Below are 115,343 nucleotides of genomic sequence, written 5' to 3' on the forward strand. Positions count from 1 at the left end.
GGCCCGACCACGTTCGGGCTGTTCAGTTGCTCCAAGACCACCAACGAGATGAACTATCTGGCGCAGAAGTTCGCGCGGACGGTGGTGGGCAGCAACAACATCGATAGCTGCAACCGCACCTGACACGCTCCCAGCGTCGTCGGTCTGGCGACGGTCTTTGGAATGGGCGGCGGCACCACCTCCTACCGGGAGATGGAGGAGACGGATCTCGTCATCCTCTGGGGGAGCAATGCCCGCGACGCGCATCCGATTTTCTTCCACCACGTGCTGAAGGGGATCCGCAACGGCGCGAAGCTCTACGTCGTGGATCCGCGGACGAGCTCGTCCGCCCAGTGGGCGGTCCCCGGGAACGGGCACCTGCAGCTCCACGTCGGCACGGACATCCCGCTGGCCAACGCCATGGCCCGGGAGATCCTGGCGGCGGGCCTCGAGAACCGCAGCTTCATCGAGCACGCGACCAGCGGCTTCGCGGAGCTCCGCCGCCACCTCGAGCCCTGGACGCTGGAGCGCGCCGAGGCCGTCACCGGCGTGCCCGCGGCACAGATCCGCGAGCTGGCTCATGCCTACGCCCGCGCCGATCGCGCCGTGATCTGCTGGACGCTCGGCATCACCGAGCACCACAACGCGGTGGACAACGTCCGCGCGCTGATCAATCTCAGCCTGCTCACCGGCCACGTCGGGCGCTACGGCTCCGGCGTCGCCCCCCTGCGCGGACAGAACAACGTCCAGGGCGGTGGCGACATGGGCGCCCTGCCCGACCGGCTGCCCGGCTTCCAGCATGTCGAGAACGACGAGCTGCGGGCGAATTTCGAGCGCGTCTGGGGCGTGCCCGTGCCGCCCCGGCGCGGCTGGCACCTCTCCGACATGTTCGAGGCCATGGAGCGCGGCGAGCTGACGGCCCTCTACGTGATCGGCGAGAACCCGGCCAACTCCGAGGCGGACCAGCACCGCACCATCGAGCGGCTGCGCGGCCTCGAGACCCTGGTGGTGCAGGACATGATCTTCACCGCCACCGCCGAGCTGGCGGACGTGGTGCTGCCGGCGGCCGCCGGCTGGTGCGAATCCGAGGGGACGGTGACCAACAGCGAGCGCCGCGTCCAGCGGGTGCGCCGGGCGGTGCCGCCGCCGCCAGGCGTTCTCGACGATCTCGAGATCCTCTGCGAGCTCGCCCGCCGTATGGGCCGCGACCTCGGCAACCCGACGGCCGAAGAGCTGTGGGACGAGCTGCGCACGCTTTCGCCGGTGCACACCGGCATGTCCTACGCGCGGCTGGAGGCGGAGCAGGGGTTGCAGTGGCCCTGCTACGACGAGTCTCACCCCGGCGAGATGTACCTGCACGGCCGGCTCTGGCAGCGGCCGGTCGTGGGGCCGCGGGCGCCCTTCGCCTGTGCGGATCACTCGCCGCCAGTCGATGAGCTGACCGACGAGTTCCCTCTCCGCCTGACCACCGGCCGGCATCTGGATTCCTACAACACCGGCGTGCAGACCGGCTTCTATGCCTCGCCGAACCGCCGGCCCGCCGGGATCGATCTCCATCCTGAGGACGGCCGGCGGCTGGGCATCGCCGCCGGGGATCTGGTGCGCGTGATCTCGCGCCGCGGCGCGGTGGTCGCCCCGGCGCGCTTCGATGCCGGACTGCGGCCCGGGCTCGCCTTCATGACCCTCCACTTCCCCGAGCAGGTGGCGACCAATGAGTTGACGATCGACGCCGTCGATCCGCTCTCCGGAACCTCGGAGTTCAAGGCGACGGCGGTGCGGATCGAGCCGGTGGGCCAGCCGGCTCTGGTCTAGACGGACGACACGAATGGACCTGCACTTCACCGCTGACGTAGCCGACCCGGAGGAGATGGAGGCCGTCGATCTCTGTCTTGCGGGTCTTTCCGTGGATCTCCCTTCGAACGCCGGCGGCCGCCGGCAGTATCTGATCCCGGTCCTGCACGCTATCCAGGACCGCAAGGGGTGGATCAGCCCGGGGGCGCTCAACTACGCCTGCTTCCGGCTGCAGGTGCCCCCCGCCGAGGCGTTCGGCGTCGCCGATTTCTACGCCCTGTTCCAGACCCGGCCGCACCCGCCGGTGACCGTGCACGTCTGCGACGACATCGCCTGCCGGACGCGCGGGGCCGAGGAGCTCTGCGCCGAGGTCGAGGCGATGCTCGGCCCCCAGGGGGAGAGCCGGGACGGCCACGCCACCTGGCACCGCAGCCCCTGCCTCGGCCTCTGCGAGCGGGCGCCGGCGGCGCTCGTGGTGGCGGCCGGCAGCCCGCCGCGCGACCGCCATGATCGGGACATTGCGCCGGCCACCAGCGGCGACATCCTGACCGCCGTGGTGGGCGCGCCCGTGCCGCAGCCGGACCTCGCGGTCTCCGTGCCGCAGATGGGACAACCGGGCCTGAAGCTGCTCGCCCGCGTCGGCCGGGTGGATCCCACCAGTCTCGACGACTACCGCGCCGCCGGCGGCTTCCACGCCCTGCGCCGCGCCTTCGAGATGGGCCCCGCGGCGGTGGTCAAGGAGGTCGTCGAGGCCAAGCTCGTGGGGCGCGGCGGCGCCGCCTTCCCCACGGGAGTGAAGTGGCAGGGGGCGCGCTCGACGGCGCTGCCGCGCTACCTGATCTGCAACGCCGACGAGTCCGAGCCCGGCACTTTTAAGGATCGCTACATTCTGCATCAAGACCCGCATCAGCTTCTCGAAGGGATGCTCATCTCGTGCTGGGCACTGAATGTTCACCTCGCCTACCTCTACATTCGCGGGGAATTTCCCGAGGCGGCCAAGATTGCGGAAAAGGCCATCGAAGAGGCACGCGCCAAGGGTTTCCTCGGCAAAAACATCCTCGGCACTGGCTTCGACGTGGAGATTTACGTGCATCGCGGCGCGGGTGCTTACATTTGTGGCGAAGAAACCGGCCTCATCGAATCGCTCGAAGGAAAGCGCGCTTACCCGCGCATCAAGCCGCCGTATTTTCCGGCGGTGTTAGGTCTTTATCAGTGCCCGACGATTGTTAACAACGTCGAAACGCTCTGCCACGTGAAGCACATCGTGCGCATGGGCGGCGCGGAATACGCCAAAATCGGTCGCCCCAATAACACTGGAACTCGCATCGTCTGCGTTAGCGGCGACGTGGTGAAGCCGGGTTACTTTGAAATCGAAGTCGGCTCGATCACGTTCGGCGAACTCATCAACGACTTCTGCGGCGGCATGAAACCCGGTCGCAAACTGAAGGGCGTCATCCCCGGTGGCAGCTCAGCGAAGGTTCTTCGCGCAGGCGAAAAATACAAAATCAAAGAAAAAGCCGCCGACGGTTCGATGGTGGACAAAGAGATCGGGCTCGAAGACATCCGGCTCGACTTCGACTCGCTCGCCGCCGTTGGCTCGATGGCCGGCTCGGGCGGCGTGATCGTGATGGACGACACCCGCGACATGGTTTGGGTGCTGAACAACATCAATAATTTCTACGCCCACGAGAGCTGCGGCCAATGCACGCCGTGCCGCGAAGGCAGTCTCTGGATGAAAAAAATCACCGACCGCATCGTCGCTGGTGGTGGCGTGGACACCGATCCCGCGGTGCTGAAAAACGTCGCCGACAACATCGCGGGCAAGACGATTTGCGCGTTTGGCGAGGCGTGCAGTTGGCCGACGCAGAGCTTCCTCGCGAAGTTTCCCGAGGAGTTTTCGACGAAATCGCTCAAGCCGCTTCCACCGCCCATGCCGCCGGAATACACGTCAGAGGAAATCATCGAACACGACCAGATTCCGACCAAGCTCGGCGCTCGTGGAGCGGGTTTGATGGCGGTGGACGCCAGCAAATAACGCCTAACTGGAGGCAGTTTTTCGTCCGAAGTCCAGGGCTTCTCGGACGGTTTCGATCAGCGCTTGCGGACGATACGGTTTCGGCAGAAAAGTAATGCCGTCACTCAGTTCCAGTCCGGATTTCAGTAATTCCTGACTGTAACCGCTCGAATAAATCACTGGCAACTGCGGGTGCGTGAGCCGAATTTTTTCTGCCACATCGCGACCGGATAATTTCCCGGGCATGACCATGTCGGTGAGCAGGAGTCCGATTTGACTCTGGTGTTGTTCCCAGACTTCGAGCGCCTCGGCGCCGGTCGTGGCCTCCAGGACGATGTAACCCAAGTCTTCCAACACGCGCTTGGCGAGAGTGCGGACAAATTCCTCGTCCTCCGCCAGGAGAATCGTCTCTTTTCCACCGCGTAAATCGTCGGCGTTCGAGGCACCCTGGCCTGTCGCCGCCTCGGTCGTCGCCGGGATGAGCACAGTGAAAGTCGTGCCTTTTCCGACTTCGCTTTCGACCTCCATCCAGCCGTTGTGCTGCTGGACGATGCCGTAAACCGTGGCCAGGCCGAGTCCGGTTCCGGAGCCGACTTCCTTCGTCGTGTAAAACGGCTCGAAAATATGGGCGAGATGCTCGGGATCGATCCCGGTGCCTGTGTCGGTGACGCTGAGCCAGACGCTGCGACCGGGTTTGGCCCCAATCTTGAGTTGGGAATGGGCACCGTCGATCACGCAGGTGCCGGTTTTGATGACGATCTGACCGCCACTCGGCATCGCGTCGCGGGCGTTGACCACAAGATTCATGAGCACTTGCTCAATCATCCCGCCATCGGCCTGGACGTTGGGCAGGGCAGGGGCGAGTTCCATTTCAATGGTGACATTTTCGCCGACCATGCGGCGGAGCATTTTTACGATTTCCTCGATGATCGCATTGATGCGAACCGGCTGCGGCTGGAAAAGCTGGCGCCGCGAAAACGTGAGCAACTGGCGAGTCAACTGCGCCGCGCGTTCGCCCGCCATGGCGATCTGGAGGAGCGAATCGCGCTGCGGACCCGAGATGGGGAATTGCATGAGACTCAGCTCGGCGTGGCCGGTGATGACCGTGAGCAGATTATTGAAATCGTGGGCCACACCGCCGGCGAGCTGGCCGATGGCCTCCATTTTTTGAGAGTGCCGAAGCTGGTGTTCGAGCGATTCGTGGTCGCGCTTCAGGAGCGTCTCGCGCTCTTTTTGCCGGTAGCTGTCGCAGAGGACGCCCGCCTGTTGCACGAGCATCTCCATTTGCGATTGCTCTCCTGTGGAATAACCCTCGGGGCGATTGGCCAGCGCAATCATGCCGACGACCTCGGCGCCGCGCAGAATCGGGACGCCGAGATAGGTGTTGAGCGGCGGATGACCCTCTGGCAGGAGATTCGGTTGGCCGGATGCCATCGGCTCGTTGGTGATGAGGACTTTTCCAGAATGAATCACCTCCCCGAAGAGGTTGTCGCACTTGGTGAACGCCAGATAACCTTTTTCGTTGAAGCTGGCCTCCATCATTTGTGTGAACGCCGGCGAGGCTTCGGGGTGGTTCATCATTCCCTCGTGGGCGAGGACGCGGAGTTCCTTGCGATCGTCGGTGAGCACGGCGATAAACCCGTAACTGCTTCGGGTTTGATCCAAGGCACAGCGCAGCAGCCGTCCGAGCGCCTTGCTCCAATCGCCGAGGGCCAGGAACACTTCGAGCGATTCACTGACGGCAGTGAGCAGCTCGGACTTCGTTTGCAGCGCGATCTGCGCCCGGCGGCGTTCGGTGATGTCGCGGTTGACCCCGGTCATGCGCACGGCCCGCCGGTTTTCGCCTTCGCCGGCAAATACCACCCGGCCATGGCAGGCGATCCAGTGGATCGAGCCATCCGGCCAGATCACGCGAAACTCAGTTTTATAGATACCGTCCGCACTTTCGCGGGCTGCCTGGGATTCCATCTGGACGCGTTTCCGGTCGTCGGGATGAATGCATTCGAGGGTGTACTCCGGGTCCGACATCTCCGCCTGCAAGCCAAATTGTTGACGCGCCCGCTGGTCCCAAGTCGTGGTGCGGGTGTCCATCGCCGTGTCCCAAGTGCCGAGTTGGGCGGCATCGAGGGCGATGCGCAGGCGGTCCTCGCTAAGATGCAACTGCGCTGCCCCACTCTTGGAGAGCTCGTAATTTTTCCGGCGCAAGTCCAGTTTCACCATCACCATGCGACTCAGCACCTGCAGCGTCTGCTGTTGCATGGGTGTGAGCGTGCGCGGCTCGTAATCCATCACGCAAATCGTCCCGAGACTGACTCCCTCCGGTGCGACGAGGGGGACTCCGGCGTAGAAACGCATCGGGCGCTGCGCCTTGGTCAGCGGATGATCGCGGAACCGCTCGTCCTCCTGCAGATCGGGAACGATGAACAACTCATCTTGGAGAATCGCATGGGCGCAGAGCGACTCGGCTCGCGGCGTTTTCAGAGGCGAATAATTGACGCGCGACTTAAACCACTGCAGATCTTCGCCCACGAGGCTGATCAAAGCGATCGGAGTGTCGCAAATTTGCGCAGCCATCTGGGTGAGTTCGTCATAGGCCTCCTCCGGCTCGGAATCCATCACAGCATAACTTTGCAACACCTCGAGACGGCGTTTTTCATTGGGGGAAAGCTCGGCTTGCATGAGTTAGAAACCAGAAACTGGGGCAAGATTTGGCAGATCCGGCATCAGGCTTCCAGCAATAGTTTGGAAAAGCAGCAGGTAAAGTGCCGCATATGATGTTCCCGCCCATCTTAATGCAGCGCGACTGGTTAGCGACCCAATCATTTCCAAGGAACCGCGCAAATTCACTTCCCAAATTTCCCCGCATCCGCCATGTTCCACCCGAACTTTTTACAATGAGCACCGCCACCGAAACTGCACCGCCACCCGTGACCCTCCTCAACGTCCAGATCGACGGCGTCTGGCATAAGATCGCCAAGGGCACCCGCGTCATCGAAGCCTGCTCGCAGGCGGGAAAATTCATCCCGCGCTACTGCTACCACCCGAAACTCAGCTCTCCTGGCAACTGCCGCATGTGTCTCGTCGAAATGGGCATGCCGAAGATGACACCCGAGCGCAAAATCGAACTCGGCGAGGACGGTTTCCCGGTCATTAACTGGATTCCGCGTCCGCAAATCTCCTGCGCCCAGGACGTTGCGGAAGGCATGGGAGTTAGAACCGATTCACCGATGGTCCAGGAATGCCGCAAGGGCGTCATGGAATTTCTCCTCATCAACCACCCGCTCGATTGCCCGATCTGCGACCAGGCCGGTGAATGCCGCCTCCAGGAATTTAGCGTGGAATACGGCCAGAGCAGCTCCCGTTTCCTCGAGCACAAAGTCAAAAAACCGAAAAACGTCCAGCTCGGGCCGCGCGTTACCCTCGACGACGAACGCTGCATCCTCTGCTCCCGCTGCATTCGCTTCATGAAAGAAGTCGCGAATGACGACGTCCTCGGCTTCACCGACCGCGGCAGCCACACCACCCTGAGCTGCCATCCCGACAAGGTACTCGACTCGAATTATTCCCTGAACACCGTCGATCTTTGCCCCGTCGGTGCGCTCACCAACACCGATTTTCGCTTCAAAATGCGCGTCTGGTTCCTCAAGGAAACCAAAACTATTGACGTCAATTGCGCCACCGGCTCCAACATCATCATCGGCGCTCGTGAAAACCAGATTTACCGCATCACCCCTCGTGAAAACAACGACGTGAACCAAAACTGGCTGCCCGACAGCCACCGGCTCAACTTCAAATACATTCACCGCGACGACCGTCTGCTCCACCCGCAGACCGTCCAGAAAGGCGCGCTCGCCAACACCACCTGGGCCGACGCCATTTCCACCGCCGCAACGCAGTTGAAGTCGATTGAGTCCGGAAAAATCGCCCTCATCGCCAGTGGCCGCATGACCAACGAAGAACTCTTCCTCGCCAGGCGCCTCGCCGACGCCCTCGGCATCAAAGCCATCGACATCCTGCCGCGCACCGGCGAGCCCGACGGCATCCTCATCGCCGCCGACCGCAACCCGAACACCGCCGGGGCGAAACTCCTCGGCCTCACCGGCGAAAGACCCGGTGCCCGCCTCCAGGCCATCGCCGAGGGCGTGAGATCCAGCGCCATCGAGGGCCTCATCCTCCTCGGGGAAAACGCCGTCGCCATCGGATTGGCAGAATCCGATCTAACTCGACTGAAAACTTTGGTCGTCCTCGACATTTTGCCCAATGCCTCCACGAAACACGCCAGCATCGTGTTGCCAGGGGCCAGTTTCGCCGAGAAACGCGGCTCCATGATCAACGGAAAAAACCGCCTGCAACGCCTCAACCAGGCCATCCAGACCCCCGGCCTCGCCCACGACGATTGGCAAATCCTCCGCGACCTCATTCAGGCGATCACCGGGTATAATGGCATCTACACCATCGAGGAAGTCTTCTCGCAGATGGCATCGAAAGTCCCCGCCTTCACCGGTCGCAGCCTCAGCAAGATCGGCGACCTCGGCGTGCAGCTTTAAAGAAAACGTCTCGGGGCATCGCGCAAGAATGACCCCGAACCGAAATCGATTGAGAGCGCCCGAAAATTGATTCAGAGAGGTCTAAAATCGAGTCAGAGCAGCCTAAAATTGACTGAGAGGGGCCGAAAATTCAGTCAGAGGAGACAAAAATCGACTCAGAGCAGCCTAAAATCGAGTCAGAGGGCGCTAAAATCGAGCCAGAGACGGTGAAAATTGACTGAGAGATGCCAAGGTTTGACTGAGAGGATTTCAAAATTAAGTCAGAGAGACTTAAAATTGACTTAGAGACGCCTAGAATTGACTAAGAGACGCCTCAATTTCGTTCGGAGATCGCTAAATTCGACCAAGAGAGCGTAGTCGCACAGACCCATTAGGGTCGGCCTATCTATAGCGGATCTATTTCCGGTTCGAATCAGGTCCGTAGGACCGGCATGTCCCTGATAACCGGGAAATTCATGCCGCACCTACGGCGCTCATGCGTCTTCTCCAGCGTTGGTTCTATAGATATTAGGCTCCCATGGAGCCATGGGACTCGATGCGTGCGACTTTCGATAGGTTCTCTGATTCGCCTCTAATTCCCCACTTCCGCGAGGTAATGGACCGTCACCGGCAGGGCTACATTGGGACTGAGGCTGGTATGGACGGGGCAGGACATCGCCACCTTTTCCAACGTGCGCTCCGGGTCCGCGGAAAGCGGCAGCGGGAGCCACATCTCCGTCTCCAGCTTCGCGATGCGGCGTGGCGCGACGGCACTCATTTCCTTTTTCACCGTGATCCGCAGCCCGGTGAGATCAATCTTTTTGCGGCGGGCATAAATATCCATCGTCGTCGCCACGCAGGTGCCGAGCGCCGTGGCGATGAGGTCCGTCGGGGAGAAACTTTCGCCTTTTCCCTGGTTATCGACCGGAGCGTCGGTGGTGAGAACAGTGCCCGAGGGCCCGTGTGTCGCGGTGCAATGCAGCCCGCCTTCGTAGGAAATATCGATTTGAACCATGCCCGACAGTCTGACACCCAGCATCCCCAACGCACGCTCTAAAGCGCGAGAGCTGAAAGTAGGGGAGCACACGCGAGTCGCGTGCGCTCCCCGGAGCCTGCTCGCCTCTCGCCCGCCCATGGGAGTTGCGTTTTTCTCAGGCTGAATAAAGTGACCGTCCATTTTGAAGGCGCTGATATTTGATTACGACGGTTTGGTGGTGGATTCCGAATACCCGGAATACCTCTCGTGGAAGGAAGTTTACGCCGGCTACAACGTGGAATTGACCGAGCAGGTCTGGACCTCCGCCGTCGGCTCGGTGAACGCATTTGACCCCAAGTCCACTCTGGAACGCTCCACCGGACTCGCATTCGACTGGGTGGAAATCAACCTCGAGCGCCGCAGAAAACTCACGGAGCGTCAGTTGCGGCAGACAATTCTGCCCGGCGTTCGGGAGCTGATGGAACGGGGTCGCGCCGAGGGCTGGCGCATCGGAGTCGCGAGCAATTCGACTTTCATCTGGGTCGATGAGGGACTGAAGAGGCTCGGGTTGCGCGACTATGTCGAGGCGTTGCGAACGGTCGATCAAGTGACCTCGCCAAAGCCGCACCCGGAGGTGTATCTGCGCGTGCTGGCGGATCTCGGCGCGACGGCAGGCGAGTCGCTGGCGTTTGAGGATTCGCAACCCGGAATCACCGCCGCGAAAGCCGCCGGGCTGACCGTGATCGCCGTTCCATCGGCTCTGACGAGGCACCAGGATTTATCGCTGGCCGACAGGCAGGTGGGGAGTCTGGCGGAGTTTGAGCTGCCTCTGGCGAAACGGAATGGCACGGCGGCTGCTAAATAGAAATCAACCCATTTACACCTTATGCGCTGGTCAATTTTCCTCACTCTCGTTCTCTGTTTCAGTCCGCTGGCCGGCTACGCGGCGGGTGAAAATACGTCGGTCGCCCGGGGCGAGTTGGATCGCAATCTCCTGGCCCGCCTCGTGGTGGAGGAGACGAATCGTTTTCGCATGAGCCAGGGACGGGAGGCGCTGACGATGTGCCCGCCGTTAAACATGGCCGCGCAAGGTCACGCCCAGGCGATGGCCGAGGAGAAGTTTTTTGCCCATCGCAACCCGAATGACGCAGGTCAGAGGACGCTCACCGACCGGATTCGTGGCGTGGGTTTGGAGACGAAGGCGTATGCGGAAAACATCGCGCTGACGTATTCGGTGGATTTCCGCGACATGCAGGCCTGGTCGAAAAGCCGGCACCAAACGCCCGCTCCAGCCGCCCTCGAATACACCTATCGCGCCCTCGCCAAAAGCGTGGTCCAGCAATGGGTTAACTCCCGCGGCCATCGCCAAAACATGCTCGGCAGACCGTATTCCCAGATCGGGCTCGGGTTTGCCACGGCGCAGGATAGCCGCGGGTTTGAGCGGGTCTATTGCGTGCAGACTTTCTGCGCTCCGATCTAGGTCGGACCCATTTGGAATATTGCACGAGGGAGCTTGCCTTGACTGCGGGCGGGTGAAAAAATTACGGGCTCAACTCGTCTCATTTGGCTCCCAAGGTTTATCAATTCACGCTGCCGCGACTCGTCCAAAGCGTCTGCTTTTGGACCGGCTGGACGCTGATCCGGGCCATCCTGCTCTGCTGTGTGCGGGTGCGCCGGGTGGGGAAATTTCCCGCCGATCTGCCCGGTGGATTCATCCTCGCGACGAATCATAACAGCCATCTCGACGCGCATATTTTGGGCGGCCTGATTCCACGCAAAGTGGACTGGCTGTCGCGTGTGGAATTTTTCCAGCATCCGCTCTGGGCTTTTTTGCTGCACGCGGTGAGTGCGATCCCAATCCACCGTCAGGGCGTGCCGGTGCGGGCGATCCGGACGGCGATCCGGACGTTGAAGGCTGGCGGCAACATTGGGATTTGTCCCGAGGGCGAGGTGCGCGATGGCGCGGACAGCGTGATCCATGGCGGCCAACTGAAGAAGGGAGTCGGGTTGTTATCTCGCCGGACCGGTGCGCCCGTGGTGCCCTGCGTGATTTTGGGCGTGCAAGCCCTCTGCCGCGTCGAGCCCTGGCTGCCCGCGCGCCGGGGTGAAGTCTGGATGAATGTGGGGCAGCCGATTTATCCGCGACTCGACTTGCCAGCCAAGGAGGCCCGCGAGGTTCTTTGTCTAGAATTAGAAGCTCAATTTTGCGAATTATACCGCCAAATCTGCCAATGCCATCCGGCCGCCGGGAAATAAATCGTCTCCGCTTCAAATAATTTTTCAAAAAATCTGGCTGAGTCGTTTTCGGCAAACCAGCCGGTTTTCCCTCGTGAAAACGAGTTGGATTCGATTCAGGTAGCCGCCGCCGCAGCGAAGCACGAACATTTTTCGCCCTCATTGCCTTTCTCAAATCTGATGTGGCCTGCCTCCTGCTTTAGAAGACCGTATGGCACAACTTTCAGCCCCCAATACACAGCGCATCACCGTGCGCATCGTTCTTCAGCCCAAGTTTGCTGAGCAGGCCGCGAGCAAGCCGACCATCCTCGTCATTGAGGACGAGCCCGTCCTTCTCTCACTCGCCCGCATGGTGTTGGAAAACTCGGGTTATCACGTTTTGGAAGCGTCGTCCGGCGACGAGGCGCTCGCGCTCTGGAAGCAAAAGAAGGACACCGTCGATCTGGTTTTGACCGACATGATCATGCCTGGCAGCCTCTCCGGCACGCAAGTCGCCCAGATGATGCGCGCGGATAATCCCACTCTCCAGGTGATTTACAGCAGCGGCTACAGCATGGATTCGATGGTCGATTCCACGGGCGATTCCGACCCCAAGTCTTATCTGCCGAAGCCTTACGTGCCCTCGACCTTGATCAAGGCGATCAAGACCAAACTCGAGACGCCCAAATCCTGATTTTCTCCGCGGCGCGTGATAGACTGCGCGCGTGCCTGAAATTCCCTGCCCGACATTCGATCTCGCGAAGACGCTGGAGTCGGGGCAGGTCTTCCACTGGTTTCGCGACGGCGACACATTTTCCGGCCTGATCGGACGCGAACTCGTCACGCTGCGTCAGTCGGGCGACGTCCTCGATATCACTGAAGGTCGCCCGGAAACCGTCGCGCGGTATTTCGCGCTCGATCATCCGCTGCTGGAAATCGAGGGAACTTTTCCGACGGATACCCCGATGACGGCGGCGGTGGAATTTTGTCGCGGACTCCGCATTTTGCGTCAGGAACCGTGGGAATGCCTCGCGACTTTCATCACCTCGGCACTGAAACAAGTGCCGCACATCCGGCAAATCTCGCTCGACCTGCGCCGCCGTTACGGAGAAAAAATCACAGGCGAGTTCCATGCGTATCCAGAGCCCGCCGCCTTGGCGGACGCTGGGGAAGCCGCCCTGCGCGAGTCGCGCCTGGGCTTCCGGGCGAAGAATCTAGCCGGAGCCGCCCGCATGATTGCGGATGGAGAAATCGACTTGGAAAGCCTGCGCTCGCTGCCCACGGCGGAGTTGCGCCGGGAACTGTGCCGATTGCCCGGGGTGGGGGAGAAAGTGGCAAACTGCGTGCTGCTTTTCGCCTACGAACGATTGGAGGCATTTCCCATCGATGTGTGGATCGAGCGCGTTTTGCGGGAGTTGTATTTCGCGAAAAAGCGAAAAGTGACTTCGCAGCGACTGCGCCATTTCTCCGCGACTCACTTCGGGCCGTATGCCGGTTACGCGCAGCAATATCTGTTTCATCACGCCCGGCTGACCATGAAAAAACGTCCATCGAAATGAAAGTCGCCGCTGTCCTCACGCCCGCCGAAATCGACCAATTGCCCAAGTCGGATCTAACTCGAATCACCGCCGTCGTCTTCGATGTTTTGCGGGCGACCTCGACCATGACGACCGCCCTGGAGTCGGGTGCGAGTGCGATCTATCCGGCGAAGGACATCGCCGAGGCGCACGCTTTTCGGGCGAAATATCCGCACGCGCTGCTCGGCGGCGAACGGCATGGGGAGAAAATCGAAGGCTTCGACCTGGGCAATTCTCCCCTCGAATACCGTGACCTCGCGGGCCGGGAAATCATCAGCACCACGACCAACGGCACCATCGCCCTGCGCGCCGTGGCTCATGCGCAAACGGTGATCGCTGGTGCGCTCTTGAATATCCGCGCTGTCGCCAACTATCTGGCGACGCATCCGCCGGAAGAGTTGCTGCTCGTTTGCGCGGGCACGGGTCGCGATTTTGCCATCGAGGACGGACTCGCCGCCGGCGCGCTGCTGAGCGAGCTGACATTCGACTTCCATTCCGATGACGCCGCAAAAATGCTCCTCGCGCTTTGGCGTTCGCACGCCAGCGATCCGTTTGCCGCGCTGGCCGACTCGCGAAACGGGCGCCGCCTGATCGAACGCGGCCGCAGCGCCGAAGTCGAATGGTGCTCGCAAGTAAGCGTTTGCGCAACGGCCGGCATCCTGTCTGGCGAGGCGTTGCGCCCGTGACAAAGCAGTTCGTTTCTGTATCCTGTCGCTCGCATGGAGAAGTCGGCCCACTCGAAAAAAAAGGTGACGCTCGCTGTGCTGGCGTCGATTTTTTTTCATCTGCTGCTGCTCTTCTCTTTCGCATTTTGGATGGAGTTAAAGGCGAATCAGCCGCCGGTCCCGCTGCCGAAGGAAAAACCGGTCGAGCTGACGATTCTGCCCGACGTGGAGCCGACCATCGCCGTCGCTCCCACGCCGCCGCCGGAGCGGGAGACGATTCGCACCGATCAGTTTCAAGACGCCCCGACACCGCCGCCCGATGCCCAGTTTGATTCGGATCGCGACACGGCTGCCGGTGGCAACAAACCCGGTGCCGGTCCCGCGAACATGCCGAACGTCGATGGCCGTGTCGCGGGCGACATGACGTTGCAAGATCAGGACGTCATTTTGGGCAAACCGAGCACATCCAGTTCCTCTTCCCAAGCTGCAAAAGAACCTAACTCGACTCCGCAGCCGACGCCGCCCAAAGCTGAGGCCACGCCGCGTCCGACCGCCACGCCCACGCCCGAGCCGCTGCCGGAAGATGCCATTGCCCTCGGCCGCGCCACGCCGACTCCGGCGGAACTCCCCGCGCCGAAACCTGCCGACAGCGGCGGAGGGCAATATCAGCCCCAAACCCGTGCGACTCGCATCGAGGGCAGTCTTTCCAATCGTGGTCGTCCGTCCATGGCGACGCGTGGAACGCCGCTCGGCCGTTACCTGCGCCAGGTAGAAAACGCCATCGGCTCGCGCTGGTATTTTTACATCAAACGCGACGCCGCCTTCGTCTCTCCGGGCGCGGTGCGGATCATCTTCACGATTGATCGCTCCGGCAAGGCGGGCAACCTGCGCGTCCTCGCCAACACGGCGAACGAAAGTTTTGCATCCACCTGCACGCAATCTATTGTGGATGCCGAGTTTCCGCCGATCCCCGACGAGGTGGCCAGTACTCTTTACACGCAGCGCCTTGAGCTTCCTTTCACCTTCACGATTTACTAGATTTTCCACGGAATGACCACGCACCACTTTCTCGCATTTTCCCTCGAATCGGCCTTTCACCTGGTCAAACAGGGCGGGTTTTTCATGATCCTGCTCATCATTTGCTCGGTCGCGTCATTTGCGGTGATCGGGCTGCGGGCGTTTGCCTTGCGTCGGAGCGCGGTGCTGCCGTCGATCATCGAAAACGAAATCCAGCGCCTGCAACCCGGCGACAATCCGCAGCGCATCTCGCGCTTGGTGAAAGGCGATCCAGCGGCCTTGGCTCGAGTCGCGGTCGTGGCGCTCGATCATTTGAAATGGCCCAAGTCGGAGAACGTCGAGGCCGTGCAAACGCGGGCGCGCCATGAAATCGTCCGGCTCGAAGCGGGCCTCGTCGTGCTGGAAATCGTCGTCGGCATTTCACCCTTACTCGGATTGCTCGGAGCCGTCTCCGGGCTCGTGCATGTGTTTTCCAACATCGGAACCGGCGCCACTTCCACGGGAGATCTGAGTGGCATAGCGTCGGGCATTTCCGAGGCATTGAGCACCACGATTGTCGGTCTCGGGATTGCGGTTCCGAGTCTGGTGGCGTTCTCTTATTTCTCCCGCAAGATCGAAAACATGTCGGTCGAAATGGAGTCGATCATCGCCGAATTGCTCGGGAAATGTTACTCGCAAAAACCCCGGCTCGGTCTCACTGAACCTCGTAAATCTGTCGGACCCACACCCGGTTTGGACGATCCATCATGAGATTCTACGCCCGCAAAAAGCGGATGCCAGTCATCATCATCGTCTCGCTGATCGATATTTTCGCGATCTTGCTGATGTTTTTTATCGTGACGACCACGTTCAAGTCGAAGCAGTCGGAACTCACGATCAACCTGCCCGAATCCAAGCAAGCTCGAGAGGCGGCGAACCCGACCGATCCGCTTCTGCTGGCGATCACTGCCGAGGAAAAGATGCAACTCGACGAGCGGCCCATCGCTTCGCTGCAAGAGCTGACCGCCGCCATTCGTGAGCGGAATCCAAGTCGCCCGCTGGCGTTGCGCGCGGACAAAAAAGCGTCCTTCGGATTCATCCTTAAAGTCATGGACGCCCTCAAGGAAGCTGGGATAAAAAATCTCCCCGCCTTCACTCAAACCCAGGAAAAATAGAAATGGTCCTCCCGATTGTTAAATATGGACATCCCGTGCTCCGCGCCAAAGGCAAGGAAGTCCACGAAGTCACCCCGGCTATCCGCAAGCTGGCGCAGGACATGTTGGAAACGATGGTCGCTGCCGAGGGTGTCGGTCTGGCCGCGCAACAAATCGGGCAGGCAATTCAATTAACCGTTATTGACGTGCATGATTCCGAGGAACGGCCGAGTTCCATGCATATCGCCGGCAAACCGGTGAAACTGGCCGATCACATGCCGTTGGTTTTGCTGAATCCAAAACTGGAATTCACCAAAGAAACCGAGTCGGGCCAGGAAGGCTGCCTCAGTTTTCCAGAGATGAGCGCCAGCATCACGCGTCCCGCCGGAGTGAGCGTGACGGCCAAGGGCTTGGACGGGCAGGAAATCCGTTTTTCGGCGACTGGATTGTTGGCGCGCGCGGTGCAGCACGAGACGGATCATTTGCATGGCGTCCTCTTTATCGACCGGATGTCGTCTGCCAGCCGTGCAAGTCTGGCCGGCAAGCTCAAGCGACTGCAACGCGCCTGAACTGTCACTCTCGCGTCTATTTCTGCGACAACGTGTCGCGGAATCATTCATTTCCTAGGCGACAATGACCCAAAAGGAGAACGATTTCGCCTCTGTGAAAGATTTTTGAACGTCGTGGCATCGCCCTTGCTCTAAGTAACGTAACAGTTAACAACGAACCCGTTATGAAAAACACTCGATCCACCAAAAAAAGCTACTCGCTCGGCGACCTCATCGTAGCCGTCACATCCTGCTCGAAGAACAGCCGCGAAGCTGCCGCTGCCATTTCCGATCTGCTCGAAAGCGGTCGTGTTCGCCTCGCCACCAACGGACGTCGCACACGCTCGAAAGTCTGCTAAGACACAAAATCAGCAAAGACGGTCTTTTGCTGATTTTTTCCTTTCTATGGCTCTGCAGAACCGGGATTCTGCTTGGCTGTGATTGACCGTTATTCCACTTCCCGTATGCGCGACCTCTGGGCTGAGGAGCGCAAATTTTCCTTCTGGCTCGAAATCGAAACCCTTGCTTGTGAGGGTATGGCCGCCATAGGCCAGATTCCCGCTTCCGACGCCGCTGAGATCCGCGCCAAAGGCCGTTTTGATCTCGCGGAGATTCTCGAAATCGAAAAGCGTACTAACCACGACGTCATCGCGTTTCTGGAAAACGTCGCCTCCTATGTCGGGCCATCCGCCCGCTGGATTCATCAGGGGCTGACCTCGTCCGACATTCTCGACACCACGCTCGCGGCTCAGATGCTGCAATCGTGCGATTTTCTCCTCGAAGCGCTAAGCAAACTACGCGTCGTCATCGCCAAACGCGCCCTGGAGTTCAAGGACACTCCGATGATCGGCCGCAGCCACGGCATCCATGCGGAGCCGATTACGTTCGGACTCAAACTCGCGCTGATGCACGATGAATTTGGCCGCTCCATTGAGCGTCTCGAACAAACCCGCGAACGTGTCCGCGTCGGCAAACTCAGCGGTGCCGTCGGCACCCACGCGCACCTCGATCCGCGTGTGGAAACCTATGTTTGCGAAAAAATGGGGCTCAAAGCCGCCACGCTTTCCACCCAAGTCGTCCAACGCGACCGCCACGCCGAGTTCATGACCACGCTTGCGCTGATCGCGTCGAGCATTGACCGTTGGGCCACGGAATTTCGCCATTTGCAGCGCACCGAAGTTCTCGAAGCCGAGGAATATTTCAGCCCCGGTCAGAAGGGCAGTTCCGCCATGCCGCACAAGCGCAACCCGATCACCGGCGAACGTCTTTCCGGTCTCGCCCGCGTCATTCGAGGCAATGCCGTCGCCGCTCTCGAAAACGTAGCCCTCTGGCACGAGCGCGACATTTCCCACAGCAGCGTCGAGCGCATCATCCTGCCCGATTCCTGCAATTTGCTCGACTACATGCTGCTCAAACTCACCTCGCTCGTGGAAAAATTGCTCGTTTATCCCGACAACATGGATCGCAATCTGCGCATCACAAAAGGCCTCTATTTTTCCCAAAGCGTGTTGCTGGAACTGACCAAAAAAGGCCTCGACCGCAAGGCCGCCTACGAAGCCGTGCAACGCGCCGCGATGAAGACCTGGCAGGGAACCGTGAGCCTGCAGGACAACCTCGAAGCCGAGCCCGAGATCAGCCGGGTCATGACGCGTCAGGAAATCGACGACGTCTGCTCGCTCGACCGGCATTTCGCCCACAACGATGCGACTTTCAAAGCATTGGGACTCGAATGAAAGGTATGCGGCACCTCCTCATTCTCGCCTTCGTTTTTCTCGCTGTCCTCGGTGGTTGCAAACGCCAGCCAGCTCCGAAAAAAACTGAGCCAAGTCCGACTCCGATCGCAACTCCCGCTGCAACGCCGACGCCGTCGCCCACGGCCACGCCGACTCCGGTTTCCATCGCGAACAAAGATGCGCGACTCATCGTCCTTTGCTATCACCGCTTTGAGGATCGGCCAAAGGATTCCCTCGCCATCAAGCCCTCGGAATTCGAGGCGCAAATGGCCGAGCTGAAGGCGAATAACATCACCGTCATCGGCATGCAGGATTTTCTCGCCTGGCGTCGCAATGAAAAGGCGATGCCAGTCAAGGCAGCGGTCATCACCATCGACGACGGCTACCTCTCCGGCTACAAAGTCGCCTGGCCCATACTTAAGAAATTTGGCTTCCCATTTACGATGTTCGTTTACACGAACTACATCAAAGGCGGCCCGAACTCTGGCGGACAATCCATGTCGTGGGAGCAGCTCGCGGAAATGCGCGACGCGGGCGTGGACATCCAGAGTCACACCGTTTCTCACGCCGATTTACGGATGAAAAAAGCCCACCCGGCCGACTACGACAAATGGCTCGACTCCGAACTCGGCGACTCCAAGCGCATCATCGAAAACCAGCTCGGCATCCAAGTCAAAGCGCTCGCGTATCCTTACGGATTGCACAATGAAATCGTGCGCGCAGCCGGTCTGAAGGCCGGTTACGAGGCACTCTTCACCGTCTATGGACAAACCATCGGCTGGGGCGTTCCCGCCGAGACGATTGGCAGGTACGCCATTGAATCGACGCACCCGCAGATCTTCGCGACCGCGATCAAATTCCAAGGTGGCCCGGTGCAGGCGGCGACGGCAGATGCTCCCGTGCAGGCCCAGGTTCCATCCATGATCACCGAGCCGCAAAATGGCTCGACCATCAACGAGGCTTTGCCGCTCGTTCGCGCCAATCTCGCCACCATGGGCGAACTTGATCCGACTTCCATCGAAATGTGGATCAGCGGCTTCGGACTCGTCCCGTCGGTTTACGATCCGGCGACGAAAATGGTCAGCTACCAGATTACCCGCAAACTCCACCCGGATTTTTACAAGGTGATCGTTTCCGGCCGCGTGAAGGGCAAAAAAGTCGAAACCCAGTGGAGTTTCACCTACGCGAAGTAGGCTTTAGCCTTCGATGACGTTGATCTCGAGCGGCTCGACTTTGATTCCAGTCTGCTCGAGCCACTGAATCGCCTCGGCGATTTTGGTGCGTTCGCCTTCGACTTCCAATGACATCACGCCCGCATCGTGGCTGACCGAGGCCTGGCGGATATTCGTGATCAAGCCGAAGCGCGTGACCAATTCATAGACGATCGGCTGCGTGACCAGGTCACCCGGGAAATCGAGCCAGAAACGTTTTTTTTCGGTGGCCATAATCTAACCTCCTGCAATCGCGGGAACGATACTGATTTCGTCGCCCTCTTTGACGGCGGTCTCATTTTCCTGGAGAAAACGGATGTCCTCGTCGTTGAGATAGACGTTCACAAAGCGGCGGATTTTTCCAGCCTCGTCGCAGATGCGCTCCTTCAAGCCGGGGAAATTCGACTCCAAGTCGTCGAGCAAAGCCTGCACGGTGGCACCTTCGGCCTGGACGACTTCCTGTTCATTGGTCAGACGGCGAAGGGGTGTGGGAATACGGATGTTAGTGGGCATGTTGAGTGAATTTAGCGGGTGGCGAGTTCTTTGCCAATAAGTTCATCGAACTCGCGGAGTGACGGATTGATGAGGCGCGGTTCGCCGCATTTTCCAATGATGGCTTCCTGAGTTTTGAGGCCGTGGCCGGTGATGCAAAGCACGGCGCTCTCGCTGGCTGGAATCTTGCCGCTGGCGATGAGTTTCTTCGCACAAGCGACAGTCACGCCACCGGCGGTTTCGGCGAAAATACCCGTCATTTCGGCGAGCAGTTTGATGCCCTCGACGACTTCCGCGTCGGTGCAATCCTCGGCGCTGCCTCCAGTTTCCCTCATGGATTTGATCGCGTAATACCCGTCCGCCGGAGTGCCGATGGCGAGGGATTTCACGATGGTGTCGGGCTTCGCCACGGGTTTGACGATGTCGGAATTGATCTTCATTGCCGCCGAGATTGGACCGCAACCCGCCGCCTGCGCGCCGTGAATGGAATACGGCGTTTCGTCGATGATTCCAAGCTGGATGAATTCCTTGTAAGCCTTGTGGATCTTCGTGAGGAGCGAGCCGCTGGCCATTGGCGCGACGGTGTGACGCGGTAATTTCCAGCCGAGTTGCTCAGCGATCTCGAAGCCCATCGACTTCGATCCCTCGGCGTAATAAGGGCGCAAATTCACGTTCACAAAACCCCAGCCGTATTTGCCGGCGATCTCGGAGCATAGGCGGTTCACTTGGTCGTAGGCACCGTGAATGCCGATGACATTGGTGCCGTAAACGAGCGACCCGAGCACTTTTCCCTGCTCCAGATCGGCAGGAATGAGGACGTAACTTTCCAGCCCGGCGGACGCGGCGTTGGCGGCCACGGAGTTGGCCAGATTGCCCGTGGAAGCGCAGGCGACGATCTTGAATCCGAGTTCCTTGGCGCGGCTGAGTGCGACGGAAACCACGCGATCCTTGAAGGACAAGGTCGGATAATTAACGGTGTCGTTCTTGATGTATAACTCCTTGATGCCGAGCGCCTTGGCGAGACGCGGCGCGGAAACGAGCGGCGTAAACCCCACTTGTTCGCCGACAGTCGGGAGCCCGTCAATCGGGAGCAACTCCCGGTAGCGCCACATGGATTGCGGGCGAGATTCAATGACTTGCCGGTTGAGGACTTTGCCGATTGCCTCGTAGTCGTAAGCGGCTTCGAGCGGGCCGAAATCGTATTCGCAAATGTGGATTGCCTGCTTCGGATAAAGCCGTCCGCACTCGCGACATTTCAGGTTGGAGAAATAAGATGTGGTTTCCATGGAATTCGTATTTTCACCTCATCGAGAGCGACCCCGGCAGCGCGAGAATTCGAGAGACGATGAGACGAAAAAACCGGAAAGTTTCGCAACGGAAAGTCTTGGCAGACAGGCGGACTAGGATTTTTCCCTCATCTTCTCCCGGAAAACTTACGTTCACCGGAACTGGATTTGGCACCCGGTCCTTTTCTCCTGAAATAAATCAGAAAATCAGCGGTTGCCGTGACTTCATCGGGCCAGTCCCTCAGTCACTCTGGATAAGAGTTGCGTGGACCATAATGCAAAGCTCCGGCGCGTCAAAATTTATTTCCGCGAGCGGACCTTCAATTCAATGGCTGCCGTTCTTCGGGTTCGAAAACAATCCGTCGCTCATCAGGGCGAGAGATTTTTGCAGGCGCGAAATATCCACGGGTTTCGTCAGGTGATCGGCAAAACCAGCCTCGCGGCTGCGTTCGATGTCCTCGGGCATGCCGTAACCGCTGAGCGCGATCCCCGCAACGGGACGTCCGGAGGCAGATTCGAGAAACGGCGGCATGAGGTCGAGACCACGGCCGTCGGGGAGTCCGATGTCACTCACGAGCACATCGAACTCAGACTCTCGCATGGTTTTTAGAGCCTGAGCGACCGTCTCGGCGGCTTGGACTTGATGGCCGCGCTTGACCAGGAGTCGTTTCAAAATCATCGCCGTGTCACCGTGATCCTCGACGAGGAGAATCCGCAAGGGAGCCGCCGCTTGGGTCGGGGTGGGGGAGTCGGTTTTGAGCGGAGTTTGAGCCGAATGGGAGAGGGGAAGTTGCACCGTGAACAGGCTGCCCGTATTTTCGCCGCTGCTGCTCGCCTCAATGGTGCCGCCGTGCATTTCAGCGAGCGCACGGCAGATTGCCAGACCTAGGCCGAGACCTTGGGATTGATTGCCGTGAACTTGCTCGAAGGCGTCGAAAATTTTCCCCACGCGATCCTCCGAAATACCGATGCCGGAATCTTGGAACGAGACACGGATGGTGCCCTGACTCGCCTCTGTGGTGAGATGAATGGTGCCGCCGGCGGGGGTGAATTTGATGGCGTTGTTGATCAGGTTCCAAAAAATCTGCTGCAAGCGCGCCGGATCGGCCTGCAACCGGGTGTCGCTCGCATTGAAATCGATCTGGAGCGTGAGCTCGCGCAGCTTGATCTCGGGTTCGCAAATTTGCACCGCGCGGCGCAGGAGATCGTGAACCTCGACGTCCTCCATGTGGAGTTGGAGCTTGCCATTGCGAATGCGGGCGAGATCGAGCAAATCGTCGATCAACCGCGCCTCGAGCTGCACATTGCGCCGAATGGTTTCAATCATTTCGCGGATGTTTGGCGGGCAGCCTTCCTCCTCGATCAAGGCGACTGCGTGCAGAACAGGCGAGAGCGGCGTCCGCAGCTCATGGGAAAGCATCGCGAGAAAACGATCCTTCGCGCTGTTGGCGGCCTCGGCCTCGGCCCGGGCAGCCTCGGCGTCGATGCGCCGGGCGCGGTCGTCGGCATTTTTGAGAAGCTCCTCGTTCTTGATCGCAAGTTCCTCGTTGGCGGCGACGAGCGCGGTGGTTTTGCGAAAAAGATCCACGAAAACGCCGATCTTCGAGCGCACAATCGCAGGGTTCACCGGCTTGGTAATGTAATCCACCGCACCCGCGCCGTAGCCGAGAACGATGTGCTCGTCCTCGTAATAATGCGCCGTGAGAAACAGAATCGGGATGTGCTGCGTTTTCTTTCGCTGCTTGATGAGCTGGGCGAGTTCGATGCCGCTCATGTCGGGCATTTTTACGTCCATTACGATGGCTGCGCACTCCTCGTTCATCAGCGTCATCAGCGTCTCGTCGGCAGTCGTCGCCTTGATCAACCGATATTCTGGAGAATCCAGAATCGTCTCCAGAACCATCAGGTTCTTGAGGTCATCATCGACGAGAAGAATGTTTACAGGGCTGGCCATCGCGGAAATTAACGATGGAGCCAGACGCGCAGCAGCGAGAGGAGCTGGTCGGTATTCACCGGCTTGGCGATGTAATCGCTGGCCCCGGCTTCGAGGCATTTCTCGCGGTCGCCCTTCATCGCTTTGGCGGTGAGCGCAAGGATCGGCAGCGTGCGGAACGTAGCGTTGTTGCGGATTTCTTTCATCGTTTGATAGCCGTCCATTTCGGGCATCATAATGTCCATCAGCACGATGGAAAGATCGGGCGTGCTCTCGATGATTTCGATGGCCTGGCGGCCATTTGTGGCACTGAGAATTTCCATTTCCTGATTTTCCAATACGATGGACAACGCGAAAATATTGCGCGCGTCGTCGTCCACGATCAAGACCTTGCGGCTATGCAGGACTTCGTTGGATTGATGGAGCTGGTTGATCATTTTCTGCTTCGACTCGGGGAGATCCGAGATAATCCGATGCAGGAAGAGTGCCGTCTCATCCAACAATCTTTCAGGAGACTGCACATCTTTCAAAACCACGCTCTTGGCCATGGTCTTGAGATGCTTTTCCTCGTTCGGCGACAGGTCTTTGCCGGTGAAAACAACGATCGGCACCTCGCGCAGCGACGGCTCCTCCTGGATGCGGTCGAGGAGTTCAAACCCGCTCATGTCGGGCAGGCGCAAGTCGAGAACGGCGCAATCGATCGGCATGTCGAGCAGCGCCGCCATGGCCTCGCCGCCGGTGCTCACCGTCGTGATCTCGATGTCGTCGTGACCGAGTAATTCGACGATGCTTTGACGCTCCAGATCGTTGTCCTCGACGACGAGCAGACGCTTCGTGCGCGGCGCGGAAAACGTCTTGATGCGGTCGAAGGCCATGTCCAGATCGTCGGTCGTCGCGGGCTTCACCATGTAGGAAAACGCGCCGCGCGAGAGGCCGTGCTGGCGCTCCTCGTCGAGCGAAATGATTTGCACGGGAATGTGGCGCGTCATGGAGTCGAGTTTGAGGTTATTCAGCACCGTCCAGCCGAGCATGTCGGGCAGGAAAATATCCAAAGTGATCGCCGTCGGTTGATATTGACGTGCCAAAGTGAGCGCTTGCTGGCCGCGCGTGGCCACGATTCCCTTGAAGCCTTTTTCACGGGCGAGTCCGAGCAAAACGCGGGCATAATGCGGGTCGTCCTCGACGATGAGCAGCGTCGTGTCGCCGTCGATCACCATGTCGCGGTCGTCCACAATCTGATCCTCGCGAGGAACTGGCAGCGCGCTCAAAGTGATGGTCGAAGTGTTGCCATCGACCGATTGCTGGAGCGAAGGCGTGACCGCCTGCGTCGTGGGCCCGGTGAAGTGCAGCGGCAGATAAAGCGTAAACGTGCTGCCTTCGCCGGCGGTGCTGGTCAGGCGGATTTCTCCACCCAAAAGTGCGGCGAGTTCGCGGGAAATGGCCAGACCCAGACCGGTGCCGCCGTATTTGCGCGACGTGCCCGCGTCGGCTTGCTGGAAGGCCTCGAAAATCAGTCGCTGCTTCTCCGGCGCGATGCCGATGCCGGTGTCGGTGATCGCCAAGCTGATCACGTTTGGAGTGCGCTTGAGCACCGGATGATCCGTGCTCCAGCCCTCGGCAACAGGGGCAACTTTGATTCCGACGCGGCCATGCGAGGTGAACTTGAAGGCGTTCGAAAGCAGGTTCTTGATGATCTGCTGCAACCGCTTCCAGTCCGTCGTAAAATGCCGCGGCAGAGTCGGATCAAACTCGACTTGGAACGGCAGGTTTTTGTTGTCCGCAATGTGCCGGAAGTTGCGTTCGACTGAGTCTTTCAACGCGCTGAAAGTGATCTCCTCCGCCTCGACCGAGACCGTGCCCGACTCGATTTTCGACAAATCGAGAATGTCGTTGATCAGGTTGAGCAAATCGGAACCCGCCGAGTGAATGTTGCGGGCGAAATCGACCTGCTTGTCGTTGAGATTGCCCGAGTTGTTCTCGGAAAGTTGCTGGCCCAAAATCAGGATCGAATTCAGCGGCGTGCGCAATTCGTGGGACATGTTTGCAAGGAACTCCGACTTGTATTTCGACGTGAGCGCCAGCTCGGCGGCCTTGTCTTCGAGCGCGCGTCGGGCCTGCTCGATTTCCTTGTTTTTGCGCTCCACCTCGACGTTTTGCTCGGCGAGCTGCTGGGCTTTTTGCTCGAGTTCCTCGTTGGTCTGCTGGAGTTCCTTCTGACCCGACTGCAACTCGGCTGTGAGCTGCTGGCTCTGCTGGAGCAGACCCTCCGTGCGCATCGTGGCTTCGATTGTATTCAACACGACGCCGATGGATTGCGTGAGTTGTTCGAGGAAATTCAAGTGCGCGTCGGTGAAGATCTGGAGCGAGGCGAGTTCGATCACAGCCTTGGTTTCGCCCTCGAAAAGCACGGGCAAAACGACGATGTTCACCGGGATCGCCTGGCCGAGGCTCGATTGCACCGGCGTGTAATTGAGCGGGACATTGCTGATGAGAATCCGCTGACGTTCCAAGGCGCATTGGCCGACCAAACCCTCGCCCATCATGAGGTGTGTGACCTGGTTCTTGGGCGTGGCAAAACCGGCCAGCAAATGCAGTCCGCCCTCGCCCTCGGCGGAAGTCTGATACATCGCGCCCTGATGTGCCGAAACGAGCGGCGCAACCTCGGAGAGCAGCATCTGACCCACCGTGAAAAGGTCGCGCTGACCCTGCAACATGCGGGTAAATTTCGCGACGTTCGTCTTCAGCCAATCCTGCTCCTGGTTGCTCTCCGTGGTCTCGCGGAGGTTGTTGATCATCGTGTTGATGTTGTCCTTCAACTCGGCGACCTCGCCACGAGTTTCGACCTGGATGGAGCGGGTCAAATCGCCCTTTGTCACCGCGGTGGCAACCTCCGCAATGGCTCGGACCTGCGTGGTCAAGTTGGCCGCCAGCAGGTTGACGTTTCCGGTCAAATCCTTCCACGTTCCGGCGGCGCCGGGGACGTTCGCCTGGCCGCCGAGACGGCCTTCGACGCCGACCTCGCGGGCGACGTTCGTCACCTGATCGGCAAACGTCGCGAGCGTGTCGGTCATGTTATTGATCGTCTCTGCGAGCGCGGCGACTTCGCCCTTGGCCTGCACGGTGAGTTTCTGGCGCAGGTTTCCGTCGGCGACGGCTGTCACGACTTTCACAATACCGCGGACCTGATCCGTCAGGTTGGCCGCCATGACGTTCACGGAATCGGTGAGATCTTTCCACGTTCCGGCGACACCCGAAACTTGGGCCTGACCGCCCAATTTTCCCTCAGTGCCGACTTCGCGGGCAACGCGCGTGACCTCGGCGGCGAAGGCGTTGAGCTGATCGACCATCGTGTTGATGGTGTTTTTCAACTCCAAGATTTCTCCCTTCACGTCCACCGTGATCTTGCGGGACAAATCGCCTCGCGCCACGGCAGTCGTCACCTCGGCGATGTTGCGAACCTGGGCGGTCAAGTTGCCACCCATCGCGTTCACGGAGTCGGTCAAATCCTTCCACGTTCCGGCGACACCGGGCACGACCGCCTGCACGCCGAGACGACCTTCGGTGCCGACTTCGCGGGCGACGCGGGTGACTTCCGACGCAAACGAGCGCAATTGCTCGACCATGGTGTTGATCGTTTCCTTGAGCTGCAAAATCTCGCCGCGCACGTCCACCGTGATCTTGCGGGAAAGGTCTCCGTTCGCCACGGCGATGGTCACCTCGGCGATGTTTCGCACCTGCGCCGTGAGGTTCGATGCCATGGAATTGACGTTGTCGGTCAAATCTTTCCATGTGCCTGCAACTCCGCCCACTTCGGCTTGGCCGCCCAGTTTTCCCTCGGTGCCGACCTCGCGGGCGACGCGGGTGACTTCCGACGCAAACGAACTCAACTGATCGACCATGGTGTTCATGGTTTCTTTGAGCTGCAAAATTTCCCCTTGGACTTCCACGGTAATCTTGCGGGACAAATCGCCGCGCGCAATCGCCGTCGCCACGTCGGAAATGTTGCGCACCTGGCCCGTCAAGTTAAAGGCCATGGAGTTGACGTTGTCGGTGAGATCTTTCCACGTGCCTGCAACTCCGGGCACTTGCGCCTGGCCGCCCAGTTTACCCTCGGTGCCGACTTCGCGGGCGACGCGGCTGACTTCCGCCGCGAACGAACGGAGCTGATCGACCATGGTGTTGATCGTTTCCTTGAGTTCGAGAATTTCCCCGCGCACGTCCACGGTGATTTTTTTGGACAAATCGCCGCTCGCGACGGCAATCGTCACCTCGGCAATGTTGCGCACCTGGCCCGTGAGGTTCGACGCCATGGAGTTGACGTTGTCGGTTAAATCTTTCCATGTGCCTGCAACTCCGCCCACCTCGGCTTGGCCGCCCAATTTTCCCTCAGTGCCGACTTCGCGGGCGACGCGGGAAACCTCGGACGCGAAGGCGTTGAGCTGATCGACCATCGTATTAATGGTGTCCTTGAGTTCCAAGATTTCGCCCTTCGCATCGACCGTGATCTTGCGGGACAAATCGCCGCGCGCCACGGCGGTGGTGACGCCGGCGATGTTGCGAACCTGCGCGGTGAGGTTGTTCGCCATCGAGTTCACGTTGTCGGTGAGATCTTTCCAAGTCCCGGCGACGCCTTGCACCTCGGCCTGGCCGCCGAGCTTGCCCTCAGTGCCGACCTCGCGGGCGACGCGCGTGACCTCGGATGCGAAGCCGTTGAGCTGATCGACCATGGTGTTCATGGTTTCCTTGAGCTGCAAAATTTCGCCCTTCACATCGACCGTGATCTTGGACGACAAATCGCCTTTCGCGATGGCGGTTGCCACGTCGGCGATGTTGCGGACCTGCGCTGTCAAGTTGGATGCCATGGAGTTGACGTTGTCGGTCAAATCCTTCCACGTTCCACCGACGCCCCGAACCTGCGCCTGGCCACCGAGCTTCCCTTCGGTGCCGACTTCACGAGCCACACGCGTCACTTCGGAGGCGAAGCCGTTGAGCTGATCGACCATCGTGTTGATGGTGTTTTTCAGTTCCAAAATCTCGCCCTTCACGTCCACCGTGATCTTTTTGGACAAATCTCCATTCGCCACCGCCGTCGCCACGTCCGCAATGTTACGAACCTGAGCCGTGAGGTTCGACGCCATGGAATTCACGTTGTCCGTTAAATCCTTCCAGGTTCCCGCCACGCCGCCAACCTCGGCCTGACCGCCCAACTCGCCTTCCGTTCCGACTTCGCGAGCCACGCGGCTGACCTCAGAAGCAAAGGCGTTGAGTCGATCAACCATCGTATTGATGGTGTTTTTCAGCTCCAAAATCTCACCTTTAACGTCCACCGTGATCTTGCGGGACAAATCTCCCTTCGCGATAGCCGTCGCCACGTCGGCGATGTTTCGCACCTGCGCCGTGAGGTTGTTCGCCATGAAGTTCACGTTGTCGGTGAGATCTTTCCAAGTCCCGGCCACGCCACGGACTTGTGCCTGACCGCCCAATTTTCCCTCGGTGCCGACTTCGCGGGCGACGCGCGTGACCTCGGCCGCGAAGCCATTGAGCTGATCGACCATGGTGTTCATGGTGTTTTTCAGCTCCAAAATCTCACCTTTGACTTCCACCGTAATCTTCGATGACAAATCGCCTTTCGCGATGGCTGTCGCGACGTCGGCGATGTTGCGGACCTGTCCGGTTAAATTGGACGCCATCGAGTTCACGTTGTCCGTGAGATCCTTCCACGTTCCGCCGACTCCGGGCACGATCGCCTGGCCGCCGAGCTTGCCCTCTGTCCCGACTTCACGGGCGACGCGCGTGACTTCGGACGCGAACGCATTCAGCTGATCGACCATCGTATTGATGGTGTCCTTCAAATTCAAAATCTCGCCCTTCACGTCCACCGTGATCTTGCGGGACAAATCGCCGCGCGCCACGGCAGTCGTCACGTCGGCGATGTTGCGAACCTGACCAGTCAAGTTCGACGCCATGGAATTCACCGAATCCGTCAAATCTTTCCACGTTCCCGCGACGCCCGACACAGCGGCCTGACCGCCCAATTTTCCCTCAGTGCCGACCTCGCGGGCGACGCGCGTGACCTCGGACGAAAACGCGTTGAGCTGATCGACCATCGTGTTGATCGTTTCTTTCAACTCCAGGATTTCGCCCTTCACATCCACCGTGATTTTGCGGGACAAATCGCCGCGCGCCACAGCCGTCGTCACGGCGGCAATGTTGCGCACCTGCGCCGTCAGGTTCGACGCCATCGCGTTCACGGAATCGGTCAAATCCTTCCACGTTCCTGCGACGCCAGGCACGACGGCCTGACCGCCCAGTCGGCCTTCCGTTCCCACTTCGCGGGCGACGCGCGTGACTTCCGACGCGAACGAACGCAACTGCTCGACCATCGTGTTGATGGCTTCTTTCAACTGCAAAATTTCTCCGCGTACATCGACGGTGATCTTTTTGGAAAGATCCCCGTTCGCCACGGCCAGCGTCACATCGACGATGTTGCGGACCTGTGCCGTGAGGTTGCCGGCCATCTGGTTGACCGACTCCGTGAGGTCCTTCCAGACGCCGGACGCTCCCTTCACCTGCGCCTGACCGCCGAGCTTACCCTCGGTGCCGACTTCGCGGGCGACGCGGGTCACTTCCGAGGTGAAAACGGAGAGCTGGTCGATCATTCGGTTCACCAACCGGGCCGAATGCAAAAACTCGCCTTCCAGTGCGCGGCCATCTGCCTCCAGCGCCATCGCCTGGCCGAGATCTCCCTTCGCCACAGCGCCGATTGCGCGGGTTACATCCGTCGTCGGACGCACCAGATCTTCCATCAACCCATTCAGCGCATCGACTTCCACCGCCCACTCGCCGACGAGGCCCGATACACGCATGCGCTGGTTCAGTTTGCCCTCTTTGCCGACGACCCGGGCCACTCGGGCGGTCTCGCTCACGCGGCGCTCGTTAATGCTCAGAATGTCGTTGAAAGTATCCGCAATCTTGCCGTGCACACCCGTCCAGCCGGAGGGAAGTTTCTTGGAAAAATTTCCCGCGCGAAACGCCAGCATCGCCTCCAGAATCTCCAACGCCAGATCCGAGTCGCTCGGCTGCGCGATCCCAGTTTGAGTGTTATCCAACTCGGCTCCGTTCAGCAGTGCGGCGTCGCCATACAGCGTTTCGCCGAGTGGCGCGGGGTCCGCAGGAGTTTCGAGGATGATTTCAGGTCGCGCTTTGGGGGTTTTGGTGGCTTTCATGGAATCAGAGGCAATCGGCAAATTACATTCGACGGTAAGGAAAACGCACGGCCTGGTGTCATTCGCTTAATTTATCGGGATATTATCTGACGAAGTTATCGGGTCAAGGCACTCACCCGGTCTTAAAATTTTCTACATCCACAAGCCCGTATCCGAGCGATAACGGCCTGCAACGCAGCGGACTTTGCGTGCCCTGCAAATTACACCCTTTATTTCTTGCCAACCACGTGACCGACGAAGGATTACCCGCTCCAGTAAGGCAGTTGATCGAGCGGCATCTCACTTCCATCGAGCAGATGGAGATTTTGCTCTTGCTTGCGAAAAATCCAGAAGTCAGCTTCACCGTGCAAAGCGTCTATGATGTGATCTTGAGCACGAAACTTTCCGTCGCCGCGTGGCTGGAGTATTTTGTGCAGGAACAAATCGTCCAGCGCACCGATGAAACTCCCGCCCGTTATCAATTTGCACCGAATCGAATGGAACTCCGCCCAGCCATCGAGGCGCTCGTCGAATCCTATCAAGCCCGGCCCGTGCGCGTGATCGAGGCCATCTATCAACGTTGCTCCACGGAGGGCGATCCGGCGCGCATGTTTGCCGCAGCTTTTCGCCTGAGGAAATCGTAATATGGGACCCGCCGTTTACATTCTCAGCACCTTGAGTTGCATCCTGATCTCCGCGCTTCTCCTGCGAGGCTACCTGGCCTCGCGACGTCGTTTGCTCTTCTGGAGCATGCTCTGCTTTGGCATCCTCGCCATCGCCAACTGCCTGCTCGTGCTCGATTTTCTGATTTTTCCCAACGTGGATCTGGGCTCGTACCGGAGTGTGGTTACTCTGGTCGCGCTCGTCGTCCTGCTTTACGGGCTGGTCTTTGAATCCGAATAAAACCGATGACGCTCCACTCCTTTCTCGCGCTCCAGGTGACGACCGTTACGCCGGACTTTCTGTCGGGTGCCATCGCGATGGCCTGCCTGGTGGTGGCGGCGTTTTTTCTGCGCTTCTGGCAGAAGACGCGCGACCGGCTGTTTCTTTTTTTCAGCATGGCGTTTCTGCTGCTCATGCTGGAGCGGATTTTGCGGTCGTTTTGCCAGATGGGAAACGAACTCGCGCCCTTCGTTTACTCGGTGCGCCTGGTGGCGTTTCTCCTGCTCATCATCGCGATCATCGATAAGAACCGCCGCGCCTGAGAGGTCGTTTTTTCACATCCGCCCTTGTCTTTTTCGGGGCGGGCCGCGATGGGGAAACGATGCACGCCACCTTGTTGCAAGATCTGGCCGTGGTCATGGTCGTTGCGGCTTTTGTCACCGTCCTTTTCCGCCGCCTGAAGCAGCCCGTTGTCCTCGGTTACATTCTAGCCGGGCTCATCGTCGGACCGCACACGCCTCCGTTTCCACTCATTCAGGATCGGGCCACCATTGAGACGCTCTCCGAGCTGGGCGTGGTCTTTCTGATGTTCGCCCTCGGGCTGGAGTTCAGTCTGCGTAAACTCAAGAAAGTCGGCATGACCGCCCTCATTGCGGCCTCGCTGGAAATCCTCGTGATGGTTCTCGCCGGCTACGAACTCGGCCGGTTCTTCGGCTGGAGCCTGATGAACAGCGTCTTCCTGGGCGCGATTCTCTCCATTTCCTCGACCACGATCATCATCAAGGCCCTCGAGGAACTCGGCAAAACTCGTGAGCATTTTGCGCAGCTCATCCTCGGCATTCTCATCGTCGAGGACATCCTCGCCATCGTCATGATCGCGCTCCTTTCCGGCTTTGCGACGACCGGCTCGCTGGCTCCGGGCGACATCGCGATCACGATGCTGCGGCTGAGCGCGTTTCTGGGAACGCTCCTCGTCCTCGGGTTGATCATCGTCCCGCGATTGCTCGATTATGTCGCGCGTTTCAAGAGCAACGAAATGCTTCTCATCACCGTGCTCGGCCTCTGTTTTGGCGTCTCGCTGATTGCAGTCAAACTCGGCTACAGCGTCGCGCTCGGGGCGTTCTTGATCGGCGCGATCATCGCCGAGGCGCGGCAAATCGTCCGCATCGAGAACCTCATGCACCCGATCCGCGACATGTTTAGCGCGGTCTTTTTCGTTTCCATCGGACTCCTCATCGACCCTGCGCTGCTGGTGAAATACATCGTGCCGATCCTCGTCATTTCCGTCGTCGTGATTGTGGGAAAAGTGCTCGCCTGCTCCTTCGGCAGCTTCATCGCGGGCAACGACCGACGCTCCTCCCTCCAGGTCGGCATGGGACTCGCCCAGATCGGGGAGTTTTCCTTCATCATCGCCACGCTCGGGCTCACGCTCCGGGTCACGAGCGATTTTCTTTACCCGATCGCCGTCGCCGTCTCCGTGCTCACCACGCTGGCCACGCCGTATCTCGTAAAAAGCTCCGACGCCGTCGCGCAACTCATGGAGCGCATTCTGCCTCGGCCCTTGCTCGATTCCCTCGATACTTACACGCGCTGGGTCGGCCAGCGCAGCGGTGGAACGGACTCGCCCGCCGTTCGCCTTCTGCGCCGCTGGGCCTGGCAGATCGGGATCAATCTCCTGCTCGTCACCGCCATCTTTCTCGGAGCCGTTTACCTGCGGCCCAAGGTGTTTGTGCGCTGGCCTGACGTGCCCGGCGGCATCGAGGGATTGAAAGCCTTTCTCTGGCTCGGCGCCATGCTGCTCGCGCTCCCGCTTTTCATCGCCGTCATTCGTAAACTCCAGGCCGCGGCCATGCTCATCAGCGAGATCACCGTCCATCGCGATGCCGCCGGGGAACGCACCGAGGCGTTGCGCGCGATCATCGTGAGCGTTGTAATGATCGCCGGCAGCCTCGCTTTGATCCTGATCGTGCTCCTTCTCAGCTCGACGATTTTACCCTCTTGGAAAATGCTGATCGCGCTCGGCCTGCTGCTCGTCGCCGCCTTCATTCTCCTGCGCCGCCCGTTCATCCGCCTCTACGCCGGTGCGCAATTTGCCCTTCAGACCACCCTTTCCCAACCCGAAGTCGCGCGTCAGGCCGCCCCGCTGCCGCCACTCCTCAGCGAGGCCAGCCTGCGCACCGTTTCCATTCCCACGGGCTCGCCAGCCATCGGGAAACTGATTGCCGAACTCCAGATTCGCAGTCAGACCGGGGCGAGCATCGTCGGCATCGAACGCGAAAATGGCAGCGTGCTCAACCCCGGTCCCGACGAGGAATTGCACCCCGGCGACCGCCTCATTTTTCTCGGTCATCCGCACCAGCTCGCCGCCGCCGAGGGGCTCATCGCGCCAATTGCGATCTAACTCAATTTTTTTCATTCCCCGGCACGCCCGAAATGCGCGCCGCGTTCGATGAAAAAGTATGAGCGACGATCCCAAGGGCGACATCCCCACGCGCACCGAAAAAGAAAACATGGACGAGCCGCAGGAGGAATTTATCTCGTCCGAGCCGCCGTCCGCCACGCATCCCAATCCGGAGAAAGATCCCGACGATTGGACCACGGGCGACGAGCCGATGACCGGACCCCAAATGTCCTATCTGAAAACCCTTTCCCAGGAAGCGGGGGAGGAGTTTGACGAGACTCTCACCAAAGCCAACGCCTCCAAACGGATCGAGGAGCTTCAGCACAAAACCGGTCGCGGCCAGAAGGAATGATTTCTCTAATAACCACCTAACTCGACTCATTATGAACTCCCCCAAATCTAAAAAATCCAGTTCACCCTCCGAAATCGCTGGCTCCATCGGCAGCGCCGTCGGTGGAATCGTTGGCGCTGCAGCCGGAACCATCGCCAGCGGCGTCGCCCAGATCGCCAGCCAGGTGATGCCCAAAGGCGGTCTCGCCGAAAACGTGCCCAGCGAAGTCGCCGTCAGCGCCTCCGTCACGATGCCTCCGACAGACGAGGAAATCGGCCGCCGCGCCTACGAAATTTATCTTTCGGAAGGCTGCCCCGAAGGCCGTTCGCACGAGCATTGGCTGCAGGCCGAGCGCGAGTTGAGCCAGGCTTCCGGCTCATAAATTTCTCGATCCGGCCGATCCTTTGCGGCAGCTTGGGCGGACTTTGAATCCGCTCTCGTTCATTCTCGCCGTCCTCTTTTTCGGGTTCCTCACGAGCGAGGCACAAACGCTCAAGCTCCTCGGACGCGCCGTTTTGCCGCACAAAATGCCCGTCGGCAAAACCCTCCTCGGCGGCCTCTCCGGCATTTCCTACGATCCGACTTCCAAAGCACTCTGGGCCGTCTCCGACGATTCCTCCTACGCCGGCGGTGCTCCCCGGATTTACCAGATTTCACTCCAACTCGGCGACACCTTGCAGCCGCAAATCGTGCGCGCGCTCATCCTGCTCGATGAAACCGGCCAGCCGTTCTCCGTCGCCGATTGCGAGGGCATCGCCTGCACCGGGCGCGACTCCGTCTGGGTGAGCAGCGAAGGCCGGGCCGGGGCCAAAGGTGCGCCGCCTTGGATCAAGCTTTTCTCGCTGAAAACCGGACGCGTCATCCGCACGCTGCCGCTCCCTGCGGTCTATCTGCCCACCGATGAAACGGGAAAGTCCGTGCCCGTCGGCAGCTCCGCGCAAACCCGTGGCATTCTCTCCAATCGCGCCATGGAATCCTGCTCGCTCTCGCCGGATCATCTCACCCTTTACACGGCCAACGAAAGCTCGCTTCTCCAGGAAAAAGCTCCCGGCGAAAACAGCGAGGGCGGCGCCAGTGTTTTCAATCCGACTCAGGTTCGTATCAGCGCCCTCGACGCCAAGACCGGACGCTGTCTTGCGCAGAAACTTTACATCTCCGACATGGGCTGTTTCTTCGGCTCCATCTCCGATGTTAGTCCGCTCGACAAGCAGGGAAATTTGCTGGTGTTAGAACGCCGCATCATCCGCACCACCCTCGGCACCGGCTGCACTGGAATCCGTCTTTATCGCGTGAATCTCGCTGAGGAATCCGCAGCCGATCTGCGCGACATTCCCAATGTTAGAACCCAGCCCGCCACCAGCCTCACCAAGACGCTCGTCTATGATTCGCGTAAGGAAGGCATCGACGACTTGGACAACATCGAGGGCGTCGCTCTGATGCCACTCCCAGGCGGACGCACCGGAGTCGTGATGGTCAGCGACGACAACTTCGGAGACGATCAGCAAACCCAGATTCTTCTCTACGAACTAACATTCCACTAACATGACTTCCGCCGAATCCTTCGCTGCCGCCAAACGTATCATTCCCGGAGGCGTGAACTCACCCGTGCGTGCCTTTCGCGGAGTTGGCGGCGAACCTTTTTTCGTCGAGCGCGCCCTCGGTTCCCACATCTGGGACGTCGATGGAAATGAACTCATCGACTACGTGGGAACTTGGGGCCCGGCGATATTAGGACACGCGCCGAAGGTCGTGCTGGATGCGATTGTTAGCACGGCACAGCGCGGCGTTAGTTTTGGCATTCCCAACCCACTCGAAATCGAAATGGCGGAGACAATCATCCGCTTCGTTCCTAGCATTGAAAAAGTCCGCATGGTCAACAGCGGAACGGAAGCCACGATGTCCTGCATCCGGCTCGCACGCGGATTCACCGGACGCAACAAGCTGGTGAAATTCGAGGGTTGCTACCATGGCCACGTCGATTCGTTGTTAGTCAAGGCCGGCAGCGGCGCACTCACCCTCGGCCAGCCCGACAGCGCGGGCATTCCCGCGGAACTCGCCGCGCTCACCATCACGCTGCCCTTCAACGACCCTGACGCGCTCAAGGCCGTCTTCGCCCGTGAAGGCCGCGAGATCGCTGCCATTATTGTCGAACCCGTGCCCGCCAACGCCGGACTTTACCTGTCGAAACCCGGCTACCTCGAACTCCTTCGCCAGCTTTGCGACGAGTCGGGTTCCATTCTCATCTTCGACGAAGTGATGACCGGATTCCGCCTCGCGAAAGGCGGCGCGCAGGAAATTTACGGCATCACGCCCGACCTCACCGCGCTGGGGAAAGTCATCGGCGGCGGACTCCCCGTGGGCGCTTTTGGCGGTCGCGCCGACATCATGGATTTCCTCGCGCCCGACGGCCCGGTGTATCAGGCCGGCACGCTTTCCGGCAACCCGCTCGCCATGGCCGCCGGTCTCGCCCAACTCCGCGAACTCGAACGCCGCAATGGCTGGGCCGAGTTGGAAAAGATCGGAGTCGCATTCGAATCTGGCGTCCGCGAAGCCCTCTCCGTTGCTAATAAAAAGTTCACCTTCCAACGCCTCGGCTCGATGTTTTGCCTCTATTTTACAGACCAGCCCGTGGACAACCTCGCCATGGCCCAGCGCTCCGACCGCGCCGCCTTTGCTCGCTACTTCCACGCCTGCCTAAAGTCCGGCGTCTATTTCGCCCCGAGTCAATTCGAAGCCGGCTTCCTCTCCCTCGCCCACACCGCGGAGGATCTGGAAAAAACCGCCGAGGTCACGGCAGCGGCCTTGCGAGCGTGATTTGAGACTCCCCCTGGCGCGGGTGAAACGCTTAGGCTGGATTGGCGGTGAACTCGGGTTGGCGAACCGAAGTTGCTGAAAAGAGGGGAGTTAGAGCGAATTCAGCCAACGCGCCGGGTCATTGCTTCGCTGTAACGGTCAATTGCTTGGACGTAACGAGCGATTGCTTGCGTGTAACGGTCAATTGCTTCGATGTAACAGTCGATTGCTTGGACGTAACAGTCGATTGCTTGGACGTAAGGGGCGGTTGCTGCGCCGTAATGACCAATTGCTTCGAGGTAACGGGCGGTTGCTTGAACGCGAGATCGCGTTGCTTGGCTGTAAGACCGAGTGGCTGGAGGGCATTTGTCCCCAAATGCTGGGTGCGGCTGAAAGGCATTTGAGGACAAATGCCCTCCATGCGTCACCCTCGGGGAGTCGGATGAAACTCCGCTCACTTTTCGACAGGAAAAATTCCAGTCTAGTTACACCCTAATTCCGCGCCATTCTTGCGCAGAGCCAGGTGCCGAGGGTGATGAAGATGAAATTCGGCGACCAGATGAGCCATTGGGGGTAGAGCGCCGGGTTGTTGCGGGAGTTGTCGGCGATCATGATGAAGATGAAATACGTCACCGCCACGGCGAGGCTGAGGGCGAATCCGATGGAGGTCTCGCGCCGGTGGGTGGTGATGCCGAGCGGGATGCCGACGAGGGCGAGGGCGAAGCAGCCGAGGGAGAGCGAGTAGCGTTTGTTCAGCTCGGTGAGGGTGGCACTCTGGCGCTCGACAGTGTTGGGGCCGTCGAGGGCGGTCTTGAGTTCGTCGAGGGTGAGGGTGGTGAGGCCGCGGCGCTTTTGGTTTTGCTCGTAAAGTTGGGCGAGGGAAATGGGCAGCACGCCCTCTTCCATGGTGATGCCCTGGCGGATTTTGTGAATGTTATTGGGGTCGGTCTGGTCGCGTTCCTCGTAGATGGCGTTGTTCAGCCGCATGAGCACGCGCTGCTGGGCGAGGTCGAGTTCGAGGCTGCCCTCGCGGGCGGAAACGACGCGGACGGGCTTGTTGGTGTCGTCGATCTCATAGACCTGGATGTTGTGCAGTTTCGTGCCGTCCTTCTGGCCGACGTAGATTTTGCGTCCGGGAAACTGGTCGATAATCCGGTCGCTGCCGAAGAGGGACAGCGGGTCGCTGGTGGCCACGTCTTTCAGCGTTTCCTTCATCTGCTGCTGGGCGCGCGGGGCGACGGTGGTATTGATCCAGAAACAGAAAAACGAGAGCAGCAACGCCGTGCCGACGACCGGCGCGCAGATGCTGGCGAGGCTCACTCCGCAGGCGCGCATGGCGATGAGTTCGTTCTCCGCCGAGAGCCGTCCATAGACGAGCAGGACGGTCGTCAGGAACGCCCACGGGATGGTGTACATCAGCGAAAACGGCACGATGTAGGCGATGAAACGCGCGACGAAGATGAGCGGAAAGTCGTGATTGACCAATAAATCAAGCACCTTGGTCATGATCGAGCCGAGGATAAAGATGCCGCTGAGGACCGTCACCGCGATCAAAAAAGTCACGAGAACTTGGCGGACAACGTAGCGGTGGAGAAGTTTCATCAGGGCCGGGGCGCAAACGATGATTCGGGCGGGAATCGTTTGCAAGAAGATTGGTCCGCTGTTACATCACCAGCCACATGCGAGACGAGAATTTCCGGTCGAGTCTGAACCCCATCCTGCGGCCTTTCTGCCTGTCGGCGCTCCTCTTTCTCACCTCCTGCGCCGCGCTCCTGCCCAAGCCGGACCCGACGCCCACACCGGGGTTGAAATGGAAGTCGATCGGTGGCCAGGTGCGCTACTCCGACACCCGGCGCACCATCGTCGCCGACGTCACGATCCGGGCCAAAAACGCCCGCGAATACTCCATGGAAGTAAGCAAAGCCGGGGCCATGCTGCTCAAACTCGACCGCGCCGGCACCGAGGGCTGGGCCTCCGGACCGCTCGCCCACTGGCCGTTCCATGGACCGGTGGATAAAGCCCCGAGCCATCTCACCGGCTGGTATCGCGAAACCACCGCCGCGCTGGAAAACCCCGGCGCACCACAGCCAGCGGCCAGCGGTCCCGGCATTCAATTCCGGCTCCAGCCTTAATCGATGTCGTCCCCGAGTCGCGCCATCGCGCATTCCATCGTTCATCGCCGCCGCGCGTGGTTGATCAGTCTGGCCGTTGTCATTGTCTTGGCGCTGACCACGATGGCGCTCAAACTCCGCTTCGACACGGAGATCCTGAACCTGCTCCCGTCCGGCTTTGACACAGTTGAGTCGCTGAAAGTTTACAGCGGACAATTCAGCAAAAATCGTGAGCTGACTTTCGGTCTATTGGACGAAACGGGGAAGGTCGATTTGGAGGCTTTTGCCGAACATTTCTCGACCATGCTCGGGAAAGAACCATGGGTCACCCGTTTCCTCGACCGGTCGCCGATGGAAAAAGCCAACGGCATGGAGGAGGTCCAGGCGCTCGCGTTGCCGCTGCTCTTCAATCTGCCTGGGGACGAGTTTGATTCCGCTCTGGCCCAGCTTCAGCCCGCCGCGATGGCGACCCGGTTTCAGCAACAACGGCAGGCCATCGAGTCCGGTTCGCCTCGCGCCGAGATTCAACTCACACTCGACCCTCTCGGACTCGTGATCCCTGCGATGAAGCCGCTGGCGAGTTCCTTTTCCATGGAAAAAGCCCAGCCGCTGGTCTCGGCGGACGGCACGATGCATCTCGCGATGGTGCTCACGAATCAGCCCGGCGACGGCCCGTTTGAGTGCCGCGAGCTGATGAAAAAGGTGAACGACTTCCATCAGCGTGTCATCCGTTCCTGGGACGGTCCCGCGCCGCAAATCGTGGTGACAGGTCGCACGCCTTACGTGGCGCAGATGTCGAAGGGCATGGAGCGCGATATTATTTCCACCGTGCTGGGCTCCATTCTATTGGTGGCGGCGATTTTCTATTACGGGTTTCGCCGGGTGCGACCGCTGATCGCGATCATTCACGTGCTCTTTTTGTGCTGCATTCTGGCCATCGCCCTAGGCTCGCTTTGCTTTCCCGCCTTGAATGGAATCACGGTCGGCTTCTGCTCGATTTTGATCGGACTCGGGGTCGATTTTGGAATGTTGCTCTACGGTGCCTATCAAAATTCGCGCGAGTTAGGGACGACTCATGAGGAGGCGATCGGAACCGCCATCGAGCGAATCGGCCGCGGTATTTTGTTTGGAGCGGCGACGACCGGGGCCGGCTTCGGCGCGCTGCTGCTGAGCGGCTGCGAGGGTTTTGCGCAACTCGGCTTGCTGATCATGTTCGGCATTTTGCTGGCGGCCGGACTGATGATGACGGTCTTCTTTTTGTTCATCGGCTCGGCCCATCGTCCGGTCCGCAGCGACTTGCTCACAGTCGGGTTGGATCGCTATCTGGGGTCGCTTTTTCGCAGTCCGCAGCCTGTGGGTTGGTATTGCCTCGTCCTGCTCTTGGGACTGACAATTTTCGCTGTTCTGCCCATCGCCACGCTCAAGATTGAGCCGAATCCGCAGTCGCTCGAACCGAAAAACATTCCTGCTGGTTACGCGCTGCGGAAGATCCAGGAAAAGATGTCCCCGACCGGCGACGAACTCGTTTTGGGCATCATTGACGCGCCCGACGCGAAAGAATTTCACCGTCGCTGGACCGCGACCGAAGTCCATTGGCAGAAACTGCTCGCCGGGGGAAAAATCAAGAGCGTGACCACGCCGACGGCCTTTGTTTCGTCGCCCGACAATGTTCGCATCAACACCGCGAAACTGGTCGGACTCGACTTCCAATCGATTCGCAGTTCGCTCACCCAGGCGCTGGAAAAAGAGGGTTTTTCGCCCGAGGCATTCGCCAGAGGATTTCGCACGCTCGACCAGTTGCAGAACATCGCCAAGGTCGGCCCGGCGGCGCTCAGTTACCAGGAAATGCTCCCGCCGAATTCAAGCTGGTGGTTCGTTCTGGACAAGTTTTTCGGCTCCAAAAAGAATCTCGCCTGCGCTTATCTGACGCCGCTGCATAAGATTTCCACTCCAGCGGAAAAGGCGGCGTTTTTGGAGTTGGTCACGCCTCCCGGCGTGCCCGTGCACCTCACCGGCTGGACGTTTACCCTCGCCGATCTCATCACTTGGGCGCAGAGCAAACTCGTCATTCTCACCTCGACGATGCTGATCTTTAACATCCTGCTGCTGATCTTTCTCTTCCATCGGTTTCGCCCGATTTTTCTGCTTATGGTCACAATCACCCTCTCCATCGGCGCGATGGTGGCGACGGTCAAAATGGCCGGATTGCCGCTCAATTTGTTCAACATTCTCGCCTTTCCGCTCGTCCTCGGAGTCGGGGTGGACTATGGCATTTATGTCCTGCTGGCGGCGCGTCAGGCTGGCGATGCACAGACGCTGCTAAAGGGTATTTTGAAGCCGGTGTTGCTCAGTGCGCTTACCTCCATTGCGGGTTTCGGTTCGCTCGGTTTCGCGGAAAATCCCTCGCTGAGCGGACTTGGATTGCTCTGTGCCATCGGCGTCGGCTGGAGCCTGTTTGCCACCCTGTTTTTCCTCGTGCCCGCCTATGTCTGGAAGCGCAACTAGCCGGCCCAACCCGTGGTATAACTCCCTCACGTTTCGGGCGGCGCAACGTCTGGCGTCGTTCTTGCCGCGCTTCGTCACGCTGGGGATTGCGCGCTTCATCGGCCATCTCGCCCACGATCTTTGCGACACGCAACGGGAGATCATGCTGGAAAATTTGCGGCCCGTCACCGGTGCGACTGGACCGGAGTTGGATGCGATTGGGCGGCGGGTTTTTGTTCATTTTATCGAGATGATCGCCGACAACATCGTCTTCATGAACGGCAGCCTGGAGGAGGTCGCCGACATCATGGGCGACTGGTCGGGCCTGGAGCATTTGCAGGCGGCGCAGGCGTGCGGGAAGGGGACGGTGCTCATCACGGGTCATCTCGGCGCGTGGGAATTGGGCGGGATTTTTCTCGCCGCGCGCCACATTCCAGTGACCGTCGTCACGCTGGCCGAGCCGGTGGCCAATGTGGGCGAATGGCGCGAAAAATATCGCCAGAAATTTGGCATCAACACGATCACACTCGGGGATGACCGGTTTGCCTTTCTCTCCATCGTCCAGACGCTGCGCAAAAATGGCATCGTCGCCCTGCTGGTGGATCGTCCGTATGGCGGCCACGCAATGCCGGTGGAAATGTGTGGGAAAACGACCCAGTTTTCTCCCGCTGCATCGCTCCTGTGGCAACACACGGGAGCGACTATTTTGCCCGCGTTTGTCTTTGCCCAGCCGATGGGGAAATACGCCTCGCACGCGTATCCGCCCATCGAAATGAGCACTGCCGCCGATCCAACTCAAACTCATCATGTCAACACCCAACGCATCGCCGATTTCTTCGCCTCGCTTCTCCGGCTTCATCCGGATCAATGGTATAATTTTGTTCCTGTCTGGACTGCTTCTGAGTCTGGCGCAGGCCGAGCCTCTGGATAGCGCGGCCACGAAAACGCTCGTGGAAAAAATCGCCGCGATCCGTCAATCGAGGCCATTCATTCAAGCCAGTTATCGCGAGGAAAAAAGCGGCGGCATTCTCGCCCGGCCGTCCATCAGCACGGGCAAAATGTGGTATGCCGCGCCAGATAAATTTCGCAAGGAAAGCCGCGGCGCGGGCAAGGAAAGCGTGATCGTGAGCAACGGCGAATTGCTGTGGATGTATTACCCGGCGTTTCAGGAAGCGGAGCGGTATGATTTGAAGAAACAGAAATTCATCAGCCAGGGAATCTCGGCGTTTACGACCGGGCTGGATTTCGCCCAGGTGGATAAGGATTTCACGATTCAGGCCGAGGCACTTCCGAGCGGCTACTCTATTCAGCTCGTGCCAAAGCGGGGGGCGATCAGCCGGATGGTGACGCAACTCGAGGTGCGTTTTAACAAGGGATTGGAACTCGAATCGGTCCAGACCGTTTCTCCGCGTGGTGAGAAAATCAAGACCGAGCTGACCGACCTGAGCACCGAGCCCGTTCCCGCGGCGACCTTCGATTTTACCCCGCCCGCTGGAGCGAACGTGAGCACGCCGCTCGGCAAATAACACTGGAACTCGCCTCGGAATCTCGATAAACAACACGGCACGCTTTCGTTTGAAACATGCGTTTTAGCCTCTCCCAACATCGTTGCCTGCTCGCCGCCAGTGTCCTGCTCGGGACGTTGTCGTTTTCCCCGGCAGAGCCTGCCGAGGCGGTGAACAAGCTGGTCGTCCCCGAGGTCGCGGCACTGACCAAGGCCGACATGGATCAGGCGTCGAAAAGCGATGATCTGACGCTGCCGATGCCTGGGGAATTTTTCGCGGCCATCGGGAAGCGAAATCGCCCCAACTGGACGCTGTTTTATCGAACTCCGCTGACGATGACCTATGGGAATCGCGCCCAGATTGCCCTGAATCTCGGCGGTTTGATTGCCGACGGCTACATCGCGGTCGAGGCGCAGGATGGCCGCCAGGTGAAAAATATCGGAAAGGACATTATCGCCCTCGCGAAGCAACTCGGGGTGAGTCAGAACGTGCTTGGACGGGGCAACAGCATCACGGATTTCGCCGAAAACAACGAGTGGAACGCGCTCAAGGAGGAGTTGGAAGCGACTCAAAACGACGTTCGCTCCGCCATGGCCAGCATGGAGGATCAGGATCTCGTTATTCTCGTGAATCTCGGCGGCTGGGTGCGTGGTACGGAAGTCGTGAGCAGCGTCGTGGCGCAAAACTACGATCCGGACGACGCGAAATTGCTGCGCCAGCCTGCGATCATCGATTACCTGAACAAGCAGATGGATCAACTGCCCCAGTCTTTGCAGGAGCAGACGCTGATCCGTGAATTGAAAAAACGCCTCCTCGCCATACACGACATGGCCTCTTACCCCATCGATCACACCCCGACCCAGGTCGAGGTGGTGACGTTGCGCACCGCCGTCTCGGAGATCATGCCAATCATCACCACGCCCACGAAATGAGCCGCTTTTTTTTCCTGATCCTGACGCTGGCCCTGGCCGCATCGCCATTGCGGGCGGATGACGATCAGACGGTGGCCGCCCGAAGCGCCGCCTTCGATCTGGCGGGCGCGTTTTCCGCGAACGACGGTTACAAACTCCGAGATGGCTTTTTCTCGGCCAAGCTCAAGAAGGGCGAGTCGAAAGTCTTCACCGTCAATCTTTACGCTGGCAACAGCTATTGGTTTTGCACCGCCACCGCGCCCGCAGTGAAAAAGATGGAAGTCACGCTCTACGACGAGACCGGCAAAGTCCTCCCGATTCAGCCCTTTGTCGATGGAGCACGCGCCGCCGCCGGCATCACCGCGGCCTACAGCGGCACCTATTATGTGAAAATTTCCGTGGTCGATGGCGGCTCGGAAAGCTCGACGGCCTGCCTGCTTTACGCTTACAAATAGATATGGATAAATCCTACGATACCTTGGAAAAACTTTCCGCGCCGCGGGTGCAGCATTTCTCCGTATTTGCGGAAAACCGGGCGGGTGCCCTACTCGATCTGGTAAAATTACTCAGCCGCGAACACGTCGAAATAGTCGCCCTCAGCGTGCAGGATTCGGCGGATTCCTCGATCGTCCGCATGATCGTGAGCGACCCCGATCTGGTGAAGGAACTTTTTGCACAGCAAGGCATCGCCCACAGCCATACCGAGGTGCTGGTGGTGGAGATGACCGAATGCACCGAGCTGGGAAAATTGCTCGCGACGTTGCTCCAAGCCGAGGTGAATATTCATTACAGCTACCCGGTGATGACGCGGCCCAATGAGCGTTCGGCGCTTGTCATTCATCCGGACGATGACGACTGCGCCATCTCAGTTTTGCGCGGTGCGGGATTCAAAATCCTAACCCAGGGCGACATTTCCCGGTAAATTCCTCCCCCGGAACATGGCTGGTGAATCGAATGGAACTCAAATGCAGCCCGGGCACGGCGGGTGCTATGTAAAGGCGTGGACAGTTTCCAACCTCTAGAGTCCAAGATTTTACCAACCTCACCATAATGTCCAAAGTCATCCTGCCTCGAACCAACATCGTTCGCAGCTTCAACCAGACTCGACCGTCACATCTCCGCGAGCCAGAGGACACGGCTGCCAGGGCTCCGATCCCGATGCCGATGGAGCACTCCGAGCGCGTGCTGCTGCTGGAGGACGAGGCGCAAACCAACTTCATCCTGCGCGAATATCTCGAGTCGCTGGGTTACCAAGTCGTGGCCGTGGCCAACGGGGTCGATGGTCTCAAAGAGGTCATGCGAGCCAATTTCGAGCTCGTGATTTGCGACATGATGATGCCCAAGCTGCCCGGCGACATGTTCTATCTCGCCGTGCAAAAGACGCGGCCCGAGCTTTGCAACCGCTTCGTTTTCATCACCGGCCACCAGTTGAATCCGACCGTCGATGCCTTCATCGAGAAGACGCATTCGGCCATCTTGGTGAAACCCTTCCGCCTACAGCAGCTGGAGGCCACCCTCGAAGGTATCCTGTCGCGTTTCCCTAAAAAAGTCCGGCCCATCACCTTGTCGGCCACGCCCGTCATCGAGCGGCTTTCAGACACCATGGGCGCTCCTACAGCGGACGAAAAAACGCCGTCGATGGTTTCCAAGGCGCTCAAGATGGTCGGGTTCGGGCGCAATGGCGAAGCCGTTTCCTCGGTCGAGGAAAAACTCGCCGAACCTGCGAAACCTGCCGCCAGTTCCACCAAAGTCACCCGCCGCATTCCCCATCTCGCCAATGCCCCGGTGATGCCGTCCAAACCGCAGGCGCCGGCGGCGAGCACGGCCAAAGTTACCCGCCGCATCCCGGCTCCTCCGTCCGAGGGCGTGGAGCCCAAGATCACTCGCAGAGTCAGCCAGGCGGAAAACATCATTCGCGTCAAACACCTCACGCCCGCCGACGCTCCGAAGCCGGTCACTACCCGCAAGATCGCCGCGCCTGTGGCAGCCCCGCAGCCGACTCCGAAGCCCGTCACTACGCGCAAGATCGTCGCGTCCGAGCCGGCTCAGAAGCCGGTCACGACTCGCAAGATCGCTCCTCCAGCTCCTGTGATTGCACCCAAAGTCACTGCGAAGATTGCGCCAGCCAAAGTTGCGCCAGCCAAGGCACCCGCAGCGAAGACCACGATCAAAGTCGCCGCTAAAAAAACCGCGCCCGCTCCGAAGGTGACTTCCAAAGTTTCCCCCAAACCTGCCGCAAAGACGGCCCCGAAGACCACCGCGAAGATATCGCCAAAAGTTACGGCCAAGGTTTCCACCAAAGTCCCCGCCAAAGCCGCGGCCAAGATGACCTCGCTCATCCCCGCGCCCCTCAAACGCTCCGCCTCCGCGAAAAAGTCCCGCTAGTTAGAGGCGACTTCCATTCCAACCTTCGAGGAGTCGATTTTCCCGTCTGCAATTCGCCTGCGCAGCATCGACAAAAGAGACATCCCCATAAATAGTCTGCCCGCATCCATGTCCGACGCGAGCCCTCCACCATCCAGCCTTCGCTCCCGCGTGCGAACCTGGACGGTGCTCCTCATGCGCTTCATCTCCGGCGAGATCGTCGTGCAGGGGATCGGATTCCTCATCGGCATCTTCCTCTTTCACCATTTCTCGAAAGCAGACGCCGCCTTCTACAATCTGGCCAACAGCATGCTCGGCATGATGACCCTCCTCTCCGACAACGGCGTGGGCGCGGGCATCTACGCCATTGGCGGCAAAGTCTGGCGCGACCGCAACCGCTTCGGGGAATTAATCGCCACCGCGTTTCACATCCGGCGACGGCTGAACATCCTCACCATGGCCGCCGTCTCGCCGCTCACCTGGTATCTGCTGCGGCACAATGGCTGCCCGCCGTGGCAAACCTTCGAGATCACCTGCGTCGTCATCATCGGAACGTATTTCCAGATTCTCACCTCGATTCTGGGGGAAATCCCCAAGCTCCACTTGCAGGCGATTCGGCTGCAGAAACTCAACATCGGCATCGCACTCCTGCGCCTCGGCCTCATCGGAGCCGCGCTGCTCACCCGCCTCTCCACCCTCACCGCGCTCCTCGCCAACCTCGGCGGTTCCATCGTCCAGGCGCAATACTTGCGGCGTTGGATGCCGCCGCTGGCCGATCCCGATGCGCCGGTGAATGTGGAGGATAAAAAAGTCCTCATCAGCCTCATCAAACGCCAGCTTCCCAGCTCGATCTACTACTGCATTTACGGCCAGATCACCATCTTCCTCATCTCGCTCACCGGCAATGTTAGCAACCTCGCCGATGTCGCCGCGCTGTCCGCCCTGGCCCGCGTTTTTGCCGTCATCGGCTCCGTCATGAGCACCATCATTTACCCGCGCTTCGCCCACATCCAGGAGCCGTATTTGCTCTGGCGGCGCTACTTGCAAATCATCGGGCTATTCCTCCTCATGGGCGCTGTCATGTGCGGCTTAACCTGGCTTTTCCCGAGGGAACTCCTCTGGATATTAGGAAACAAATACCAGCATCTGCAAAACGAAGTTCTCCTGATGGTCGCCGGTTCCGTGTTAGGAGTCATCGGAGGAAACCTCTGGAGCCTGAACTCCGCCCGAGGCTGGATCGTGGCTCCGTGGCTCTACATTCCGGCCTCCATCCTCACCCAAGCCTTGCTCATCTGGCTGCTGCCCGTTTCCACCGTCGGAGGCGTGCTCTGGATGGGATTACTCGGAAACATCCCCGGCATTGCCATCAATTTCGCCCTGGCCCACCGCCGCGTCGGTGAAATGAAAAATGCCGCCGCGCATCCTCTTCCTAACATCGCGATCTAACTCGTTCCTAACTTCCTGCTAACCTTCCAATGAGAATCATCGTCTGGGGAATCAACTACGCACCTGAAGTCACCGGCATCGCGCCCTGCAACGTCGCGCTCTGCGAGTTTCTCCACGCGCGCGGACACGACGTCGAGATGGTCACCAGTTTCGCCTACTACCCGCAATGGGAAAAACGCCCCGAGGATCGCGGATGCCTCTATCGCGCCGATTGGCTTAATGGAGTGCGCGTCCACCGCTGCTGGCACTACGTCCCGCGCAAAGTCTCCGCCGCCAAACGCATCCTGCACGAGGGCACCTTCGTCGCCACCTCCTTCCTGCGCGCCCTGCTCCTGCGGAAATCCGATGTCGTTGTCGTCGTCTCGCCGCCACTCTTGTTAGGAGCCGCCGCGTGGTTGCTAACCTCGCTGCGCGGCAATCGCTACCACTTCCACGTGCAGGACTTGCAGCCCGACGCCGCCGTCGGCCTGAACATGCTCCGGCCCGGACTCTTCACCCAGTTGCTCTACAAGCTGGAAGCTCTCGCCTACCGGCACGCCAGCAAAGTCAGCGGCATCGGCCAGGGTATGATTGACGCGTTTGTTAGAAAAGGAGTGCCGCCGGAAAAGATCGCCCTGCTTCCCAACGGCTTCGACGTGAGTGGGGCCGCCCGCCTGTCGTCCGTCGATTTCCGCGCCCGATACGGATTCGACTCCGATGCATTTCTAGCCATCTACTCCGGCAACCTCGGCGTCAAGCAAGGCCTAGAAATCCTCCCCGCCGCCGCTGTGCTTCTAACCAATCCTAACATCCAGATCGTCATCTGCGGCGACGGCGCGCGCCGGGCGTTATTGGAAGAAGAAATCGCCCGCTTGCGGCTGACTAACATCCGACTCCTCCCCCTGCTCGACGACGACACCTACCGCGCCATGCTCCAGACCGCCGGTGCCTGCCTCATTACGCAACAAGCGGGCTCCGGCAACGCCTTTCTGCCCAGCAAACTCCTGCCCACGCTCGCCTACCGCCGGGCCGTCATCAGCGTCGCCGACAGCGACAGCGCCCTCGCCACCGCCGTCGCCGAGGGGCAGTTTGGAACGAACATCGCGCCCGGCAACGCCGCCGCCCTCGCGCAAGTCCTCGAAGACTTCGCCGCCAATCCATTGCAACTCGAAACCTACCAGCGCAACGGCCACACCTACGTCACCCGCTTCGATCACGCCAAAGTGTTAGCCGACTTCGAGCGCACCCTGATCGACTAACTCCGCAACGGGGAAGAGAATGAACCGCCAAGACACCAAGGAAGAAAAGAATGCCTTCTGAGGAAAGTGCACCTCGTTCCCAAACTCCAGTTTGGGAACGCACTTGCTCAGGAAACTATGTTTCCGTGAAGGCTCAAGATGCTGACACTAAACCTTCACCCGAACGAAACGGAGTTTCGCGGACACTGGCATTCCCAAACAGGAGTTTGGGAACGAGGGGAAACTAATTACACGAAAGCTACGCATCGGAGCGGGGCGCGGTTCGCTGCATCGCTGGTTAGATGCGGCGCACCGCAAGCACTCGCAACCAGAAACTGAAGGTGAACACTAGCGCGCCGCAAACTGCTGGAAGGGCAAGCCACAAAAGTACGCCTTCCCAAATCTCGGTTCGTTCGTATGGGCGCAACCAGAAGTCGAAACCGAGCAAGATGAAGACTGGAAAAGCGAACACCAGCAGTGATCGTCCCAAGCAGGCGAAATAGTGCAGCCAAGCGCGTGAGACCGGCAGCGCCGAGAGCAGTGACAATACACCGAACAGGATCACCGTGTATCCTAGCCACAACCAGAGCGCGTTGTCAGCGAACCAGCTCTCCGGCAGTCTCGTGATGAAGAACCCGAGAACGATTGCTCCAGCTGCAAAGAGGCTGCTGTGTAGGAAATCCGATTTGCCGAAGCTGGTCATGTTGAGCTGGTTGGAAGCTTAAGCACACGACGAACAAGCATAAAGAAGGCGATGCCAGACAGAATACGACTCACGACTGAGAGAAGGGGTTGCAGCACGATGATAGCGCGATAGAGCTCCCCGGGCTGTAACTTAGTCGCTAAGACGTGCGGAATGAATAGCAAGGCAAGCACCGTGCCAAGAACTGAAAGACCAGCGGCGACCGCGAACATGTAGAAGACGAGTCTGAACGAAGAACGACGGGCCGCAACGAGAGATACAATGCAGATAGCAATACGGAATCCAAGATCGGCGCAAGTCACGGCCCAGTAAAAAATTTGGTCTGAAAGGTTCATGCAGTGAATACGCTAGTCGCCTAACGAGAACAAGATGAGCGACGGCGGACGAGGGCGCGTCTCGCTCGGAGTGTTCGTGTGGAAGTCATCTCAAAAGTGGAGCGCGCAGCGGTCCGCCGTTCGCTCCATCGCATGGTTAGATGCTTTCGCGTTGCAACTCATCACGTAATCCCTTCGTGAAGTTAGGATGAGCTTCGCCCCAAGCCAATGCACAATCCCAAGCCTCGCGTAACCGGTCGTCGCCTTCCCAATGTGCAAAGAATCGGCGCAGCTTCGGCTGCTCAAGAACATGCTCCAAAAATCCTGTCTCGATAGCACGCTGCACAGACTCATCGCTGGCCAAGAAAAGTTGCGTCACCGCGGCAGCAAGCTCAGTAAGCATGTCGTCCGCGTCGCTTCGCTTCGCAATGTCGTCGAAACACACCTCAAGTTCTCCGGCAGCCTCGTAACGGGTCGGTGTGTCGCCATCTTGCGGGTCGTCGCGAATGCAACGCAGTAGGTATTCGAGGTGGTCGTGCATCTAACATCTTATAGACGAAAGCCTACGCCGTCCACACCTGCACGGGGCTGGGGGTGCTGCTGCCGGTGGCGTTTCTGGCTTGGAGCCAGAGTTGATAGGTCTGGCCGGGTTGGAAGGTGATTGTCGCGGGAATGGTCACACTCGTCTCTTCGCGGGTGCCGAGGGCGATCAATTCATTGGCTCCGCCTTCGCCGAGACGCCAGGCTTCGAGCCGGGTGGCACTCTCGGGCAGGGCACCGGTGGAGAGGGTGCGGGCAGTGGGGTTCCAGACGGTCGTGGCCGGGGCGGCAGGAACGGGTTGCACGGGGGAACGCAGCACGTTGATGTCGAATAAAGTATCCACTTGAGCGGGGTCGCCCTGGAAGACGGACATGCCGAGGCCGACCATGCCGTAGAGGGCGGCAGCGGCGGCGACGCGGAGGGGTTCCATGGCGTTTTGCGCGTTGTCGGCGGCGGTCATTTTCGTGGTCTGCGAGGTGCGCAGGGCGCGGGCGGAGTCGGACCACGAGGTAACGGTGACGCCGAGGGCGACGAGCGCGGGCTTGGCGGTTTGCTGGGAAAGGCGGACGCCGAAATCGCGCAGGGCGTCGAGGCGATCCTCGGTGGTGCCAATCGTGAGCGTGTCGCGACCGTGCGGCAGGAGTTCTTTGTAAGTAGGGCCATTGTAGGCGACTGCGCCGCGAATGGTGGTGTCCCAAGTTTCCAGCGGGCTATTCGTGTCGGCATCGGGCTTGCGGGTGAGGCTGTCGAGGCGATCGGTAAAGGCGAAGGTCGCGCCGACTTGGGCGGCAAACGTATTCACTGCCAGGGTCTCGCCTGCGCTCCAACTGGTGGCCACGGCAGCGATGGCGGCCTGGGCCGGGGCGAGTGCGGGGTGGAGCAGGGCAGCGGCGGTGATGCGAGGCAGGGTGGAATCGATCAGTTCGCTCATGAGCGACAGGCTATTGACGGTGGCGGAGTCGAATTGGTTTTCGGCGTATTTCGATGGTGATGTGGACATGGTATTTAACGTGTGTGGTTGGACTTGCGTGGACTGAGCAGAATGAAACTCAACTGCGGGAGGCAGGGCGCGGTGGTCGACAGGGAGGAAGTGGCCCGCCGGACATCCGGCATGGCAGTCGGCAGAGAGGAAGAGGGTTGCCGGACGTCCCGCATCGCAGTGGGAAGAGAGGAACAGTGCTGCCGGACATCCGGCATCGCCATCACTAGAGAGGAATCGGCCCGCCGGACATCCGGGAGTGCTATCGGCAGAGAGGAATTGGGCTGCGGGACATCCGGCAGCGTTATCGGCAGGGAGTCAAGGCGATACTGGATCTTCCTGCTCACCTCCGGCAGCTCCAGTGAGCGATAATCGCCACATTTTCCCCGCAAAACCCGTTGCCGACCCTGCCACAGACCCATTGCCAGTGCAATTGAGTGCCGCTTTCCCTCTGCCGTTGCCGTGCTGGGTGCCATTGAACCGTAATACAAGCGGGAACAAAGAACCCCGTCCAGTTATTCTGGCGATTTATTTTCGTCCATCACTTTACGCGCGATGAGCGGTCGTAGAGGGTTGGCCTCATTTAGTCTTGGCGGCTTTCCAAGCTTTCTCAAATCGTTTGGCTCCATATAGCCGCTTTCGAATCTCGATCGCTTGCGCGACGACCTCGCCGGAAGCGCCGCCGCCTTCATATTGATCGTTGTATTCTACGTTCTGTTTCATCCAACGGATGGTTTTGTCCCACTCGTCCATGTATCCAAAAACGGTGATGATCAGGCTATCTCGACCAATGCCTCTCTTCTTGTCCTCGGCCAAAAGCCAGTCGAGCTGGGACTTGTCGCCAAAAACATATTTGTAGTGGGCGACGGCCAAAAGCGGAACGTATCCCAAGGTTTTTTCGTAGAGATCGAGCGACTGCTTCAACTTCGGATCGTGACGCACCGCCGCTTCATTGATGATGTCGAACATCTGCAACTCGATTTCATGGCGCTTACTGTAGAGCTGATTGAGTCGCAACGGATCGTAGTCAGGGAACGGTGTCGCACCCGTTACAGGCTGAGCAGTGCCAAATAAATCACGAGGGTAATCGCGTTGTTGCGCAGAGACACTCGCGGCAAAGGCCAGCAGGAAAAATGCGATGAATGATGTGCGCATAAGGTTAGAACGGAGTCGGGGGAGGGGTGTGGATGAGGGGGTGGTCTTTCTGCACTCGGGGGTAGAAGGGGGTGGTGCTGGGGCCGGGAGGGGTGGGTCGCGTGGTGTTTAAAGAGGGCAACGGGGGCGGGGCGGTGAGCGGAGTGGGGGACGATTCAGCGGGGCTGGCAGCGGGATTGCCCGGGGAACCGGGGGCGGCGGAGGAGGCTCCGGCGAGGTTGAGGCGGCGGAGGTTGACGGAGAGGTAAACGGCGAACATCAAAAAAAGCACGATGCCGCCGATGATGCCGAGGGTGCGCAGGGTCTGGTCGCCGCCGCGTGGGGCGGAGTGGGTGTGCATGCGGCGCTGGGGGCGGAAGCTGGTGTCGTCGCTGCGCTCGACGTTGAGGTATTGGTAGTTTTCGATGCCGATCCTGGCCGGGGTGGTGAGGCGGGCGAGGCCGTCTTTTACGTCCACTTTCAGGTGTTTGCCGTAGAGGGCGAGGAAGTTGCGCGCGTGGGTGATGCTGGGGAACTGGGTGTAGTCGTCGGCCTCGAGGGCGAGGATGACGGAGGGCCGCATCTTGGTGGTGCTGACGATGTCTTCCACGGAAAGGTCGCGGGCGGCGCGGGCGGCCTGGAGTCGTTTGCCGGGAGAATCGGTCATTGGGGAGGAAGAGGAGAAACCTGAAAGCTGAAACTTGAAACCTGAAGAGGGAACGTGCGGAGTGCCGGTGTTGGGTGTGAAGGATATGGAAGGTTAAAGGGAGAAAAGCCTGCTTCCTTCAGCTTTCAGGTTTCCAGTTTGCGCCTGTGGGGGAAATTGGAGGCGCGATGTCGTTTAACTCCGTTCAGGTTTCTTTTCAAACCAGGCTATCGAGGTCCACGAGGATTTCGCGGGGTTTGGCGCCTTCGCCGGGGCCGAGGATGCCGCGGTCTTCGAGGATATCGACGATGCGGGCGGCGCGGGTGTAGCCGAGGCGCAGGCGGCGCTGGAGCAAGGAGGTAGAGGCTTTCTTTTCCTGGCGGATGATTTCGAGGCACTTGGTAACGAGTTCCTCGTCTTCCTCGCTGATTTCCTCTGCTTCGTCGCCGCCGGTTTCGATCTTTTGCTGGACGGCCTCATCAAAGGACGGCGGCGCTTGGGCGGAGACGAAATCGACGAGTTTCTGGATTTCGTCGTCGGTGACGAGCACGCCCTGGGAGCGGATGAGTCGGCTGGAACTCGGGGGCATGTAGAGCATGTCGCCCTGGCCGAGGAGGCGTTCGGCGCCTTTTTCGTCGAGGATAATGCGGGAGTCGAGACCCGAGGCGACCTGGAATGCGATGCGGCACGGGACGTTGGCTTTGATGACACCGGTGATGACGTCGGCGCGCGGGGTCTGCGTGGCGATGATCATGTGAATGCCGGCCGCGCGCGCCTTTTGCGTGATGCGGGCGATGCCGCTCTCGACATCCGCCGGGGCGGTCTGCATGAGGTCGGCGAGCTCGTCCACGATGACGACGATGTAGGGCAGCCGATTCGGAATGATGAGGTCATCATCGCGGGCGACGGACATTTTCGGAAGCTCGGGCTGGGCCACCACGGCAGCGTTTTCGAGGACAGCATCGGAGATGAAATCGTCGGGCGTGAGTTCGTCGGAGTCGTCGGGGAATTTCTCGTTCTCGGCGTCTTCCGCCGCACGATCGGCATCCAACTCGGCCTGCGTTTTGGGGAGCGGTCGGGCGTTGAAGCTGGCGATGTTGCGCACGCCGAGTTTGGCAAACATCTGGTAGCGGTTCTCCATTTCGTTGATGACCCAACGGAGGGCGAGGAGGACTTTTTTCGGATCGGTAACGACCGGGACGACGAGGTGCGGCAGGGTGTTATAAATCTGCATCTCGACCACTTTCGGATCGATCATGATGAAGCGGAGTTCGTCGGGCGTGAACTTATAGAGAATGCTGGCGATGACGGCGTTGATGCAGACGGATTTGCCCGAACCGGTGGTTCCGGCGACGAGGCAATGCGGCATGGCAGCGAGATCGGCGATGATGGTTTTGCCGTAAACGTCCTTGCCGAGCGCGATGGGGATGCGCGCCTTGGTGTTGGCCCAATCCTCGGATTCGAGGATCTCGCGCAGGGTGACTTTGACCTTTTTCGAGTTGGCGATTTCAATGCCGACGGTGTCTTTGCCGGGGATCGGGGCGAGAATATTGATCCGCTCGGCGCGGGTGGCGCGCTGGATGTCGGCCTCGAGGCTGGCGATGCGATCCACGCGGACGCCTTTCGCCGGATAGACTTCGTAGCGGGTGATCGTGGGGCCCTTCGTGATGTCGCCCGGACTCGCGGCTATGCCGAAATGGGCCAAGGTTTCGATCAAAGTCCGCTGGATTTCGAGGAGTTCCTCGTGGTTCGCCTCGCTGTGGCCGGTAAAATCCCTTTCGTCGAGCAACTCAAAATCGGGCTTCTGGTAGTTGTCGAACGCGCCATCCGCCGAGGCGTTGAGCAGGGCCTGCTCCTTCTTTTCGAGCTTGGGTTTGGCCGCGCTCGGCAGGGGCACCGAGGTGTCGGTGACCTTCGGCGGCGGACGAAACGGGGCGGGCTCCAGCGGGACGCCGACGATCAGATCGTTGGGGACACCTTTTTTGCGGAGGTCTTTTTCGAGGCGGCGCTGTTCTTTTTCCAGGCGATGCAACTCAGCTTCGTGCCGCTCGGCCTCGGAGGCGTGCTGGAGACGGCGTTCCTCGGCGGATTCGAAGGCTTGAATAATGGCGCTCTTGATCCAGGAAATCGTGGCGATGAGCAGGTGAATGGGCCGGATGCCGGTCGCAAGGACGAGGCTGACGAGGTAAACGCCGAGCACGAGCATGGCCGAGCCGGGGCCGCCGAGGAGTTTCTCGAGGAGGCGGGTCCCAAGGTGGTAGCCGATGGTGCCGCCGGGGCCATCGTTATTGAACTCGCGCGCCCAGCTTTGCAAAAACCATGGCTGCATTTGGGCGAGGCACGCGCCGCTGACGATGAAGACGACGACCCAGGGCAGGCGGCGGAGGAGGGGGGAGCCGAGGGCGAGTTTGACTCCGCCGTAGCCGAGGAGCAGCGCCGCGACCAGGTAGGAAGCCGCGCCGATGCAGAGATAACTGAAGCCGGCGATGACGGCTCCGACGGGTCCGACGAAGTTTTGCGCGGGGTTGTTGGGCGGCGATGCGGTGTTAAACCAGACCCAGGTCGGCACGTCGCGCGGCGTGTAGGAGACCAGTGCCATGAAATAAGCCACGCCGAGCACGACCAAAGTGAGCCCGAGGACTTCATTCCAATGACGGGGACGCGAGGTTTTGACAGCTTTGGCGGCAGGAGGCATGGGCGGATGCGATTGTAACCTGTCCCGTCGGACGTTCAACAGGGAAGGTGCCTCGCCGAAGGGAAAATGCGGCGGTCTGGGCCGGGGTTATTCTTCCTTCTCGCGAGCGCGGGTCTCGAAGCGGGTGAATTCTTTGAGGAAGGTCAGCGGCACCTCGCCGACCGGGCCGTTACGCTGCTTGGCAATGATGAGTTCGGCCATGCCTTCCTTCTCTTTTTTATCCTCATCGCCGTCGGCGTAATATTCGCTGCGCATGAGCAGACAGACGACGTCGGCATCCTGCTCGATGGAACCGGATTCGCGCAAATCGCTGAGCATGGGCTTGTTGCCTTTGCGTTTCTCAGATTCGCGGTTGAGCTGCGCAAGAACGACGACCGGAATGTTCAATTCCTTGGCGAGCGCCTTGAGGCCATTGGAGATTTCTGAAATTTCGAGCTGCCGATTGTCCTGCGCCCGGCGGCTGGTGGAACGCAGGAGCTGGAGGTAATCGATGACGATCAACTGGATGTCGTGCTGCGCCTTGAGCCGGCGCGATTTGGCGGCGAGTTCCAATACGCTCAAACTCGAGCTGTCGTCGATAAACATCTGGGCCTGAGAGAGTTTCGAGCCGGCGTCCATCAGGGCGGGGAAGTCGCGCGGACTCAGAAAACCGTCGCGCATGTTGCGCAAATTGACGCGCGCCATGGAGCCGAGGAGACGCTGGGTGAGTTGCGCGCTGCTCATTTCCAGACTGAAAACGGCGACGGCTTTTTGCTCATGCACCGCAACGTGCTCGGCGATGTTCATGGCAAACGCGGTCTTGCCCATGCTCGGGCGCGCGGCGACGACGATCATTTCCGACCCGTGCAAACCGTCGGTCATGCGGTCGATATCGGCGAACCCGGTGGCCAGCCCGGTGATTTGTCCGCGACTCTCGAAAAGCTTCTCGATCGACTCGATGGCGAGCATGACGTTGTCCTTCATCGAGGGCAGCTTCTGTTTCACGCGCTCCTCGGTGATGGCAAAAACCTTGCGCTCCACTTCATCAAGCAATGTGGCGACCTCGCCTTGTTGATCGTAAGACTGCGCGACGCACTCGGTGCAGGTGTTGATGATCTGCCGCAGGATGTGTTTTTCCCGGACGATCTCGATGTAGTAGGAGACGTTGGCCGCAGTCGGAACGAACTCAAAGAGCCGGTTCAGAAACGGCACACCACCAACTTGATCGAGGAGTTTCCGATCACGCAGAAGCTGGGTGATCGTGATGGCGTCGATCTCGACGAAGCGTTTTTGCATGTCGAGCAGCAGCTCGAACATCGTGGTGTGCGCCGGAATGTGGAAATGCCCCGGAGACAAACGCAGCACGCATTCGTCGAGCACTTCCTTGGGATTCAGGAAGATGGAACAGAGCACGCCCAGCTCGGCATCGAGGCTGTGCGGGACAGGACGGTGAGTATCCGGTAAATAAGACTCCGGTTTTTGTGAATAACTTCCGCCGCTGCTTTGCGCGGTTCCCTTCGCTTTCCTTGCGGTGGGATTCTCAGCCAACAAAGTCGCTGAAGAATCTTCAGGCATCGCGGATTACTTCGCTTTGCGAACGTAACGCTTGCGCCCGCCGTCGTCTTCGTCGGCAGGAGCTTCTTCTTTCACAACGACTTCGGGAGCCTTGATGGTGAGCTTCAATTTTGCGACCACATCGTGGTGCAACTTGATTTGGATTTCGAGATCGCCAGTTTCCTTGATTGGACGCTCCAATTGGATGCGGTGACGATCCACTTCCTGGCCGAGTTCCTCGAGGAGGCGGTCGGCGAGATCTTTTGCAGTCACAGAACCGAAGGCTTTGCCGGTCGCGCCGGTTTCGAGCATGAAATTCAGGCGCAGCTTGTTGATGCGGCGGGCGAGGTCCTCGGCTTCGTTGAGTTCGCGAGCTTCGCGCTCAGCACGCTTGGCCTTGAGGTTGTTGATCTGGCGGAGAGTGGTCTTGGTCACCTCATAAGCCTTGCCTTGGGGAAGGAGGAAATTGCGGGCGTAGCCACGTTTGACTTTAACGATGTCGGCCTCGGCTCCGAGGTGCTGGATGTTTTCTTTGAGAATGACTTCGGTGAGGGACATAACGTGGTTCTAGGTAAAAGGCTGCGGGTTTGAAAAAGGGATGGAGATATAGCTCTCGATCTGTGGAGTGTCAAGGTGGAGGTGCGGGCTTTTTCCAGAAGCGTGTCGCTTACCGGAAGAAGTCTTTCGCTTTCTCGAAAAAGCTCCGGTGAATCGGGCTGTTTTCATCGCCGCACGCCTCGGCAAACGCGGCCAGTTTCTCACGCTGCTCGGCGTTCAGCTTCGAGGGGACTTCCACTAAGACCTGCACGATGAGGTCGCCCGCGCCGCGCGATTGCAGGCCCTTGATGCCTTTGTCACGGAGCTTGAAACGCGTGCCGCTCTGGGTGCCTGCGGGAATTTTCAGAGTCGCCTTGCCTTCCAATGTCGGGGCCTGCAATTCACCGCCGAGTGCCGCTGTCGTGAAGGAAATCGGGAGTTCGCAATACAGGTTGTCCTCGTCGCGTTGGAAAATCGCGTGCTCCTTGACGTGGATCACCACGTAAAGATCACCCGCCTCGCCGCCGCGCAAACCCGCCTCGCCGTTGCGGGAACTTCGCAGGCGCGCGCCGTCGTCGATGCCCGCGGGAATTTTGAGTTTGATGCGACTCGACTTCTCGACTCGGCCCTCGCCGTGGCAGGTTTTGCAGGGCTTCTCAATCGTTCGTCCGGTCCCAGAACATTTCGGGCACGTCTGGGACACTTGGAAAAACCCCCGGCTGCTGATGACCTGGCCGCGCCCCTGGCACATCGAGCAGGTGGAAACTTTCGAGCCCGGCTCGGCTCCGCTTCCGGTGCAAGTGCCGCAGGTGTCGGGCTTGGCAATCTCGATTTCTTTCTCCACGCCAAACGCCGCCTCCTCCAATGTAATCTGGAGATCGTAACGCAAGTCGCTGCCGCGCTGGCGTCCGTCGCGGTCGGGCCGCTGCCCGCCTTGCTGGCCAAAGATTTGATCGAAAATGCCGCCGCCACCGCCGCCTTGCTGGCCGAAAACTTCACGGAAAATGTCGAACGGATCGTGCATTCCGCCGCCCGCCGGACCGGCGCTGCCACCGGCAAAAGCCTGATGCCCGTAACGGTCGTAGGCGGCACGTTTGTTGTCGTCCATGAGGACGTCGTAGGCCTCCCCGAGCTCCTTAAATTTATCCTCGGCTGTGTGATCGCCGGGGTTTTTATCAGGGTGAAACTGCACCGCGAGTTTGCGGTAGCTGCGCTTGATCTCGTCGCCGGTGGCGGTGCGGGTGACCGAGAGAATTTCGTAATAGTCGCGTTTGACGGTGGCCATGATTTATCCCTGCGGAGGAGCGGTTTCGGGTGAAACGGTGACGGCTTCCTCAGGGGCGGCGGTGCCGGTGGAAACGACGACATTGGCGGGGCGCAACAGGCGGTCGCGCAGTTTGTAGCCTTTGCGAACCTGGCGAAGAACGATGCCCTCGGGGACCTCGGCGGATGGTTCCTGGGCGAGCGCTTCGTGCTGATTCGGATCAAACTTCTGCCCGACGGCCTCGATGGCGTTGACGCCGAAATCCGCGAGGAAGTCCTGCGTCTGTTTGAAAACCATGTCGAGTCCCATCAGAATGGAACTCCCTTGGGAGTCGTTGCGGGCGGCGGCGAGGCCGAGTTCGAAATTGTCCAAAATCGGCAGCAGACTCTCGAAAAGACGCGAATTGGCGAAGCGGATGGCGTCCTCTTTTTCGCGGGCAGCGCGCTTGCGATAGTTATCAAACTCGGCCTGGCCGCGCAGGGCGAGGTCGCGGTATTTGGCCGCCTCGGCCTGGGCTTCGGCGAGTGGGTCCAGGGGAGTTGCAGTCGGTTCTGCGGGCTCGGTTTTATCTTCGGCAAGTTCTTCGGCGTTCATGTTTTTATCGGGTTTGCTGGCGCGTCTCTGCAGGAAATGGAGGAAGTCGGGGAGAGGCAAGCGTGGTTGGGTGAATCAATCTTTAAATTTTGCGGATGGCGATGAGGGTGATGTCGTCGTTTTGCGGCTGGTTGCCAGCGAATTCGGTGATCTCGTCGGTCAACCTGCGAAGGATGGCGGCGGCACCCTGAGGCGCACTGGACTGGATGGCGAGGTTCATTTTTTCCATGCCAAACTCCAGGCCCTCGTCGTCCAGAGCTTCGGTGACTCCATCGGTGTAAAGCACGATGCAATCGCCAGTCTCGAGGTCGAATTCGAAATCAGCCGTGACCCTATCGAAGACGCCCCCGCTGTCAATTCCGAGTGCCATGCCACGCGGGTTGAGCCGCTCAATCGTCCGGTCTTTGGCCCGGTAAAGCATCGGCGCATCGTGCCCGGCGCGGCTGAGAATGACGTGGTTGCTGCCAGCGGTGAGCAGCAGGTAGGCCATGCTGATGAACATGTCCTCTTTAATGTCGGGAAAGAGCTGGCGGTTCACCTTGTGCAGCACGTCAGCGGCGGAAGTGTTGGCCGGGGCCTGGCTGCGGAGAACGCTGCGACACATGGCCATGATGAGCGACGCTGGGATGCCTTTGCCCGAGACATCGGCGATGGCGACGCCAGTCTGCTGGTCGTTGACCGGGATGTAATCGAAGTAATCGCCGCTGACTTGTTTCGCGGGAATGTTTAGCCCGCAAATTTCGTAGCCCTCGATCTGCGGCGAACTCGACGGAAGCAGGATGCGTTGAATGTCGCGGGCGATATGCAAGTCGCGGTCGAGGCGTTTCTTTTCGCTGGCCTCGTAGTAAACGATGGCGTTGTAGAGCGCGAAGGCCGACTGCTCGGCGATGGATTTGAAAACGCCGAAATCCGCCTCGTTGAACGGCGTCGCCTGCGAGCCATTGGCGAGCGCGAGGACGCCTAGCAATTGTCCGCGATACGTCATCGGCACGACTAGAATCGCCGACGTGTGCAGCGTCGTGTCGCGCAAGCTAGCGAGTCGTGGATCGGATGGATCGTTGATGATGAAAACCGGTTCGCGCGTGGCTAGGACGGAGCCGAGGATGCCCTCGTTTTTCTGCACCGCATGGAGTCGCACGTAGCTCTCCAAGGCTTGCGGAGCGGAGGCGAGTTGCAGGTGAATGTGCGGCGGCAGCTCGATCAGGGGCGGACAGCCTTTCGAGACAAACGCCGGCATGAGCTGAGTTTCATGCTTATCGACGAGATAGAGCGCGCCGCCTTGCGCGTCGAGAATGCGCACCGCGCTTTCCACGATCAACCGATGCAAGTCTGCCGTGCGAATGTCGTCGGAAAACGCCTCGCCGAGACTGTGCAGGAAATCGAACACTCGCGTTTCCTCCAGCCGGATTTCCTCGCGTTCGGAACAGGCAATCGCGATCAGCCGGCTTTGGCGGCGGTAAATGACGATAAACGCCACCGCTATCCCCAAAAGCAGCAGCGTTTCTATCAAGGACCTCATCGCAACGTGTGATTAAGCCCTCTGACGACGCAGGGAAAGGAAATTGGGCCGATATTAGTTCTCGGAGCCCGCGCCGACATGCAGGTCGGTCTTCAGATATTCCAGAACATCCTTAAAGCGGGCCTCATTTTCCGGAGCCGCCTCGACCAGAGCCTCGTGCGCCTCGAGCATCGTCTCAGCCGTGTTCGATTTGGAGAAAGCATTGGAAGTCAGCTCCTCGACGCCGCTGTTCGGATAATAATTTTTCGCCATGTCGTCGGCGGAATCGAGCTCGAACAAATGATCCAGCCCGAGGTTTTGCAGGAGATCGGTGTTGCGCTCGTTGCTGTTGATCACATGCAGATTGCCCTGGCCCAGCTCCCGGAGTCGCAATCCCATGCCGGCCAGTGTTCCCATGAAAGTCGAGTCCATCACCGAGCATTGCTTCAGATCGAGCACAAACTCGCGATGCCCGCGGTTCATCATTTCACGCGAGAAATCCTTCATGCCCTGACTGTTTTGGAACGAACCTTTGCCTTCGACTTTGATCCAAACCACCTTGTTATTACAGCCGACTAATATGGATGCTTGCTGACTCACTTTTGTGTTAGGGATAATCGTTGGGTGGGAGAGTGGTGTCAAATCTTCTTGGCCTCGACTCTTCTAATGCATAAAGCCTGCCACCACCGCTTCTTTTCCCGCTGTGAGTGGGCGCTTCAGGTGCCATCCTATTCAACTTCACGACTATGAACTTAGATCCCATTGAAACTCGCATTCTTGGCTGTCTCCTTGAAAAGGAACGACTTACGCCCGAAAATTATCCGCTCAGCCTCAATTCCCTCACCGCCGCCTGCAACCAGACGACGAACCGCGAGCCCGTGGTGGATTTCTCGGAAAAACTCGTCGAGGAAACCCTGGCCAACATGCGTGAGAAAAAAATCGCCACCGTTGTCTTCGGTGCTGGCTCACGTGTGCAAAAATATCGTCACAACCTCGGCGACCATTTCACCCTCACTCCCGCCGAGATCGCGCTCCTCTGCATTCTTCTCCTGCGCGGCCCGCAAACCGTGGGCGAACTCCGCACCCGCAGCGAACGCATGACTCCGTGGGAATCCCTCGCGCAAGTCGAGTCGGTGCTCACCGGCCTCGCGGCGGGCGACGAACCACTCGTCCGCCTGCTCCCGATGCGGCCCGGGCAAAAAGAGCAGCGCTACCTGCAACTCCTCGGCGCGACCATGGAAATCGAAGTCCCGTTGGACACTCCGTCCGCTCCGGCGACTCCCACTCGAATGGACCGCATGGAAGCCGAACTCGCCAGTCTCCGAGCCGAGTTTGAGTCGTTTCGGAAACAATTCGAGGGCTAAAAGCTTTTCTAACTTTTGACGGCCTTGGCGCGCGGACGTTTGACTGGCTTCGGCAGCGCGCGGGTGATTTTTTTCAACGGCTTGTTTGCCATCAGTGGAGTCACTTTCGAAAGCGGGCGCGACTGGCCGTTTTTCGCGGTCGGATGCGGGACGATGGCGTCGAGACAGGAGCGCACGGCGGCGGCCAGCTTGGCGGGAGGATAAGGTTTCGGCAGGAAATTTTGGCCGTCGCGCAGGGCATAACCTTTGGCGATGAGGTCGATGCTGTAACCGCTGGTGTAAATGACTTTGAGTTCGGGCCGCGTCTTCAGCATCCGCTCGGCGAGTTGCAATCCGGAGATGGCCTCGGGCATGACGATGTCGGTGAGGAGCAGGTCGATTTCGTTCTGTTTTTTGGCCCAGATTTTGAGGGCTTCGACGCCATTTTCCGCGCAGAGAGTTTTGTAGCCTTGCTCGGTGAGAATGGTGTCCACAAGCAGGCGGAGATTTTCCTCGTCTTCAACAATGAGGACGGTTTCGCGTCCGCGCGGCAACGTCTTGGGAGTGGTGAGCTTCGGCTCCTGCGGTTGTTCCGCCTGTGAACTGGTCGGGAGGAAAACGCGGAAAGTGGAGCCTTTGCCGACTTCGCTAACGACGTCGATCCAGCCGTTGTGCTGTTGGACGATGCCGTAAACGGTGGCGAGTCCCATGCCGGTGCCTTTGCCGACTTCCTTGGTGGTGAAAAATGGCTCGAAGATATGACCACGAGTCGCCTCGCTCATGCCGCAACCGGTGTCGGTGACAGAAAGGCAGATAAATTTGCCTGCGATGGCTTCGCGGTTGGCACGGCAATCAGCGGCGGTGATTTCTTTTTCCTCGGTCTTGATGATGAGTTGACCACCGTCGGGCATGGCGTCGCGTGCGTTGACCACGAGGTTCATGATGACTTGCTCGAGGCTGCCGTGATCGGCGTGAATCGGCGGAAGCTCTTGGCTGAATTCGGTCTTGAGCTTGATGTGCTCACCGATGAGGCGGTTCAGCATGGAGAGCAGTCCGGTGATGGCTTCGTTGAGGCCGAGACCGCGAAGTTGCATGATCTGCTTGCGGCTGAAGGCAAGGAGCTGCCGGGTGAGGGCGGCGGCGCGGTCGGCGGCGACGGAAATTTGCTCGAGCGATTCCTGGGTCCGTTCATCGACGCTTTTCGAGAGCATGCTCAAACTCGCATGGCCCTGGATGACGGTGAGAATGTTATTGAAGTCGTGCGCGACGCCGGCTGCGAGTTGGCCGACGGCTTCCATTTTCTGCGACTGGCGAAGCTGCGCCTCGAGCCGGAGACGTTCGGAAAGATCCTGCCAGATGAGGATGGCGTAGGTTTGTTTTACGAGGGAAAAAGTCTCGCCGGAGAGCAAAGTGGACCGCGGCTGCCCAGCTTTGTCGAGAACGGTGATCTCGATATTCGTGAGGGAATGCTCGGCGTGCAGGCGCTGGCGGATGATCGACGGCGTCTGGTCGTCGTCCCAAAGACGGAACGCGGCGGACGTGTGATCGAGCACGTTGTCGCGCTCTTGGGAGGTCATTTTTAAGAAGGCGTCGTTGCAATCCTCGAAGTGATCCGTGCTCAAACAGACAATCGCCATCGGAAACGGGCTGGAGCGAAACGCCTTGGAAAAACGTTCCTCGGAGACGCGCAACGAGTCCTGGGCCGAGGTGCGCTGGACGATTTCCTCCTGGAGATGAGTCAGGGTGAGATTGAGGTCCTTCGTGCGCTGGGCGACGAGGCGGTCGAGATTTTCGAGAGAGAGCCGAGCCTGCTTGGCGAGTGTCCATTTTTTCGTGAGCGCGTGGGCGAGCTGCACGACTTCGATGTTGTCGAAGGGTTTTTTGAGAATGAGCAGGCTGTCCGTCCGCTGCGGATTGGCGGTCATTTCCTCCCACGAATAATCGGAATACGCCGTGCAGATGACGATCTGGATGTCGTCATCGAACTCCCAAATATGGCGGATCGTCTCGATGCCGTCCCAGCCCGGCGGCATGCGCACGTCCACGAAGGCCATCGCGTAGGGACGTCCCTCGGCGAGAGCTTTTTTCACGAGTTCGAGCCCTTCCTTGCCCTGAAAAGCGGAGTCCATCTCGAAGACAGCGGTCGGTGCCGAGGAGCGACTGGCTGAAGCGGATTCCTCGCCAAAAAGGGACGCTTCCGCATCGTTCAAGGCCGACGCATTGCTGCGGGTGCGGCCGAGAATCTTATTAAAATCCTCATGAATCGCCGGATTATCATCAATAATCAGGATGCGGCGATTGGTCTCTGGAGGGGTGGCGGTCATGATTAAGATTTTGCGGTGGCGACGGGCAGTTCCAGGATGAAGGAGGCACCCTGTCCGGGACCTTCGCTTTCGGCGCGGAGCGAGCCACCCATTTCTTGAGCAGCCAGCGCGCCAATGTGGAGTCCAAATCCGTGTCCGTCTGTTTTCGTGGTAAAACCGTGCGAGAAAATTTTCGTCAGATTATCCGGCGCAATGCCGCAGCCTTGGTCGCGCACGGTGATTTTGACTTTGTTGTTGCCGTTAAGGGCGGCGCTGACGGTGATTTTGCGATCTTTGCGCGGCACCTCCTCCATCGCATTCTTGGAATTGCGAAGCAGATTCACTAAAATCTGGAGCACTTTGTGTTTTTCGACCGCCACATTGGGCAGCGCATCGTCGTCTTTGCGGACGACTTTGATTCCATTCCGGGTGAATGACGGAGCGTTAATTTGCATCGCGTCCTCGACAAGATCCTTGGGAGAACACGACTCGACCATGCCCGACACTTTTGCGTAGCTCTGCTGCATCGAGACGATGTGTTTAATGTGCTCGACGTTTTTGATCAGCATCGCCAATTCATTCACCATATCGACATGTTCCTCGCTGAGATGTTCAGTCAGGCTCACCAGATAAGTCGGGAGCTGCTTGCCTTTCGGATCGGAGGAAATGTATTTGCCGAGATCGTTGGTGTGCTCGCGGAGGAGGGTGGTGACCTTTGCCAGACTGGCCAGTTTGGAGTTTTTGATCAGGTCGCTGAGGATGGTGGAGGAAACGTTGACGCTGTTCAGGACGTTGCCGACGTTGTGTAGTACCCCCGTCGCCACCTCCGCCATGCCAGCCTGGCGCGAAATGTCGAGCAGCTGGAGTTGGAGCGTGTCGAGTTCCATTTCAGCCTGTTTCTGCTCCGTGACATCGAGCAGGAACCCGTGGGTATAGACCTGATTCTTCACCGGATCGCGCACGATGGCCGACTGATCGCGGAACCAATGCAGGCGTCCGTAACGGTCGTAAACGCGGTATTCGCAGATGAATTGGTCGCCATTCCGATCCATCAACTGCGCCTTGGCCTTGAACGTCTCCTGATCGTCTGCGTGGAGCCGCTCGTCCCAGATTTTCGGATTTCCAACCCATTCCTCCTGGGTAAAACCGAGGATGCCCTCGATCTGCGGGCTCACATAAAACCACCCGCCGGACTGGGTGCTCTCGGCGTTGTAGGTGATCATCGGAAGCTGCTCAACCAAGGTGCGATATTTGATCTCGGCGGCGCGCAGATTCTCCTCGACCCGTTTGCGCTCGGAGATTTCGTGCTCCATCGCCTCGACTTTTTTGTTCAACTCCTCGGGCACTTTCTGCAACGCCCGATCCTGACCCTGCACCTCGTCCAGCATTCGATTGAAAGCCGTGGTGAAAACCCCAATCTCGTCGTTGCCACCCTTCGGTGCGCGCAGTGTGTAATCGCGGCGCTCGGTGATTCCCTGCGCCGTCCGCAAAAGCTCCAAAAGTGGCGCCGAGACGATGGCTTGGAGCCGCGACGCCAGAAAGATCGAAAGCGCAATCACCGCCGCCAAAATCAGCAAAGTCGCCACGCTATGAAACCCGATCAGATGCTCTTGGGTGGATTGAAAATCATCGACGATCAGCAGCGTGCCGAGCCGGGACTTATTCTGCATAATCGGCTGGCGCAGCACCAGATAAGGTCCATTGCGAACCATCCCATCCGGCGCGTCCTTCAGGATCAATGCCTTGTCTTGAGTCAGACTGCCAAACTCTGCAAAAATCGCATGGTTCGGGAGCTGGATTTGCGAGTAAACGATCCCCGGCTTGGCCGTCAGCGACTGGAGCAAGGCGTGCGCGACTCCCATGTTTCTGGTCTGGAGGAGCGGTGTGGCGTTTGCTGAAACCATCTTGCCCAGCACTTCGACATCGGTCTTGATCGTGGTGCGCAGGTTAAACCATTCGTAGGTAAAAAAGCAGGCCGAGGCCAGCGCCAGCGACGAGGTGCTGGCGACCAAAAGCATGAACATTAGCTTTTTGACCAAGGGTATGTTCCGAAATATCTGCATGTCCAATCATGAGACTAGCAGCTTTGGAGCCACTCCGGCTCATATCGGCGATTTGCCCGAAATTATTTCTTCGATTCCACGAATAAGGAACTTTTCGGCCCAACCAAGCCGCAAAAATGAGAAACGCGACTCAGTCTTTGTTCTGCCGATCCCAGAGAAATTTAATGGAAACCAGGCAGGCCAGTCCCACCGCCACCAGCGCGTAGGCGAGGGGACGGGCCTGAAAGTCGGCCACGATTTTCTCCTCAATCTCGGCGGCGCGAGTTGCGCCATTTCGCAGTTGGTAACGCGCCCGCTTGGTCGCTTTTGCAGAATCGCTAAGGAGTTTTTCTGCCACGAGCGAGCCGAGATTTTGCAGCTTGCCGAGATCGTCAGAGGCGCGTTCGAGAAGTCGTGAAGCGGGAGTTTTCATGCGAGTTCCATTCGTATCGCACGACTGGGCCAGAGGCAAAACTATTTACGGCTGCGAAGTGACCGGCACCGGCGGTGGACTTTGCAACGCCAGCGGCGTTTTTCGCAGGTAAAACATCGCCATGCCACCCTGGTAAAACACCGAGACCAGCATGAGCAGCGCATAGGCCACCTTCATCAGCGGCTGCAACGCGCCCGCCGCATCGCCCTCAAACCTTGGCAAACTCTGCAACTGGAGCAGCAAATTCTCTGGCAAATCATTCATCGGCAGAGTCGGCGGATGCGCCAGACTCCGCAGGCAATATGACAGAATCACTAGAAGCAATCCGAGTTGCGATCCGACCAGCCAGCCCGTGGCGCGAGTTTGCTGCTGATGGAGAAACCACCGGCCGCGGAGTTCGATTCCACCCAAAGTCACCAGTGCGACTCCGACCAAGGCCCCCGTGGCATCGCGCCAGATCGCGGCGCAAAGCAGACTGAGCGCGCCCATCAAGACGAGGCTCGTGCCGTCGAAAAAAGACAGCTTGGAAATTTTCTTCTGCAACATTGGCTCACAAAGCCAGCTCCACTGAAAAATCGGGGCGAAAGGATTCGAACCTTCGACCTCCTGGTCCCAAACCAGGCGCTCTACCAAGCTAAGCTACGCCCCGTTTTTCAAAGAGTGGGCCTCACTATGGCCGTGGAAAATCGATTGGCAAGCGGAAAGGCGGGACTTCCATTTAGTTCTGCGCTTTGTAAACCGCGCAGCCGGCCACAGTGAAATGCAACTCGGATGTGAGTTTTTCCACGTGGCCATTGCCGCCGAATCTTTCCTCGTTGCTGGAAAGAACCAGCTCCCATTTCCCGCCGTCGATCGCCGGGGAAATCGAGCCTTCCAACACCTGTCCGCCGTGGCCGCCGACGAGGTCGAAGAGCACCAGCCATTCGGTGTCCGATCCGCTGAGCCGGAGCGCGCCGATGCCGGTGGCAATTTCCTGCACGCCATAGGTCTCACGGTCCTGTGGACGAAAGGCCGTCTCCGCGCTGCGCAAGGCGAGGCAGGTGCGGTAAAGTGCTAACATTCCGGCATGTTCCTTCAGTTGAGTTTCATTCCAATCCAACTGCGAATTGCGGAACGTCGTTTCCGTCTGCGGATCAGGCAGGCGATCCAAGGTTTCCGGATGATTGAAGGCCTTGAAATCCTTAAACTCCTCGCGGCGTCCGGCGGTGATCAGGCGGCCCAGTTCGTCGTTGTGATCCGTGAAAAACTGGAACGGCGTCGAGGCATTCCATTCCTGGCCCATGAAGAGCAGCGGCGAATACGGCGAGAGCAGGAGCAGCACCGAACAAGCCCGGTAAGACTCGGGTGAAATCAGGTGCCCGATGCGCTCGCCAAAAGCGTGATTCCCGATCTGGTCGTGATTCGAAATGCAGTGGATGAACTTCACCGGCGGGATGTGACCCGCATGGCTGCCGCGATTTTTTCCCTGCACCCGCGAATACTGGCCGCAATAAAGCCAGCCGTGGCGCAGCGTCTCCAGCACGTCGCTCAGAGAGCCGGTGAAATCGCCGAGATACGACTCGTTCTCGCCCGTGTTGGAAACGCGCGCGCTGTGATGAAAATCGTCGGCCCAGACGCCATCGAAGCCCATTCCGGTTTCCTCCTCGGGCAGGAGAAGATTCGACTCGTTGCGCGGGTCCTCGGCGATGGCAAATCCATCGAGCTGATGAATGCTGCGCGTGAGTTCCTGCAAGAGGTGAGGGGACGATTCGTCGATGATCGCGTGAGTGGCATCGAGCCGGAATCCATCCACATGGAAGTCGCGCATCCAGTAGCCGGGATTCGCCGCGACGAACTCCCTCAGCGGACGAAAATCCGGGCTGCCATAACGAATCGCGCCGCCCCACGGCGTCTTGCAATCCTCGTCCAGATAGTCGCCGATGAAGGCCGCGAGATAATTTCCGTCGGGGCCAAAATGGTTATAGACCACGTCCAGAATCACCGCGAGCCCGAGACTGTGCGCGGCATCGACGAAGGCGCGAAAATCATCGGGAGTTCCATAGCATTCAGCGGGCGCGTAGAGATAAACGCCGTCGTAACCCCAGTTGCGTTCGCCGGGAAACGCAGCAATCGGCATCACCTCGATCGCGGTCGCGCCCAGGTCGCGAATGTGGGGCAGCCGTTCAATCGCCGAGAGAAACGTCCCCTCGCGGGTAAACGTCCCGATGTGCATCTCGTAGATCACCAGATCGCGCAACTCGGGCCGCATCCAGTCGTCGTCATTCCAGGGAAAATGCCGCGCATCGACGACCATCGACGGCCCGTGCACGCCGAGCGGCTGGAAGCGCGACGCCGGATCGGGGAAACTGTCGTTTCCATTCAGCCGATAACTATACAAGTCGCCTGCCGCCCCCAGTTCATCGAGCCCGGTGAAAAAACCGCCGCCGTCTTCGTTGAGCGCGATCCGACGCGCCGGTTCCGGCAACTGGCCGGGGAGAATCGTCTCCGCTGGCAGATCGGTTGGATCGTAAATATTCACCTCCACCATTTCCACCTGCGGAGCCCAGACCCGGTAGCTCACGCCCGAGGTTTCCACTCGCGCTCCTGGACCAACGGAGTTGGGGGACGGAATCGATGGGGACAGGGACATTTCGGGCAGACTCGTTGCGTGCATCATCACACTGGCAACGGCGCAGCGTCGAGGGATGCGTGTCAGGTTAAAACCTTAGTCCCGCCTCCCGCCCGGCTCCGGGATCACGCCGCGCCCGCTTCCGCCGCCCGCGTCTTTTCCCCTTGAAGTCGCCGCCTTTCTTGAACAGCTTCCCTGCATGGCGCAGCTCCTCATCCCGGGCGACACAACCCCTCACGACCTCCCCCCGGAAGGCGTCACGATTGGTCGCGGGGACACCAACGACATCGTCATCCCCGACGACGGAGTCTCTGGCCTGCACGCCGAAATCCGCCTCGACGGCGAAACGTATCAAGTCCGCGACCTCGGCTCGTCCAACGGCACACGAGTCAACGGCAACCGCATCAGTCAATCCGAATTGCGCGACCGCGACATCGTCGCCTTCGGCCCCATCCAATGCGCCTTCTTTTTGGCCGCGAAAACGCCCGCCGAAGTCCCTGTAGAGCCTGCCATGAAAGTTCCTGAACCGGAGCCCGCGCCAGCCAAAGCCAGCGTCGCTGCGAAACTAGGCGGCTTCTTCAAAGGCGTCCTCCGCCGCCCCGGCAAATAGGCCCGGGCGGAGTCAGATTGAGGCTGGACTTATTTGAACGGCGTCCCTATCTCCGGTTCGTGCTGATTCAGGAAAAACCACACGTTCATTTCATCGGAATCTGTGGCAAGGCCATGGGCGGTATCGCCGCTGCCCTCATGCGGCAGGGCTGGAAAATCACCGGCTCCGACGAGGCGCATTATTCGCCGATGAAAGAATTTCTGGAGGCGGCCTCTGTCCCGGTGAGCACGCCTTACAGCGTGAAAAACATTCCGCCCGACACGACGCTCGTGGTCGTGGGCAAACGCGTTTCCGAGGACAATGTCGAACTCCGCCACATCATCAAAAAAGGGCTGCCGTTCCAATCGTTCCCCGAGTTTCTCCACGGGCAATTTCTCCAGCACTCGCGCAACGCCGTCGTCGCCGGTGGCGTCGGAAAAACCACGACCTCGGCGATGCTCACCTGGATTCTGGAATCCGCCGGTCGCCAGCCGGATTACCTCATCGGGGGACTCGCGAAAAACCTGGACCAGCCCGCCCGTTTTGCCGGGGAAAAATTCACCGTGCTGGAAGGCGACGAATACGCCTCCTGCTTCCATGATTCGCGCCCGAAGTTTCTCCATTACCGGCCCGAGGTCGCGGTCGTGACTAACATCATCGAGGACCATCCCGATCTGTATCCGCAGCTCTCGGATTTGGTCGCGGTTTTTGCCCGCCTCACCGCGCTGCTGCCCGCTCACGGTTGTCTGATTCTTTCCGCTGACGATCCAAATGCAACTCCGCTCGCCGCGACCGCGAGTTGCGAAGTGATCACCGTCGGCACGGAGAAATCGGCCACGCAGCGCATCACCGGAATCGACTTAGACTCGCATCGGTCCTCCTTCCGATTTCTGAATACTCACTTCACGCTACCGCTCTGCGGACTCATGAACATTCGCAACGCCGCGATAGCCGCCGCCGCTGCCGCCCATTGGAATGTAACTCCCGCGGAATCCGCCGCGGCGCTGCGCACCTTTCGCGGAGTCGCCAATCGGCAGGAGGAAAAAAAGATCGGGAGTTGCAGTGTGATCCACGACAAGGCGTCGCATCCGTTTTCGCTAGTCGGATTGTTGCAGGCGCTGCGCCAGCGGCATCCGGATCGCCGCGTGGTTTCCATCATCCAGCCCCGCGCGACCGGCGGCAAAGGCTGGGTCTATCAGAAGGATTTGCCCGAGGCACTGGCGGGCTTCGACAAGGTCATCATCGCCGCCGCCTATGAGCACAAACCGCAGCGCCAGCAGGCTTGGGAAAATACGCCATTTTGCACCGACTCTCTCGCCAATGATCTTGCCGCCCAGGGAACTGACGTAACCGTGGTGACGCCCCTCACTGAGGAAAGCCTGCTTCAGGAACTGCTGCCCGGAGACGTGATTCTCATCTCGATGTCCGAGCAGGCGGCGGCGCAAAAAGCCCTCGTGGAGAGAACGCTGCTAACATTGAAAAGGCGCGGGTTGGCTACGGTTTCCATTTAGGAGGCACTTAAGGACAAGTGCCGCTCCAGTAGGCGTCTCCATTGGAGGGCATCTGTCCTCAGATGCCAGGATTTTTCAGACTCGCGTCAGCCAACGCCAGAGACGGGCGCGCAAGCTGCGGCCTTTTCCACGGCGCTCGTTTTCCGATTCGAGTTTGGTTAGTTTCTGCTCCAGACGTTTGCGTTGTTCCTGCAAGAAATCGATGCGCTCGCGCTGCTTGTGCAGTGTTTCCGTGAGGCGAATGTGAGTCGTGTCCAACTTCTCGGCAGCCACGTCCGGCGCGAGCCAGGCCGTTTGTTGAGTGTGGATGACCGTTTTTAGGAGCAGTTGCAGCGCGCGTTTGTCGCGTTCGAGTTCCATTTCCTCGGGTGGATTTTTTCCCGCGAGAATATTTTCCAGCGTCCCGGCGAAGACGCGCGGGTGATGCGTTTTGTCGTAGGCGAGCCGCATCTCACGGGACAATTTCTCCAGCGTTTCGCGGTTGCCAACCTCCCGCAAAACCGATGTCAGATTTTCCGGCGTGCTCCAGGTAAGTCCGCCTGGAATCTCGCTTCCGCAGCCCATCAGCGCCCGCTCGGGACGCTCCGAATAACGCAGATGCGGCGTGGCCGACGCCAGCACCTCGGCATTGGTTCGCGCGCCATTCACCGGGAACGAGGAGAAGTAAACGTCGCACGCCTGCTCCCAGAGAAACGCGCTGAGCGACGGCGTCCATTCGACGTGAATGAACCGGTCGGCGGAAATATTTTCCCGAGCTAGAACCCTCGCAATTTCCCCTAGCATTTTGCCACCGAGCTGTCCCACGTGATAATGCCAGCCGCCGGTGCTGCGCAGGATCACGGCCACGATCTCGGCATAGCTGTGCGCGTGCAGCCGCTGATATTTGGCCGGCCCGCCGCAGGTGGCGGTGACGAGATTTCCCCGGGTTAGAAAACCCACCGGACGCGGCCCCGGATCAGGCGATGTTAGGAGGAGCAGATTCGACTTCAACCCGAGGAAGCGCGTGACGGAGGACGCAGTGGGATTGAGGTCGATGATTTGCACTCCGGGGAGGAAAAGTCCGAAGCTGGGGATGCTGTCCGCGTGATGCACCAGGACGCGTTGCGATGCGATCCACGGCTGGCACGCGGCGACCGCCACCGGATCGTGCGGATGCTGGAATAAAAAAAGCCGTCGCGGCCGCAATGTTAGGAGGATTCGAAGCAATTCATCGAGGCGTTCCTCGAAGGACGCGCTGGTTAGAAACGTCGTTTTATCTGCGCCGATGCGGGTGCGCGACTGGGTGTTTTCCGGCAACGGCGACACGTTGAGCTGGAGGACATTCGTTACAATCAAATGCGACTCGACTGTGTTTCCCAGCGCCTCGACAAAGTCGCCGATCAGCGGAGTGTGACCTCCAAATGGATAGAGCTGTGTCGCGAGATAAACGTCGCATTTCCTCTCCGCATCGGACGCCTGACCAACCTCCTCCGCATGAGCCGCCAGCCACTCCTGGCCGATCTGATAGAGCTGCGCGTCGAAGCTGGGAACACCGAGGCAGCGCGCGCCGAGCCCCGGCTGGTCGTGGAGCTTGCGCATCTGGAGGCTGAGCGTTTTCAGCGGACTGAATGGGGCGTGATCCTTCACAATGTTAGTCGGTGTTTGACCATTTCCATTTGAGTTAGAAGCTGATGGACGGCGCTCGTTCTGGTGGAGTGGACTCCGTTTTGCAGTTCATCCGTGATCCTAACAATGGGAACCAGCCGACGCATGTAGTGCGAGAGTGCCAGAAGTTCCTCGCGCACGTCAATTTTCGTCGTGCGGTGCCGCTCGATCACGCGCTCGTAGAGTGCGGTCAAAGTCCGCACCGCGTCGCGTGAGTCGGCTTCGATCCGTATCCGCTCCGTCACAAGTTTGCAGCGCGCTGGAGAAAAGTGGAGGAGCTGGCGCGAGATTTCCTCCACAGACGGCGGTGGTGAATTCACAGCGATGGAGAAATTGACCTGCCGATAGCGGTCGAAGTTTGCCGGTGTCACCATTTCACCGCAACTCGTGCGGCCCAGAACCACGACGGCGCAACCGCAGGCCAGCGCCTCGATGGCGGAGCGTCCCGAGGCGAAGACGACATCGTAGTTAGGAAGGATGTTTTCCGGGTCGCCGATCATCCTTTCGAAATTGCGTCCAATCCAATCCAACTCGATTCCCATTGCGGCGGCGGCGCTCTCGACCGCCAGCGCGTTCGGGCTGTTGCGGTGAGAAAATTTGTTGTAGAAAAGTCCCCGTCGCGGCCGCTGTGGAAGTTTCCTAACCTGACAAAACCTCCGTGGATCGACGCCATTGAGAAAGACATCGACGCTGTCGGGAGTTAGATTGTATTCGATCATCATCCGCTCCCGCAGCGTGCGCGACATGGCCAGATAATGGTGGATGCGTGGGTGTTTCGGCACGCTCTCGCGCCAGACTGCACCATGGCAATGGTAGATCGCGGGAATGTTAGGAAGTGCCGTGAGCGCCGTCATTGCATCCATGTGGTGCTGGGCGTGAATGATGTCTGGCGGCTCCGGAAGATTCTCCAGATCATCAACCGATTGGATAACATCGATGCCTCTGAAATGATCCGCATCCTGCGGATCGGCGCTGTAAACCATCACGCTGTGGCCGCAGTTTTGCAGATCGCCTGCGAGGTCGCGCATGAAGGATTCCGCGCCGCCGCGCACGTGCAGGGTGTTGTTAGTAATGAGCACCCGCATGTGAAGTTAGCGTGGCTGGGCGAATTGCTCCATGACCCATGTTAGCTGCGCCTGAAGTTCGAGGGCGGCGCTGGCCGGCGACGCGGGCAGGCCGTCATTCTTCTGCAACTCGTCCGTGCTTTTGATCAGCGGCACGAGCCGTCGCAAATAACGCGAGATCGCCAGGATTTCCTCGCAATGATCGGGCTCGCGCGCCTGATGCCGGGCGATGACTTGCTCGTAGATTTCCACGAGCGAATCGATGGATTTGCGGCAGTCGGCCTCGGTGCGCAGCCGGGCCGTGACTTCGCGGCAGCGAGTGGGGGAATAACGCTGCAACTCGCGCGTGATTTCTTCCGCAGATGGCGGTGCAGAATTGACAGCGATGGAGAAATTGACCTCGCGAAAGCGGTCGAAGTTTTCCGGCGTCACCATTTCACCGCAACTCGTCTGGCCGAGAATCACCACGGCGCAACCGCAGGCCAGCGCCTCGATGGCGGAGCGGCCCGAGGCGAAGACCACGTCGTAGGTCGGCAGGACGATTTCCGGATCGTAAATGTAGTTTCCAAAGCGCTGGCCAATCAAATCCAACTCGATTCCGGCCGCCGCCGTGGCTGCCTTTGCCGCGTGCACGGTCGCGCTGTCCGCATCGTGAACGCGGCTGTAAAAGATCGCGCGCCGTGGCGTTTCCGGAAGCTGGCGAATGTTAGGAAACAGTCGCGGGTTCACCCCATTCAGGAAAACATCCACATCGGAGGGATCGATGTTAGATTCGATCGTCATGCGTTCCGCGAGAGTGCGTGACATCGCTAGATAACGATAGATGCGCGGGTGCTTCGGCACGCATTCGCGCCAGACCGCGCCGTGGCAATGATAGATCGCAGGCACCCCAGGCAACGCCGTCAGCGCGGTCATGGCCTCAAGGTGATGCTGGGCATGAATGATGTCCGGCGGCATCGGTAGGTTGGCGAGGTCGGTGGTCACGGGAACGACGTCGCTCTCGAGGAGGCGCTCGCCTTCTTTCAAGCTGCTCGTGTAAGCCATGACGACGTGGCCAAGGTTTTGCAAATCGCGGGCAAGATCACGCACGAAGGTTTGCGAACCGCCGCGCCGATGGAGGGAGGTGTTGGTGATGAGGACTCTCAAGGAGCCCAGAAAAACGACTTTAAACAGAAGAGTCCAGCCACTTCCCTCAGACCGCCTGCGTGGGGTAGCCGAGCCATTCCGGTTTCTTGGCGGAGCCGTCGAAAAAGGGCGTCGTCTTGTAAAGTTCGTAGGCTCCATGAGCCGCCGAGGCGCGCGTGCGGTCGAGGATTTTGGCCAGTTTCTCCTCGGGATAACGCTCAAAGGATTTCGCCGCCGTGATGGCTTGGTCGAGGATTTCCATGCGTTCGCAACCGGTGATCACGACCGAAGTCGGCAACCCGAGCGCGTAATGCAGGCACTCGATGGCCGAGACGACAGTCAGCAAGATGGCGAAACCATCCGAGTTGCATTTCAATCTGCTGCGCTGCTGCGCTACTGTTCCTGGCTTTCGGGAGATGACGCCTCAACCGGTGCTGTAGTCTCCTGACGAGGCGTTTCCGTGGCGGCTTTGGCTTCCGCCGCTGCCTCGGCCTGGATCGCTTTCGGACCCATCGGCAAATCGAATGTGCCGTCGGAAAACTCGATGACGTGTCCTTGACGAATGAGCCAGTAAAGATCGCCGATCAGACTGTGTTTCAGCGACAATTTTTCATCGTCGGTCGCGCCCACATTGTTGCCGAGAATTTTCTCGGCGAGACCTTTGCGGTCGATGCCGGGATGCGCGTGAATCGTTTGCAACACGGTTCGAATGGAACTCGAAAGCGACTCTGATCTGTCATCCAAAAACGACGGCTTCAACGACGAGATGAGCAGGACGCGTTTCTTGAATTTGAAGATGTGCAGATTCTGCTCGTTGAACTTCACCCGGATCGCATTGACCAGACCGAGCGGGTAACGCATTTCGGCTTCCCAGGCCATGCGAACGGAGGCGGTGAGGCGGCGGTCCGTGAGGTTGCGCGCTTCCTGACCCGTCAACGTCTCGGCTTCGACTTCAGTGATCAAGTTTGGGAGAATTTCCTTACGGAAATAAGCCTCGGCCTCGGACTTACTGGCGAAAGTCAGGCCGCTGCTGGCCGGTGGTTCCGCGATTGGCGCTTCGTCGGCAGGCGCTTCTTCAACCGGAGTTTCAGCAGGCGTTTCCTCCAAGACCGGAGTTTCATCCGTATGGACGGAAAGCTCGGTGGTGTTAACCACGGTTGTCTCTGTAACCACTTCACTTCCAACGGGTTCCTCGGGAGTTACATACGACTCAGTGACGGGCTGGACTTCGGCCTTCGGTGCTGACAGTTCAGCCTGCTCCCCGGGAGTGAGGAGAAGGTAGGTTTCGAGCCGGCGCGACTCGGTTTTCCATTGCTCGACGGCTTCCGGGTTGTTGGTCGTCTCGATGTTGCTTTTGTATTCCTGAAAGCTCATCCGGCGGCTGAAACGCTCCTCGTATTCCTTGTGCAGCGCGGGCTGGAACGAGTGGTGATTGGTTGGGCCAAAGATTTTGCCGGTGAGCCGGCTGCGGGCGACAGAGGCAAAATTTCCCTTGATCTCGGGGGCTTCCGTTACTTCGACGCGGAAGAAATTTTTCCAGAGTTCCTGAAAGGCGATGCTCTCCAGGCGTCCGCGCTCGGTGGCGAAATGAGAGGTGTTTTGCAGCTTGAACAGCTTCGACTCCGGCAGTGGTTTGATGACAACATGATGACGCTCAGGACGTTGCAGGAACATTTTTGCGACGCCAAAAAGCGGATAGGCAATCGGGGCCGACTTGAGTTGCTCGGTGACTTTTTCGAGGGCGTGCTGCTCGGGCAGGAAGGTGATGGAGACCTTGGCCGGACGTTCCTCGGGCTGCGGCGGGCGCTGTTCCTGTCGGCGGTCGGGCGGACCATTGCGGCGGTCGCGGTTATCTGGACGACCCGAGTCACGGCGCGGTCCGCGATTTTCCGGAGGCCGGCTGCTTGGATTACTCTGCGGAGGACGAGAACCTCCGCCGCCCTGTGGACCCGAGGGACGCTGCGAATTGCGGCTGTTTTGATCGCGTCCGCCGCCGCCACCTTGGGCGGGACGTGGGCCGCGTCGGAAATCACCACCGCCATCGCGGCCACCCCGGCGCGGGGCACGATCTTCGCCGTCGAAGTTGGCGTAATTGGCCGGGGCGCTGTTTTCCTCTTTCAACCAGGAAGGCAAGAAACGGAGGTCGAGCGCATTGGACTCGGGGGCGGAATTTTCGGGGTCACTCATAACGGAAAGGGCGGTTGGGGCAACGAGGTTAACGGACAATCCGGGGAAAGGCGTGCGAAAAAGATGGGAAACCCGAAAATTTATATGTTGCCAAGGTGCCGGTTCGTTATTAAGCGTAGCCCCTGCCAATTAAACCCTAGAATTTAAACACCCTAAAAACATTATGTCGGACAAAACAGTCGAAGAAAAAGTAAAAGACATCATCGTCGAGCAACTCGGCGTCAATCCAGAGCAAGTCGTCACCTCGGCTTCCTTCATTGAAGACCTCGGTGCGGATTCCCTCGATACGGTGGAATTGGTCATGGCTTTCGAAGAAGAATTCAACGTCGAAGTCCCTGACGAAGACGCTGAAAAACTTCAGAGCGTGGGCGATGTCGTCAAATACATCGAAGAGAAGGCCAAATAAAGTTTTCTAAAAGATCATCATTTGAAAAAGGCACGGCTTCGGTCGTGCCTTTTTTATTGGGCAAATGGGCTAGAGCCACTCCTTCAGCTTGTCGGCGAATTTGTTGTAAATGAAGCCGAGCGAGAGCAGAACCACGCCGAGAACAATGAAACTCAGGATCTGGAAAATGAGGTCGAGCCCCCAGATATCGTGCAGGAAAACACGCCCAATCGCCAGCGCCAGAACGCCGAAGCCGCAGAGCCGGTAAGTGCGTTCGCGAATGGCGAGCCCCAGACCAAGCGCGGCGGCTCCGATGAGGGCCCAGGCGAGGGTTTTTGGAAATGGGGAGCCACTAAAATCGAGCCAGCGGCTGATGACGGCGACGAAAAGCGCAAAGAAAACAATCTGGCCGATGTGCCACGGATCGCGGGTCTTTTGATGCTGCCACCAATGGGTCAGGAACAGCAAAATCGCCAGCAGCGCGAGGAAGATTACGCCGATGATCGGAGTCTGACTCGTCTCTAATAGATATGGAACCGCGACGTTCAGGATCAGAAGCTGGCTCGTGCTGGATAATTCCGGCAAGCGAATCGCCCAGCCGAGGGCCAGCAGGAGAACCACCGCCGTCAGTTGTTCGGGAATGACTCCGAAATGGATCGGCAGAAGCAGGGAAAGTTTCCAGACCGCCAGCGCGCAATAACCGACCGCGGGCAAGTTCCATGTCGATGGAGCTTTTTTCCAGTTTCGGCTCAGCCATCCATCGACGATCAGCAAACTGAAAAGCGCCCAACTGGTCACCGCATTGTTGGTGAAGTCGGTCGAAAACGCCAAGAGCGTCACCGCCCCGGCGCTGAGTTCGCGAATCCAGCCGTGGCGGCCATTCATTCCGCAGAGCAAAACCGTCCCCTGGATGGTGAGCGCGAGCGTCAGTTGATCGCCATGCAACTCGGTCAGCAGCCCGTAAGTCAGCACGCCGAGGCCTTGCGCGAGATAGGCGCCATCAAGGAACAAATCGCCGCTCTCGCGCCGCCTGGCCAGCCAGGCGAGCAGGAGCAGAATCGCACCGAACCCGAGCGAAAAACGGCCCGTCCATTCCGGGTGCTGTGAGTGCAGCAGTTGGAAAACGAGACCGTAAAAGGCGGCATTGTTCACCGTCAGAAAGGGCGTTCTTTCCTTCGATGAAAACGCTTCCGCCCGACTCAGAAAAACGGCGGCGGTGAATAGAATCCAGTAGCCCAAAAGAAAACCGGCGGCGGGCCAGATCGCTTCCATCGGACGATCCCAGCGCCAGAAAATGTAGCTGCCGTAAGTCCCTGCGAGACTGAGAAAACTGACCATCGTCCAGCGATGACGCAGCAGAAAATAGACGGCGGCCCCGGTTAGAATCAGACTCGAATAGAGCGAAAACCAGCCCAGCGGATTGATCGCCGACGTGTAATAGGAGAGCAAAATCGCCGTCAGTGCCACCGATTGTGCCTGACGCTTTTCCGCGAGCCACACGACGACCGCGCCGATGCCGAGCAGCAAAAATCCGCCGACGAGCGGGTTGTCGATCACGTGCAACTGACGAACAAAAGTCGCGCCATACGTCGTGTAATAGATCAGCGCCGCGCCGCCTGCGAGGAGCACGCGACCGTAATTGCGCAGCGCCTCGGTGTTTTTTTCCAGCCGTGCGCCGAACCACGCGAGTCCACCGCCGAGGAAATAAAGCACCGCCAGTTTCACCCACGGGCTGAGTTGGGGAAGGATGTGGTGATAGGCGTAATTGCCCAGAAAAACGAGGCCGGTGAGCAGGATGACGATCCCGATGCGCACCAGCCAGACGGTGCCGAGCTGGAACTCCCACGAGGGCTTCGCGACCGTTGACGGCGCGGCGGAAACCACAGTCGAGTTAGGTATCAATGGAGCCGGGGCGCTCGCGACGGGCAGGGGAGGCGGCGATGCCGTTGTCAGCGTTTCTATCTTCCGATCCAGTGCGGCGAGCCGGAGTCGCAACTCGTTTTGTTCACGCAGAATGCCCTGCAACTCGTCCGGGGAAAGGTCTGCCATACGGCCCATCTTAACAGCTTTTGAACAGATTTGGAGAAACGTTTGCACGGCTTCTCCAATCTGGCTATTTTAACCGCATGAGTGTGGTCCCCCTCCTGCGCAAACTAAGTGAAGTCGGTCCCGTGGACCAAGTCGGAATCGAGGAGAGGGTCGCCAAGTTCACCACGCGCAGCATCAAGAAAAAGTCGAAGCTCTGGGGGCTGATGCGCGCCGTCACGATGGTCGATCTAACCACACTGGAGGGCAAGGACACGCCGGGAAAAGTCATTTCGTTGTGTCACAAAGCGCTCACGCCGTCGGATGATCGCGACGTGCCGCCCGCCGCCGCTATCTGCGTTTATCCCGCGATGGTGAAGCACGCACGGAAGGAGCTAGGAGCTGTCAGTCCGGTGCGAATCGCCTCGGTTGCGACCGCATTTCCGTCGGGTCAGAGTCCGCTCAAACTCCGCTTGGAAGAAGTGAAACGCGCGGTCGGCGATGGGGCGGACGAGATCGACATGGTGATTAATCGCGGCCTTTTTCTTTCCGGCCAATATCACGCGATGCAGGACGAAATCGTGGCCGTCGTCGAGGTCTGCGGCGAGGCGACTTTGAAAGTGATCCTGGAGGTCGGCGAATTGGAAACTTATGACCACGTGCGCGTCGCGTCGTTTCTGGCGATGGAGGCGATTCGCGAGGGAGATTTCATCAAGACGAGCACGGGAAAAGTGACCGTGAACGCCACGCTCGCCAACACGCAGGTGATGTTGGAAGCGATCCGCGATTACTATCTGAATACGGGCCGCGCCATTTCGATGAAACCCGCCGGCGGCATTCGTACGGCGAAGCAGGCACTGCATTTTCTCGTCGCGGTGAAAGAGACGCTCGGCGACGAATGGCTAAATAACTCGCGCTACCGTTTCGGAGCCAGCGCCCTGCTCAACGACCTCGTTCGCCAGATCAGTAAGGAACGCACCGGTGCCTATCAGGCCCCGTGGTATTTCTCCGAGGCCGCCACCGCTTACTAACATTCCTATGAAAGTCAAAGAACGCCGCGCCAGCAAACCCTCCAAGGCTCCAGCGCCTCCGCAGTCGGCCACCAAACCTAACAAAAACGGAGCCGCGCTCATTTTTGGCGACCTGTGGGAGTACGATCCCGCTCCAGAAACTGCCGACCCGAAAATCAAAGCGGATTACCCGCTCTTTATCGACGGGAAATTCGTTCCGCCAAAGGGTGGAAAATCTTTCGCCTCTATCAACCCAGCGACGGAAAAAAAGATAGCTAACATTGCCTTGGCTGGAGCCGCCGATGTGGATGATGCCTATCAAGCCGCCAAGCGCGCCTACGACAAAACCTGGGGCAAAATGCCTGGCCGTGAGCGTGGCAAATATCTCTTTCGCATCGCACGTCTGCTGCAGGATCGCGCCCGGGAATTTGCCGTAGCCGAGACCATCGACGGCGGCAAGCCGATCAAGGAGTCGCGCGACTTCGACGTGCCGACCGCTGCGGCACATTTCTTCTATCACGCAGGCTGGGCCGACAAGCTGGCCTATGCGATTCCTGCGCATAAAATCGAGCCGCTCGGAGTCGTCGGCCAAGTCATTCCCTGGAACTTCCCGCTGCTGATGTTAGCATGGAAGCTGGGCCCGGCTCTGGCCGCTGGAAATACCGTGGTGCTGAAACCATCGGAAACGACTTCCATTACGGCGATGAAACTGGCGGAGGTTTTGCAGGAAGCCGATCTGCCGCCGGGGGTTGTTAACTTCGTCACGGGCGCAGGCGAAACTGGGTCAGCGCTGGTGAATCATCCGCTGGCTGCGAAGATTGCTTTCACCGGCTCGACCGATGTTGGCAAACTCATCATTCGCCAACTCGCAGGTTCTGGAAAAAAGCTAACCATGGAGTTGGGCGGCAAGGCGGCAAACATCGTCTTTGAAGACGCTCCCATCGATCAGGCCGTCGAAGGTGTGGTCAATGGTATTTTCTTCAACCAAGGCCATGTCTGTTGCGCGGGCAGTCGATTGTTAGTCCAGGAATCCATAGCAGAGTTGTTTATCGAAAAACTGCGCCGTCGCATCGACGTTTTGCGCGTCGGAGATCCGCTGGACAAGAACACCGATGTCGGCGCGATCAATTCCAAGGAACAACTAGGCCGGATCACTGAGCTGGTTAATCATGGAGTCATGGAAGGTGCCGATCTCTACCAATCTTCCTGCAAACTGCCGAGCCAGGGATATTATTTTAAGCCGACCCTGCTCAGCAACGTCACGCAAAGTCACCGCGTGGCGCGCGAGGAAATTTTCGGTCCCGTGCTATCCATTCTCACCTTTCGCACGCCCGAGGAAGCCATCGAAAAAGCTAACAATACGGCCTACGGACTTTCCGCTGGCGTGTGGACAGACAAGGGCTCGCGCATTTTGAAAATGGCGGCCTCCATTCAAGCCGGAGTCGTCTGGGCGAATACCTTCAACAAATTCGATCCCGCGTCGCCTTTCGGCGGCTACAAGGAGTCCGGTTTCGGCCGCGAAGGTGGTCGCCAGGGATTGTTCGATTACGTCAAAATATCATGAGCCGTCTAGCTATTACCAAAACCCCCAAAGCCTATGTCGGTGGCGCGTTTATCCGCTCCGAAAGTGGACGCGTGTTTCCGATTCAGGAAACCGAAACCAAGTCATTCTTTGCTAACATCCCGCAATGCACTCGCAAAGATCTCCGCAATGCCGTTGAGAGCGCAGCCAAAGCGGGCGCGGGTTGGGCTGCAAGGACTCCTTACAATCGCGGGCAGATACTTTATCGCCTCGGAGAAATGATCGAGGCGCGTTCTTCGGAAATGGTGGAGGCGCTCACCCATACGTCTGCAACTCCGATGGCCGCCGCGAAGGACGAGGTTGGCAGGACGATTGACCTGATTGTTCATTTTGCCGGCTGGGCGGACAAATACGATCAAGTGTTGGGAAACTCTAACACCGTTGCCGCGCCGTATTTCAACTTCACGATCAGTGAGCCCTCCGGCGTGATCGGGATCATCGCGCCGGATGCGCCAGCGTTGTTAGGTTTGATCGCACAGGTGATGCCAGCGATTGTTAGTGGCAACTCGGTGGTCGCGCTTGCATCCGAGTTAGCCCCTTATCCGGCCATCGTGTTAGGAGAAATGCTGGCCACTTCCGATCTGCCGGGTGGTGTGGTGAATATCATCACGGGTTTCCGGCAGGAACTGGTCGATACCTTTGCAACTCACACGCATTTGCGTGGGCTTGATGCGAGCGTGAATCAAGAGCAGGCGGTCAAGTTGGAAGTCGGCGGCGCGAGCAGTGTGAAGCGCGTGAAAATACGCAATGCCGACGGAGCTTGGGCGGACTCAGTGGGATTGCACGACATTCGGAGTTTCATCGAATTCAAAACGGTCTGGCACCCGGTCGGAATTTGAGTGTTATCTAATCTGAGGAAGATTGAACAACCTCTCCAGATACCAGTCTTACTCCGCATGAAACCATCCCGCTTCTTCTCCGTTTTCGCCGCGTCGCTTGTTTTTGCCCTCACCGCGCAGGCGGGCGAGGTTTACAACTTCGATCCGAATCACTCGACCATCGGCTTCAAGATTCGCCACCTTTTCAGCGATGTCTCAGGCCGTTTCAATGAGTTCAGCGGGAATGTGAATGTGGACGCGGAAAAGCCGGAGAATTCGGTCGTGGATGTTACCATTCAGACCAAGTCGATCGACACCGCCAATGCCAAACGCGACGGGCATCTGCGCAGCGCAGATTTCTTTAACGTGGAGAAAAATCCCACGATGACTTTCAAGAGCAAAAAAGTTGTTCTGACGGGTGAAAAATCCGCCACGGTCACCGGCGATTTGACTCTCAATGGAGTGACCAAGGAAGTGCCGCTGACCGTTACCTTTCTCGGCAAGGGCAAAGGGATGGACGGCAAGGAAGTGACCGGCTGGAGCGCCACCGGTGAGTTGAATCGAACTGAGTTTGGCCTCACTTGGAACAAGGCGGTCGAAGGCACCCAGATGGTGGGCGACACCGTGAAAGTAGAGATTCAAATCGAGGCCCACGCGGCGAAATAGCGTCAGGCTTGCTGCCCCACGAAGATGGCCTCATCGGGCCAGTCTTTGCGAATGAAGCCTGCCTCCATGTTCACGAGTGGAAGATAATTTCGCATGATGCGGATCGGCGAGAGCAGGCGCATGGTGGAGATTTGCTCGATGGAATCCGGCCCGTGGTTTTTGAGCAGGCTGGGGATGATTTTTTCCTGAAACGTCTCCACGATTTCGCGATCGGTCTGGCCTTCGATGACCATGAGCAGAGCGAGTTTGCCGTCGATCTCGGCGATGTGACTTTCAAAAATCAGTTCGGTGAAGATCGTCCGCACATTGGTTTCCTGGCGGATGTCGTCGAGAATCTGCCGAAGCGTGATTCCGACGCGAAATTGCACGGTATAGAGATGACGTGCCTGGAACTGGCCGTTGCCGTTTTCCGAGAGATCGATCTGGGTGTGATAGGAAATGGTGCCGGCCTCCTCTAGGCGTTGACGCTTGCGGTTCACCGTGCGGACATTCACGCCAGTCGTCTCGGAAATGGCCGTGTCGGATTGGCGCGGGTCGCGAACGAGCTGACGGATAATCAAAACTTCCTGTTCATCGAAGGGGGTCATCATGTGGTAATGGGAAAAGACTCATCCTTGCTGAAAAATGTCTTAAAACAAGCATAATCTGTCCAGAATGTAGCTCTTTGGACAAAAAGGCTCAGAATTCCGTCAAAAAAATAACTCTTGAAGGGAATATTTCCTATTGTCAGCCCCGGGCAACATCCGGTAAGTTACCGCCCGCAACCAGCCAGCTCCATTACCATGAGACTCGACCAAAACGCCTTTGATATCGCTGCCGCCCATCGTGGGTCACTTTATCGTCCTGAAAATGAACACGACGCGTGCGGCGTCGGCCTGATCGCGGCCATCGATGGAAAACGCTCCAACTCGATTTTGCGCCATGGTCTGACTTCGATTTGCCGCCTGGCGCATCGCGGAGCGGTGGATGCCGACGAGAAAACGGGCGACGGAGCGGGAGTGCTGACGCAGCTTCCCTACAAGCTTTTTCGCCGCGAACTCACGAAACTGGGACATCAACTTTACAAGGATGACGACCTTGCCATCGGAGTAATTTTCTTCCCGCACGACAACGCTTATCAGCAGGAGCGCGCGCGTGAGATCATTGAAGAAGTCGTTGAAAAACGCGGCCTCTTTCTCTTCGGCTGGCGCGAGGTGCCGATCAACACGCACGTCCTCGGCACAAAAGCAGCGAGCACTTTGCCGCAGATCGAGCACGTCATGATGGGCCGGGCGGATGACATGGATTCGGAGGAATTCGAGCGCCGCCTCTTTCTGGCCCGCAACGAAATCGAGAAAATCGCCGCCACTGACGGCATAAAGAATTTCTACATTCCGTCGTTTTCCTCGCGGACGATTTCCTACAAAGGGCTGCTGATTTCGCCCTCACTCGAGAAGTTTTTCAAGGATCTCTCCGACCCGGATTACGAGACGTCGATCTGCGTTTACCATCAGCGTTACAGCACGAACACCTTCCCGACATGGTCGCTTGGCCAGCCGTTCCGCATGTTGGCGCACAATGGCGAGATCAACACCGTGCGCGGCAACCGCAACTGGATGCACGCCCGCGAAGCCGAGCTCACCGCCGATTTCTGGGGTGCCGACATCGACTTGCTGAAACCCATCATTCAGCCGGGCGGTAGCGATTCTGCGAGTCTCGACAATGCGCTGGAAGTGCTCGTGCATTCGGGTCGCAGCCTCTTGCACGTAATGAAAATGCTCGTGCCGCCCGCCTGGCGAAGCGAGCCAGAGATGTCGCCTGAAATGACGGCGTTTTACCAGTATCACCGCTGTCTGAACGAGCCTTGGGATGGACCCGCCGCGCTCGTTTTCACGGATGGCTTGATTGCTGGTGCGTGCCTCGACCGCAACGGCCTGCGTCCGGCCCGCTATAAAATTACCAAGGACAACGTCTTCCACCTCGGCTCCGAAGTGGGTTGCGCGGATATTGACGACGCCAAGGTCATCGAAAAAGGCCGTCTCGCTCCCGGTGAAATGCTCGCCATTGACACTGTTTCCGGGAAACTCCTGCGCGAGAAAGACATTCAGGCCACGCTTTCCACGCGCCAGCCTTACGGCAAATGGATCGCGGACAATCTTGTAGACCTCGCCTCTATTTCGCCCGGTCCAGTGACTGTGCCGAGCGATGAAATCGACATCCTCTCGCTCACCCAAAAGCAGATTTCCTTCGGCTACACGTCCGAGGAACTCGACTTCATTCTCAAACCCATGCTCAAGGAAGGCGCTGAGGGCATTGGCTCGATGGGCGACGATACGCCTCTCGCCGTCCTGTCGCTCCAGCCGCGTCTGCTTTACACGTATTTCAGCCAGCTTTTTGCCCAGGTTACGAATCCGCCGATTGACCCGATTCGCGAGAAACTCGTGATGTCTCTAGCCACCATTCTCGGGTGGCGTCGCAATCTTTTGGGAGAAACGCCGGAGCACTCGAAGCTCATCGAATCCGCCAGTCCGATCCTGCTCGATCACGAATTGGAGACGCTGAAAAATCTCAACGACCCCGACCACAAACTCGTCACGTTGCAGACCGTCTGGCCTGCGAACGAAGGCGCGGATGGCCTTGAGAACGCTGTAACTCGACTCTGCGCCGAAGCCGAGGCCGCTGTGGACTCGGGTGCGCGGATGATCAATTTGTCCGACCGCAACGTGGACGCAGAGAATGTCGGCATTCCGATGCTGCTCGCCGTCGGCGCGATTCATTTTCATCTCACCAACGTCGGCAAACGCATGAAGGCCAGCATCTTATGCGAGACCGGCGAAGCGCGCGATGTGCATCAAGTCGCCTGCCTTATCGGCTACGGAGCCAGTTCCGTGAATCCGTATCTGGGTTTTGAAACCATCCGGGAAATGATTGAAAAAGCTCCCGCCGACACGCTCCCGGATTACGCGACCGCAGTTAAAAATTACCAGGGCGCTCTCGACAAGGGCTTGCTCAAGATCATGTCGAAAATGGGCATCTCGCTCATCAGCTCCTATCGCGGCGCGCAGATTTTCGAGGCCATCGGCATCTCGTCGGCGGTCATTAAGAAATGTTTCACCGGCACCTCGTCGCAGGTCGAGGGCATCGGCTACAAGGAAATTGCCGTCGAAAGCCTTACCCGCCATCAACTCGCCTTTGGCGAAGCCGTTCCTCAAGAACCAGCCAAGCCGCAAACGCTCGGCGACCCCGGTTATTATCGTTTCCGTCGCAACGGCGAAATTCACGCCATCAATCCGCCGGTCATCAAGAACTTCCACACCTTCGTCAAAACCGGCAGCGCATCCGACTACAAGGCGTATGTGCAGGCCGTGCTCGCCTCATCGCCGCACTCGTTGCGCAACATGCTCGCCTTCGTTCCGGCGAAAACGGGCCCCGTTCCGATCGAAGAAGTCGAGTCCATCGAGGACATCCGCCGCCGGTTCACCACCGCTGGCATGTCGCTCGGTGCGCTCAGCCCCGAGGCTCACGAATGTCTCGCCATCGCGATGAACCAAATCGGAGGCAAATCCAACTCCGGCGAGGGCGGCGAAGACCCCGAGCGGTTCACCCGCCGCGCCAATGGCGACCTCGCCAACAGCGCGATCAAGCAAGTCGCCGCCGGACGTTTCGGCGTCAACGCCGCTTACCTCGCCAGCGCGAAGGAAATCGAAATCAAAATGGCCCAGGGCGCGAAGCCCGGCGAAGGCGGCCAATTGCCCGGTCACAAAGTCACCGTGATGATCGCCAAGCTCCGCAAAACGGTGGTCGGAGTTACATTGATATCACCGCCGCCGCACCACGACATCTACTCCATCGAGGATCTGGCCCAGCTCATTTACGACCTCAAGCAGGTCAACGCCCGCGCCCGCATTTGCGTGAAACTCGTCGCAGAAGCCGGCGTCGGCACCATCGCGGCGGGCGTCGCCAAAGCCCACGCCGACATCATTCTCGTCAGCGGCCACGAGGGCGGCACCGGCGCGTCGCCACTCAGTTCTGTAAAACATTGCGGCAGCGCCTGGGAACTCGGCGTCGCCGAAACGCACCAGGTTCTCATGCTCAATGGCCTGCGCAACCGCGTCACCCTCCGCACCGACGGCGGCATGAGAACGGGCGAAGACCTCATCTACGCCGCGCTTTTGGGAGCCGAGGAATTCAACTTCGGCACCGCCGCACTCATTGCCACCGGCTGCGTTTACGTGCGCCAATGCCACACGAACACCTGCCCTGTCGGCGTCGCCACGCAGGACGAAAAACTGCGCGCCAAGTTCAAGGGCAAGCCGGAAAACATCGTCGCCTTCTTCAACGCCGTGGCCGAGGAAATGCGCGAAATCATGGCCTCGCTTGGCATTCGCACCGTCAACGAAATGATTGGCCGCGTCGATCTGCTCGCGCAGAAAGAGATCCCCGGCCATCCGAAGGCGAACCTGCTCGACCTCTCGCCGCTCCTCGCCGACGTCTCGGGCGACGACCCCTCCGCCCCGCGCCACGCCACCCGCGAGCGCAACGAAGGCCCTGCCGAACGTCCGCTCGACGACATCATTCTCCAAGACGCCAAGGACGCCATCACCGACGGCCAGTCCATTTCGCTCTCTTACAAAGTCCGAAATATCAACCGCAGCGTCGGCACCCGCGTCTCGGGCGAACTCGGTTACCAATATGGCGAGGAAGGCCTCCCTGAGGGCACCATCGAACTCAAACTCACCGGCACCGCCGGCCAGAGCCTCGGTGCATTTCTCAGCCCCGGCATTCGCATGGTCCTCACCGGCGAGGCGAACGATTACGTCGGCAAAGGCATGAGCGGCGGCGAAATCATCGTCCGCCCGCCCAGCAAGCGCGGCTTCCTCCCGCAGGACAACGTCATCGTCGGCAACACCGTCCTCTACGGGGCGAGCGGCGGCCATTTGTTCATCAACGGACGCGCTGGCGAACGCTTCGCCGTCCGCAACTCCGGTGCCACCGCCGTCGTCGAGGGCATCGGCGACCACGGCTGCGAATACATGACCAACGGCACCGTCATCATCCTCGGCGGCACGGGCAAAAACTTCGGCGCGGGCATGACCGGCGGCGTCGCCTACGTGCTCGATTGGAACGACACCTTCCCGAGCCGTTACAACCTCGAGCTCATCAAACACGAGCGCTTGGATGCGATCAATGCGCCCGAGGAAATCACCCTCGTCCAGGGCCTCATCTACCGGCACCTCGAGCAAACCGAAAGCCAGCGCGCCTGGGAAATCCTCGCCGACTGGCCCGGCCACCTCGCGAAATTCTGGAAAGTGAGCCCGAAGTCCAGCCCCGCCAAACCCGCGCCTCCCGTCGAGCCCATGATCGCCGCCGAGACCGCGAAACCGATCTAAGACGGCCTAGAATTGGATGGAACTCGACTGAGGGACGGCAGGCAACGTGCGCCCCGGCTCGTCCGCGAACCGAAAGCGACTTGTGCCGCAGGAAACGGTGAGCCTATCGCAGGAAGTGGAGAGAAACAGACTTGGGACAATCCTAAGTTTGCTCTCCATGAAATTGTCTCTCTCCATTGTCATCGCGGGGCTTGCCCTCCTTTCATTCAGCACTTCAGCGTTCGGCTCCACGCTCTTTGGTAGCTTGAGCAACTTCGATGTAGTCAACGACACCGGAGTGATTACGCGAGGCTTCGAGATCGAACTCGAAGGGGTCAGTTCTACGGATATCGCATTCACCTTCGGCAACCCTTACATCCGCTACGGCGATCCAGTGATCGAGGCCACCGGGACGGGAACCATCGTGCGCTATGCCAGTGCGTTCACCGGGAGCGGCTGGGCGGTTGGTACCCCGGTTCCGGCAGGCCCTTTTCCCACAGGCGGGCACCAGGCTTTCTATCCCGCATATGGTGGTGATGCGAACTACGAAACGCTCGGTGGCGAACATTTCGGCATCGCTCTAAATGGCAACCCGACCAACACCATCTACCGCTGGCTGCTCGGCGACGACGCAGGCAATCTGAGCGCCGCTGGCTCGAATGTGAAGATACCGGCTCCCATCTGGAATGTTCAGGCGCCCGTGAACCCAGCCGCGCCGGCGGCCGTCCAAGTCGTGCTTCCGGCGCTTCCGAAAGAACATCCCACAGACCTTTTCGGTGAAGCGATGTGGGTAAAAGTCTTCGTCACCGAGGCCGGAGATCCCATTGAGTTGAATCATCTCCTTCCGGGCGATCCCGGAGTGCCCGATGGCTCCGAACCCGCCGAAGTCGAAGTCGAGTGGCAGCTACTCCAGGATGGCAAAGATAGTTTGTCCGAAGTGGACAGCGGTCTGGCCGACTTGAAACTGAACTCGGAATCAATCACCCGCCGCTACGAGTTCTATAAATACACAGGCACATTCGACGTGGATGGCGAGGCACTGATCGAGGACGCGGCGGCCAACCCGTCTGCCGTGGGCGACTTCATCGGCGCCCAAAACGCCGCCCTGAACATCGCTCCATTTGCTGTTCCCGAGCCTAGGACGCTTGTGCTGCTATCTTTGGCCTTCTGCGGATTCGCCGCATGGGGGCGTCGTAAAGGATAAGGGAACGTCCGCTACCGTATTCCCCAGCGAGGAAGACGCCTTGCCCGACCTTGGAAACAGCCTTCAAGTCTTCATCTGGCTTGGCTGTGACGCAATACCATCCAACCCGGAGCCAATCAGGTATGTAGAACCCGTAAAGAAGGAATGTGGATGGATTATTGAGGGGAATCGTGCGCTTCGTCCTGACCCGGACCTGAGCGGAGTTCCAGCGCGATGGCAGCAGGCGTGGGCTTATTTTATCAAAAAAACTACGCTGCACGGTTGTCTCTGGCGCGTTTGCTGTTTACAAATTTGCTTCTCTTAAAATGGAACTTACACCTCAAATCGGTTTACCTTACCCCCTCGGAGCCACTCTGCGCGATGGCGGCACGAACTTCACCCTCTGGAGTGATCATGCGACGAAGGTCGAGTTGTGTTTCTATGACGCCCAGGACCCGAAAATAGAAACGGATCGCATCGAACTCGTTGAGCGCACGGAGCACGTTTTCCATGCCTTTGTGCCCGGGATCGGAGCGGGTCAGCTCTACGGCTACCGCGTGCACGGTCTCTACGATCCGTCGGTCGGGGCGCATTTTAACCCGGCGAAACTGATGGTCGATCCCTACGCAAAGGGCATCGCGGGCGAGGTGGAATGGTGCGACGAGTTGCTCCCTTACCTGCCGCTCCCGGAGACGGCGGAACCGGATGATTTTCCGACGGAACCCGACTTGCGCGACAATGCCCACGCGGTGCCGAAGTCGTTGGTGGTGGATGACCGGGCGTTTGACTGGGGCGGTGACCGGCTGCTGCGCACGCCGTGGACGGAGACGGTGATCTACGAGATGCATGTGAAGGGGTTTACGAAATTGTGCGCGCAAATTCCCGAGCACGAGCGCGGGTCGTATGCGGGGGTGGGGAGTCCGGCGGCGATCGAGTATTTTCAGAAATTGGGCGTGACGGCGGTGGAACTGCTGCCGATCCATTATTTCGTGAGCGAGCCGATGCTGGCCGAGAAGGGGCTCTCGAATTACTGGGGTTACAACACGCTCGGGTTCTTCGCGCCAGCGGGGAAATATTCGTCCACCGGGACGACGGGTGGTCAGATCGCGGAGTTTAAGCAGATGGTGAAAAACCTCCACGCAGCCGGGTTGGAGGTGATTCTGGACGTGGTTTACAATCACACCTGCGAGGGCGGTCCGCTCGGGCAGACCTTCTGCTTCCGGGGGATCGACAACCAGTCTTTTTATCGGTCGCACCCGGATAATCCGGCGTTCTATTTCGACTACACCGGCTGCGGCAACACCCCGGACATGACGCATCCGCGCGTGCTCCAGCTCGTGCTCGACAGCCTGCGTTATTGGGTGGAGGAAATGCACATCGACGGGTTTCGATTCGACCTGGCTTCCGCTCTGACTCGCGAGGAACACCTCCCGGATATGAAAGGGAGCTTCCTCAAAGCGGTGCATCAGGACCCGGTCTTGTCGCGGGTGAAGTTGATCGCCGAGCCATGGGACATTGGTGAGGGCGGCTATCTGGTGGGCAATTTCCCGATCCATTGGTCGGAGTGGAATGGCAAGTATCGCGACACTATTCGCCACTTCTGGAAGAGCGACGCCGGTCTCCTGCCCGATGTCGCCTACAAGCTGAGCGGCAGCCCGGAATACTACGAGATTTCCGGTCGCCGACCCTACGCGAGCATTAATTTCCTGACTGCCCACGATGGTTTTACGCTGACGGATCTGATTTCCTACAACGAGAAGCACAACGAGGCGAACGGCGAGGACAATCGCGATGGCGACAACAACAATGCGAGCTGGAATTGCGGTGCGGAGGGTACGACCGAGGACGCCAAGGTGCTGGCGCTGCGAGCCCGGCAGCGGCGGAATTTTCTCGTCACACTTTTCCTCAGCCAAGGCGTGCCGATGCTGGTGGCCGGGGACGAGTTTGGGCGGACTCAGCAGGGGAATAACAACATTTATTGCCAGGACAACGAGCTCGGCTGGCTGACTTGGGAGCGCGATGCCGAGGCGCAAGGAATTCTGGATTTCACCAGCCGCCTGATCCGGCTGCGGCGGGAGCATCCGGTGTTTCGCCACCCCAAATTTCTCAACGGCCAGCTCATCGAGGGCGTCGGGCTGAAGGATGTGACGTGGTTTCACCCGGCGGGCAAAGAGATGACGGAGGCCGACTGGCACAATGCCGAGTTGCGCAGCATCGGGCTGATGCTCTGCGGCGATGCCCCGGCGTTGCGCGATGACCAAGGGCAGCCGTTTCACGATTCGACCTTTCTGCTTCTAATCAATGCTGGCCACCAGCCCCAGGAATTTCTCCTCGGAAGCCCTTACATGGGCAAGTGGATGCCGATCCTGGATACGGCGAAAGAGCCCGCGTTTGTGGAGCATGGCAAGGTGAAAAAAGTCGGGTCGAAGGTGACTCTGGCCGATCACAGCATGCAGCTCCTAGAGTTGCAGCACATCGCGTCCAAGGCGTAATCGTCCATGCAGGAATTTCACTGGCTGACCGCGATCGTGGCGGGACTGAGTTCCGGGCTGCTCGTCGCTGCGATCAATCACGGCGTGTCCCTTTACCGGGAGCATTTGGATTTCAGACAAGGGAAGCTGGAGGAGCTGCACAAGGCGGTCTTCACCCTCACTTTCAAATTGGAAACGATCCTTTCTCCTCTCGGCGCGGAAGCGGGAATGTGGATCGCGCTCGAAAAAGAACGGCTTGCGGGCAAATATGTCGGGGACAAGCTCGATGTCATTTACAATAAAGTGCAAGTCCTCGCGGACGAGGTGCTTCGGGATCGAGGCGAGCTTTTGAGGGATCTGGAAACGGCCGTTCGGCTCATTTCTATTCACTTCCCGGAGCTGACGAATGCGCGGCTGGAACTCACAGGAATGGTGCAGCAGGCGCTCCTTCTGGCGCGCAATCCAAAACTGTCTGCGACAGATGGTCCCAACAAAATTGCCGAACTCAGCACCGAAGCGAGCAGAATCGGACATCAACTGACCGAGCGAGTCTGGAACCTGCACCAGCCCGACCCGAAGTGGACGTGGCTGTTGGCCAAAAGATAAGCACTCCGCGCAAAGACGAACGGGTGCGCGGTCAGAATCTGTCCGCCTTCCAAGTTCCTGTGAAAGCGTAAATTAGGAGATTTATGGCGGGAATCGAGATTTAAGAACCCGCCTAATCTGGGACATTGACGTAGTGAGCCCCCATTTCTTCCCCACAACGTTCAGCGAAATGTTCAAAAAGCTGGGAAACTGGCAGACTGGCTTAATTTCTCTCCTGATCCACCTCATGCTGATTGTGTTGCTGGGGGAGACCATCTTTTACCAAGCGACTAAGGAGCCGGAAGATTTTTCCGCCCAAGGAGGCTAAGAAGTATGCAAAAAATAGTGATGGCACCCCTATTCCGGCGATCTTTTCCACCCTTCCTCTGAACATCAAAAAATGCCACCCATCAAAAACGCTCCCAAGGTGGACGATACCGCTATCGTAATGACTCCGAAACGTAACGTCATGGGGTCGGACCTAATGTAAGTAGTATCGCTGTGGTGTCAGCTTTTGCGTTGCTTAACAGCTGGGCGGACGCAGAAACCACCTATTGAGAAAGATGCCACGTCTGTGAATCCGGGTATATCCTCTTACGGTAAACTCGAATTATCAAAAAGGAGCCAATAAGCTACCTACATCAATCGCGCCACTGCTGTAAATGCGGCCATGAAAGCGGTTAAACTTGCTGTCGGATGATGCATGGAATGGAGTAGGGCAGTTTGGTTTGATTAATACTTCGATTCCCATTCGTTTTAATCTAAATCTCTCCTCCAGCGATGGAACCCTAAAGGCGTTCCAAGACCGCTTTGCCGCAGGCGACATTTTCCGCTCTGCTTCTGAAGTCTGCACCATCCCCTTGGTGGCTAGCGGCGAAACCAATTCCACAATGGCTAATTGGTGGAGCACTCGGAGACTAACAGGGACAACCTTCGCGAGTCTCCCTATAACGCCCTCTACTCACGCATTACGACCAAGTCGAACACGTTTACGGTTCACTACCGTGTGCAAGCACTCAAGCAAGTGCCCACTCCCGGACGCGCGTGGCTGCAATGGATTGAAGGCAAGGACCAGGTAGTGGGCGAATATCGTGGGGCCACTGAGATCGAGCGCTATTTGGATCCTAATGAAGCTGGGCTGCCTGATTATGCTGGAGCCTCGCTTCCTGCGGATCCAATAGATAAGTACTATCGTTTCCGCGTGCTATCCACTCGTCAATTTGCCCCATGAGTGCGCCTTTGATACAGTCCACTCGTGAGGGTAAGTCCAAGGGCTTTACGGTGGTGGAACTGCTCGCTGTTGTGGCGATCATGGTTCTCATGTTTGCTTTGATTGTGCCTGCGTTTCATGGCATCTCCAATGGAGTTAATATTACTGCAACCGGAGAGCAAATTTCCACCACCGTTGGGCTGGCGAGGCAGCGTGCGACTACCTTTAATCGCAATGTGGCTATTCGATTTTATCGGCAAAATTACTCCGACAAAGTAGCGGTCCCTTTTAAATCATATCAGCTTTGGGAGCAGGCAGATCTCTCTTCCAGTAATTGGACAGCAGTCGATAGCGAGCAGACACTTGGAGCAGGGATTATTATCGATGCCGACGTCGCAAAATTTTCCCCCATTCTCGACCTCTCGAAAGCCACAGACACCAAAGGGCATCCATTTAGTGCAGTTTTATTTACTCCCAGCGGCAGCATTACCGCGCCCTTTGCCCAGGCTTTCCTCACCATACATGCAGAGAACGCCCCAAAAAATGGAGGGTCAGTGGCAGGCTTGCCTGCCAATTATTCTGTGGTGGCCATCGAGCCTTTTAATGGACGAGCGCGAGTTTTCCGTCCGTAATCGTCTCCATCTCCAGATTGGGCGATGTTCCTCTACTAGATTTCTAGTCTTGCTTGATGTCTTAACCGACCAATCGTTTGGCCTGTGCTTGGGCGATCAAACACAACTCGGCAGCTTTGAATGCGTGAGCTTGCGTCATGGCGTGCTCTGTCCGGTTTAAGCAATCCATAATGAGCTGCCCGAAAAACGGGAACCCCACCTTGCCGCTGAGGTCGAAACGCTTTTCTCCCTGCTCATTGACGAGAAGAAGATTGTCACCCTTCTGTTCCTCAGCCGCGATGTCGATATACTTGCGCAACTCGATGTAACCCTTGGTGCCGAGGATGATGGTGCGTCCATCGCCCCAGATTCGCAGCCCGTCCGGGGTCAGCCAGTCCACTCGGAAATAGTTTGAGACGCCATTGTCTGCAACTAGGGAGGCTTCGCCAAAGTCCTCTAACTCAGGATAGTCGGGGTTATTGTAGTTTCCGACTGCAGAATGGAGCACCGTGGCGTTAGTGGCCCCGGCAAACGAAAGGAACTGCTCAATCTGATGACTTCCAATATCGCAAACAATGCCGCCGTATTTATCTTTTTCAAAAAACCACTTTGGACGACTTGGCGCATTTAGTCGGTGGGGCCCGAGCCCCAGCACTTGAACGACTCGACCAATGGCATCTTGTTTGATTAGATCGCCTGCGAAGACGGCACACTCCACATGCAATCGCTCGCTGTAATAGACCATGTATTTGCGATCTGTGCGGGCTGCAACTTCACGGGCTTTTTCAAGTTGTTCGAGCGTTGTGAAGGGAGCTTTGTCCGTGAAATAATCTTTGCCAGCCTCCATTATCCGGCAGCCTATGGGGCCGCGGTCGCAAGGCACTGCCGCGTTAGCTACGAGCTTGACTTCAGAATCGTTCAGGATTTCGTCGAGGCTGGCGGCCGGCTTTGCCTGAGGGTAGGCCTTTAAAAAGGCAGCGACCTTTGCAGGGTCAGAATCATAGACCCATTTTAGTTGAGCGCCGGCCTCCAGCAAACCGTTGGTCTGACCATAGATGTGGCCATGATCGAGGTGCGCTGCGGCAAAGACAAACTCCCCAGGCTTAACGACTGGCTTGGGCTTGCCTTGAGGCGCGTAGTTCATTCCGTCGGATTTTTGAAAACTCATATGATCATTGGTAGGTTAGTGACTGAAAGAGGCAGTAAACTCTTCAACGGCATCCGTATGGGCGACATTTTTTTCTTTATGGCCAGAAGACGCGATTTTCTCTCGCAGCATGGCTTCATAGGCTGCCCCGTTTATTGGCAACTCGACGCTGCGGTCGAGGAAAGCCGACATCAGCATGGCATTGGCGAGTTCCACGGAATGAATGCCCTCCGAAGCTGGTGCAATTAGCGCCGCGCCATCGAGTATGGCGGCAACGAAGTTCTTTAAAATCCCAATGTGCTGCTCACCATTTCCACTCACGGGAATTTCGATTTTCCATGTCGATGGGCCAGAAAATTTTGCTGATGTTGTTAATGAAAACTCAGTCATTGGAATTTCATTTCGAAACCACCGAATGGTGCCGTCCTCCAAGATGATGCGACCCCGCTCGGCGACAATTTCCAGCCGATTGGTTCCTGGACTTTCCCCCGTGGAGGTAACAAAAACCGCCGTGACGCCACCATCGTATTCCATAACCGCAGTCACGTCGTCTTCTACTTCGATGTCGTGATAGCGCCCAAACTGACAAGTCGCGCGCAGCTTTTTGGGCATTCCGAACAGCCACTGGAAAAGGTCCAGATTGTGAGGGCACTGGTTCAGCAGCACCCCGCCACCTTCGCCGCCCCACGTCGCGCGCCAGCCACCGGAATTATAGTAAGCCTGTGTCCGAAACCAATCGGTGTTGATCCAGTTGATCCGGCGAATTTCCCCGAGTTCGCCACTCTGAATCAGCTCGCGCAAACGCGTATAGTGCGGATCAGTGCGCAAATTAAACATGGCACCGAAAATCTGCTTGGGATTCTTATGCGCATGGATCAGCCGTTCAGCATCCGCTTTGTGGACGGAAACCGGTTTTTCCACCAGCACGTGCAATCCCTGCTCAAGAGCGTCGATGCCGATGGTTGTGTGTGAGTAATGCGGTGTCGCGATCAGGATCACATCGATCTCGCCAGAACGGATCATCGCTTCCGACGAGGTGAAAATCTTCGCATCTGGAGCGTAACGAGCGAGATCAACCTCAATATCGCAAACCGCCGAAAGCTGTGATCGAGGTACTCTGCCTTCCTTAAGCCATTGCGCGTGGGTGCTGCCCATGTTGCCAAGCCCTACAATACCGAAACGAAGTGGAGACTGGTTGATCATGGAAGAGGGTGAAAGGGGTTAAAATACTAGATGAGTAGTGGAGCCTAAGGTTGGCTGCATACAGTTAAATATAAATCCACGTTCCCGTTTTTAATTTCCTAATTCACGACGGAACTAAGGAATCACCAAACTAAAGAATGTAGCTCAGGTGGTTGCGCGAACAATGAGATTAAATACGGCACGACGGATTGTTTCCAAAGCGAAGCGCTGGTCATGTTCAAGTTTGCTTTGCTGCGCCACATATTTAAACAGTGATCGCGGCTTTTGAAGCAGGCAGCATGTCCTTTCGAACTGCCCGTTGTTTCCACAGCGACCAAAGGCTTCGTCGATTCCGGCACCTCGGATGAATGATGGGTCCATCAAGATGAAACTCGAATCTAAATTTCTAGTTAATAACCACAGCTTTGTGTACCGCCGAGGATTTGGAAACCCGAGGAGACGTGTTGCTTTTTGCACAAGGGAACCGTTGGGAAAGTCGCTTACGTGCCTATCGATCCGCCGCCCTTTGTCTGCTTTCCGAACATCCACTTGTTTCTTCAATCTCGTGCATTCGGCGGATAAACGCGACGCTGGATGCGACGGCGCGGACGCTGTTTCGAGAGCTGGTTCGTGGGATTTCGACCCACTCCGTCGGCCTCGACGCACCCACCGTGTCCTCTTCCCTGCCTGCTGTTGCAGGTAAGTTTAACCGCCTTATCCGTTCAACTAATGGAACCAAGCATCAAAGCCCGGCGTTCCTCCGTTGACGAGACCTCGAACTGTTGTTCCATTCCTCCCACCAATGAAATCTGTCCTATTTGCATTGGCAGCATTGACTGCTGAGTTCCTAGCTTCAACCGCTTTGGCGGATGTTAGACTCCCTGCAGTATTCTCGAACCATTTGGTCCTGCAGAAGGCTGCGCGGGTTCCCATGTGGGGTTGGGCCGATCCGGGTGAAAAAGTTTCCATCGCTTTAGATGGCCGGCAGGTGAGCGAGACAACTGCGGACCCGAAGGGAAAGTGGACGGTGTCGCTGGATTTGTCAGCTTTCGGACAAGGACCGTTTGAGATGATCGTTGAGGGGAAAAATCGGATCAGGATTTCTGATGTGGTTATCGGGGAAGTATGGGTGGCGAGTGGCCAGTCCAACATGGAATTCATCCTCAAGGATGCCATAGGAGCAGAGGCGGAGATTTCCCGCTCGAGCAATTCTCACATTCGCCAATTTCGGGTGGAGCGAGCCGCCACCGCCAATGTTCAGGTGGATTGCAAGGGGCAATGGCAGGTTGCCGATCCCGGCACAGCGGGAGAATTTACCGCGGTAGGCTATTACTTTGCCAAATCGCTCGAGAGTAATTTGCAAGTGCCAGTGGGATTGATCCATGCCTCGTGGGGAGGCACGACGGCTGAAGCCTGGACCGAACCTTCAGCCTTTGACTCGGACGCCGATCTTAATGCGGGGCGTGGGCGAGCCCTCAAGAGAATAGCGGAATATCCCCAGCTTCGAGCAGAATGGGTGAAGGCTTTTGGAACGTGGTTGAAGAATACCAAGCGCGAGGATACGCCCACTGCAGACACAGCGGCCTTTGCAGGAAAAGCTATTTCGGAGGGCGAATGGACCCCGATTCAGTTTCCCGGCGTGCTAGAAGCTAATAACCTTCCTAACGCTGGAGCAGTCTGGATGAGGCGGCAGGTGGAAATTCCACCCAACCTGGCAGGCACTCGCCTTGGGCTTTCATTTGGTGCCTTCGATACATTCGATAGCGTGTATTGGAATGGAGAGTTGATTCATAGTATTCGCTTCGAGGATTTTCCAGGCACCGGCTTTCTCCGACGCGGAGGTGATTATGTGATCCCCGCCAACAAGGTGTTAACCGGGTCAAACACTCTGGCACTTCGTTTTTTTCAGCCTGTCACGGCAACGAAGTCTGCGGCAGTTCCCAAAGTGGGCCCGATTATTATTTCTGGAAAATGGCTGGCGAAAGCAGAGTATGCCTTGCCTTCGCTTTCGGCAGAGGAAGCAGCCGCCGTCCCCAAGGCCCCGGCCATTCCTCCTCCGCCAGAATTATCTCCAAGCTATCTCTATAACGGAATGATTGCTCCAATGCTGCGGTATGGCATTAGCGGAGTGATCTGGTATCAGGGTGAGTCAAATAACTGGAGGGCGCATCAGTACAATGTTGCTTTTCCACTATTAATCGATGGCTGGCGCAAGGCCCGGCAACAAGGAGACTTCCCCTTCTATTACTGCCAAATAGCCAACTACTTGGAGAAGAAGCCTGAACCGGGAGAGAGCTCCTGGGCGGAACTGCGCGAGGCTCAGAACAAGACGCTGGCGTTGGCCAATACCGGTCAGGCCGTATTGATCGATATGGGTGAGGCAGATGATATCCACCCCCGTAATAAAAAGGAAGCGGGAGAACGTCTGGCCCGCATTGCGCTTGCGAAGACCTATGGCAAGGAAATCTCTTTCTCGGGTCCAGTATTTTCGAAAATGACGGTGGAGGATGGAAAAGCTCACCTGAGCTTCTCGATCACTGATGGTGGATTGGTGGCAAAGCCGCTCCCCAAGGAATACAACATCAGCACCCGCACGGGCGTAACAGCTCCACTGGTCCCCAACTCCCCTGGCAGTGAACTGGAAGGCTTCGCGATATTGGGCGATAACGGGAAATGGGTTTGGGCGAATGCAATGATAGAAGGTGAAACAGTCATTGTATGGTCTGACAAGGTGCCTAGTCCCATTGCAGTCCGCTATGGCTGGGCCGATAATCCGACCTGTAACCTCTACAATGCCGCCGGGTTGCCAGCCTCACCATTCCGGACAGACGATCTTCCTGTGTCCACCCTCAAGGAAAAATATTGAGCAAATTGAACGCCGGTTCCTGTGCTTGCGGTGCGGGAAACTTCATAGATAGGCCGTCTAACTATCGCGTGGAAATAAGGATGGGATTGTGATTTTTCTCGGCAGCCTTCAATTCTCCAAGCCACGCTCCATCATTTATCAGACGTTTCTGTAGTAACCGCGTGTCCAAGGTGCGATTGGACGTGCCGGTTTGCAGGGCTAGTGCTGCTGCCGTACCGGCGGCTTGTCCCATGCCAATCGTATTGGCCATGCATCGAACGGCTGACAGCGCCTCATGGGTGGCACTCAGGCATCTTCCTGCAACCCAGAGGTTATCCACTTTGAGAGGAACGAGCGAACGGTAAGGGATGGTCCAATATTGCCCTCCATAAAAATGATCGACGGGAAATTCCGTGCCCGCACCCGTAGGGTTGTGGATATCGATGGGGTAGGAACCACAATTGATGACGTCGGGAAACTTGACGAAGTTCCAAATATCCTCCCGGGTTAGGACATATTCTCCCACGATGCGCCGGGATTCCCTCACGCCGATTTTGGCAGAAGTCCAGACGATGTAGGCGGATTCAAACCCGGGAATACAGGGCCGCAGAAACTGCTCGATAAATTCCCAGACTTGCAGGCGTCCGTCGATCTCCGCGTTGGTTAGAGATTTTCCATCGGTGCCGTCGGCTCGCAGGACGCGCGTCGCGTTGAAGGTATATTCCCCCGTCCGCGATTCCGGCCCCCAAATTTCAGCAAGCGATGCGCGACGGGGATTGCGGAATTGCTTCTCTTCTGACACTTGGGCATAGAGACGTTCCAAGGCTGGATAGCCTCCCCAGGCAGCGAAGCGTATTTTATCAATTCCTCCGACTCCGAACATCATTGTCATTGGCTGGGTCAGGCCATCACTTTTACGCCCTTTCTCGTAGGGGACACCGGCTGCGACTGCCACATCGGCATCTCCCGTGGCATCGACGAAGGCTAACGCCTCGACCGCCTGCCGACCGCCTTTGCCCTCAATGACAATCGAGGTGATCTTGTTGTCGGAAACGATTGCGCGGGAAAAAAGCGTGTGCAGCCGAAGGTCCACGCCTGCTTCTGCCAGTTTCTCCAAGAGGATCACCTTGAGCTTTTCCGCATCGATATTCAGGCCGGTTTGCTCCGCGGGATCTCCGTCGATCCCGCCTTTTTCCCGGAGGGCATCCACCAGCTCCTGAAGAATGCCTTTAACCACTTGTTTCTCGCCATCGTGACACCCAAGAATGGGCAATCCACTGGTTAAATTCCCACCTGGGAAGCCCGCTGGATCGATCAGCATTGTTTTCGCGCCCAGCCGCGCAGCCGATAGAGCTGCCGCCACGCCAGCACTCCCAGCTCCTATGACAACGACATCACCGCCAGAGAAAAGCGGAGTGCTTAAATTTTCTTCAAGTAGCTTCATCGGTCTTGTTATTGAGCTGGCGTATCCCAGTATTCGCTGCCGAGCACAGGACTCAGAAGTTCGACATGGATATCTGCAAAAAGGTAATTGTATTTTTTCCCAGCATCAGAATAGATAAGTCCGCCGTTATCAGTAACCACCAAGCTGGCCGTGAGATTGGGTCCGGTATGGCGAAGAAGGACGATCTTGGATGGAGAAACCAGGGATAACGTGGACTTATCTTGTAAATTCCGGTTCATGCAATAACTCAGAGAGGTCTGGGTATCGGTCCGCTTGGGAATGCTGTTTGGGCAATTCCACACCGGGCTGGCTATGATCCCCGTGGAACCCGGCTGAAGATAACCGTCTACGCTTCGTGCGAAGCTCTTTGCTGGATCTATCATGAAATTACTCACCGTGCCTGCCTGTGCGGGAAACTTGCCGTTGTTATCTGCGGCATAAAGGATAAAACCAGTCCCAATCTGGCGCAGATTAGCGGCGCATTTGGTCGTATTAGCCTTGACCCGCATCTTACTCATGACAGGGAGAAGGATGGCTGCGAGCACACCTATGATGACGATCACAACCATGAGTTCGATAAGGGTGAAAGCCGTTTGACGCTGGCGGCGGAGGGGGTGGGGGGTATTCATAATTTTTCAAATTCGATAATTCGGAGTTCGGCTGGGTGAATCGAAAGGGGGACTCCCTTGGCAAGAACTTGAGAAGAAAACGTCCCGATAGTCTGGTTGTCGGCAAGGTCCTTTGCTTTCCAAGTGGTTCCATCGGGAAAAGCGGTTGAGGAAAGTTGAATGGTGACTGGCTTTCCCGGAACATCATCGAGACGTGGATTGCCCCCGGCCCATGTTTGATTGAGTAGAATTCCCCAGTACTTGCGTCCGTCTAAAGAACGGCGCAAAGCCACCCGTACTTGAGCAATATCACTTTTAAGGGGCCGTTGAAAGCCAATCCACGAGCCGAAATCGCTACAGGCATCCTGACTTGCACTCCAAGAAATGGGACTTGGCAGCCATTGGACAAGACCTTTGCCGAGGGTGTGGATTTTTCCGTCGGCAGCAATGCCAAGGAGAGTTCTCAAAGTCCACGTCTCCCTCCCTTCCTGATTGTAGCGCCCGGTCTCGCCCATGAGCATCAGTTTTCCTCCGTTTCTAACATATTCGAAGAAACGGTTCGCCCCCGCGTCGTCCAAGAGAGGGGCTTCGAGAAGCACGATGGCCGGCCAGCGCACCAGTTCCTCCGCCGGAGTTTTATCCGTGACGTAGCCCACTTGAGCGGAGTTCCGAACGGTTTGGCTGATCATCTCCGAAAATCCAAATGATTGCCGTGCCGTTGCCATCCAATCCGGCCACATAAAGGAGCGGGTCCGGTTGATGATGGATTGCACTCCCGTGGAAATGGCAACGGGTGCGTGGACCGGCTCGCTATCTACTAGATGACCCAGGGTGGTGGCAATTTGGGAGGTGTTTTTGGCCGCAGCTATGAAGTCGGCTCCGTCAGGACGGAACATTCTCCCCCACATCGAGTTGTAGCCTCCCTGGAGCGAGCCGTGAGAGAGCTTGTTAAACAAACACATCCGAATCATCGGCTCGTAGGGAGGTACCGCGCTGGCTTCGGCTTCCAAGGCTACTTTGCCCTGGCGGCAGATCGATTCAAAAAATGGACTAATCATGCCTTCACTTCCGCCAAAGCAGAGTGCTGCCTGGTGTCTTTTGAAGGTATCCAGTTGATACGTGGTGTCTCCCACACCCATCGTGCCGTACTGGTAAATCGGTCTAATAGGGTCTTCCTTTCGAATCACAGAAAGCATCTCGTCGAAGAACCTGGACGGATACGTTTGTTTAAATTCCTGCCAGGCCAGCCAAATCCGGCGAAGATCCAGGCTGTCGTTGAAAATGGGCTGCGGAGGCACCACGTCACTCCAGGCAGCAAGGGGTTTGCCAAGGGCTTTCGCGGTCTCCTCCAAGCTCCAGCCTTTCTTTTGTAGAAACTCACCGAAAGCAGCTCCGGTGGTGGGGCTGTAGTCCACGACAAAGCCATTCCGGGCGGCGTCGCTCCAGAAACTTTCCACGCCTTGGGAGAAGTTCCATCCCTCCACCACGCTGGCATCCTTGTATCTGTCGATGACGGCCCTGATGGTCTCGTAAAGAGCGGCCTTGATGCGGGCATCGGTTGGAGACCACTTTCGCAAGTAGCTGGCGACATGCTGGCGACTCTGGCCGTTTTGATCGCTCATCACATTGTACCACAACCAGCGAGGCAGACGATCCTGATCCTTCAGAAGCGTTAGGACTACGGGCGTCTTTGATTCAGCAGCTTGCTTCAGCCGTTCATCCAAGAAGCGAAACTGACGGAATCCTTCGCGAGGCTCCAGATCATCCCAGAAAAAGCAGAGAAAAGGAAGACTCCCAATCGCTGCGTTCATTTTCAGAAATTCACCACCCAGGGACACTTGATCCGGCAACACATTCCTGACGTCAGTCTGATAAAACTTGAACTGCCCGTGTAGTTTCGGTACTTGTGCAAAAACGGCCCGCTGGTCGGAACCCGGGTAGAAATAGGCAACACGGGCATCGATGACAGAGCCACTGCGGATTAATTCAAGGTCCAGTTCGATTCGCTGGCCGACAGATACATCTGTTGGCGCAGACGGGATGGAGATAGAGTCTGAGTTTTCGACTTTAGCCCGCCCTTGTTGGAGGGAGTTTGAAGCTCCGTCACGCCAATTCCAGGAAACCACGTCACCCGGCAAAGCACCCTTCAATGGGACGCCAAGAGATTCCGACGGAGGCTTTCCCTCCAAAGCCACCACTGACTTGTCTGGCCAGAAAATATCAAAAGCCTTTTGGACAGGCGCTTCCGGCAAGTTGGTCGTTTTACTCTGCCGCACCAAGTAGCTTGCTTCGTAATGGGAGGCTAATGTTCCTGCCGTATCGAAGAGTTTATAACGCACCCAGTAAGCCCCTTCCGGGAGAGCTGGTAAAATTTGGGCAACGCCTTCCGACTGTTCGCCTTCAGCAAGGATGAGATCATCTTTACCGCGGATTTGCCATGTGATCTTCGATGCGTTCCTCGCCGGTGCCTTAAGCAGGTTGAAATCCACCGATGCCGGAAGCGTCTCACCGCTGGCTTGTATCCTGAATCCAGCGTAGCTCAACTGCTTCGAAAGACTTTCGTCCAGATCTCTTAACGACCAAATATACGTTTCTTCTATCTGGTTGCTGACGCGGGTTAGTTTAACATCGCTAATCAGGACATTTCCACTCACATAAGGTGGGTACCTAAATATCAATCCGCGATAGCGCCAGCCCCCGCTCGCTTTCACCGATGGAAGCTGCCTGAGGGGCGCTCCGCGAGAATCCATGCGTAGCCGATAGGGAGTCCATGGACTGTCTCCGATGGTGGCTGTGCGATACGCCTGAAGATCACCTTGGGGAGATTCCAAAACAACTTGTGTTTGATGAGCCATCAACCCCCGGCTATACGCCCGCCATTCGATGTTTTGGATGTCTGGCGGCAGGGGGATGCTTTCCTTGAACCACACCTCCAGCCCGGAAGCCTTGGTTTTTAATGCTATATTGCTGACGTCATCCCCCTCTGGTCCTTGGTGCCCGGCGGTTTGGCAGGTGACATCCCCCCCGCCACTCAAAATCTGGATCTTTCCATCCATTACTGGATCGGAGTTACGTTCTGCCTCCGCATGGCAGCTAGGCTGGCTCAGAAGAACTAAGACAGCATTGAGCATGAGGGAAATACCCTGACGGACTATCTGCGTTGAAAAACCCAAGGTGGCGAAATTAGATGGCGGCTAGTGCGGCAGATGGCTGGGGGTACGTTTTCATACAACGGTTTTAATCCCCGAAGTTGGTCTCGCATAGGCAGGAGTTGAAATCGCCGCGGTTGAGTTCACCTAATGGAACGCGCATCGAATCGGCTTTGCGTGGGAAGCTGTTTTGCTTGATGGTGAAGGTGTGGTGAGCCTCCCTCCTGTGGAAAAAAATTCGGATTCCTTGACGCGCGGGCTTGAAATCCTGCAGAACCTTGCCGTTTGCGGATCTTCGCTCGGTCTCACCCAGCTGGCGAAGAACATGGAATTGCCGAAATCCACCACACACCGGCTACTGAATATCCTCCGGGATCTGGGACTCATAGAGCAACACTCAAGGACTCTGCGATACTCCGCCAGTGCGCGGTTGTTTGCCTTGATGTATGGATGGACCCATCATTTCGGGCCGAATGCACTTCTCCATCAAGTGGTGCGTGACTCTGCGGCCGTTTATTCGGCAACGGTATATCTCTGCATGCTCGCGGATCGATCGACCCACGTAATTTCTGCGGCTGGGTTTCTGGGCGACACGGCGGCGCTCGGTTCGACCACACCGGTGTATGCGTCTTCGGCGGGGAAGATTCTAGTGGCTAATCGTCCGGAACCCGAGTGGGAAAATTATGCGCCTGCCAATACGGATCTTCGGCTGACCGAGAAAACCAATCTCGATCCGCAATGTTTCTATCGTGAGTTGCGGATCGCTAGAAAAGAAGGCGTCGCGTGGAATCTCGCCGAGTCTGCAGATGCGATTGTCTCTGCGGCTGCACCTGTCCAGGAGCTTCTTTATGAACCGAGATTGGCGGTAGCTTTGGTAATTTCGGAACTCGATTTTACCGTGCAGACGCGAGTTAAAATGGCGCGGGATGTAAAAGCCATTGCAATGAAAATTTCGCGTATCCTCCGCAGGCAGGATGACGTCGCTTAGGGCGCAATCTTCAGAAAGGGGGCGGAATTAGGGTCGGATTGATCTGCAGAGTGAAAAACGAAGGCGTTTTGCAGCTCATCTTCGTTAGGAAGAGCATCGCCATCTTTTCGAGCCACCAGCTTCAATGCGACAAACGAGCTTTTCTTTGCCTGAGATTTCACAAAGGCAGTCACATCGATCTCCTGATAGGCGGCCGGTGAACGCCCGGTCAGACATCCCTTTTCCAAGAGTTCGCCGCTAGAATAATCCTCTTGTCCTGCGCCAATCGCATCGTGACCTGGCAGGCCATATAGATCGAGTTCCCAGTCTTTTACGTTGCTTTTCGAAAGGAGGCTTACATTCAAGGTAATCTGTTTTGCATCGACGATGGCTTTGCGATTTTCATCCGTGAGGAGGAATGGCAAAAATACTTGCGAGGAGTTCTTGTCTGGCGCTGTTTCGCCAGCTACGAGAATCGCCGCCTCTACACCGCCAAATTTGGCTTCCCCTAGAAGGTTTACGTCTCGAGCAATCCCGTTGAAATCGCGATCTATAAAGACGGTGGTTTCGGCAGTAGCGTGAACCAAAGCCAGAGAAGAATAGGACAAAAAACAGCAGATGAGAAATGAGAGTCTCATCAAGAGAGATTGTGGGGTTTCCATATATTCCCAACCATTGTGGGCAGTAGAAATGATTTCATAGGACGGTCATACCACGCGAAGATGGTCTCTCAAGGCGGCGGAATGAGATCGCAGCGATTGAGTTCACCTAATGGAACTCAATCGAGTGGGGCTTAGTTATGGGGTTGACCAAAAATAGCGCAGGCGGGAACGTGCCGACTCAAGACGGTCCTACCACTTTTATCTATTTTCGTGACGACTCCACCGCGGCTCATTTTTCACCTCCTCCCCAATGCCCACCTTGATCCAGTCTGGCTGTGGGATTGGCGCGAGGGACTGAATGAAGGGCTAACGACGGTGACCACAATCCTGGATTTGATGGATGAAGCCCCCGAGCTGACGTTCATCCGCGGCGAATCGTCGATTTATCAGCATATCCAAACGACTGCGCCGAAGGTGTTTGCGCGGATCCTGGCGATGATTGAAGCCGGACGCTGGGATGTGGTTGGCGGCACGTATGTGCAGCCGGATTCAAATTTGAGCTCGACGGAGACACTCTGCCGTCAGTTTGAGAAAGGTCTGGCTTATTTCGACAAGGAATTGGGCGTTCGTCCGCGAATTAGTTGGCAGGCAGATAGTTTCGGGCACGCACCCGGCTGGCCAAATGTTTTACGCAGTTTCGGGATGGAGGGTTTCACTTTTACCCGTCCGCAACAGGCCCAGTTTGCCCTGCCATCCCCGGCATTTTGGTGGGAATGCGACCATGACGACCGGCTGCTTTGTTACCGGCAGCATTACAAATGGTATTGCTCCGAACGCGACAACATGCACGAGGTGCTGGATAAAACGCTCGCCGGAGCGGCATCCCAGCCCGATCGCAATGTGGGCGTCCTCATGGGTCTGGGAAATCATGGCGGCGGCCCGTCGCGGCGGAATCTCGCGGATGTGGTTTCGTGGGGAAAACTGCATCCCGAAGTGGAACTACGCTACTCGACGCTGCATCGTTTTTTCGCCGCCTTGCGGGCGGAAATCGAGGAGACGCAGAGGCCGGTGCCGTCGGTCTCTGGCGATCTCGGTTACTGCCTGCGGGGCTGCTATTCTTCGGTGCAGAAGTTCAAAAGCTTGTATCGCCACGCCGAAACCAGCCTGATGTCGGCGGAAATCTCGCAGTCGATGATTGGCCATCAGTTGCCAGTCACGCCGCGGCAATCGCTCGACGAGGCGTGGGACGCGGTGCTTTTCAACAGCTTCCACGACATTTTGCCCGGCTCGAGCATCGAGCGCGCCATGGAAGACCAGATGGCCTGGACCGGGCTGGCGATTCATCACGCGCAGAAGGCGCAATTTGCCGCGCTGAATGCCCTGGCGGAGCGCGTGGACACTCAGGTTCCGCCGCCCGAAGGTGCGGATCAGCCGGCGGACGTTCCACTTTTGCTCTGGAACCCTTCCTCAGAACCTTTTTGCGGGCAGGTCGAACTGGAGGCTTCGCTCGATTACCGCCCGATCTGGGAATGGCAGCATCGCCGGCTCGAAATGCCCTTTCACGTCCTGGATGAAAACGGCGAACCGCTGCCGTTGCAGGAAATCGAGACGGAACACAATTCGATGGCCGATGTGCCGTGGCGGAAACGCGCAGTCGTCGCGTTGGAGGTGCCGGCTTTCGGCTGGCGCGTAGTCCGAATGGGCCTCGCCAAAGAAAAAAATCCTCGCGCAGATTCCCCGATCAATTGCCGCGCCGAAAGCGGGGATGAACCGTCGATCACGAATGGCGAATGGAGCGTGGCCGTGACTGATGAAAGCCTCGCGATCCGGCGCCATGGCGGCAATTTTTTCCTCGGCGCGCAGCATTTCCGCATGGCCGTGATGGAAGATCCGTGGGGTTCCTGGGGTGGCATGAAGGAAGAGCCGGATTCCTATCAACTGGATCAGGTCCGCGAGGAATGGAAAATCACCGCCAGCGAGATCGTCGAAAGCGGACCCGAAAGAGCGAGTCTCTGGACGCGCTGGGAGGGCGCGCATTCGTGGGCGGAACTGACCTTTTTCGTCGCGCGCGACACTCCCGGCGTGAAGGTCCACGGACGTTTGCTTTGGAACGAACGCAGCGCCCGTCTGCAACTCATTCTGCCTTCGACCGGCCCGGCAAAATGTGACGTGCCAGGCAGCGTGGCCGTTCGCCAGCAACGTGGGCAGGTGCCGGTGGGACGCTGGTTTCAGCGGCAAAACAGCGACGGAGGTGTCGTCGGAATCGCCAGCGACGTATTGAGCGACGCGGATTTTTTAGAAAATGAAACGCGCCTGACGCTGGCCCGCGCCTCGCGTTACGCGGACGATCAAAAAACCGGACCGACCGAACGCCGGACCGCACCGGCGGTTGATTGCGGCGAACTGAAATTTCGCCTCAACCTATATGCGGATGGAGTCACCGGGGACCAGGCCGCGCATCAGCTGTTGAATCCGCTAGCGGTGCTCGCCGTCACTCCCGGACCGGGCGATCTGCCGAGGCAGGGTTCTTTCGGTTCATTGCAGCCCGCTGGCGTGCGACTGCTCTCCGTCCAGAAGGTGGACGGTCACTTGCACATCCGGGTGCAAAATCGCAACGCCAGATCGGCTGAAACGACTTTCCAACTCGGCGGCGTGACCCATTCGCTCGGGCTACTCGGACCGCAACAGATCGTCACTCGATCCATCTAAAACCCTTCCCTCCCGAACATGCATCTCGTTGACTGGCTCCTCGTCGCGCTGCCGCTTGTATTCGTGATGGGCATCGCCATTTATACCCAGCGACAAATGAAAAGCGTCGCGGATTTCATGTCTGGCGGACGCATGGCCGGTCCTTATCTACTCGCGGTGGCCTCGGGTGAATTGCAGGCCGGAGCGGTAGTCTTCGTGGCCGGGTTTGAACAAATTGCCCAGGCGGGATTTACCACTTTGTGGTGGAGTTGGATGAGTATCCCGGCTGGATTGATTACCACGATTTTCGGTTTTGTTTATTACCGGTTTCGCGAAACGCGGGCGATGACGCTCTCCCAATTTTTTGAACTGCGTTACAGTAAATCGTTTCGCATTTTCACCGGCTGCCTCGGGTTTTTTGCCGGCATCGTGAACTTTGGCATCATCCCCGCCGTGGGTGCCCGTTGCATGATCTATTTTTTCGGCCTGCCGGCCAAACTGACAGTCCTTTCCTTCACGTTTCCGACTTACATCCTTCTCATGGCGGTGCTGCTCTCGATCGCGCTCTTTATGGCGCTGGCGGGCGGCTTGCTCACCGTCATGATCACCGATTGTGTGGAGGGAATGGTCTCCCAAATCTTCTATTTGATCATCATCGTCGCGTTGCTGACCATGTTTAGCTGGAACCAGATCAGCGAAGTCCTGCTGGATCGTTTGCCGACGCAATCGATGGTCAATCCCTTCGATTCGAAGGGGAACAAGGATTTCAACGGCTGGATAATTCTCATCGGCATGCTGGTGAACATTTACAGCACCGGCGCCTGGCAGAATTCGAGCGGGTACAGATCGGCGGCGATCACCCCGCACGCCGCAGTGATGGGCGGCATCCTCGGCCGCTGGCGGGAAAGCGGAAAATGGGCGGTCATGATCCTCCTTGCCGTCTGTGCGATTACTTTTCTGAAACACCCGGATTTCGCCGCCCAAGCCGCGGCAGTACATGCCGAAGTTTCGCAAATCGACAGCCCTCAGATCCAAAAGCAGATGGAGGTTCCGGTCTCTCTCTCTCATCTGCTGCCCATCGGGATCAAGGGAATCCTTTGCGCCGTTTTGCTGATGGGTATTTTTGGCGGCGACGCCACGCATTTACATTCTTGGGGCGGCATTTTTGTGCAGGACGTGTTAGTGCCCTTGCGGAAAAAACCCTTCGGCCCGGAGCAACATATTCGAGTTCTGCGCTGGTCCATCGTTGGCGTGGCGGTGTTTGCTTTTCTCTTCGGGGCGCTCTTTCAGCAGACGGAATACATTTCCATGTGGTGGTCGGTCACCATGGCCATCTACGTCGGAGGCGCCGGAGCGGCGATCATCGGCGGACTTTATTGGAAAAAAGGGACCACCACCGGCGCGTGGACGGCCCTGATCGCCGGTTCGTCGCTGTCGGTCACCGGCATCCTCCTGCGGCAGATTTACGGCAACGCTTTTCCGCTCAACGGCGTTGAGATTTCCTTCTACGTCACCCTGCTGGCCATCGCGCTCTACGTCGGAATCTCCCTCCTGACGAACCGCGAGGATTACAACATGGACCGGATGCTGCATCGCGGTAAATACGCCGCCGTGATCGAAAAGGTCGGTGACGAAATGGAGGCCATCGTTCCAGCGGAAAAAAAGTTCACATGGGGACGGATCATTGGCTTCGACGAGAATTTTTCGCGCAGCGACAAATGGATCACCGGCAGCGTCTTTGCCTGGGGCATGGTCTGGTTTTCCCTGTCAATCATCGGCACCATTTGGAACCTGATCGCTCCGTGGCCGGTCTCGTTCTGGACGCAATTCTGGAGGGTGTCCGGTATCGGCATTCCCATCGTGATCTCCGTCGTCACGGGCATTTGGTTTACCTGGGGCGGTGTGCGCGACATCAAAAGCCTCTTCCAACGGCTGAAAGCCCAGCGCATCAATCACCTCGACGACGGCACCGTGGTCAACAACATGAATCTCGATGAGACCACCGCGATTCGCGAAATTCCGCAGTCGAAGAAGTGAGTTCCATTTCCACGCTGCCAACCTGACGCGGCAATAAATCTCCCGCGACTTTACCACAGTGTTTGGCGCGAAACTAAACGAGCGAAAGTCGACCACATTCATTCGCCGTCTGGACGGATTACTTCCGTGGCTGCCCCTCTTAGTCGTGTTTAGATCGCGAGGATCATTGTACGGGAACTGGGATCACGCGTACACCGTCGGCGACGACATATCCGTTGGTTCCATTGGTGCGAAACTTCACTTCGGCGTTGGCGGGAGCGAGGGTGTAGGTGCCGAGAAGGTTCCAGCTGTTGCTATTAGTCTGCTGATTGACGGTCACTGTGGACACTGAGCCATTCGAGGTAACGATATCGACCGGCACGTTAGTCGCGCGATTGATTTCGGCCGGCCAACGGGCGTAAACCAGATAGCTGTCAGTCGCGGGCAGGGCAGGCTTGAAGGAGAAGCTCTTGGTGCCTTTGCCGGTGTTGCCGTCGTGAACGTAGTTGGTGCCCAGATAGCCTGGAGTACCGGTGGAGGGCGACCAGGTGCCGACGATGGTCACGGCGGCATCGGTGTTGTCCACGGTGGTCCCGACGGCTGGTAGCAGGCTCACAGCATCGGCAATCACATAGCCATTGGTGCCGGTGGTGCGAATTGTAATTTCGGCAGTGGCGGCGGAAAAGTTATAGTAGCCGAGGAGATTCCAAGTAGAGCCGTTGAGTTGCTGATTAACGGTGACAGTCGAGGTGCCGGAGGTGGTGACGATGTCGATGGGAACATTGGTCGCGCGATTGGGAGTGGCCACCCAGCGGGCGAAGACGAGGCAATCGCCGTCCGCCGGTAGCGTCGGCAGGAAGGCGAAGGACTTGGTGCCTTTATCGATGTTATTATCGTGGTGATAATTCGTGCCGTAGTAACCAGGCGAGGCGGTGGAGGCGAACCAACTACCAGTGAGGAAGACATCGGCGGTTTGGGCGTTGTCCACCGTTATCGCTTCGGGATCGAGTACGGACTTGATGGCGTTAAAATATACCGTGGCGAGATGTTCTTCACCGACAAGATTGGGATGAATGCCGTCGTAGCGGGCGTTGGCCGGCAGGTTGGAGTTAATATCTGCCAGCACGACCCGCGAGGCGGGCGTGTTTTTCGAAGTGACTACGCCGGAGATCGCGGTGTTGAAGCTGGCGCAGGCCGTCTCGTGATTGATGAATACCATGATGTTGGACAGGATGATTGTGATGTTAGCATTCGATGCCCGGAGCTTGTCGATGACGCTATTTAGCTGCGAGGTATAAGTGGCAGTGGAGATATTGTTCGCGTCGTTTGTGCCGATATTCAGGACAACTAGATCCGGTTTGTCGGTGGCGGACAAGCCGGCCAGCCAGGTATTAATGTTCTGGTCTAAATAGAGAGTGGTCTTTCCCCAGTGACCTTCGTGATCGCGATCAAAAGTCGTCGAGTAGTTCGGATAATTCGCCGCGCTTGGCGTTGGGGTAGTCGGGCTGGTGACGTTGAGGGAACCGACCATGTTCACCGCGTAGCCAGCATTCTTAAGTTTGAAATAAAGGGCGTAGCGGTAGGACGCATAATAAGTGCTGCCGATACTGCTTTTCCCACCTTGCGTGATGGAGTCGCCCAGCGGCATGATATTGATAGCCGCCTGCGCGGGGTCGGCGCAAAGAATGGCGAAGATGAAGCCGAATAAAGCCACGATCGATCGGATAAATGCAGGTTGAAACGCGGTGAGACGTGGCAATGATTGTTGATCTAGGTTCATAGTCTTGGGGGGTAGGTTCATGGTTTTTGGGGGCTTTGGAGTTAGGTTTGTATGATTGTTGATTGAGTCGTTGCCTGTTCATCGGCTTATTTTCAGGCGTAGAAACCGTCGCGTTGCTTGGGTGGGGGGTAATGAATCACGCACTTCCACGTTTTTGAGAGTGCCTGCGCCCGGCGTTTCGCTTGTGAGCGTGTCGGTCACCAGCGGCGTAAGCGCTGCGCCATTCGTGCCGGAAGCGATGTCGATCCAAGAATTGGGCATGTCCAGCGTGCTTGTTGCCTGCACCGTATAGATCAGATCGTAGAGGTTCGTGTCGCGTTGAAAGCTCAAAGTCAGCCGCCCCGCATTTGTGCTGACGCGTGGCAATACCGAGGCATCGGGATTGAGTGGGTCACCGCCAAGGCCATATTCGAAAATATTCATCACACCGTCGCCATCTGGATCAGTGAGGTCACTGCTGATCGAGGGATCGTTCATTTCCGTTAGGCTGAAGAATTGTGCTCGCCACGACCCAAAGGGGCTGGAATACATCACAGCGGGAATCGGGATCACGCGCACACCGTCTGCGATGACGTAACCGTTGGTGCCCGCGGTGCGGAACTTCACTTCGGCGTTGGCGGGGGCAAGCGTGTAGGTGCCGAGGAGATTCCAAGTATTACTGTTTGTCTGCTGATTGACGGTCACCGTCTTTACCGCCCCGCTGGAAGTGACGATATCCACCGGCACGTTGGTCGCGCGATTGATTTCAGCAGGCCAGCGGGCGTAAACCCGATAGTTGCCGATCGCGGACAAGACGGGCTTGAAGGAGAAGCTCTTGGTGCCTTTGCCAGTGTTGCCGTCGTGAACGTAGTTGCTGCCAAGATAGCCGGGAGTTCCGGTGGAAGACGACCATGTGCCGACGATTGTCACGGGCGCATCGGTGTTGTCCACGGCAAAGCCGGAAACATGGACGAGGCTGACCGCGTCAGCGACCACATAGCCATTGGTGC

General features: G+C 58.2%; 94 protein-coding genes, 1 tRNA gene, 1 pseudogene and 1 riboswitch (1 of these 97 running past the window's edge). Of the genes and pseudogenes, 53 read left to right on the plus strand and 43 right to left on the minus strand.

The window, feature by feature from the left end:
• From ABIT76_04560 to nuoF, 3 genes and pseudogenes are all read left to right on the plus strand, one after another.
• On the plus strand, positions 1-1,791 hold a 1,791-nt coding region (locus ABIT76_04560; protein ID MEO7932413.1), incomplete at its 5' end, for a molybdopterin-dependent oxidoreductase.
• A 55-nt stretch (positions 1,792-1,846) separates the two neighbouring features.
• A pseudogene (locus tag ABIT76_04565) lies at positions 1,847-2,233 on the plus strand (NAD(P)H-dependent oxidoreductase subunit E).
• 141 nt (positions 2,234-2,374) lie between these two features.
• Complete coding sequence (nuoF, locus tag ABIT76_04570; protein MEO7932414.1) at positions 2,375-3,805, plus strand: NADH-quinone oxidoreductase subunit NuoF; 1,431 nt, start codon at positions 2,375-2,377, stop codon at positions 3,803-3,805.
• A 3-nt stretch (positions 3,806-3,808) separates the two neighbouring features.
• Here the strand turns inward: nuoF and ABIT76_04575 are convergent, their stop codons facing one another.
• Complete coding sequence (locus ABIT76_04575) at positions 3,809-6,463, minus strand: GAF domain-containing protein (protein ID MEO7932415.1); 2,655 nt, start codon at positions 6,461-6,463, stop codon at positions 3,809-3,811.
• A gap of 215 nt (positions 6,464-6,678) precedes the next feature.
• Between ABIT76_04575 and ABIT76_04580 the strand changes: the two genes are divergently transcribed.
• Complete coding sequence (locus ABIT76_04580) at positions 6,679-8,331, plus strand: molybdopterin-dependent oxidoreductase (protein ID MEO7932416.1); 1,653 nt, start codon at positions 6,679-6,681, stop codon at positions 8,329-8,331.
• Between the two features lie 571 nt (positions 8,332-8,902).
• Here ABIT76_04580 and ABIT76_04585 read toward each other — a convergent pair.
• The gene (locus tag ABIT76_04585) at positions 8,903-9,325 is read right to left on the minus strand and encodes an OsmC family protein (GenBank protein MEO7932417.1); all 423 of its coding nucleotides are present in this window, start codon (positions 9,323-9,325) and stop codon (positions 8,903-8,905) included.
• Positions 9,326-9,488: 163 nt separating this feature from the next.
• Here ABIT76_04585 and ABIT76_04590 point away from each other — a divergent pair, with 163 nt between their 5' ends.
• From ABIT76_04590 to ABIT76_04650, 13 genes are all read left to right on the plus strand, one after another.
• A complete protein-coding gene (locus ABIT76_04590; protein ID MEO7932418.1) occupies positions 9,489-10,151 on the plus strand; it encodes an HAD-IA family hydrolase in 663 nt (220 codons plus the stop codon).
• A gap of 21 nt (positions 10,152-10,172) precedes the next feature.
• The gene (locus tag ABIT76_04595) at positions 10,173-10,766 is read left to right on the plus strand and encodes a CAP domain-containing protein (protein ID MEO7932419.1); all 594 of its coding nucleotides are present in this window, start codon (positions 10,173-10,175) and stop codon (positions 10,764-10,766) included.
• A gap of 83 nt (positions 10,767-10,849) precedes the next feature.
• On the plus strand, positions 10,850-11,542 hold the full coding sequence (locus ABIT76_04600) for a lysophospholipid acyltransferase family protein (GenBank protein MEO7932420.1): 693 nt from the start codon (positions 10,850-10,852) through the stop codon (positions 11,540-11,542).
• Positions 11,543-11,732: 190 nt separating this feature from the next.
• Positions 11,733-12,194 (plus strand): response regulator, encoded by a 462-nt coding sequence (locus ABIT76_04605; GenBank protein MEO7932421.1) that lies wholly within the window; start codon positions 11,733-11,735, stop codon positions 12,192-12,194.
• 31 nt (positions 12,195-12,225) lie between these two features.
• Entirely contained in the window at positions 12,226-13,059 is an 834-nt protein-coding gene (locus ABIT76_04610) for a DNA glycosylase (GenBank protein MEO7932422.1), read from the plus strand.
• The gene (locus ABIT76_04615) at positions 13,056-13,763 is read left to right on the plus strand and encodes a 2-phosphosulfolactate phosphatase (protein ID MEO7932423.1); all 708 of its coding nucleotides are present in this window, start codon (positions 13,056-13,058) and stop codon (positions 13,761-13,763) included. The genes ABIT76_04610 and ABIT76_04615 overlap by 4 nt, the downstream gene beginning before the upstream one ends.
• 33 nt (positions 13,764-13,796) lie before the next feature.
• A complete protein-coding gene (locus tag ABIT76_04620; protein ID MEO7932424.1) occupies positions 13,797-14,780 on the plus strand; it encodes a hypothetical protein in 984 nt (327 codons plus the stop codon).
• A 12-nt stretch (positions 14,781-14,792) separates the two neighbouring features.
• Entirely contained in the window at positions 14,793-15,509 is a 717-nt protein-coding gene (locus ABIT76_04625) for a MotA/TolQ/ExbB proton channel family protein (protein ID MEO7932425.1), read from the plus strand.
• Positions 15,506-15,913: a biopolymer transporter ExbD gene (locus ABIT76_04630; GenBank protein MEO7932426.1), complete on the plus strand. Its 408-nt coding sequence runs from the start codon at positions 15,506-15,508 to the stop codon at positions 15,911-15,913. Before ABIT76_04625 ends, ABIT76_04630 begins: the two co-directional genes overlap by 4 nt.
• A 2-nt stretch (positions 15,914-15,915) precedes the next feature.
• Positions 15,916-16,461: a peptide deformylase gene (gene def / locus ABIT76_04635; GenBank protein MEO7932427.1), complete on the plus strand. Its 546-nt coding sequence runs from the start codon at positions 15,916-15,918 to the stop codon at positions 16,459-16,461.
• Between the two features lie 164 nt (positions 16,462-16,625).
• Positions 16,626-16,799, plus strand: coding sequence for a hypothetical protein (locus ABIT76_04640; protein MEO7932428.1), 174 nt, complete (start codon positions 16,626-16,628; stop codon positions 16,797-16,799).
• A gap of 78 nt (positions 16,800-16,877) precedes the next feature.
• Positions 16,878-18,173, plus strand: a complete 1,296-nt coding sequence (gene purB / locus ABIT76_04645) for an adenylosuccinate lyase (protein MEO7932429.1) — start codon at positions 16,878-16,880, stop codon at positions 18,171-18,173.
• Between the two features lie 5 nt (positions 18,174-18,178).
• Positions 18,179-19,366: a polysaccharide deacetylase family protein gene (locus tag ABIT76_04650; protein ID MEO7932430.1), complete on the plus strand. Its 1,188-nt coding sequence runs from the start codon at positions 18,179-18,181 to the stop codon at positions 19,364-19,366.
• 3 nt (positions 19,367-19,369) lie between these two features.
• Here ABIT76_04650 and ABIT76_04655 read toward each other — a convergent pair whose 3' ends face one another.
• The 5 genes from ABIT76_04655 to ABIT76_04675 all read right to left on the minus strand — a co-directional run bounded on the left by ABIT76_04655 (position 19,370) and on the right by ABIT76_04675 (position 30,135).
• On the minus strand, positions 19,370-19,618 hold the full coding sequence (locus tag ABIT76_04655; protein ID MEO7932431.1) for an NIL domain-containing protein: 249 nt from the start codon (positions 19,616-19,618) through the stop codon (positions 19,370-19,372).
• Positions 19,619-19,621: 3 nt separating this feature from the next.
• Entirely contained in the window at positions 19,622-19,897 is a 276-nt protein-coding gene (locus ABIT76_04660) for a ubiquitin-like small modifier protein 1 (GenBank protein MEO7932432.1), read from the minus strand.
• A gap of 11 nt (positions 19,898-19,908) precedes the next feature.
• Positions 19,909-21,162 (minus strand): threonine synthase, encoded by a 1,254-nt coding sequence (gene thrC, locus ABIT76_04665; protein MEO7932433.1) that lies wholly within the window; start codon positions 21,160-21,162, stop codon positions 19,909-19,911.
• Positions 21,163-21,287: 125 nt separating this feature from the next.
• A riboswitch (SAM riboswitch) is annotated at positions 21,288-21,423 on the minus strand.
• Positions 21,424-21,487: 64 nt separating this feature from the next.
• Positions 21,488-23,116 (minus strand): response regulator, encoded by a 1,629-nt coding sequence (locus ABIT76_04670; protein MEO7932434.1) that lies wholly within the window; start codon positions 23,114-23,116, stop codon positions 21,488-21,490.
• Positions 23,117-23,124: 8 nt separating this feature from the next.
• On the minus strand, positions 23,125-30,135 hold the full coding sequence (locus ABIT76_04675; protein MEO7932435.1) for a HAMP domain-containing protein: 7,011 nt from the start codon (positions 30,133-30,135) through the stop codon (positions 23,125-23,127).
• 413 nt (positions 30,136-30,548) lie between these two features.
• Here ABIT76_04675 and ABIT76_04680 point away from each other — a divergent pair, with 413 nt between their 5' ends.
• From ABIT76_04680 to hemL, 8 genes are all read left to right on the plus strand, one after another.
• Complete coding sequence (locus ABIT76_04680; GenBank protein ID MEO7932436.1) at positions 30,549-30,944, plus strand: hypothetical protein; 396 nt, start codon at positions 30,549-30,551, stop codon at positions 30,942-30,944.
• A 1-nt stretch (position 30,945) separates the two neighbouring features.
• Positions 30,946-31,203 carry a DUF5985 family protein gene (locus ABIT76_04685; protein MEO7932437.1) on the plus strand — a complete coding sequence of 86 codons (258 nt, stop codon included), beginning with the start codon at positions 30,946-30,948 and terminating at the stop codon, positions 31,201-31,203.
• A gap of 5 nt (positions 31,204-31,208) precedes the next feature.
• Positions 31,209-31,505, plus strand: coding sequence for a DUF5985 family protein (locus ABIT76_04690; protein MEO7932438.1), 297 nt, complete (start codon positions 31,209-31,211; stop codon positions 31,503-31,505).
• 59 nt (positions 31,506-31,564) lie between these two features.
• Positions 31,565-33,583, plus strand: a complete 2,019-nt coding sequence (locus tag ABIT76_04695) for a cation:proton antiporter (GenBank protein MEO7932439.1) — start codon at positions 31,565-31,567, stop codon at positions 33,581-33,583.
• 109 nt (positions 33,584-33,692) lie between these two features.
• Positions 33,693-33,935, plus strand: a complete 243-nt coding sequence (locus ABIT76_04700; protein ID MEO7932440.1) for a DUF3072 domain-containing protein — start codon at positions 33,693-33,695, stop codon at positions 33,933-33,935.
• 31 nt (positions 33,936-33,966) lie between these two features.
• Positions 33,967-34,296 (plus strand): DUF2934 domain-containing protein, encoded by a 330-nt coding sequence (locus ABIT76_04705; GenBank protein ID MEO7932441.1) that lies wholly within the window; start codon positions 33,967-33,969, stop codon positions 34,294-34,296.
• Positions 34,297-34,339: 43 nt separating this feature from the next.
• Positions 34,340-35,455, plus strand: coding sequence for an esterase-like activity of phytase family protein (locus ABIT76_04710; GenBank protein ID MEO7932442.1), 1,116 nt, complete (start codon positions 34,340-34,342; stop codon positions 35,453-35,455).
• 1 nt (position 35,456) lies between these two features.
• A complete protein-coding gene (gene hemL / locus ABIT76_04715; GenBank protein MEO7932443.1) occupies positions 35,457-36,728 on the plus strand; it encodes a glutamate-1-semialdehyde 2,1-aminomutase in 1,272 nt (423 codons plus the stop codon).
• A gap of 471 nt (positions 36,729-37,199) precedes the next feature.
• Here the strand turns inward: hemL and ABIT76_04720 are convergent, their stop codons facing one another.
• Positions 37,200-38,309, minus strand: a complete 1,110-nt coding sequence (locus tag ABIT76_04720) for an LptF/LptG family permease (GenBank protein ID MEO7932444.1) — start codon at positions 38,307-38,309, stop codon at positions 37,200-37,202.
• A 77-nt stretch (positions 38,310-38,386) separates the two neighbouring features.
• On the opposite strand from ABIT76_04720, the gene ABIT76_04725 reads away from it, so the two are divergent.
• The 10 genes from ABIT76_04725 (at position 38,387) to ABIT76_04770 (ending at position 48,766) form a co-directional block, all read left to right on the plus strand.
• Complete coding sequence (locus tag ABIT76_04725; protein ID MEO7932445.1) at positions 38,387-38,839, plus strand: hypothetical protein; 453 nt, start codon at positions 38,387-38,389, stop codon at positions 38,837-38,839.
• 3 nt (positions 38,840-38,842) lie between these two features.
• On the plus strand, positions 38,843-41,323 hold the full coding sequence (locus tag ABIT76_04730) for an MMPL family transporter (protein ID MEO7932446.1): 2,481 nt from the start codon (positions 38,843-38,845) through the stop codon (positions 41,321-41,323).
• Positions 41,304-42,233: a lysophospholipid acyltransferase family protein gene (locus tag ABIT76_04735; protein ID MEO7932447.1), complete on the plus strand. Its 930-nt coding sequence runs from the start codon at positions 41,304-41,306 to the stop codon at positions 42,231-42,233. The genes ABIT76_04730 and ABIT76_04735 overlap by 20 nt, the downstream gene beginning before the upstream one ends.
• Positions 42,181-42,828, plus strand: a complete 648-nt coding sequence (locus ABIT76_04740; protein ID MEO7932448.1) for an outer membrane lipoprotein carrier protein LolA — start codon at positions 42,181-42,183, stop codon at positions 42,826-42,828. Before ABIT76_04735 ends, ABIT76_04740 begins: the two co-directional genes overlap by 53 nt.
• Before the next feature lie 56 nt (positions 42,829-42,884).
• A complete protein-coding gene (locus ABIT76_04745) occupies positions 42,885-43,739 on the plus strand; it encodes a hypothetical protein (GenBank protein MEO7932449.1) in 855 nt (284 codons plus the stop codon).
• Positions 43,736-44,173 (plus strand): hypothetical protein, encoded by a 438-nt coding sequence (locus tag ABIT76_04750; GenBank protein ID MEO7932450.1) that lies wholly within the window; start codon positions 43,736-43,738, stop codon positions 44,171-44,173. The genes ABIT76_04745 and ABIT76_04750 overlap by 4 nt, the downstream gene beginning before the upstream one ends.
• Before the next feature lie 2 nt (positions 44,174-44,175).
• Positions 44,176-44,640: an acetolactate synthase gene (locus ABIT76_04755; protein MEO7932451.1), complete on the plus strand. Its 465-nt coding sequence runs from the start codon at positions 44,176-44,178 to the stop codon at positions 44,638-44,640.
• A gap of 128 nt (positions 44,641-44,768) precedes the next feature.
• On the plus strand, positions 44,769-46,103 hold the full coding sequence (locus tag ABIT76_04760; GenBank protein ID MEO7932452.1) for a response regulator: 1,335 nt from the start codon (positions 44,769-44,771) through the stop codon (positions 46,101-46,103).
• 108 nt (positions 46,104-46,211) lie between these two features.
• Positions 46,212-47,528: a hypothetical protein gene (locus tag ABIT76_04765; GenBank protein MEO7932453.1), complete on the plus strand. Its 1,317-nt coding sequence runs from the start codon at positions 46,212-46,214 to the stop codon at positions 47,526-47,528.
• Positions 47,529-47,557: 29 nt separating this feature from the next.
• A complete protein-coding gene (locus ABIT76_04770; protein MEO7932454.1) occupies positions 47,558-48,766 on the plus strand; it encodes a WcaI family glycosyltransferase in 1,209 nt (402 codons plus the stop codon).
• A gap of 277 nt (positions 48,767-49,043) precedes the next feature.
• Here the strand turns inward: ABIT76_04770 and ABIT76_04775 are convergent, their stop codons facing one another.
• The 13 genes from ABIT76_04775 to ABIT76_04835 all read right to left on the minus strand — a co-directional run bounded on the left by ABIT76_04775 (position 49,044) and on the right by ABIT76_04835 (position 61,783).
• Positions 49,044-49,448 carry a hypothetical protein gene (locus tag ABIT76_04775; protein MEO7932455.1) on the minus strand — a complete coding sequence of 135 codons (405 nt, stop codon included), beginning with the start codon at positions 49,446-49,448 and terminating at the stop codon, positions 49,044-49,046.
• Complete coding sequence (locus tag ABIT76_04780) at positions 49,445-49,783, minus strand: hypothetical protein (GenBank protein MEO7932456.1); 339 nt, start codon at positions 49,781-49,783, stop codon at positions 49,445-49,447. The genes ABIT76_04775 and ABIT76_04780 overlap by 4 nt, the downstream gene beginning before the upstream one ends.
• 136 nt (positions 49,784-49,919) lie before the next feature.
• The gene (locus ABIT76_04785) at positions 49,920-50,303 is read right to left on the minus strand and encodes a hypothetical protein (GenBank protein MEO7932457.1); all 384 of its coding nucleotides are present in this window, start codon (positions 50,301-50,303) and stop codon (positions 49,920-49,922) included.
• Between the two features lie 22 nt (positions 50,304-50,325).
• Positions 50,326-51,303 (minus strand): hypothetical protein, encoded by a 978-nt coding sequence (locus tag ABIT76_04790; protein MEO7932458.1) that lies wholly within the window; start codon positions 51,301-51,303, stop codon positions 50,326-50,328.
• A gap of 558 nt (positions 51,304-51,861) precedes the next feature.
• Entirely contained in the window at positions 51,862-52,437 is a 576-nt protein-coding gene (locus tag ABIT76_04795; GenBank protein MEO7932459.1) for a hypothetical protein, read from the minus strand.
• Between the two features lie 4 nt (positions 52,438-52,441).
• Complete coding sequence (locus ABIT76_04800) at positions 52,442-53,083, minus strand: helix-turn-helix domain-containing protein (GenBank protein ID MEO7932460.1); 642 nt, start codon at positions 53,081-53,083, stop codon at positions 52,442-52,444.
• A gap of 196 nt (positions 53,084-53,279) precedes the next feature.
• Entirely contained in the window at positions 53,280-55,757 is a 2,478-nt protein-coding gene (locus ABIT76_04805; protein MEO7932461.1) for a DNA translocase FtsK, read from the minus strand.
• 87 nt (positions 55,758-55,844) lie between these two features.
• Positions 55,845-57,284, minus strand: coding sequence for a replicative DNA helicase (gene dnaB / locus ABIT76_04810; GenBank protein ID MEO7932462.1), 1,440 nt, complete (start codon positions 57,282-57,284; stop codon positions 55,845-55,847).
• 33 nt (positions 57,285-57,317) lie between these two features.
• Positions 57,318-57,848, minus strand: a complete 531-nt coding sequence (rplI, locus tag ABIT76_04815) for a 50S ribosomal protein L9 (GenBank protein ID MEO7932463.1) — start codon at positions 57,846-57,848, stop codon at positions 57,318-57,320.
• 109 nt (positions 57,849-57,957) lie between these two features.
• Positions 57,958-59,112 (minus strand): molecular chaperone DnaJ, encoded by a 1,155-nt coding sequence (dnaJ, locus tag ABIT76_04820; protein ID MEO7932464.1) that lies wholly within the window; start codon positions 59,110-59,112, stop codon positions 57,958-57,960.
• Positions 59,113-59,115: 3 nt separating this feature from the next.
• Positions 59,116-59,685: a nucleotide exchange factor GrpE gene (gene grpE, locus ABIT76_04825; protein ID MEO7932465.1), complete on the minus strand. Its 570-nt coding sequence runs from the start codon at positions 59,683-59,685 to the stop codon at positions 59,116-59,118.
• 82 nt (positions 59,686-59,767) lie between these two features.
• Positions 59,768-61,204, minus strand: a complete 1,437-nt coding sequence (locus ABIT76_04830) for a GAF domain-containing SpoIIE family protein phosphatase (protein ID MEO7932466.1) — start codon at positions 61,202-61,204, stop codon at positions 59,768-59,770.
• A gap of 54 nt (positions 61,205-61,258) precedes the next feature.
• On the minus strand, positions 61,259-61,783 hold the full coding sequence (locus ABIT76_04835) for an STAS domain-containing protein (protein ID MEO7932467.1): 525 nt from the start codon (positions 61,781-61,783) through the stop codon (positions 61,259-61,261).
• Positions 61,784-61,929: 146 nt separating this feature from the next.
• Here ABIT76_04835 and ABIT76_04840 point away from each other — a divergent pair, with 146 nt between their 5' ends.
• Positions 61,930-62,547 carry a YceH family protein gene (locus tag ABIT76_04840; protein ID MEO7932468.1) on the plus strand — a complete coding sequence of 206 codons (618 nt, stop codon included), beginning with the start codon at positions 61,930-61,932 and terminating at the stop codon, positions 62,545-62,547.
• 8 nt (positions 62,548-62,555) lie between these two features.
• Here the strand turns inward: ABIT76_04840 and ABIT76_04845 are convergent, their stop codons facing one another.
• From ABIT76_04845 to treZ, 6 genes are all read right to left on the minus strand, one after another.
• Positions 62,556-64,850, minus strand: a complete 2,295-nt coding sequence (locus ABIT76_04845) for a response regulator (protein MEO7932469.1) — start codon at positions 64,848-64,850, stop codon at positions 62,556-62,558.
• A 2-nt stretch (positions 64,851-64,852) separates the two neighbouring features.
• The gene (locus tag ABIT76_04850; protein MEO7932470.1) at positions 64,853-66,847 is read right to left on the minus strand and encodes an ATP-binding protein; all 1,995 of its coding nucleotides are present in this window, start codon (positions 66,845-66,847) and stop codon (positions 64,853-64,855) included.
• A gap of 175 nt (positions 66,848-67,022) precedes the next feature.
• The gene (locus ABIT76_04855) at positions 67,023-67,304 is read right to left on the minus strand and encodes a hypothetical protein (protein ID MEO7932471.1); all 282 of its coding nucleotides are present in this window, start codon (positions 67,302-67,304) and stop codon (positions 67,023-67,025) included.
• A 45-nt stretch (positions 67,305-67,349) separates the two neighbouring features.
• The gene (locus tag ABIT76_04860; protein ID MEO7932472.1) at positions 67,350-67,850 is read right to left on the minus strand and encodes a hypothetical protein; all 501 of its coding nucleotides are present in this window, start codon (positions 67,848-67,850) and stop codon (positions 67,350-67,352) included.
• A 29-nt stretch (positions 67,851-67,879) separates the two neighbouring features.
• A tRNA-Pro gene (locus tag ABIT76_04865) sits at positions 67,880-67,953 on the minus strand.
• Positions 67,954-68,022: 69 nt separating this feature from the next.
• Positions 68,023-69,933, minus strand: a complete 1,911-nt coding sequence (gene treZ, locus ABIT76_04870; GenBank protein ID MEO7932473.1) for a malto-oligosyltrehalose trehalohydrolase — start codon at positions 69,931-69,933, stop codon at positions 68,023-68,025.
• Positions 69,934-70,111: 178 nt separating this feature from the next.
• Between treZ and ABIT76_04875 the strand changes: the two genes are divergently transcribed.
• Together ABIT76_04875 and ABIT76_04880 are read left to right on the plus strand one after the other, a co-directional pair.
• Positions 70,112-70,522 carry an FHA domain-containing protein gene (locus ABIT76_04875; GenBank protein ID MEO7932474.1) on the plus strand — a complete coding sequence of 137 codons (411 nt, stop codon included), beginning with the start codon at positions 70,112-70,114 and terminating at the stop codon, positions 70,520-70,522.
• 59 nt (positions 70,523-70,581) lie between these two features.
• A complete protein-coding gene (locus ABIT76_04880) occupies positions 70,582-72,012 on the plus strand; it encodes a Mur ligase family protein (protein ID MEO7932475.1) in 1,431 nt (476 codons plus the stop codon).
• 75 nt (positions 72,013-72,087) lie between these two features.
• Here the strand turns inward: ABIT76_04880 and ABIT76_04885 are convergent, their stop codons facing one another.
• Genes ABIT76_04885 through ABIT76_04905 form a run of 5 tightly spaced genes read right to left on the minus strand, consistent with a single transcriptional unit; the run spans position 72,088 to position 78,032 of the window.
• Positions 72,088-73,638 carry a hypothetical protein gene (locus tag ABIT76_04885; GenBank protein MEO7932476.1) on the minus strand — a complete coding sequence of 517 codons (1,551 nt, stop codon included), beginning with the start codon at positions 73,636-73,638 and terminating at the stop codon, positions 72,088-72,090.
• Positions 73,635-74,741 (minus strand): glycosyltransferase, encoded by a 1,107-nt coding sequence (locus ABIT76_04890; GenBank protein MEO7932477.1) that lies wholly within the window; start codon positions 74,739-74,741, stop codon positions 73,635-73,637. The genes ABIT76_04885 and ABIT76_04890 overlap by 4 nt, the downstream gene beginning before the upstream one ends.
• Positions 74,742-74,747: 6 nt before the next feature.
• Entirely contained in the window at positions 74,748-75,866 is a 1,119-nt protein-coding gene (locus tag ABIT76_04895) for a hypothetical protein (protein MEO7932478.1), read from the minus strand.
• Positions 75,867-75,912: 46 nt separating this feature from the next.
• The gene (locus tag ABIT76_04900) at positions 75,913-76,191 is read right to left on the minus strand and encodes a hypothetical protein (protein MEO7932479.1); all 279 of its coding nucleotides are present in this window, start codon (positions 76,189-76,191) and stop codon (positions 75,913-75,915) included.
• A gap of 47 nt (positions 76,192-76,238) precedes the next feature.
• Complete coding sequence (locus ABIT76_04905) at positions 76,239-78,032, minus strand: hypothetical protein (GenBank protein ID MEO7932480.1); 1,794 nt, start codon at positions 78,030-78,032, stop codon at positions 76,239-76,241.
• 163 nt (positions 78,033-78,195) lie between these two features.
• Here ABIT76_04905 and ABIT76_04910 point away from each other — a divergent pair, with 163 nt between their 5' ends.
• Positions 78,196-78,438, plus strand: a complete 243-nt coding sequence (locus tag ABIT76_04910; GenBank protein MEO7932481.1) for an acyl carrier protein — start codon at positions 78,196-78,198, stop codon at positions 78,436-78,438.
• A gap of 69 nt (positions 78,439-78,507) precedes the next feature.
• Here the strand turns inward: ABIT76_04910 and ABIT76_04915 are convergent, their stop codons facing one another.
• Positions 78,508-80,466: a DUF2339 domain-containing protein gene (locus tag ABIT76_04915; GenBank protein MEO7932482.1), complete on the minus strand. Its 1,959-nt coding sequence runs from the start codon at positions 80,464-80,466 to the stop codon at positions 78,508-78,510.
• A gap of 77 nt (positions 80,467-80,543) precedes the next feature.
• On the opposite strand from ABIT76_04915, the gene deoC reads away from it, so the two are divergent.
• From deoC to ABIT76_04935, 4 genes are all read left to right on the plus strand, one after another.
• On the plus strand, positions 80,544-81,473 hold the full coding sequence (gene deoC, locus ABIT76_04920) for a deoxyribose-phosphate aldolase (GenBank protein MEO7932483.1): 930 nt from the start codon (positions 80,544-80,546) through the stop codon (positions 81,471-81,473).
• Positions 81,474-81,585: 112 nt separating this feature from the next.
• Positions 81,586-83,016 (plus strand): aldehyde dehydrogenase family protein, encoded by a 1,431-nt coding sequence (locus ABIT76_04925; protein MEO7932484.1) that lies wholly within the window; start codon positions 81,586-81,588, stop codon positions 83,014-83,016.
• Entirely contained in the window at positions 83,013-83,873 is an 861-nt protein-coding gene (locus ABIT76_04930) for an aldehyde dehydrogenase family protein (GenBank protein ID MEO7932485.1), read from the plus strand. Before ABIT76_04925 ends, ABIT76_04930 begins: the two co-directional genes overlap by 4 nt.
• Positions 83,874-83,930: 57 nt before the next feature.
• Positions 83,931-84,518, plus strand: coding sequence for a YceI family protein (locus tag ABIT76_04935; GenBank protein MEO7932486.1), 588 nt, complete (start codon positions 83,931-83,933; stop codon positions 84,516-84,518).
• A gap of 2 nt (positions 84,519-84,520) precedes the next feature.
• Here ABIT76_04935 and ABIT76_04940 read toward each other — a convergent pair whose 3' ends face one another.
• Positions 84,521-85,108 carry an Lrp/AsnC family transcriptional regulator gene (locus ABIT76_04940; protein MEO7932487.1) on the minus strand — a complete coding sequence of 196 codons (588 nt, stop codon included), beginning with the start codon at positions 85,106-85,108 and terminating at the stop codon, positions 84,521-84,523.
• Between the two features lie 192 nt (positions 85,109-85,300).
• On the opposite strand from ABIT76_04940, the gene gltB reads away from it, so the two are divergent.
• The 6 genes from gltB (at position 85,301) to vccD (ending at position 95,947) form a co-directional block, all read left to right on the plus strand.
• Positions 85,301-89,887, plus strand: a complete 4,587-nt coding sequence (gene gltB / locus ABIT76_04945; protein ID MEO7932488.1) for a glutamate synthase large subunit — start codon at positions 85,301-85,303, stop codon at positions 89,885-89,887.
• 157 nt (positions 89,888-90,044) lie between these two features.
• Positions 90,045-91,070 (plus strand): PEP-CTERM sorting domain-containing protein, encoded by a 1,026-nt coding sequence (locus tag ABIT76_04950; GenBank protein MEO7932489.1) that lies wholly within the window; start codon positions 90,045-90,047, stop codon positions 91,068-91,070.
• Between the two features lie 305 nt (positions 91,071-91,375).
• Positions 91,376-93,541, plus strand: a complete 2,166-nt coding sequence (gene glgX, locus ABIT76_04955; protein MEO7932490.1) for a glycogen debranching protein GlgX — start codon at positions 91,376-91,378, stop codon at positions 93,539-93,541.
• Positions 93,542-93,547: 6 nt separating this feature from the next.
• A complete protein-coding gene (locus tag ABIT76_04960; protein MEO7932491.1) occupies positions 93,548-94,126 on the plus strand; it encodes a hypothetical protein in 579 nt (192 codons plus the stop codon).
• A gap of 133 nt (positions 94,127-94,259) precedes the next feature.
• Positions 94,260-94,433: a hypothetical protein gene (locus ABIT76_04965; protein MEO7932492.1), complete on the plus strand. Its 174-nt coding sequence runs from the start codon at positions 94,260-94,262 to the stop codon at positions 94,431-94,433.
• Between the two features lie 899 nt (positions 94,434-95,332).
• Entirely contained in the window at positions 95,333-95,947 is a 615-nt protein-coding gene (vccD, locus tag ABIT76_04970) for a Verru_Chthon cassette protein D (protein ID MEO7932493.1), read from the plus strand.
• A gap of 61 nt (positions 95,948-96,008) precedes the next feature.
• Here vccD and ABIT76_04975 read toward each other — a convergent pair whose 3' ends face one another.
• From ABIT76_04975 to ABIT76_04985, 3 genes are all read right to left on the minus strand, one after another.
• Positions 96,009-97,094: a Gfo/Idh/MocA family oxidoreductase gene (locus ABIT76_04975; GenBank protein MEO7932494.1), complete on the minus strand. Its 1,086-nt coding sequence runs from the start codon at positions 97,092-97,094 to the stop codon at positions 96,009-96,011.
• Positions 97,095-97,109: 15 nt separating this feature from the next.
• Complete coding sequence (locus ABIT76_04980; protein ID MEO7932495.1) at positions 97,110-98,276, minus strand: Gfo/Idh/MocA family oxidoreductase; 1,167 nt, start codon at positions 98,274-98,276, stop codon at positions 97,110-97,112.
• A 144-nt stretch (positions 98,277-98,420) separates the two neighbouring features.
• The gene (locus ABIT76_04985; protein ID MEO7932496.1) at positions 98,421-98,636 is read right to left on the minus strand and encodes a hypothetical protein; all 216 of its coding nucleotides are present in this window, start codon (positions 98,634-98,636) and stop codon (positions 98,421-98,423) included.
• A 421-nt stretch (positions 98,637-99,057) separates the two neighbouring features.
• Here ABIT76_04985 and ABIT76_04990 point away from each other — a divergent pair, with 421 nt between their 5' ends.
• Positions 99,058-101,121: a sialate O-acetylesterase gene (locus ABIT76_04990; protein ID MEO7932497.1), complete on the plus strand. Its 2,064-nt coding sequence runs from the start codon at positions 99,058-99,060 to the stop codon at positions 101,119-101,121.
• Between the two features lie 61 nt (positions 101,122-101,182).
• Here the strand turns inward: ABIT76_04990 and ABIT76_04995 are convergent, their stop codons facing one another.
• From ABIT76_04995 to ABIT76_05005, 3 genes are read right to left on the minus strand one after another with little or no spacing between them, the layout of a single operon-like run.
• Positions 101,183-102,544: an FAD-dependent oxidoreductase gene (locus ABIT76_04995; GenBank protein ID MEO7932498.1), complete on the minus strand. Its 1,362-nt coding sequence runs from the start codon at positions 102,542-102,544 to the stop codon at positions 101,183-101,185.
• 8 nt (positions 102,545-102,552) lie between these two features.
• Positions 102,553-103,173 (minus strand): type II secretion system protein, encoded by a 621-nt coding sequence (locus ABIT76_05000; GenBank protein MEO7932499.1) that lies wholly within the window; start codon positions 103,171-103,173, stop codon positions 102,553-102,555.
• On the minus strand, positions 103,170-106,325 hold the full coding sequence (locus ABIT76_05005; protein ID MEO7932500.1) for a beta-galactosidase: 3,156 nt from the start codon (positions 106,323-106,325) through the stop codon (positions 103,170-103,172). Before ABIT76_05005 ends, ABIT76_05000 begins: the two co-directional genes overlap by 4 nt.
• Before the next feature lie 223 nt (positions 106,326-106,548).
• Here ABIT76_05005 and ABIT76_05010 point away from each other — a divergent pair, with 223 nt between their 5' ends.
• Complete coding sequence (locus ABIT76_05010; GenBank protein MEO7932501.1) at positions 106,549-107,289, plus strand: IclR family transcriptional regulator C-terminal domain-containing protein; 741 nt, start codon at positions 106,549-106,551, stop codon at positions 107,287-107,289.
• Here ABIT76_05010 and ABIT76_05015 read toward each other — a convergent pair.
• Positions 107,286-107,930: a hypothetical protein gene (locus tag ABIT76_05015; protein MEO7932502.1), complete on the minus strand. Its 645-nt coding sequence runs from the start codon at positions 107,928-107,930 to the stop codon at positions 107,286-107,288. The genes ABIT76_05010 and ABIT76_05015 overlap by 4 nt on opposite strands.
• A 210-nt stretch (positions 107,931-108,140) precedes the next feature.
• Here ABIT76_05015 and ABIT76_05020 point away from each other — a divergent pair, with 210 nt between their 5' ends.
• Together ABIT76_05020 and ABIT76_05025 are read left to right on the plus strand one after the other, a co-directional pair.
• Entirely contained in the window at positions 108,141-110,579 is a 2,439-nt protein-coding gene (locus ABIT76_05020; protein MEO7932503.1) for a hypothetical protein, read from the plus strand.
• A gap of 18 nt (positions 110,580-110,597) precedes the next feature.
• A complete protein-coding gene (locus tag ABIT76_05025; protein MEO7932504.1) occupies positions 110,598-112,595 on the plus strand; it encodes a sodium:proline symporter in 1,998 nt (665 codons plus the stop codon).
• 163 nt (positions 112,596-112,758) lie between these two features.
• Here ABIT76_05025 and ABIT76_05030 read toward each other — a convergent pair whose 3' ends face one another.
• Positions 112,759-114,354 (minus strand): SGNH/GDSL hydrolase family protein, encoded by a 1,596-nt coding sequence (locus ABIT76_05030; GenBank protein ID MEO7932505.1) that lies wholly within the window; start codon positions 114,352-114,354, stop codon positions 112,759-112,761.
• A gap of 78 nt (positions 114,355-114,432) precedes the next feature.
• Positions 114,433-115,343, minus strand: the end of a protein-coding gene (locus ABIT76_05035) for a sialate O-acetylesterase (GenBank protein ID MEO7932506.1). Its footprint extends 2,833 nt past the window's final position; only the last 911 of its 3,744 coding nucleotides appear in the window; its start codon lies beyond the right edge, outside the window; its stop codon occupies positions 114,433-114,435.

This window comes from Chthoniobacterales bacterium, from assembly GCA_039930045.1.
Classification (GTDB): Bacteria; Verrucomicrobiota; Verrucomicrobiia; order Chthoniobacterales; family DASVRZ01; genus DASVRZ01.

Coding starts and splice junctions, on each gene's coding strand:
- nuoF (MEO7932414.1), top strand. CDS start 2,375: ATGGGACAACCGGGCCTGAAGCTGCTCGCCCGCGTCGGCCGGGTGGAT.
- ABIT76_04575 (MEO7932415.1), bottom strand. CDS start 6,463: ATGCAAGCCGAGCTTTCCCCCAATGAAAAACGCCGTCTCGAGGTGTTG.
- ABIT76_04580 (MEO7932416.1), top strand. CDS start 6,679: ATGAGCACCGCCACCGAAACTGCACCGCCACCCGTGACCCTCCTCAAC.
- ABIT76_04585 (MEO7932417.1), bottom strand. CDS start 9,325: ATGGTTCAAATCGATATTTCCTACGAAGGCGGGCTGCATTGCACCGCG.
- ABIT76_04595 (MEO7932419.1), top strand. CDS start 10,173: ATGCGCTGGTCAATTTTCCTCACTCTCGTTCTCTGTTTCAGTCCGCTG.
- ABIT76_04605 (MEO7932421.1), top strand. CDS start 11,733: ATGGCACAACTTTCAGCCCCCAATACACAGCGCATCACCGTGCGCATC.
- ABIT76_04615 (MEO7932423.1), top strand. CDS start 13,056: ATGAAAGTCGCCGCTGTCCTCACGCCCGCCGAAATCGACCAATTGCCC.
- ABIT76_04620 (MEO7932424.1), top strand. CDS start 13,797: ATGGAGAAGTCGGCCCACTCGAAAAAAAAGGTGACGCTCGCTGTGCTG.
- ABIT76_04625 (MEO7932425.1), top strand. CDS start 14,793: ATGACCACGCACCACTTTCTCGCATTTTCCCTCGAATCGGCCTTTCAC.
- ABIT76_04630 (MEO7932426.1), top strand. CDS start 15,506: ATGAGATTCTACGCCCGCAAAAAGCGGATGCCAGTCATCATCATCGTC.
- def (MEO7932427.1), top strand. CDS start 15,916: ATGGTCCTCCCGATTGTTAAATATGGACATCCCGTGCTCCGCGCCAAA.
- ABIT76_04640 (MEO7932428.1), top strand. CDS start 16,626: ATGAAAAACACTCGATCCACCAAAAAAAGCTACTCGCTCGGCGACCTC.
- ABIT76_04650 (MEO7932430.1), top strand. CDS start 18,179: ATGCGGCACCTCCTCATTCTCGCCTTCGTTTTTCTCGCTGTCCTCGGT.
- ABIT76_04655 (MEO7932431.1), bottom strand. CDS start 19,618: ATGGCCACCGAAAAAAAACGTTTCTGGCTCGATTTCCCGGGTGACCTG.
- ABIT76_04660 (MEO7932432.1), bottom strand. CDS start 19,897: ATGCCCACTAACATCCGTATTCCCACACCCCTTCGCCGTCTGACCAAT.
- thrC (MEO7932433.1), bottom strand. CDS start 21,162: ATGGAAACCACATCTTATTTCTCCAACCTGAAATGTCGCGAGTGCGGA.
- ABIT76_04670 (MEO7932434.1), bottom strand. CDS start 23,116: ATGGCCAGCCCTGTAAACATTCTTCTCGTCGATGATGACCTCAAGAAC.
- ABIT76_04675 (MEO7932435.1), bottom strand. CDS start 30,135: ATGCTGGCGTTTCGCGCGGGAAATTTTTCCAAGAAACTTCCCTCCGGC.
- ABIT76_04685 (MEO7932437.1), top strand. CDS start 30,946: ATGGGACCCGCCGTTTACATTCTCAGCACCTTGAGTTGCATCCTGATC.
- ABIT76_04690 (MEO7932438.1), top strand. CDS start 31,209: ATGACGCTCCACTCCTTTCTCGCGCTCCAGGTGACGACCGTTACGCCG.
- ABIT76_04695 (MEO7932439.1), top strand. CDS start 31,565: ATGCACGCCACCTTGTTGCAAGATCTGGCCGTGGTCATGGTCGTTGCG.
- ABIT76_04700 (MEO7932440.1), top strand. CDS start 33,693: ATGGACGAGCCGCAGGAGGAATTTATCTCGTCCGAGCCGCCGTCCGCC.
- ABIT76_04705 (MEO7932441.1), top strand. CDS start 33,967: ATGAACTCCCCCAAATCTAAAAAATCCAGTTCACCCTCCGAAATCGCT.
- hemL (MEO7932443.1), top strand. CDS start 35,457: ATGACTTCCGCCGAATCCTTCGCTGCCGCCAAACGTATCATTCCCGGA.
- ABIT76_04720 (MEO7932444.1), bottom strand. CDS start 38,309: ATGAAACTTCTCCACCGCTACGTTGTCCGCCAAGTTCTCGTGACTTTT.
- ABIT76_04725 (MEO7932445.1), top strand. CDS start 38,387: ATGCGAGACGAGAATTTCCGGTCGAGTCTGAACCCCATCCTGCGGCCT.
- ABIT76_04730 (MEO7932446.1), top strand. CDS start 38,843: ATGTCGTCCCCGAGTCGCGCCATCGCGCATTCCATCGTTCATCGCCGC.
- ABIT76_04735 (MEO7932447.1), top strand. CDS start 41,304: ATGTCTGGAAGCGCAACTAGCCGGCCCAACCCGTGGTATAACTCCCTC.
- ABIT76_04745 (MEO7932449.1), top strand. CDS start 42,885: ATGCGTTTTAGCCTCTCCCAACATCGTTGCCTGCTCGCCGCCAGTGTC.
- ABIT76_04750 (MEO7932450.1), top strand. CDS start 43,736: ATGAGCCGCTTTTTTTTCCTGATCCTGACGCTGGCCCTGGCCGCATCG.
- ABIT76_04755 (MEO7932451.1), top strand. CDS start 44,176: ATGGATAAATCCTACGATACCTTGGAAAAACTTTCCGCGCCGCGGGTG.
- ABIT76_04760 (MEO7932452.1), top strand. CDS start 44,769: ATGTCCAAAGTCATCCTGCCTCGAACCAACATCGTTCGCAGCTTCAAC.
- ABIT76_04765 (MEO7932453.1), top strand. CDS start 46,212: ATGTCCGACGCGAGCCCTCCACCATCCAGCCTTCGCTCCCGCGTGCGA.
- ABIT76_04770 (MEO7932454.1), top strand. CDS start 47,558: ATGAGAATCATCGTCTGGGGAATCAACTACGCACCTGAAGTCACCGGC.
- ABIT76_04775 (MEO7932455.1), bottom strand. CDS start 49,448: ATGACCAGCTTCGGCAAATCGGATTTCCTACACAGCAGCCTCTTTGCA.
- ABIT76_04780 (MEO7932456.1), bottom strand. CDS start 49,783: ATGAACCTTTCAGACCAAATTTTTTACTGGGCCGTGACTTGCGCCGAT.
- ABIT76_04785 (MEO7932457.1), bottom strand. CDS start 50,303: ATGCACGACCACCTCGAATACCTACTGCGTTGCATTCGCGACGACCCG.
- ABIT76_04790 (MEO7932458.1), bottom strand. CDS start 51,303: ATGTCCACATCACCATCGAAATACGCCGAAAACCAATTCGACTCCGCC.
- ABIT76_04795 (MEO7932459.1), bottom strand. CDS start 52,437: ATGCGCACATCATTCATCGCATTTTTCCTGCTGGCCTTTGCCGCGAGT.
- ABIT76_04800 (MEO7932460.1), bottom strand. CDS start 53,083: ATGACCGATTCTCCCGGCAAACGACTCCAGGCCGCCCGCGCCGCCCGC.
- ABIT76_04805 (MEO7932461.1), bottom strand. CDS start 55,757: ATGCCTCCTGCCGCCAAAGCTGTCAAAACCTCGCGTCCCCGTCATTGG.
- rplI (MEO7932463.1), bottom strand. CDS start 57,848: ATGTCCCTCACCGAAGTCATTCTCAAAGAAAACATCCAGCACCTCGGA.
- dnaJ (MEO7932464.1), bottom strand. CDS start 59,112: ATGGCCACCGTCAAACGCGACTATTACGAAATTCTCTCGGTCACCCGC.
- grpE (MEO7932465.1), bottom strand. CDS start 59,685: ATGAACGCCGAAGAACTTGCCGAAGATAAAACCGAGCCCGCAGAACCG.
- ABIT76_04830 (MEO7932466.1), bottom strand. CDS start 61,204: ATGAGGTCCTTGATAGAAACGCTGCTGCTTTTGGGGATAGCGGTGGCG.
- ABIT76_04840 (MEO7932468.1), top strand. CDS start 61,930: ATGAACTTAGATCCCATTGAAACTCGCATTCTTGGCTGTCTCCTTGAA.
- ABIT76_04845 (MEO7932469.1), bottom strand. CDS start 64,850: ATGACCGCCACCCCTCCAGAGACCAATCGCCGCATCCTGATTATTGAT.
- ABIT76_04850 (MEO7932470.1), bottom strand. CDS start 66,847: ATGCTTTTGGTCGCCAGCACCTCGTCGCTGGCGCTGGCCTCGGCCTGC.
- ABIT76_04855 (MEO7932471.1), bottom strand. CDS start 67,304: ATGAAAACTCCCGCTTCACGACTTCTCGAACGCGCCTCTGACGATCTC.
- ABIT76_04860 (MEO7932472.1), bottom strand. CDS start 67,850: ATGTTGCAGAAGAAAATTTCCAAGCTGTCTTTTTTCGACGGCACGAGC.
- treZ (MEO7932473.1), bottom strand. CDS start 69,933: ATGTCCCTGTCCCCATCGATTCCGTCCCCCAACTCCGTTGGTCCAGGA.
- ABIT76_04875 (MEO7932474.1), top strand. CDS start 70,112: ATGGCGCAGCTCCTCATCCCGGGCGACACAACCCCTCACGACCTCCCC.
- ABIT76_04890 (MEO7932477.1), bottom strand. CDS start 74,741: ATGCGGGTGCTCATTACTAACAACACCCTGCACGTGCGCGGCGGCGCG.
- ABIT76_04905 (MEO7932480.1), bottom strand. CDS start 78,032: ATGAGTGACCCCGAAAATTCCGCCCCCGAGTCCAATGCGCTCGACCTC.
- ABIT76_04910 (MEO7932481.1), top strand. CDS start 78,196: ATGTCGGACAAAACAGTCGAAGAAAAAGTAAAAGACATCATCGTCGAG.
- ABIT76_04915 (MEO7932482.1), bottom strand. CDS start 80,466: ATGGCAGACCTTTCCCCGGACGAGTTGCAGGGCATTCTGCGTGAACAA.
- deoC (MEO7932483.1), top strand. CDS start 80,544: ATGAGTGTGGTCCCCCTCCTGCGCAAACTAAGTGAAGTCGGTCCCGTG.
- ABIT76_04930 (MEO7932485.1), top strand. CDS start 83,013: ATGAGCCGTCTAGCTATTACCAAAACCCCCAAAGCCTATGTCGGTGGC.
- ABIT76_04935 (MEO7932486.1), top strand. CDS start 83,931: ATGAAACCATCCCGCTTCTTCTCCGTTTTCGCCGCGTCGCTTGTTTTT.
- ABIT76_04940 (MEO7932487.1), bottom strand. CDS start 85,108: ATGATGACCCCCTTCGATGAACAGGAAGTTTTGATTATCCGTCAGCTC.
- gltB (MEO7932488.1), top strand. CDS start 85,301: ATGAGACTCGACCAAAACGCCTTTGATATCGCTGCCGCCCATCGTGGG.
- ABIT76_04950 (MEO7932489.1), top strand. CDS start 90,045: ATGAAATTGTCTCTCTCCATTGTCATCGCGGGGCTTGCCCTCCTTTCA.
- glgX (MEO7932490.1), top strand. CDS start 91,376: ATGGAACTTACACCTCAAATCGGTTTACCTTACCCCCTCGGAGCCACT.
- ABIT76_04960 (MEO7932491.1), top strand. CDS start 93,548: ATGCAGGAATTTCACTGGCTGACCGCGATCGTGGCGGGACTGAGTTCC.
- vccD (MEO7932493.1), top strand. CDS start 95,333: ATGAGTGCGCCTTTGATACAGTCCACTCGTGAGGGTAAGTCCAAGGGC.
- ABIT76_04975 (MEO7932494.1), bottom strand. CDS start 97,094: ATGAGTTTTCAAAAATCCGACGGAATGAACTACGCGCCTCAAGGCAAG.
- ABIT76_04980 (MEO7932495.1), bottom strand. CDS start 98,276: ATGATCAACCAGTCTCCACTTCGTTTCGGTATTGTAGGGCTTGGCAAC.
- ABIT76_04985 (MEO7932496.1), bottom strand. CDS start 98,636: ATGGACCCATCATTCATCCGAGGTGCCGGAATCGACGAAGCCTTTGGT.
- ABIT76_04990 (MEO7932497.1), top strand. CDS start 99,058: ATGAAATCTGTCCTATTTGCATTGGCAGCATTGACTGCTGAGTTCCTA.
- ABIT76_04995 (MEO7932498.1), bottom strand. CDS start 102,544: ATGAAGCTACTTGAAGAAAATTTAAGCACTCCGCTTTTCTCTGGCGGT.
- ABIT76_05000 (MEO7932499.1), bottom strand. CDS start 103,173: ATGAATACCCCCCACCCCCTCCGCCGCCAGCGTCAAACGGCTTTCACC.
- ABIT76_05015 (MEO7932502.1), bottom strand. CDS start 107,930: ATGGAAACCCCACAATCTCTCTTGATGAGACTCTCATTTCTCATCTGC.
- ABIT76_05025 (MEO7932504.1), top strand. CDS start 110,598: ATGCATCTCGTTGACTGGCTCCTCGTCGCGCTGCCGCTTGTATTCGTG.
- ABIT76_05030 (MEO7932505.1), bottom strand. CDS start 114,354: ATGAACCTAGATCAACAATCATTGCCACGTCTCACCGCGTTTCAACCT.